The sequence below is a fragment of the Rhodococcus koreensis genome, assembly GCF_900105905.1.
In the GTDB taxonomy this organism is placed as follows: Bacteria; Actinomycetota; Actinomycetes; order Mycobacteriales; family Mycobacteriaceae; genus Rhodococcus_F; species Rhodococcus_F koreensis.
Genome location: NZ_FNSV01000005.1, coordinates 2,978,174 through 3,092,786, shown reverse-complemented (window position 1 = coordinate 3,092,786; position 114,613 = coordinate 2,978,174). Strand labels below are relative to the sequence as shown.

At 68.0% G+C, this 114,613-nt stretch carries 106 protein-coding genes and 2 pseudogenes (2 of these 108 cut by a window edge); 63 read left to right on the top strand and 45 right to left on the bottom strand.

Annotated features, from left to right (window positions below; genetic code table 11):
* Window positions 1-438, bottom strand: the beginning of a protein-coding gene (locus BLV94_RS18840) for a DUF4185 domain-containing protein (protein ID WP_072947505.1). 678 nt of this gene lie to the left of the window's left edge; only the first 438 of its 1,116 coding nucleotides appear in the window; its start codon is at window positions 436-438; the stop codon falls past the left edge of the window.
* A gap of 285 nt (window positions 439-723) precedes the next feature.
* On the opposite strand from BLV94_RS18840, the gene BLV94_RS18835 reads away from it, so the two are divergent.
* Window positions 724-1,743: a beta-ketoacyl-ACP synthase III gene (locus BLV94_RS18835; protein WP_072947504.1), complete on the top strand. Its 1,020-nt coding sequence runs from the start codon at window positions 724-726 to the stop codon at window positions 1,741-1,743.
* A 34-nt stretch (window positions 1,744-1,777) separates the two neighbouring features.
* On the top strand, window positions 1,778-2,401 hold the full coding sequence (locus BLV94_RS18830; RefSeq protein ID WP_072947503.1) for a DUF3060 domain-containing protein: 624 nt from the start codon (window positions 1,778-1,780) through the stop codon (window positions 2,399-2,401).
* Here BLV94_RS18830 and BLV94_RS18825 read toward each other — a convergent pair whose 3' ends face one another.
* From BLV94_RS18825 to BLV94_RS18815, 3 genes are all read right to left on the bottom strand, one after another.
* Window positions 2,402-3,163 (bottom strand): HNH endonuclease family protein, encoded by a 762-nt coding sequence (locus tag BLV94_RS18825; protein WP_072947502.1) that lies wholly within the window; start codon window positions 3,161-3,163, stop codon window positions 2,402-2,404.
* A 74-nt stretch (window positions 3,164-3,237) separates the two neighbouring features.
* A complete protein-coding gene (locus BLV94_RS18820; RefSeq protein WP_072947501.1) occupies window positions 3,238-4,398 on the bottom strand; it encodes an alkaline phosphatase family protein in 1,161 nt (386 codons plus the stop codon).
* Between the two features lie 46 nt (window positions 4,399-4,444).
* Window positions 4,445-5,791, bottom strand: coding sequence for a cytochrome P450 (locus BLV94_RS18815; protein WP_072947500.1), 1,347 nt, complete (start codon window positions 5,789-5,791; stop codon window positions 4,445-4,447).
* 87 nt (window positions 5,792-5,878) lie between these two features.
* Here BLV94_RS18815 and BLV94_RS18810 point away from each other — a divergent pair, with 87 nt between their 5' ends.
* Both BLV94_RS18810 and BLV94_RS18805 read left to right on the top strand, forming a co-directional pair.
* Complete coding sequence (locus tag BLV94_RS18810; protein WP_072947499.1) at window positions 5,879-6,496, top strand: TetR/AcrR family transcriptional regulator; 618 nt, start codon at window positions 5,879-5,881, stop codon at window positions 6,494-6,496.
* Window positions 6,497-6,545: 49 nt separating this feature from the next.
* A complete protein-coding gene (locus BLV94_RS18805; RefSeq protein ID WP_072947498.1) occupies window positions 6,546-7,475 on the top strand; it encodes an alpha/beta fold hydrolase in 930 nt (309 codons plus the stop codon).
* A 33-nt stretch (window positions 7,476-7,508) separates the two neighbouring features.
* Here BLV94_RS18805 and BLV94_RS18800 read toward each other — a convergent pair whose 3' ends face one another.
* Window positions 7,509-8,282 carry a VOC family protein gene (locus BLV94_RS18800; protein WP_072947497.1) on the bottom strand — a complete coding sequence of 258 codons (774 nt, stop codon included), beginning with the start codon at window positions 8,280-8,282 and terminating at the stop codon, window positions 7,509-7,511.
* A 117-nt stretch (window positions 8,283-8,399) separates the two neighbouring features.
* Between BLV94_RS18800 and BLV94_RS18795 the strand changes: the two genes are divergently transcribed.
* Window positions 8,400-9,686, top strand: coding sequence for an alpha-hydroxy-acid oxidizing protein (locus tag BLV94_RS18795; protein WP_072947496.1), 1,287 nt, complete (start codon window positions 8,400-8,402; stop codon window positions 9,684-9,686).
* A gap of 4 nt (window positions 9,687-9,690) precedes the next feature.
* Here BLV94_RS18795 and BLV94_RS18790 read toward each other — a convergent pair whose 3' ends face one another.
* Both BLV94_RS18790 and BLV94_RS18785 read right to left on the bottom strand, forming a co-directional pair.
* The gene (locus tag BLV94_RS18790) at window positions 9,691-9,987 is read right to left on the bottom strand and encodes a response regulator transcription factor (protein WP_072947495.1); all 297 of its coding nucleotides are present in this window, start codon (window positions 9,985-9,987) and stop codon (window positions 9,691-9,693) included.
* Between the two features lie 108 nt (window positions 9,988-10,095).
* Entirely contained in the window at window positions 10,096-11,193 is a 1,098-nt protein-coding gene (locus BLV94_RS18785) for a GmrSD restriction endonuclease domain-containing protein (protein WP_072947494.1), read from the bottom strand.
* 175 nt (window positions 11,194-11,368) lie between these two features.
* On the opposite strand from BLV94_RS18785, the gene BLV94_RS18780 reads away from it, so the two are divergent.
* From BLV94_RS18780 to BLV94_RS18770, 3 genes are all read left to right on the top strand, one after another.
* The gene (locus BLV94_RS18780) at window positions 11,369-12,358 is read left to right on the top strand and encodes an alpha/beta hydrolase (RefSeq protein ID WP_072947493.1); all 990 of its coding nucleotides are present in this window, start codon (window positions 11,369-11,371) and stop codon (window positions 12,356-12,358) included.
* Window positions 12,355-12,816 (top strand): alternative ribosome rescue aminoacyl-tRNA hydrolase ArfB, encoded by a 462-nt coding sequence (gene arfB, locus BLV94_RS18775; protein WP_072947492.1) that lies wholly within the window; start codon window positions 12,355-12,357, stop codon window positions 12,814-12,816. Before BLV94_RS18780 ends, arfB begins: the two co-directional genes overlap by 4 nt.
* A gap of 125 nt (window positions 12,817-12,941) precedes the next feature.
* On the top strand, window positions 12,942-13,421 hold the full coding sequence (locus tag BLV94_RS18770) for a sigma factor-like helix-turn-helix DNA-binding protein (protein ID WP_072947491.1): 480 nt from the start codon (window positions 12,942-12,944) through the stop codon (window positions 13,419-13,421).
* Between the two features lie 5 nt (window positions 13,422-13,426).
* On the opposite strand, the gene BLV94_RS18765 is transcribed toward BLV94_RS18770, so the two are convergent.
* Both BLV94_RS18765 and BLV94_RS18760 read right to left on the bottom strand, forming a co-directional pair.
* Window positions 13,427-13,777, bottom strand: a complete 351-nt coding sequence (locus BLV94_RS18765) for a VOC family protein (protein ID WP_072947490.1) — start codon at window positions 13,775-13,777, stop codon at window positions 13,427-13,429.
* A 41-nt stretch (window positions 13,778-13,818) separates the two neighbouring features.
* Window positions 13,819-14,382 carry an SRPBCC family protein gene (locus tag BLV94_RS18760; protein WP_072947489.1) on the bottom strand — a complete coding sequence of 188 codons (564 nt, stop codon included), beginning with the start codon at window positions 14,380-14,382 and terminating at the stop codon, window positions 13,819-13,821.
* 213 nt (window positions 14,383-14,595) lie between these two features.
* Here BLV94_RS18760 and BLV94_RS18750 point away from each other — a divergent pair, with 213 nt between their 5' ends.
* From BLV94_RS18750 to BLV94_RS18740, 3 genes are read left to right on the top strand one after another with little or no spacing between them, the layout of a single operon-like run.
* A complete protein-coding gene (locus BLV94_RS18750) occupies window positions 14,596-15,015 on the top strand; it encodes a recombinase family protein (protein WP_072947488.1) in 420 nt (139 codons plus the stop codon).
* Window positions 14,975-15,181 (top strand): recombinase family protein, encoded by a 207-nt coding sequence (locus BLV94_RS18745; protein ID WP_244163883.1) that lies wholly within the window; start codon window positions 14,975-14,977, stop codon window positions 15,179-15,181. Before BLV94_RS18750 ends, BLV94_RS18745 begins: the two co-directional genes overlap by 41 nt.
* A 3-nt stretch (window positions 15,182-15,184) precedes the next feature.
* Window positions 15,185-16,996 carry a zinc ribbon domain-containing protein gene (locus tag BLV94_RS18740; RefSeq protein WP_074933764.1) on the top strand — a complete coding sequence of 604 codons (1,812 nt, stop codon included), beginning with the start codon at window positions 15,185-15,187 and terminating at the stop codon, window positions 16,994-16,996.
* 32 nt (window positions 16,997-17,028) lie between these two features.
* On the opposite strand, the gene BLV94_RS18735 is transcribed toward BLV94_RS18740, so the two are convergent.
* Entirely contained in the window at window positions 17,029-17,646 is a 618-nt protein-coding gene (locus BLV94_RS18735) for a TetR/AcrR family transcriptional regulator (RefSeq protein WP_072946956.1), read from the bottom strand.
* 154 nt (window positions 17,647-17,800) lie between these two features.
* On the opposite strand from BLV94_RS18735, the gene BLV94_RS18730 reads away from it, so the two are divergent.
* From BLV94_RS18730 to BLV94_RS18680, 11 genes are all read left to right on the top strand, one after another.
* Window positions 17,801-18,697 (top strand): AurF N-oxygenase family protein, encoded by an 897-nt coding sequence (locus BLV94_RS18730; protein ID WP_072946912.1) that lies wholly within the window; start codon window positions 17,801-17,803, stop codon window positions 18,695-18,697.
* Window positions 18,694-20,505 (top strand): DUF4873 domain-containing protein, encoded by a 1,812-nt coding sequence (locus BLV94_RS18725; protein ID WP_072946954.1) that lies wholly within the window; start codon window positions 18,694-18,696, stop codon window positions 20,503-20,505. The genes BLV94_RS18730 and BLV94_RS18725 overlap by 4 nt, the downstream gene beginning before the upstream one ends.
* 37 nt (window positions 20,506-20,542) lie before the next feature.
* Window positions 20,543-21,685 carry an XdhC family protein gene (locus BLV94_RS18720; RefSeq protein ID WP_072946951.1) on the top strand — a complete coding sequence of 381 codons (1,143 nt, stop codon included), beginning with the start codon at window positions 20,543-20,545 and terminating at the stop codon, window positions 21,683-21,685.
* Window positions 21,686-21,760: 75 nt separating this feature from the next.
* Window positions 21,761-22,666, top strand: coding sequence for an FAD binding domain-containing protein (locus BLV94_RS18715; protein WP_072946909.1), 906 nt, complete (start codon window positions 21,761-21,763; stop codon window positions 22,664-22,666).
* 2 nt (window positions 22,667-22,668) lie between these two features.
* The gene (locus BLV94_RS18710; RefSeq protein WP_072946907.1) at window positions 22,669-23,247 is read left to right on the top strand and encodes a (2Fe-2S)-binding protein; all 579 of its coding nucleotides are present in this window, start codon (window positions 22,669-22,671) and stop codon (window positions 23,245-23,247) included.
* A complete protein-coding gene (locus BLV94_RS18705) occupies window positions 23,244-25,643 on the top strand; it encodes an aerobic carbon-monoxide dehydrogenase large subunit (protein WP_072946905.1) in 2,400 nt (799 codons plus the stop codon). Before BLV94_RS18710 ends, BLV94_RS18705 begins: the two co-directional genes overlap by 4 nt.
* A gap of 29 nt (window positions 25,644-25,672) precedes the next feature.
* Window positions 25,673-26,566 (top strand): XdhC family protein, encoded by an 894-nt coding sequence (locus BLV94_RS18700; protein WP_072946902.1) that lies wholly within the window; start codon window positions 25,673-25,675, stop codon window positions 26,564-26,566.
* Window positions 26,563-27,450 carry an AAA family ATPase gene (locus tag BLV94_RS18695; RefSeq protein ID WP_072946900.1) on the top strand — a complete coding sequence of 296 codons (888 nt, stop codon included), beginning with the start codon at window positions 26,563-26,565 and terminating at the stop codon, window positions 27,448-27,450. The genes BLV94_RS18700 and BLV94_RS18695 overlap by 4 nt, the downstream gene beginning before the upstream one ends.
* Before the next feature lie 12 nt (window positions 27,451-27,462).
* Window positions 27,463-28,125, top strand: coding sequence for an SRPBCC family protein (locus tag BLV94_RS18690; protein ID WP_072946898.1), 663 nt, complete (start codon window positions 27,463-27,465; stop codon window positions 28,123-28,125).
* A complete protein-coding gene (locus tag BLV94_RS18685; protein ID WP_072946895.1) occupies window positions 28,122-29,339 on the top strand; it encodes a vWA domain-containing protein in 1,218 nt (405 codons plus the stop codon). The genes BLV94_RS18690 and BLV94_RS18685 overlap by 4 nt, the downstream gene beginning before the upstream one ends.
* A 480-nt stretch (window positions 29,340-29,819) precedes the next feature.
* Window positions 29,820-31,580, top strand: a complete 1,761-nt coding sequence (locus tag BLV94_RS18680) for an MOSC domain-containing protein (protein WP_072946948.1) — start codon at window positions 29,820-29,822, stop codon at window positions 31,578-31,580.
* A 6-nt stretch (window positions 31,581-31,586) separates the two neighbouring features.
* Here BLV94_RS18680 and ligD read toward each other — a convergent pair whose 3' ends face one another.
* The 3 genes from ligD to BLV94_RS18665 all read right to left on the bottom strand — a co-directional run bounded on the left by ligD (window position 31,587) and on the right by BLV94_RS18665 (window position 34,836).
* Window positions 31,587-32,558, bottom strand: coding sequence for a non-homologous end-joining DNA ligase (gene ligD, locus BLV94_RS18675; RefSeq protein ID WP_072946893.1), 972 nt, complete (start codon window positions 32,556-32,558; stop codon window positions 31,587-31,589).
* Window positions 32,559-32,695: 137 nt separating this feature from the next.
* Entirely contained in the window at window positions 32,696-33,130 is a 435-nt protein-coding gene (locus BLV94_RS18670; protein WP_072946891.1) for a PAS domain-containing protein, read from the bottom strand.
* 92 nt (window positions 33,131-33,222) lie between these two features.
* Window positions 33,223-34,836, bottom strand: a complete 1,614-nt coding sequence (locus tag BLV94_RS18665) for a serine/threonine-protein kinase (RefSeq protein ID WP_083395611.1) — start codon at window positions 34,834-34,836, stop codon at window positions 33,223-33,225.
* 142 nt (window positions 34,837-34,978) lie between these two features.
* Between BLV94_RS18665 and BLV94_RS18660 the strand changes: the two genes are divergently transcribed.
* Window positions 34,979-35,467, top strand: a complete 489-nt coding sequence (locus tag BLV94_RS18660) for an FBP domain-containing protein (protein ID WP_072946887.1) — start codon at window positions 34,979-34,981, stop codon at window positions 35,465-35,467.
* Between the two features lie 201 nt (window positions 35,468-35,668).
* On the opposite strand, the gene BLV94_RS18655 is transcribed toward BLV94_RS18660, so the two are convergent.
* Window positions 35,669-36,784, bottom strand: a complete 1,116-nt coding sequence (locus tag BLV94_RS18655) for an AbrB family transcriptional regulator (RefSeq protein WP_072946886.1) — start codon at window positions 36,782-36,784, stop codon at window positions 35,669-35,671.
* Between the two features lie 90 nt (window positions 36,785-36,874).
* On the opposite strand from BLV94_RS18655, the gene BLV94_RS18650 reads away from it, so the two are divergent.
* Window positions 36,875-37,573, top strand: coding sequence for a GntR family transcriptional regulator (locus tag BLV94_RS18650; protein WP_072946884.1), 699 nt, complete (start codon window positions 36,875-36,877; stop codon window positions 37,571-37,573).
* Between the two features lie 9 nt (window positions 37,574-37,582).
* Here BLV94_RS18650 and BLV94_RS18645 read toward each other — a convergent pair whose 3' ends face one another.
* From BLV94_RS18645 to BLV94_RS18620, 6 genes are all read right to left on the bottom strand, one after another.
* Window positions 37,583-38,962 (bottom strand): tripartite tricarboxylate transporter permease, encoded by a 1,380-nt coding sequence (locus BLV94_RS18645; RefSeq protein WP_072946882.1) that lies wholly within the window; start codon window positions 38,960-38,962, stop codon window positions 37,583-37,585.
* Window positions 38,959-39,432, bottom strand: a complete 474-nt coding sequence (locus tag BLV94_RS18640) for a hypothetical protein (RefSeq protein ID WP_072946881.1) — start codon at window positions 39,430-39,432, stop codon at window positions 38,959-38,961. The genes BLV94_RS18645 and BLV94_RS18640 overlap by 4 nt, the downstream gene beginning before the upstream one ends.
* Window positions 39,433-39,464: 32 nt before the next feature.
* Window positions 39,465-40,433 carry a hydroxymethylglutaryl-CoA lyase gene (locus BLV94_RS18635; RefSeq protein WP_072946880.1) on the bottom strand — a complete coding sequence of 323 codons (969 nt, stop codon included), beginning with the start codon at window positions 40,431-40,433 and terminating at the stop codon, window positions 39,465-39,467.
* 1 nt (window position 40,434) lies between these two features.
* Window positions 40,435-41,709, bottom strand: coding sequence for a hydroxymethylglutaryl-CoA reductase, degradative (locus tag BLV94_RS18630; protein ID WP_072946878.1), 1,275 nt, complete (start codon window positions 41,707-41,709; stop codon window positions 40,435-40,437).
* A 147-nt stretch (window positions 41,710-41,856) separates the two neighbouring features.
* Entirely contained in the window at window positions 41,857-43,761 is a 1,905-nt protein-coding gene (locus BLV94_RS18625) for a helix-turn-helix domain-containing protein (protein WP_072946946.1), read from the bottom strand.
* A gap of 131 nt (window positions 43,762-43,892) precedes the next feature.
* On the bottom strand, window positions 43,893-46,247 hold the full coding sequence (locus tag BLV94_RS18620; protein ID WP_072946944.1) for an arylsulfatase: 2,355 nt from the start codon (window positions 46,245-46,247) through the stop codon (window positions 43,893-43,895).
* A 193-nt stretch (window positions 46,248-46,440) separates the two neighbouring features.
* Here BLV94_RS18620 and BLV94_RS18615 point away from each other — a divergent pair, with 193 nt between their 5' ends.
* The 5 genes from BLV94_RS18615 to BLV94_RS18595 all read left to right on the top strand — a co-directional run bounded on the left by BLV94_RS18615 (window position 46,441) and on the right by BLV94_RS18595 (window position 51,951).
* Complete coding sequence (locus BLV94_RS18615) at window positions 46,441-47,106, top strand: hypothetical protein (protein WP_072946877.1); 666 nt, start codon at window positions 46,441-46,443, stop codon at window positions 47,104-47,106.
* Window positions 47,103-48,284 carry a DUF2254 family protein gene (locus BLV94_RS18610; protein WP_072946876.1) on the top strand — a complete coding sequence of 394 codons (1,182 nt, stop codon included), beginning with the start codon at window positions 47,103-47,105 and terminating at the stop codon, window positions 48,282-48,284. The genes BLV94_RS18615 and BLV94_RS18610 overlap by 4 nt, the downstream gene beginning before the upstream one ends.
* Window positions 48,285-48,425: 141 nt before the next feature.
* Window positions 48,426-49,493 carry a LacI family DNA-binding transcriptional regulator gene (locus tag BLV94_RS18605; protein ID WP_083395609.1) on the top strand — a complete coding sequence of 356 codons (1,068 nt, stop codon included), beginning with the start codon at window positions 48,426-48,428 and terminating at the stop codon, window positions 49,491-49,493.
* 227 nt (window positions 49,494-49,720) lie between these two features.
* Window positions 49,721-50,899, top strand: a complete 1,179-nt coding sequence (locus tag BLV94_RS18600; protein ID WP_072946874.1) for a Gfo/Idh/MocA family protein — start codon at window positions 49,721-49,723, stop codon at window positions 50,897-50,899.
* A gap of 50 nt (window positions 50,900-50,949) precedes the next feature.
* On the top strand, window positions 50,950-51,951 hold the full coding sequence (locus BLV94_RS18595) for a sugar phosphate isomerase/epimerase family protein (RefSeq protein ID WP_072946873.1): 1,002 nt from the start codon (window positions 50,950-50,952) through the stop codon (window positions 51,949-51,951).
* Here BLV94_RS18595 and BLV94_RS18590 read toward each other — a convergent pair.
* Window positions 51,943-52,866, bottom strand: coding sequence for a LysR family transcriptional regulator (locus BLV94_RS18590; RefSeq protein WP_072946939.1), 924 nt, complete (start codon window positions 52,864-52,866; stop codon window positions 51,943-51,945). The genes BLV94_RS18595 and BLV94_RS18590 overlap by 9 nt on opposite strands.
* A gap of 83 nt (window positions 52,867-52,949) precedes the next feature.
* Here BLV94_RS18590 and BLV94_RS18585 point away from each other — a divergent pair, with 83 nt between their 5' ends.
* Genes BLV94_RS18585 through BLV94_RS18555 form a run of 7 tightly spaced genes read left to right on the top strand, consistent with a single transcriptional unit; the run spans window position 52,950 to window position 59,374 of the window.
* The gene (locus tag BLV94_RS18585; protein ID WP_072946871.1) at window positions 52,950-53,885 is read left to right on the top strand and encodes an EamA family transporter; all 936 of its coding nucleotides are present in this window, start codon (window positions 52,950-52,952) and stop codon (window positions 53,883-53,885) included.
* The gene (locus tag BLV94_RS18580) at window positions 53,882-54,466 is read left to right on the top strand and encodes a biotin transporter BioY (RefSeq protein WP_083395608.1); all 585 of its coding nucleotides are present in this window, start codon (window positions 53,882-53,884) and stop codon (window positions 54,464-54,466) included. The genes BLV94_RS18585 and BLV94_RS18580 overlap by 4 nt, the downstream gene beginning before the upstream one ends.
* Window positions 54,463-55,584 carry a class I adenylate-forming enzyme family protein gene (locus BLV94_RS18575; RefSeq protein WP_072946869.1) on the top strand — a complete coding sequence of 374 codons (1,122 nt, stop codon included), beginning with the start codon at window positions 54,463-54,465 and terminating at the stop codon, window positions 55,582-55,584. The genes BLV94_RS18580 and BLV94_RS18575 overlap by 4 nt, the downstream gene beginning before the upstream one ends.
* Complete coding sequence (locus BLV94_RS18570) at window positions 55,581-56,708, top strand: thiolase family protein (RefSeq protein WP_072946868.1); 1,128 nt, start codon at window positions 55,581-55,583, stop codon at window positions 56,706-56,708. Before BLV94_RS18575 ends, BLV94_RS18570 begins: the two co-directional genes overlap by 4 nt.
* Entirely contained in the window at window positions 56,705-57,385 is a 681-nt protein-coding gene (locus tag BLV94_RS18565) for an energy-coupling factor ABC transporter ATP-binding protein (protein WP_072946867.1), read from the top strand. Before BLV94_RS18570 ends, BLV94_RS18565 begins: the two co-directional genes overlap by 4 nt.
* A complete protein-coding gene (locus BLV94_RS18560) occupies window positions 57,382-57,984 on the top strand; it encodes an energy-coupling factor transporter transmembrane component T family protein (RefSeq protein WP_072946866.1) in 603 nt (200 codons plus the stop codon). Before BLV94_RS18565 ends, BLV94_RS18560 begins: the two co-directional genes overlap by 4 nt.
* Window positions 57,977-59,374 carry an AMP-binding protein gene (locus BLV94_RS18555; protein WP_072946864.1) on the top strand — a complete coding sequence of 466 codons (1,398 nt, stop codon included), beginning with the start codon at window positions 57,977-57,979 and terminating at the stop codon, window positions 59,372-59,374. The genes BLV94_RS18560 and BLV94_RS18555 overlap by 8 nt, the downstream gene beginning before the upstream one ends.
* Here the strand turns inward: BLV94_RS18555 and BLV94_RS18550 are convergent.
* Genes BLV94_RS18550 through BLV94_RS18540 form a run of 3 tightly spaced genes read right to left on the bottom strand, consistent with a single transcriptional unit; the run spans window position 59,371 to window position 62,431 of the window.
* The gene (locus BLV94_RS18550) at window positions 59,371-59,700 is read right to left on the bottom strand and encodes an AtuA-related protein (protein ID WP_072946862.1); all 330 of its coding nucleotides are present in this window, start codon (window positions 59,698-59,700) and stop codon (window positions 59,371-59,373) included. The two genes, BLV94_RS18555 and BLV94_RS18550, sit on opposite strands and share 4 nt — an antisense overlap.
* The gene (locus BLV94_RS18545; protein WP_072946860.1) at window positions 59,697-61,070 is read right to left on the bottom strand and encodes an acyclic terpene utilization AtuA family protein; all 1,374 of its coding nucleotides are present in this window, start codon (window positions 61,068-61,070) and stop codon (window positions 59,697-59,699) included. Before BLV94_RS18545 ends, BLV94_RS18550 begins: the two co-directional genes overlap by 4 nt.
* A gap of 50 nt (window positions 61,071-61,120) precedes the next feature.
* Complete coding sequence (locus BLV94_RS18540; RefSeq protein WP_072946859.1) at window positions 61,121-62,431, bottom strand: CitMHS family transporter; 1,311 nt, start codon at window positions 62,429-62,431, stop codon at window positions 61,121-61,123.
* Window positions 62,432-62,585: 154 nt separating this feature from the next.
* Here BLV94_RS18540 and BLV94_RS18535 point away from each other — a divergent pair, with 154 nt between their 5' ends.
* Complete coding sequence (locus BLV94_RS18535; RefSeq protein WP_072946858.1) at window positions 62,586-63,482, top strand: LysR family transcriptional regulator; 897 nt, start codon at window positions 62,586-62,588, stop codon at window positions 63,480-63,482.
* On the opposite strand, the gene BLV94_RS18530 is transcribed toward BLV94_RS18535, so the two are convergent.
* Entirely contained in the window at window positions 63,479-64,504 is a 1,026-nt protein-coding gene (locus tag BLV94_RS18530; protein ID WP_072946937.1) for a LacI family DNA-binding transcriptional regulator, read from the bottom strand. The genes BLV94_RS18535 and BLV94_RS18530 overlap by 4 nt on opposite strands.
* Before the next feature lie 132 nt (window positions 64,505-64,636).
* Here BLV94_RS18530 and BLV94_RS18525 point away from each other — a divergent pair, with 132 nt between their 5' ends.
* Both BLV94_RS18525 and BLV94_RS18520 read left to right on the top strand, forming a co-directional pair.
* On the top strand, window positions 64,637-65,692 hold the full coding sequence (locus BLV94_RS18525; protein WP_072946857.1) for a Gfo/Idh/MocA family oxidoreductase: 1,056 nt from the start codon (window positions 64,637-64,639) through the stop codon (window positions 65,690-65,692).
* 5 nt (window positions 65,693-65,697) lie between these two features.
* Window positions 65,698-66,477 (top strand): TIM barrel protein, encoded by a 780-nt coding sequence (locus tag BLV94_RS18520; protein WP_072946934.1) that lies wholly within the window; start codon window positions 65,698-65,700, stop codon window positions 66,475-66,477.
* Here the strand turns inward: BLV94_RS18520 and BLV94_RS49600 are convergent.
* Complete coding sequence (locus tag BLV94_RS49600) at window positions 66,474-66,791, bottom strand: hypothetical protein (RefSeq protein WP_167372171.1); 318 nt, start codon at window positions 66,789-66,791, stop codon at window positions 66,474-66,476. The two genes, BLV94_RS18520 and BLV94_RS49600, sit on opposite strands and share 4 nt — an antisense overlap.
* A 496-nt stretch (window positions 66,792-67,287) precedes the next feature.
* Here BLV94_RS49600 and BLV94_RS18510 point away from each other — a divergent pair, with 496 nt between their 5' ends.
* Genes BLV94_RS18510 through BLV94_RS18500 form a run of 3 tightly spaced genes read left to right on the top strand, consistent with a single transcriptional unit; the run spans window position 67,288 to window position 70,854 of the window.
* Window positions 67,288-67,989 carry a hypothetical protein gene (locus tag BLV94_RS18510; RefSeq protein WP_072946932.1) on the top strand — a complete coding sequence of 234 codons (702 nt, stop codon included), beginning with the start codon at window positions 67,288-67,290 and terminating at the stop codon, window positions 67,987-67,989.
* Between the two features lie 32 nt (window positions 67,990-68,021).
* Window positions 68,022-69,347 (top strand): TIGR03118 family protein, encoded by a 1,326-nt coding sequence (locus BLV94_RS18505; RefSeq protein ID WP_072946854.1) that lies wholly within the window; start codon window positions 68,022-68,024, stop codon window positions 69,345-69,347.
* Window position 69,348: 1 nt separating this feature from the next.
* Complete coding sequence (locus tag BLV94_RS18500; RefSeq protein ID WP_143051406.1) at window positions 69,349-70,854, top strand: Hsp70 family protein; 1,506 nt, start codon at window positions 69,349-69,351, stop codon at window positions 70,852-70,854.
* Here BLV94_RS18500 and BLV94_RS18495 read toward each other — a convergent pair.
* On the bottom strand, window positions 70,846-71,268 hold the full coding sequence (locus tag BLV94_RS18495; protein WP_072946853.1) for a hypothetical protein: 423 nt from the start codon (window positions 71,266-71,268) through the stop codon (window positions 70,846-70,848). The two genes, BLV94_RS18500 and BLV94_RS18495, sit on opposite strands and share 9 nt — an antisense overlap.
* Window positions 71,269-71,372: 104 nt before the next feature.
* On the opposite strand from BLV94_RS18495, the gene BLV94_RS18490 reads away from it, so the two are divergent.
* The 6 genes from BLV94_RS18490 to katG all read left to right on the top strand — a co-directional run bounded on the left by BLV94_RS18490 (window position 71,373) and on the right by katG (window position 77,658).
* Window positions 71,373-72,515: an RNA-guided endonuclease InsQ/TnpB family protein gene (locus BLV94_RS18490; protein ID WP_174705546.1), complete on the top strand. Its 1,143-nt coding sequence runs from the start codon at window positions 71,373-71,375 to the stop codon at window positions 72,513-72,515.
* A 106-nt stretch (window positions 72,516-72,621) separates the two neighbouring features.
* Entirely contained in the window at window positions 72,622-73,785 is a 1,164-nt protein-coding gene (locus BLV94_RS18485) for a sensor histidine kinase (protein ID WP_072946851.1), read from the top strand.
* A 17-nt stretch (window positions 73,786-73,802) separates the two neighbouring features.
* A complete protein-coding gene (locus tag BLV94_RS18480) occupies window positions 73,803-74,477 on the top strand; it encodes a response regulator (protein WP_072946925.1) in 675 nt (224 codons plus the stop codon).
* A gap of 87 nt (window positions 74,478-74,564) precedes the next feature.
* Entirely contained in the window at window positions 74,565-74,720 is a 156-nt protein-coding gene (locus BLV94_RS49595) for a hypothetical protein (RefSeq protein ID WP_167372170.1), read from the top strand.
* 228 nt (window positions 74,721-74,948) lie between these two features.
* Entirely contained in the window at window positions 74,949-75,392 is a 444-nt protein-coding gene (locus tag BLV94_RS18475; RefSeq protein ID WP_072946850.1) for a Fur family transcriptional regulator, read from the top strand.
* Between the two features lie 37 nt (window positions 75,393-75,429).
* Window positions 75,430-77,658: a catalase/peroxidase HPI gene (katG, locus tag BLV94_RS18470; protein WP_072946848.1), complete on the top strand. Its 2,229-nt coding sequence runs from the start codon at window positions 75,430-75,432 to the stop codon at window positions 77,656-77,658.
* Between the two features lie 82 nt (window positions 77,659-77,740).
* Here katG and BLV94_RS18465 read toward each other — a convergent pair whose 3' ends face one another.
* Together BLV94_RS18465 and BLV94_RS18460 are read right to left on the bottom strand one after the other, a co-directional pair.
* Window positions 77,741-77,974, bottom strand: a complete 234-nt coding sequence (locus BLV94_RS18465; protein WP_072946847.1) for a hypothetical protein — start codon at window positions 77,972-77,974, stop codon at window positions 77,741-77,743.
* Window positions 77,975-78,079: 105 nt separating this feature from the next.
* Window positions 78,080-78,860, bottom strand: a pseudogene (locus BLV94_RS18460) (acetoin reductase).
* A 127-nt stretch (window positions 78,861-78,987) separates the two neighbouring features.
* Here BLV94_RS18460 and BLV94_RS18455 point away from each other — a divergent pair.
* Window positions 78,988-80,244 carry a GAF domain-containing protein gene (locus tag BLV94_RS18455; RefSeq protein WP_371851586.1) on the top strand — a complete coding sequence of 419 codons (1,257 nt, stop codon included), beginning with the start codon at window positions 78,988-78,990 and terminating at the stop codon, window positions 80,242-80,244.
* A 3-nt stretch (window positions 80,245-80,247) separates the two neighbouring features.
* Here BLV94_RS18455 and lipA read toward each other — a convergent pair whose 3' ends face one another.
* The 5 genes from lipA to BLV94_RS18430 form a co-directional block, all read right to left on the bottom strand.
* Window positions 80,248-81,231, bottom strand: a complete 984-nt coding sequence (gene lipA / locus BLV94_RS18450; protein WP_083395606.1) for a lipoyl synthase — start codon at window positions 81,229-81,231, stop codon at window positions 80,248-80,250.
* Between the two features lie 71 nt (window positions 81,232-81,302).
* Entirely contained in the window at window positions 81,303-82,712 is a 1,410-nt protein-coding gene (lpdA, locus tag BLV94_RS18445; protein WP_072946844.1) for a dihydrolipoyl dehydrogenase, read from the bottom strand.
* Window positions 82,713-82,721: 9 nt separating this feature from the next.
* Window positions 82,722-84,254, bottom strand: a complete 1,533-nt coding sequence (locus tag BLV94_RS18440; RefSeq protein WP_072946843.1) for a 2-oxo acid dehydrogenase subunit E2 — start codon at window positions 84,252-84,254, stop codon at window positions 82,722-82,724.
* 2 nt (window positions 84,255-84,256) lie between these two features.
* A complete protein-coding gene (locus BLV94_RS18435; protein WP_072946842.1) occupies window positions 84,257-85,288 on the bottom strand; it encodes an alpha-ketoacid dehydrogenase subunit beta in 1,032 nt (343 codons plus the stop codon).
* Window positions 85,289-85,302: 14 nt separating this feature from the next.
* Complete coding sequence (locus BLV94_RS18430) at window positions 85,303-86,268, bottom strand: thiamine pyrophosphate-dependent dehydrogenase E1 component subunit alpha (protein WP_072946841.1); 966 nt, start codon at window positions 86,266-86,268, stop codon at window positions 85,303-85,305.
* Between the two features lie 149 nt (window positions 86,269-86,417).
* On the opposite strand from BLV94_RS18430, the gene BLV94_RS18425 reads away from it, so the two are divergent.
* Window positions 86,418-86,705 (top strand): nucleoside triphosphate pyrophosphohydrolase, encoded by a 288-nt coding sequence (locus tag BLV94_RS18425; RefSeq protein WP_072946840.1) that lies wholly within the window; start codon window positions 86,418-86,420, stop codon window positions 86,703-86,705.
* Between the two features lie 185 nt (window positions 86,706-86,890).
* A complete protein-coding gene (locus tag BLV94_RS18420) occupies window positions 86,891-87,418 on the top strand; it encodes an ester cyclase (RefSeq protein ID WP_072946839.1) in 528 nt (175 codons plus the stop codon).
* A 148-nt stretch (window positions 87,419-87,566) separates the two neighbouring features.
* Here the strand turns inward: BLV94_RS18420 and BLV94_RS18415 are convergent, their stop codons facing one another.
* The 6 genes and pseudogenes from BLV94_RS18415 to BLV94_RS18395 all read right to left on the bottom strand — a co-directional run bounded on the left by BLV94_RS18415 (window position 87,567) and on the right by BLV94_RS18395 (window position 96,510).
* A complete protein-coding gene (locus BLV94_RS18415) occupies window positions 87,567-88,181 on the bottom strand; it encodes a hypothetical protein (RefSeq protein WP_072946838.1) in 615 nt (204 codons plus the stop codon).
* Window positions 88,182-88,737: 556 nt separating this feature from the next.
* A complete protein-coding gene (locus BLV94_RS18410; RefSeq protein ID WP_244163630.1) occupies window positions 88,738-92,100 on the bottom strand; it encodes a YncE family protein in 3,363 nt (1,120 codons plus the stop codon).
* Window positions 92,101-92,617: 517 nt separating this feature from the next.
* Complete coding sequence (locus BLV94_RS51580) at window positions 92,618-92,749, bottom strand: hypothetical protein (protein WP_255315017.1); 132 nt, start codon at window positions 92,747-92,749, stop codon at window positions 92,618-92,620.
* A gap of 188 nt (window positions 92,750-92,937) precedes the next feature.
* Window positions 92,938-93,192, bottom strand: a complete 255-nt coding sequence (locus BLV94_RS52115) for a response regulator transcription factor (protein WP_255315019.1) — start codon at window positions 93,190-93,192, stop codon at window positions 92,938-92,940.
* A gap of 1,395 nt (window positions 93,193-94,587) precedes the next feature.
* Window positions 94,588-95,544 (bottom strand): annotated as a pseudogene (locus BLV94_RS52110) (serine/threonine-protein kinase); the annotation flags it as partial.
* 189 nt (window positions 95,545-95,733) lie between these two features.
* Window positions 95,734-96,510: a hemerythrin domain-containing protein gene (locus BLV94_RS18395; RefSeq protein ID WP_083395604.1), complete on the bottom strand. Its 777-nt coding sequence runs from the start codon at window positions 96,508-96,510 to the stop codon at window positions 95,734-95,736.
* A gap of 239 nt (window positions 96,511-96,749) precedes the next feature.
* Between BLV94_RS18395 and BLV94_RS18390 the strand changes: the two genes are divergently transcribed.
* The gene (locus BLV94_RS18390; RefSeq protein ID WP_072946837.1) at window positions 96,750-97,394 is read left to right on the top strand and encodes a TetR/AcrR family transcriptional regulator; all 645 of its coding nucleotides are present in this window, start codon (window positions 96,750-96,752) and stop codon (window positions 97,392-97,394) included.
* 183 nt (window positions 97,395-97,577) lie between these two features.
* Here the strand turns inward: BLV94_RS18390 and BLV94_RS18385 are convergent, their stop codons facing one another.
* Window positions 97,578-98,963 carry an SLC13 family permease gene (locus BLV94_RS18385; protein ID WP_072946836.1) on the bottom strand — a complete coding sequence of 462 codons (1,386 nt, stop codon included), beginning with the start codon at window positions 98,961-98,963 and terminating at the stop codon, window positions 97,578-97,580.
* On the bottom strand, window positions 98,960-99,232 hold the full coding sequence (locus BLV94_RS48765) for a hypothetical protein (RefSeq protein WP_143051405.1): 273 nt from the start codon (window positions 99,230-99,232) through the stop codon (window positions 98,960-98,962). Before BLV94_RS48765 ends, BLV94_RS18385 begins: the two co-directional genes overlap by 4 nt.
* A gap of 427 nt (window positions 99,233-99,659) precedes the next feature.
* On the opposite strand from BLV94_RS48765, the gene BLV94_RS18380 reads away from it, so the two are divergent.
* Both BLV94_RS18380 and BLV94_RS18375 read left to right on the top strand, forming a co-directional pair.
* Window positions 99,660-100,769 (top strand): PrpF domain-containing protein, encoded by a 1,110-nt coding sequence (locus BLV94_RS18380; protein WP_174705545.1) that lies wholly within the window; start codon window positions 99,660-99,662, stop codon window positions 100,767-100,769.
* The gene (locus BLV94_RS18375; protein ID WP_072946834.1) at window positions 100,766-101,593 is read left to right on the top strand and encodes an HpcH/HpaI aldolase/citrate lyase family protein; all 828 of its coding nucleotides are present in this window, start codon (window positions 100,766-100,768) and stop codon (window positions 101,591-101,593) included. Before BLV94_RS18380 ends, BLV94_RS18375 begins: the two co-directional genes overlap by 4 nt.
* 26 nt (window positions 101,594-101,619) lie before the next feature.
* Here the strand turns inward: BLV94_RS18375 and BLV94_RS18370 are convergent, their stop codons facing one another.
* A complete protein-coding gene (locus tag BLV94_RS18370) occupies window positions 101,620-102,540 on the bottom strand; it encodes a LysR family transcriptional regulator (protein WP_072946918.1) in 921 nt (306 codons plus the stop codon).
* A 178-nt stretch (window positions 102,541-102,718) separates the two neighbouring features.
* Here BLV94_RS18370 and BLV94_RS18365 point away from each other — a divergent pair, with 178 nt between their 5' ends.
* Both BLV94_RS18365 and BLV94_RS18360 read left to right on the top strand, forming a co-directional pair.
* Window positions 102,719-103,960 (top strand): CaiB/BaiF CoA transferase family protein, encoded by a 1,242-nt coding sequence (locus BLV94_RS18365; protein WP_072946832.1) that lies wholly within the window; start codon window positions 102,719-102,721, stop codon window positions 103,958-103,960.
* Window positions 103,960-104,745: an HpcH/HpaI aldolase/citrate lyase family protein gene (locus BLV94_RS18360; RefSeq protein ID WP_072946830.1), complete on the top strand. Its 786-nt coding sequence runs from the start codon at window positions 103,960-103,962 to the stop codon at window positions 104,743-104,745. Before BLV94_RS18365 ends, BLV94_RS18360 begins: the two co-directional genes overlap by 1 nt.
* 811 nt (window positions 104,746-105,556) lie before the next feature.
* Here BLV94_RS18360 and BLV94_RS18350 read toward each other — a convergent pair.
* Complete coding sequence (locus BLV94_RS18350; protein WP_072946828.1) at window positions 105,557-107,377, bottom strand: zinc ribbon domain-containing protein; 1,821 nt, start codon at window positions 107,375-107,377, stop codon at window positions 105,557-105,559.
* A gap of 489 nt (window positions 107,378-107,866) precedes the next feature.
* On the opposite strand from BLV94_RS18350, the gene BLV94_RS18340 reads away from it, so the two are divergent.
* Window positions 107,867-108,322: a LysR substrate-binding domain-containing protein gene (locus tag BLV94_RS18340; protein WP_244163629.1), complete on the top strand. Its 456-nt coding sequence runs from the start codon at window positions 107,867-107,869 to the stop codon at window positions 108,320-108,322.
* On the opposite strand, the gene BLV94_RS18335 is transcribed toward BLV94_RS18340, so the two are convergent.
* Window positions 108,319-108,906, bottom strand: coding sequence for a TetR/AcrR family transcriptional regulator (locus BLV94_RS18335; protein ID WP_072946827.1), 588 nt, complete (start codon window positions 108,904-108,906; stop codon window positions 108,319-108,321). The genes BLV94_RS18340 and BLV94_RS18335 overlap by 4 nt on opposite strands.
* A gap of 148 nt (window positions 108,907-109,054) precedes the next feature.
* Here BLV94_RS18335 and BLV94_RS18330 point away from each other — a divergent pair, with 148 nt between their 5' ends.
* The 6 genes in view from BLV94_RS18330 to BLV94_RS18305 are tightly spaced (at most 52 nt apart) and all read left to right on the top strand, a layout consistent with a single transcriptional unit that may run on beyond the window.
* Complete coding sequence (locus BLV94_RS18330; protein ID WP_072946826.1) at window positions 109,055-110,041, top strand: phosphotriesterase family protein; 987 nt, start codon at window positions 109,055-109,057, stop codon at window positions 110,039-110,041.
* 52 nt (window positions 110,042-110,093) lie between these two features.
* Window positions 110,094-111,047, top strand: coding sequence for a phosphotriesterase family protein (locus BLV94_RS18325; protein ID WP_072946825.1), 954 nt, complete (start codon window positions 110,094-110,096; stop codon window positions 111,045-111,047).
* A 51-nt stretch (window positions 111,048-111,098) separates the two neighbouring features.
* Complete coding sequence (locus BLV94_RS18320) at window positions 111,099-112,220, top strand: FAD-dependent oxidoreductase (RefSeq protein WP_072946824.1); 1,122 nt, start codon at window positions 111,099-111,101, stop codon at window positions 112,218-112,220.
* A gap of 4 nt (window positions 112,221-112,224) precedes the next feature.
* A complete protein-coding gene (locus BLV94_RS18315; protein WP_072946823.1) occupies window positions 112,225-113,151 on the top strand; it encodes an alpha/beta hydrolase in 927 nt (308 codons plus the stop codon).
* Between the two features lies 1 nt (window position 113,152).
* The gene (locus BLV94_RS18310; protein WP_072946821.1) at window positions 113,153-114,094 is read left to right on the top strand and encodes an MBL fold metallo-hydrolase; all 942 of its coding nucleotides are present in this window, start codon (window positions 113,153-113,155) and stop codon (window positions 114,092-114,094) included.
* Window positions 114,095-114,115: 21 nt separating this feature from the next.
* Window positions 114,116-114,613, top strand: the beginning of a protein-coding gene (locus BLV94_RS18305; protein ID WP_072946819.1) for a CocE/NonD family hydrolase. The gene runs 1,236 nt beyond the window's last position; only the first 498 of its 1,734 coding nucleotides appear in the window; it begins with the start codon at window positions 114,116-114,118; its stop codon lies off the right edge, out of view.

Genomic DNA, 114,613 nt, shown 5'->3' with positions numbered 1-114,613 from the left:
GGGGACGAGCTCCTTGGACTGGCCGAAGATGTCGCGGGGTGAGCTGTCGAAGTTCATCCCGTCGGACAGGATGCCGTCCGAGCTGCGGAAGAGTGTGCTGCTGCGCCAGGCCCACAGGCTGCCCGACAGCAGGTTGGGCAGTCCGAGTCCGGCGGAGTCGCCGAACGCCGTGAGGACCTGGCCCTGGCCGTTGTCCCACATGACGCCGAGGTCGGTGCCGAGGACGTTGGCGTCCTGGGTGCGGTTGGGACTGAGCATGCCGGTCTGTTGGGCGACCGCCTGGGTGCGTCCGGTGAGGTGGGGAATCCCGTTGGTGCCGTTGAGTCCGGGGATCGGATTGATGGCGTTGGGGTTCGCGGCGGCCGGGCCCGCGAATGCGATCAACGTCACGGCCGCGCCGACGAGCGAGGCTGCTGCAAGAGCTCTGGTTCGCTTCACGAAGGTCACTCCATCTCTAGCAGCAGGCGGCACTGCGTGGCCTGAAGAGACCACTCCCCCTACCGGTGATCAACTGCTGGAAATCGCGAGAAGTCTAACAAGTCTGTTCTTCCGAAAGTGTCGATTTGACCGCCCTGTTCGTTTCATCCGTGCCCCTGCAGATCCGATGTTACCCGCGAGTAACAGGAACCGGTGCTACCCGCGGGGCGGCTGCCGACGTAACGTGTGCTGGCGACAAGTCCACACTGCGCGTAACCACGCGGGACCTGATGAGGAGATCGATCGATGGGAAAGCAGATTGCCACCGTGGCTGGAGGTCGGCAGTCCGCCCTTCTCGGGCTCGGCGTGTACCGGCCCGAACGGGTCGTCACCAACGACGAGATCTGTGAACTGATCGACTCGAACGACGAGTGGATCCAGTCGCGCTCGGGCATCCGCAACCGGCGGTTCGCGGCGGAGGACGAGAACGTCGTCACGATGTCCATCGAGGCGGGGCGCAAGGCGATCGAGGCGAGCGGGATCGACCCCGAGCAGATCGGGTGCGTCATCGTCGCCACGTCGACGTACCTGCTGCTGACACCGCCTGCTGCCGCGCTGGTGGCCGACGCCCTCGGCACCAACGGGCCGGGAGCGTTCGACCTGGGCGGTGGATGTGCGGGCTTCTGCACGGCGCTGACCGTGGCGTCCGACCTGGTTCGCGGCGGATCCGTCGACTACGCCCTCGTGGTGGGTGTCGAGAAGATGAGCATCACCACCGACCCGACCGACCGCTCGACGCGCTTCATCTTCGGTGACGGCGCCGGGGCCGTAGTCGTCGGCAAGAGCGACGTCGCAGGCATCGGACCGGTGGAGTGGGGTTCGGACGGCTCCCAGGCCGACGCCATCGTGCAGGACCTGGACTGGTACGAATACATCACGACACCGGGTGCCACGCGTCCGTACATCAAGATGGCCGGTACCGCCGTGTTCCGCTGGGCCGCCTTCGAGATGGGCAAGGTCGCGCTGCGGGCGGTCGAGAAGGCCGGCATGTCGGTCGACGATCTCGACGCGTTCGTCCCGCACCAGGCCAACTCGCGGATCACCGAGGTGATCGCGCGCAGCATGAAGCTTCCCGAGGGCGTGCCCGTGTCCGACGACATCGCCGAGAGCGGCAACACGTCGGCGGCATCGGTGCCGCTCGCCATGGAGGAGATGCTGCAGTCCGGAGCCACCAAGCCCGGCGACACCGCCCTGCTGCTCGCCTTCGGCGCCGGGCTGTCCTACGCGGCCCAGGTCGTGACGATGCCGGTACTCGCGAAGAACTGACCCGGTCCCGTCAGGGGCAGGAAAGCAGGGATCGATGGGTGTCACCCGGCAGTCGGTCGCCGTCGCGGTGCTGATGTCCTCCGCCGTGGCCCTCGCGGGCTGCGGCGGCGGGAGCACCGGTGGGGCCGGCACCTCGACGGTGTCCGGCTCTGCGGTGGAACTGAACTCGGGCGGTGACTGCGCGGGCCGCGACGTGATCGTCAACCGGGACGGTGCCGGGGTCGTCCTCGAGGGCGAGTGCGGCACCGTCACCATCGAGGCCAACGGTGTCTCGGCGACCGTCGCCACGTCGAACGCGGTCGTCGTGCGCGGTCAGGACACCAGCGTCGTCGGCGGGCAGACCGGAACGCTCACCATCTCGGGGCGCAGCAACAGTTCCACCATCGACGTCGTCGAATCGATCGAACTTCAGGGCAACGCCGTGACCGTGCTCGGCAAGCAGGCGGAGCGGATCTCGGTCACCGGAAGCGGGAACTCCCTGAACGTCGACGACGCCGGTGCGATGACGGTGAGTGGCAACGACAACTTCGTGCGCGCGGTGTCCCTCGACTCCCTCGAAGTGACCGGTTTCAACAACTCCGTCGACTGGGACTCCGGTGCGACCGCCCCGGCGGTCGACAGCGGCTCCGAGAACCGGCTCACGCCGCCCGGAGCGTGATCACCGCGCGCCGCACCCGGTGAGCACCGCGGCCATCGCATCGCGTTCGGGCGGCGTCACCCAGAGTCGGTACGCCACTTTCACTTCCACCTGCCGTGCCACGTAGGTGCAGCGGTACGCCGCCAGCGGGGGCAGCCACGTCGACGCGTCGGCATCGCTCTTGCGCTGATTGGTGGGTCCGTCCACCGCCTGCAGATTGCGGGGATCGTTCGCGAGGTCGGCCCGCGTCTGCGCGTCGAGGAGCTGAGCGCCCTTCTGCCACGCGTCCGACAGCGCCACCACGTGATCGATCTGCACGGCGTCCGACGTCTTCGTGCCGCGGGTGAACGCAATGATGTTGCCCGTGTAGAGATCCCGCAACGTACCCGCCTGCACCACGCAGTCGCGGGTGCGGTCCCGCGACGTGATGTCGACGAGGTCGCGGCGCAGGATGTCGTTGCGGGTGTCGCAGCCGTTGCGTCCGAGCGCGACCGACACGTTGTCGGTCCAGCTGGGGCCGAACAGCTCCCGGTCGTACCCCGTCTTCGGTGCCCTGCCCTTCACCTCGAGGGTGGACAGCTGGGTGAAGGCCACCTGGATCTGTTGTGCGTCAGTGGCTTCCGTCGGCGCGGCCGGTCCGGTTCCGGAGGCGAGGGTGTCGTCGGGATCCGGTGAGAGCATCGTGACGAGCACGACGACGAGCAGGCCGGCGAGGATCCAGGGCCACTTGGTTCTGATGGTTGTGATGATGGAGCCGGTGTTCGGTACCGCAGAGCGGGGCATGAATCTCTCCTGAAATCAACGCTGTTCGTCATTTCTATCAGGAGTGACCCGGCAAACCGGTGAACGACCCGGGTTTACGTGGCGGCGCCCAGCAGCAGCGGAATCAGCAACTCGTCGTCGGTGAGCGCGCCGTGCTGCCCGGGCAGGGCGGACAGCCGCGACTCCGCCTTGCGCCGGACCACCGCGACACCGCCCTGCGCGATGGCGACGACGTCTCCGATGCGGCCCTGCACTTCGGACCGCACGGCGGGACCGAACAGTCCCGCGGTGACGGCCTCGTCTCTGGTGCCGATCCACATGCGGTGTCCCAGTTCGCCCCTCCACCGGGCGGCGACGTCGTGCGCGGCTCCGGCTCGCGCGTGGACGTGCCTGCACCGCGGTTCGCCTGCGAGCGCCACCACGCCGTCGGAGAGCGCGGGTGTGTCGTCGAAGTCGATTTTGTCGGCGTCGTCGACGGTGACCATGCCGTGGTCGGCGGTGACGTGGAGGGCGGCGCCCGGTTGCGCGATCGCGAGTTCCGCAGCGAGTCTCTCGACGAGCCGGTCGACGAGGTCGAGTTGGTGCAGCCACGGTGCGGATCCCGGACCGTAGATGTGCCCGAGGGTGTCGATTTCGCTGAGATAGCAGTAGGTGAGCGTCCGTTCGCCGGATCGGGCCGCGGTGACGACGTGTGCGATCAGGTCACCGTACGCGTGTATTCCGGCGAACTTCCCGCCGCGGAGGACGGCACGGGTGAGCCCGGACCCGTCGAACTTCGCCGGAACCACGGTGGTGCACGCGATACCGGCTGCCGCGGCACGCTCGAACACGGTCGGTGCGGGCTGCAGGACCTCGGGGACCAGCCGGGTGAGTTCGTCGCCCTTGTGGCCTGCGCGCCACGACAACCAGTTGATCGTGCCGCGGACCTCACGAACGTATGACTGGTAGCCCGTGATGCCGTGACCGCCGGACGGCAGTCCCGTGCCGAACGACGCGATGCTGGTGGCGGTCGTGGTGGGGAACCCCGCCCGGATCGGCCGTCCGGTCAGGCTGTCGAGAAACGGGGCGCGCTCGCGGTGACGACGCAGCAGGCTCCAGCCGAGGCCGTCGATCAGTATCACGACGGTGTGCCTGCTGTCCGGTAGGTGCAGCCGGTTCGGCTCGCCGGCGACACCCAGCGAAGCGAGGACGGACGGCATGAGGTTGGACAGCGTGGGCTGTGAATACACGTCGAGCGGGGGCGCCGTAACGGTCATGACTCCCACTATGGTGGATCGGTCGAGGCTGCACTACGGAGTCGGCTCAGTACAGGTCCACCGGCTGGCCGTCGGAGGGGAACGGCAGCGAGGTGTAGTTGAGCGGGGCGACGTAGCCGGGGCTCACCTGCCAGTCGAATCGCTGCAGCAGGTGGTGCATGACCGTCTTGATCTCGGCGCCCGCGAAGTGCATCCCCAGGCATTTGTGCACGCCGCCGCCGAACGGCTCCCACGCGAACCGGTGAACCCTGTCCTCGCGGCGTTCGGGTGCGAACCGCTCGGGGTCGAACCTCTCCGGGTCGGGCCAGTACTCGGGCATGTGGTGGGTGAAGTGCACAACCACCGACATGTACGTGCCCTTCGGGATGTAGTGGCCGAGCACCTCGGTGTCCCGGACCGCTCGCCGCGCGACCACCGGGACCGGTGGAACGAGGCGCATGCATTCCTTCATGACGAGGTCGAGGTCGGTCAGTTCTTCGAGTTCGGCGTAGCCCGGGGTGGACGTGCCGAGCGCCGCGGACTGCCGCCTGCAGCGTTCCTGCCATTCGGGATGCTGGCCGAGGTACTGCATCATCGTCGACAGCGTGATGGTGGACGTGTCGTGCGCCGCCATCAGCAGGAAGATCATGTGGTTGATGACGTCGTCGTCGCTGAACCGTTGTCCGTCTTCGGATTCGATGTGGCACAGGGCGGAGAACAGATCTTCGCCCGCACCTGCGCGACGGGCCGGCAGGTACCGGCGGAAGAACTCCTCGAGTCGGCGGCGTCCGTCGATGCCACGCTTCCACCGCGTTCCGGGCAGCGGGTACCGCACCACCGACGTGGCGGCCTGCACGCAGTCGATGAAGGCCTTGTTGACCTCGGCCATCTCCCGTGGCGTCGACCCCTCGGCGCCGCCCATGAAGATGCTCGTGGCGAGATCGAGCGTCAGTTCCTTCAGCGCCGGGTACACGGCGAAACCCGGGGTGGGCCGCCAGGTGTCGAGCCCCTTCTCGACGGCCGGATGCAGTGCCTCGGTGTAGCGCGACAGTCGGTCCCGGGTGAAGGCCTGCTGCATGATTCGCCGGTGGACGAGGTGTTCGTCGCCGTCGAGGAGCATGAGCCCCCGGTGGAAGAACGGTCCGATCAGCACGCTCCACCCGTCGCTGTTGACGAAGGCGCGGTCCTTGTTCTGCAGCACGGCCTGGCAGCCGTCGGGGCCGAGCACGGTGACCCATCTCTTGCCGGCCATGCTCAGCCAGGACACGGGGCCGAAGCGGTCCCAGCGGCTCTGGAGCAGTCCCATCGGGTCGCGGAAGTACTCCAGGGAGTGTCCGATGACGGGGAATCCGGCATTCCCCGAGATGGGGCTGAGCGTGCTTTCCTGCGGCGGAGCAGCGAGAACTTTGGGCACGGGCACTCCCTCGTCGGGTATGTGACAGGACGCCATGTCAGATTTCTGTAGTGTGCGTCACCCCAGGTGGTCTGTCAACATCGAGTCATGAGCCAGCCGGCGCGGCAGTACCGCGGGAGAAGTTCGGAGGAGCGCGCGGCCGAACGCCGTGCGCGACTTCTCGAAGCGGGGCTGCAGGTCTTCGGGACCGTCGGCGGCGACAAGGCGACCATGACCGCCATCTGCGCCGAGGCGAAACTGACGGAACGCTATTTCTACGAGAGCTTCCGCGGCCGGGACGACCTGCTGGTGCAGGTGATCGAGGGGATCGCCGCGGAGATCGGCGAGGCTGCGAGGGTCACGCTCCGGACCGTGACGGGCGACCCGGAGGTGCGGGTGCGGGCGGCGATCGCGGCGTTCGTCGACATCCTGACGGCAGACCCGCGGAAGGGGCGGGTGTCGATCATCGAATCGGCGGGCGCCGAACCGCTGCGGACGCGAAGACGTGAACTGCTGCGGGCGTTCGCGCTGCTGGTGGCGGAGCAGGCGAGGGAACTCTACGGCGACCGGGCGTGGTCGTCGCCGCAGGACGAGATCACCGCGCTGCTGTTCGTGGGCGGGCTCGCCGAACTCATGACGGCGTGGCTGAACGGTGAGATCGAGGTGTCTCCCGAGCAGATCGTCGACGCCGCGACCTACCAGTTCACGTCCACCGCACACCGCTGAGCGGGTCCCGGCCGGAAACGTGACGACCGTCACGTGCGAAGCTGTGGGCATGGTGGATATCGCACGCCCGCAGTTGGAGGGCACGGTCGCGGTAGGCGAGGGGCGTCGGCTCGGCTTCGCGGAGTTCGGTTCGGCACAGGGCAGGGCGGTGTTCTGGTTGCACGGCACACCCGGCGCGCGGCGTCAGGTGCCGATGGAGGCCCGGGCGTTCGCCGAACGCGAGCACGTCCGGCTGATCGGGATCGACCGGCCGGGGGTCGGGTCGTCGACCCCGCACCGCTATGGCGCGGTCATCGACTTCGCGGAGGACCTGCGCACGGTCGCCGACACGCTCGGCATCGACCAGATGGCCGTGATCGGCCTGTCCGGCGGCGGTCCCTACACACTCGCCGCGGCGTACGCGATGCCCGACCGCGTGGTCGCGACCGGCATCCTCGGGGGTGTCGCGCCGACGAAGGGTCCCGACGCGATCCGCAGCGGGTTGATGGATCTCGCGGTGCTGGCCGCTCCGGTGCTGTCGGCGGGCGGCGTCCCGGTCGGGCTGGCGGCGAGTTCGGTCATCAGGCTGGCGAGGCCGTTCGCGTCGCCGATCATCGACCTGTACGGGCGGATGTCCCCGGAAGGCGATCGCCGTCTCCTCGCGCGGCCGGAGTTCAAGGCGATGTTCCTCGACGATCTGCTCAACGGCGGCAGCAAGCAACTCAGTGCCCCGTTCGCCGACCTCGTCCTGTTCGCGCGGGACTGGGGATTCCGGGTGAACGCGGTGAAGACCCCGGTGCGGTGGTGGCACGGCGACTGCGACCACATCATCCCGCTCCGGCACGGGCAGCACATGGTGTCGCTGCTGCCCGACGCCGAGTTCCACACGATGCACGGGGAAAGCCATCTCGGCGGCCTGGGCATGTCGGAGGAAATTCTCCGCTCGCTCCTCGACATCTGGGACGCCAAGGAGGCGCAGGCGCCGTTCGGCCCGGTGTGACGGTGGCGCGGCCCGCGCGCCACCGTCTCGAGGTCAGGACTGCAGGGTGGTGATCTGGAAGGTGGCGCCGAGGGGGTCGGCGACGGAGGCGAGCCGCCCGAACGGGGTGTCCTCCGGTTCGCGCCGGACGCTGCCGCCGAGTTCGGTCACCTTCGCGACCGCCGCATCGGTGTCGCCGACACCGATGTAGAACTGCCAGAACGAGGGGACGCCGTCGGGCAGGAACGAGTCGGCGTCCATGATGCCTGCCACGGTGCGGTCGCCGATGTTGGCCTGGGAGTACCGGAATTCGTCTGTGTCGCCGAGGGTCTGATACGTCCAGCCGAACACGTCCGCGTAGAAGGGGAGCGCGGCCGCGTAGTTGCGCGACAGCGTTTCGTGCCAGACCGGCGCGCCGGGTTCGTCGACGAGGCCGAAGCCGGTGTGCTGGTCGGCCTGCCACACGCCGATGACGGCGCCGGCGGGATCGCCGAGGATGGCGATCGTGCCCTGGTCGCCCACGGCCATCGCGGGCATCATCACCTGGCCGCCCGCCTCGGCGGCCGTCGCCGCGGTGGCCGCGGCGTCCTCGGACGCGAGGTACGTGGTCCACACGTTGCCGTACGGGTTGCCCTGCTGTTGGGGGCCAAGGCCCGCAATGGGTTTGCCGTTCATGCTGAAGATCGAGTAGCCGCCGTACTGCGGATCCTCGCTGGTGTCGGACCTCCACCCGAACAGTCCGGTGTAGAACGGAATGACCTGTTGCGGGTCGGAACTGGTGAGATCGATCCAGCAGGGAGCGCCGGTGAGGGACGGACGGTCGGGCATCGCGGTCTCCTAGGACGTCAGGGGGTTCGAGGCAGCGCACGGTGTGGTGCCGGTCACAAACCTACGCGTGCGCGCGACCCGGCGCCGGTTCGCGATGTGCTGTGGAAGACTCGGCGCATGTCTGTGAGCGAGAACCAGGACAGCCCGGGCCGGGCCCGCCAGAATCTGATCTACCGCGACGGCGTCCTCGGCCGCACCCCCTCCGTTCCCACCGACTTCGACACCCTCGAGCGGCGCGCGCGGCGGAAGATGAGCGCGAAGGGCTGGGCGTACGTTCACGGCGGCGCCGGGCTGGGCCGCACGATGCAGGCCAACCGCGACGCGTTCGACAAGTGGCAGATCGTTCCCCGGGTGCTGCGCGACGTCTCGAAGCGCGACATCGGAGTCGAACTGTTCGGGCGCCGCATTCCGGCGCCGGTGCTGCTCGCTCCGGTCGGCGCCGCCGAACTGGCCAGGCCGGAGGCCGATGTCGCCATCGCCGCTGCCGCCGCCGAACTGGGTGTGCCGTACATCTTCTCCAACCAGGGCTGCGCCCCGATGGAGGAGAGCGCGGCGGCGATGGGCGACGCGCCCCGATGGTTCCAGCTGTACTGGAGCACCGACGACGACCTCGTCGACAGCCTGCTGCAGCGGGCGGCGAACATCCGGGCGGACGCCGTCGTCGTCACCCTCGACACGACGATGCTCGGCTGGCGGCCGGAAGACCTCAACCTCGGTTCGCTGCCGTTCGCGCAGGGGCAGGGCATCGCGCAGTACACGTCCGATCCGGTATTCCGCCGGATCGTGCACGACCGGATCAAGGCGGCGGCGAAGAAGCCGGACGTCGAGGTGACGCTCGGCGCCATCCGGTCGCTGGTGTCGATGACCCGGCGCTTCCCGGGCCGCTTCCTCGACAACCTGCGGTCGCCGGAACCGCGGGCCGCTGTGGAGACGTTCCTCGACATCTACTCCCGGCCGTCGCTGAGCTGGGCCGACATCGAGACCCTCCGCAGCCGGACGTCGCTGCCGATCCTCCTCAAGGGCGTGCTCCACCCGGACGACGCCCGGCGTGCGCTCGATGCCGGGGTCGACGGGATCGTCGTGTCGAATCACGGTGGACGGCAGGTGGACGGCAGCGTGTCGTCGCTGGACGCTCTCGTGGACATCGCGCCCGTCGTCGACGGCAGGCTGACGCTGCTCCTCGACAGCGGAATCCGCACCGGAGCAGACGTCTTCAAGGCGCTCGCGCTCGGTGCCGACGCCGTGACACTCGGCAGGCCCCACCTGTACGGCCTGGCCCTCGCGGGTCAGGCCGGTGCGCGGGACGCCACCGCCAACGTGATCGCCGAGTTCGACCTCACGATGGGTCTCAGTGGTCTGACGTCGGTGGCCGAGATCGACCGGGACGCCCTGCGCAGGGCATAGGCCCTCAGAGTTCGGCGATGGTGATGATGCCGTCCTGCAGGGCCCGCACCAGCAGTGTCGTCTTGGTGGACGCGTCACGCCCCACGAGTGCGTACTTCTCGCGGATGCGGGTCAGGTGGGTGTTGACCGTGCCGAGGGCGATGTGGAGGTCGGCGGCGACGGCGAGCTTGGAGTCGCCGCGCAGCCAGTGGCGGAGAACCTCGATCTCGCGCGCCGACAACGCCGGCTTCTCCAAGACGCGGGCGACTGGCGGTTCGTCCGTATGTGGGGGGTGCCCGAGTGCGTCGGGTGCAGTGGTCATGCCGGTCTCATCTTTCTGACATGTACAGAAATGACTACAGGTACCCGACGTCCCTGCAGGCAGTTCAGGTTAACTGGTGGTGGCGGTGCGTGTCTCGGCAGGCCCGGTTCAGCTCTCACAGCCGACACCGTCGCCGTCGCGGTCCAGGTGTGTGCCGTAGCCTGGTTCGCCGCGGTGGACCGGTGCGGCACCGGCGGCCTTGGCCGCCGAACAGTTCTTGTAATAGACGTCGCTCGGCCCCGCCGTGTCCACGAACGGGGCGGGTGCGGGCGCCGGGGCGGGAGCGGGAACGGGGGCCGGTGCAGGCACCACGGCCGGGGCCGGGTCGGTGGTCGGGGCGGGCGCCGCGGCAGGCGTCGCCGCCGCCCCGCAGTCCAAGAGGACCCGGGCGATCGCATCGTGCTCGGCCTGCGTCACCCACAGCCCGTACGCGGCCTTCACCGCCACCTGATTCGCCACGTACGTGCACCGGTAGCTCTTGTTCGGGGGCAGCCAGGTTGCGGCGTCGCCGTCCGACTTCTGCTGGTTGGCCGGGCCGTCCACGGCCTTCAGGTTCCGCGGATCGTTCGCGAAGTTCACCCGGGTCGCGGTGTCGAGTTGCTGCGCGCCCTTCTGCCAGGCGTCGGACAGCGCGACGACGTGATCGATCTGCACGGCGCTCGACGTGCCCTCTCCGCGGATGAAGGAGATGGTGGTGCCGGTGTAGGGGTCGTGCAGGGTTCCGGTCTGCACCGCGCAGTCGCGGGTGCCCGGCTTGAACACGATCTGGACGAGGTCGCGCCCGAGGATGTCGTTGCGGGTGTCGCACCCGTTGTGGCCGCCCTCGACCGTGACGTCGTCGGTCCACGCCTGGCCGAACAGATCCCGGTCGTACCCGGTCTTCGGTGCGCGGCCCTTGATCTCGAGGCCGGCGAGCTGCTGCAGCGCGGCGGTCGCGTCGGCGCCGCCGACCACGGCGGGTGTGACCGGTGAGAGTGCCAGCGCAGACGAAACCGGCACCGGTGTCGAAGAACTCGACGTGGCAGCCGCTACCGTCGAAGCGGCGGCCGCGGGGGTCGCGGACGCGGATACCGCTGTGGCCTGGGCCGATTGGTCGTCCTGTCCGGGGCTGCTGCACGCGACCGCGGCGACGGCTACGACGATCCCGCCGGTAATCCAGGGCCACTTCTTGCGAGCGGCAGATGATGTGGGCAGGGGAGACGTCATGCCGGTCCTTCAATGAACGTGGGGGGTCGGATGTTCATCGCACGGAAGGTCTCTTCCGTTACTCGGCACATCGCGGGAACTGTTAGCATGCCCCGGGACCGGAATTCGTGCGGGTGGAGGGCGGTATACGGTCGTGACACGACATGTCTTACGGGGGAAATTTCGCACAGCGGCCGTGACGGCCGTGACCGTGATGTCCCTCTGTCTCGGCGGCACTGTCGCGGCCGCCGATCCGGTCGTCGACACCGGTCGGGCGCTCGGTTCCGTGGCGGCGCCGAATGGTTCGAAGCTCGACCACGTCACCGTGATCGATCCGAGACATTTGACGCTGCACGTCTTCTCGGCGTCGATGCAACGCGTCGTGCCGGTGTACGTGCAGCGGCCCGCCGATACGAGCGCGCCGCGGCCGACGCTGTACTTCCTCGACGGCCAGATCCGCCGGGAGAAGACCGATGTCGAAGAGTTTCTGGCCGATCAGAACGTGAACGTCGTCAGCCCGTCCGGCGGCGAGAACGCGTATTGGACGGACTGGAAGAGCCCCGACCCGGTCATGGGGGTGAACAAGTGGAAGACCTTTATGACTCAGGAACTTCCGCCGGTCGTCGACGCGGCCCTCGGAACCAACGGAGTCAACGCGCTTGCCGGCATGTCCCGGGTCGGCACCGCGGCACTGCAGTTGGCGATCGCCGCCCCCGGCCTGTTCCGTGGCGTCGCCGCCTACAGCGGTTGCGCTCTGACCAGTGATCCGCTCGGTCAGCTGCTCATCAAGATCACCATGGACAACTACGGTTACGGCAACCCGGCCAACATGTACGGCGAGCCGGACGATCCGGCGTGGTCGGCGAACGACCCGTTCGTGCATGCCGCCGAACTGCGCGGCACGGAACTGTTCCTCTCCAACGGCAACGGTCTACCGGGGCGCTACGAGACCCTCGACGGCCCCGGTATCGAGGGGAACGTCGGGGTGCTCGCGCGGCAGATCTACGCGGGTGGTCCGATCGAAGCGGTGACCAACTACTGCACGCATCGATTCACGGATCGCCTGGAAGAACTGGAAATACCTGCAACCACGAGTTTCCGTAACTCGGGGACACACTCGTGGGGATACTGGCAGGACGACCTCCACGATTCCTGGCCGGTGCTGGCTCGGGCGCTGGGAGTGTGAGCGAAGTTCCTCCGGTGTTTCCCGGCGGCGAGGTCACCGACGACCTGGAGATCACCCGGTCGCTCGTCGTCCCGGCCGCCGAGTTGCAGTGGCGGTTCTCCCGCGCCGGTGGTCCCGGCGGCCAGGGAGTGAACACCACGGACTCGCGGGTGGAACTCCGGGTGAACCTGTGGACGTTGTCGACCCTGTCTCCCGCCCAGCTCGAACGCATGCAGGTTCAGCTGGGACACAGGCTCGTTGACGGTGTGGTCAGCGTGACGGCGTCCGAAACCCGTTCGCAACTGCGCAATCGGCGCGCGGCACGGGCCCGGATGGCGGCGCTGCTGCGCGCGGCCGTCCTGGCCGAAACGCGGACCCGGCGTCCGACCAAGGCGACCAAGGGTTCACACCGGCGAAGACTCGACGCCAAGAAGCAACGCGGCCAGACCAAGAACTTGCGCAGGAAGCCGGACATGTAGGTGGTTTCACGCACCGGGAAATGGGGAACTTCCCGGATGTGTTGCCCCCTCGTGTGTCGGAAGATGAGTACGGAAGCGCCGTCACGGATGACCGGAGACGGCGAGGTCGGGGGATCGAGGGCAGCATGAGTGTGCTTGACGAGGAATTACATTCGGCGGCGACGGCCGCCGCGGCGGGGGATCGCGAGGCCGTGCAGCGGATGACGGCGACGCTGTGGCCGCAGGTGGTGCGGTATTGCCGTACCCGCGTGGGGAATTCCACGCAGGTCACGCGGCCCGCGGACGAGGTGGCGCAGCAGGCGCTGCTCGCGGTGGCGCGGCAGCTTCCGTCCCTCGCCCGCAGTGACCATCCGGTCCGTGAGGTGTACCGCGTCGTGAGCCGGACCGTCGCGGACGCGCAGGGCAGTTCCGGAAGCCCCGACCTCCCGGCGGAAGTGGCCCGATTACTGCACGGACTCGACCCCACCGCGCGGGAGATCGTGCTGCTGCGGGTCATCGACGGACTGTCCGCGCACGACACCGCGGGCGTCCTCGGCCTCCCGGTGGGCCGGGTTCTGGTCGTGCAGCACGAGGCGCTGCGAGCCCTGCGGGCGAAGGTGGCCTGATCGCGTCAGGGCCGGCCGGAGAGTACGCAGAACTCGTTGCCCTCCGGATCGGCGAGCACCACCCAACTCTGCTCGCCCTGACCGACATCCGCGTGCCGGGCGCCGAGTGCGAGTAGCCGTTCGACCTCGGTCTGCTGATCGTCGGGCCGGAAGTCGAGGTGGAGCCGGTTCGGAATCTTTTTGCGGTCCGGAACGGCGACGAACAGGATCTCCGGGTGGCTGTCGGCCCGGGGCCGGATGTGGACGTCGCCGTCGGCGTCGGTCACGGCGCCCCAGCCCAGGGCCTCGGCCCACCAGCGTCCGAGGGCTGTCGGATCGACGGCGTTGACCACCACGGCTTCCCATTGCAGGCCCATGAGTCAACGGTACCGGGGAGCGGCGGACGGCCGTCGCCGATTCACGGCAGCGTCGGATCGATCGGTTCGACGCCGAGGCGTTCGGAGTACTGCTCGTTGAGTGCGCGCCAGCCGTAGTTCATCGCGTCGGCGCCGACGATCGGTCCGATCGGGTTGCCGTCGAGCAGGGCCTCGGCGACGTCCAGGCACATGTGCCACCCGGCGGCCGTCATCGCCGCGGTGCGCTGGTCGTCGAGCGTGTGGCGCAAAGTCAGTCGCATTCCCTCGCCGGTTTCCTCGATCGTCCACAGCAGAACGTCGTCACCCCAGGCGTGTTCGAGAACGTGCGGCGCCTCGGCCCGTGTCACGGTGCCGTCGAGTTCGATGCGGTCCGGCCCGTCGACCATGGTCAGGGTGGCGGGACCGACCGTGCCGAGGTCCCGGTCCGCGGTGTACGGCGCCCACTGCGGCAGTTCGCCGGGGTCGGTGAGTGCTGTCCACAGAGCGGCAGGCGAGTGCGTGAACTCGCGGACGAAGGTCAATGCCCATCGGGTGCCGTCAGGTCGTGCTTCGGCGTGCCGGAGTGGGCCGGGGCGATAGTCGCGTCGTGCGTCCGACTCGGTCATGACGAGGTCTCCTTCGAATCGAGGTGCCGCTCGAGGGCGTCGAGGTGGTGTGTCCACAGCCGGCGGTAGGGCTGCAACCACTGTTCGAACTCGTCGAACGGTTCGCGGTGCAGGCTCTCAACTGTTACCGCAATCCCTAAAACTTCCTAGTCCTTCCTGTCACTATTGGATCATGCGCATCGGCGAGGCGGCGAGGCGGCGGCATACCTGAACATGTCGGTGGTGGGGGTCCGGAAGGCCGCGTCGGACGGCCGGTTTCCGTCTCGGCGTACAGGTTCCGATCAGCGAGTATTCGATCGGGAGGATCTCGACATCTACCTGGGTCGACCTACACCGGAGAGCGTTCGGGCCGACAGGGCGGAAGCATTGTATGGCCGGGTGTCCGGCTCTACCGGTCAGGAATCCTCGCTTGCCAATCAAGAGAAGGTGCTTCGTGAGAGTGCCACCGGCACCGTGTACAGGGCCTACAAGGATCGTGGTTCCGGTCTGCGGGAGACCCGAGCGGGACTGAATCGGATGCTCGACGACACAGCCAAGGGCCGGTTCACGGTGGTGCGAGTGGTGTGGCGAGATCGGTTGGCGCGATTCTCCGGTGGCATGGATCGAACGTTACCTGTCGGTGGTCGGCGTTAAGGTCGAGGTCCTGCGTGAACATGGGGACAAGGCGCTGGTAGAGGAGCTGATGGACGACTTCATGGCATTGCTCGCCTCGTTTTCCGGCCGCTACTACCAATTGCGGTCGAAGCGGAATCAACGTCGACTTCGTCGGCGATGCGGCAGCACGGTTGGAGAGGACTAACTGATGGCCAACGCCGGATACACTGCGCTGCGGCAGTTCTCGTTCACCACCCGCCCCTACCTGGCGGTCGATGACATCACCGGTGAGCCGATCGGGCTCGACGACGTCGACACCCGGGTGGGGTGGTTGCTCGACCTGATCTCGGGCGCCGAAGCGCAGATGCTGGCGCGGCTGTGGCAACCGGCCACCTTCGATGTCCTGGCCGCCGGCGTGGACCGCCAGGGCCGCAAGCTCCCGATACAGGGTCATGTCGCTGCTGCGCGTCTGGGCTGGACCCCGCATTACCCGGACGGGGTCTACGTCCCGTCGCGTGTCACGCGGGTGGTGACCGCACAAGCGGTGGCGACGCTGCGGACCCTGGCATACCGAGACACCGCCATCGCGTCGCTGTCGGCCCGGTTCGACCCGGCCACCAGCCGCCTCGCCGCACCCACCACTGAGGCGGAGTACCTCCCGGCCGGATTCGTCCGAGGCGTGGTGCGGCAGCTCACCGCGCGCGCCCGCCGCGAGGGCGGGGCACTCGCCGGCCGGTTGCGGATCACCGACATGCAGGCACCACCGAAGACCTCGGCGATGGCTCGGCTGTCCGCAGCGGATCGACAACTCGCACACCTCACCGTCACAGACACCGTCATGACGTTGACGGTGAAACTCCCCACCACCGTCGCCCCGACGGGACGCGCGCAGTGGCGACGAGTCCGGTTGACCGCCGCGATCCCACCGCACCTGCACGGGCGGCCGATCAGCGAGTGGCATCTCCCGACCCTTCATCTCGACCACCGAGGTCTGCTGTTGCGGTGCGCGGCCACCGAGACGGTCCCCGCCGCTGATGTGACCTCGGGAACTTGCGCGGTGGGCGTGGACTGGTCCCCGGCCACTCTCGGCGCCGCCGCCATCACCACCGAAACCCCGGACGGACTGGTGTCTGATTACCAGGGCTGGACCTACGACGATCGCGGCCTTGGGATCAAACTGGCGCGCCTGCAAACCGAGGGTCAACTGCTGCACCGCAAAGCTGCTCGCCTGCGCCGGCTCGCCGCGACCGCTCCCCCCGAGGTCCGAGCACAACTCGATGCGAAGATCGCCGTCCTCGATGCCCACCGCGAGGCGGTGGGCATCAAGCGGGGGAAGATCAACCGGGAAATGGCGTTTCACTTCAGCTCCCAGGTTACCGACTTCGCTGCCGCGGCGGGCGCGACGGTGATCGCGGTGGAAGACCTCACCACCCTCGAAACCCGCGGGCACGGGCGCGTCAACAACAATCGGGCCGCGCAATCGGCCCGCCGCCAAGCCGTCGACGCCCTCACGCACACCACCGCCGGTGTCGGTGCGGTGGTGGTGTCCGTACCGGCACGCGGATCCTCCGCGCAGTGTCCGGGCTGCAACGAACCACTCTCTCGCCCCGGCGGATACCACACCGCATGGTGTTCGGGGTGCAAAATTGGCGGAAACCGTGACCATGTGGCCGCCGTGAACCTGGCCAAACGAGCATTGCTGGGACGCGGAAAAGCCGTTCGGAAGCGCGGCCGGAATCCGCAGATCCGGGTGGTCGAGCATGCGCCGGTGCGCCGATGCCGCGACAAAATGTGTCCCACTCCGAGCCGGCCGCGGCATCGCCGTGTCCGTCACAGTGCTCCCGCCGCGACACCACCGGTGGGGGTGAACCAGACAAAGACTGTTCCTGCGCCACAAGCGTCGGTGTGGGACACGGTACAACCCGTAACACCGCAGGGTACGGGTAGCCGTGAAGTACATACATCTCCCACGCCAGCCACGTCAGTGGTAGGAAGCATGAGATCTATGCAGACGCTGTAGATGCGCTGCTGGCCCCTACGCGTATATACGCGTCAAGGAATATGCACGTCCGGTTGCGGGATGAACGCGATCGACAGCAGGGACCGGACGAACCCGCGCAATGCCTGCTCGTCGGATGTGTCCACGATTCCCTCCGTGATGACGAGGGAACCGATGATCCGGAACGCCCACTCGGAGATGGCGGCGGGACTCACCCCCGACAGTTGCTCGGGCGTGAACAGGCGCTCGAAGTGGGGGGTCAGCAGTTGCGCCCCGAGTTCGATCATCGGCTTCGCCTTCACCGTGAACCAGGGGAGCACCACCTCGGGGTCGTCGCGCAATCCCTTCTGCAGCAACCGGTGTCCGCGGGCGTACTGGACGGCGAACACGACGGCGTCGACGAATCGCACCTGGAGTTGGCTCTGCCGTCCCCGCAGTATGGGGTCGAGGACGACGAAGAAACGGGAGATTTCCCGCTGGAAGAGGGCCTCGAGGATGGCGGACTGGTCGCCGACGTGTTTGTAGAGCGTGGGCCCCGACAGTCCCGCTCGCTCGGCGATGACCGCATGAAGTCGGGTGCTGTACCCGAGTTCGATCAGGCACTGTTCGGCCGCGTCGAGGATCTTTTCCCGGAGTTCGCTCGGGGTCGGTGTCGTCGGCCGCGTCCTCACGGCCTGATTGTGCTGGTCGGGTGGGGTGGGTGCAAACCGGAAGTGCAAATGTGAACTCGAGTTACAGACAACCATTGACCTGGGTCACACCCGGGTTTACGTTTTACCTATAAACGGCAACGAGAGGGAATCGCTCTCGACGAAGGGATCAGCGATGTCTCAGCGTTCACACACGATCGACCGGGAGGAAGTCGCCGGCAGACTCCTCGCGGGTTCCGTCAAACGCTCGTACGCTCCCGTCGTCGACATCGACTGGGACGCGCCGCTCGAGGACGGCAAGTACTTCCTGCCGCCGCAGGTCCTGTCCCTGTGGGGAACGGAGATGTGGGACGCGATGAGCGAGGCGCAGCGCATCGAACTGTCCCGGCAGGAATCGGCGAACATCCTCAGCGTCGGAATCTGGTTCGAGAACATCCTCAACCAGGCCCTGCTGCGCGCGCTGCTGCACAACGATCCGAGTTCGCTGCACACCCGGTACATGCTCACCGAGATGGGCGACGAGTGCAGGCACATGACGATGTTCGGCCGCGCCATCGAGCAGATGGGCGCCAAGCCCTTCCAGCTCCGGTGGTACCAGGCCGTCGTGGTCAACGTGCTGCCCAGGACATTTCGCGGAACCATGCTCTGGGTGGCCGCGCTGATCGGCGAGGAGATCTTCGACGCCACGCAGCGGCGCGTCCTCGAAGACCCGCAATTGCAGCCGATGATCTCCCGGCTGATGCGGATCCACGTCACCGAGGAGTCCCGGCACATCCGCTTCGCGCGCGAGGGGGTGCGTCGCCGTGTCGCGGAAGGCCACCGGATCGACCGGATGTGGGTCGGCACGCTGCAGGGGATCGGCGGCCCGCTGTTCCAGCGGCTGTTCACCAACCCGGTCATGTACGAGCGGGCCGGACTCGATCCGAAGGAGGCGCGCCGACAGGCGCTGGCAAATCCGAACTTTCGCGAGAATCAACGCCGCGGGTTCGAATCGCTGGCAGCGTTCCTCGAGGAGAACGGCCTCATGCGAGCGACCTCCCGCGCGCTGTGGCGGCGCGGGGGATTCCTGTGACCGACAAATTCGCCGAGCCGGACGTCCTCGTCGTCGGTACCGGATTCGCCGGATTGTGCATGGCGATCAAGCTGAAGGAGGCGGGGCAGGAAAACTTCGTCGTCCTCGAGAAGGCCGATCGCGTGGGCGGAACGTGGCGGGAGAACACGTATCCGGGGTGCGGCTGTGACGTGATGTCGCTGATGTACTCGTTCTCCTTCGCGCCCAACCGGAAATGGACCCGGATGTACGCGCGGCAGCCCGAGATTCTCGACTACATCGAGCGCGTGGTCCGCGACTACGACCTGGCGCCCCACCTTCGGTTCGGTGCCGAGGTGATCGCCTACGACTTCGACGAGACCACGGACCGGTGGCGGGTCGAGACCCGCTCGGGTTCCGTGTTCCACGCGCGGATCGTCGTCGCGGGCCCGGGGCCGCTGCACAAACCCAGCGTTCCCGCGTTCGCCGGACGAGAGTCGTTTCGGGGAAAAGCATTCCACTCCGCCGAATGGGATCACTCGGTCGACCTGACGGGTAAGCGGGTCGCGGTCGTCGGCACGGGAGCCAGTGCCGTGCAGTTCGTGCCCGAGGTCGCGAAGACGGCCGCACACGTCGACGTCTTCCAGCGGACACCGCACTGGATCCTGCCGAAGCTGGACCGCCCGATCACCGCAGGCGAGAAGGCGGTGTTCAAGACTGTGCCCGGCGCGCAGAAGGCCTACCGCCGCGCGATCTACTGGAGCCACGAATCGCTGATCGCCGGGTTCCTGCACCCACGACTGATGACGGTGCTGGAATCGGCCGCCCGGGGACTGTTGCGGAGGCAGGTGCACGACCCCGCCCTGCGTGCCGCCCTGACCCCCGGTTACACGATCGGATGCAAGCGAATCCTGGTGTCCAGCAACTTCTACCCGGCCCTGCAACGGGAGAACGTCGACCTCGTCACGTCGGGCATCTCGGAGGTCACCGAGCGCGGGATCCGCACCGAGGACGGGCGCATGCACGACGCGGACGTCATCGTCTACGGCACGGGATTCGCGGTCGGCGACCGATTCGAGAACGAGCACATCGTGGGTCGTCGCGGGCTCACGATCCAGCGGGCCTGGCGCGACGGCATGGAGGCGTACCTCGGTGTCGCGGTGACGGGGTTCCCGAACTTCTTCCTCATGATGGGGCCGAACTCCGGAGGCGGCAATCAGTCGATCGTCTTCGTCATCGAGGCCCAGGCGCACTACATCACCCGCTGCCTGGCGCTGATGCAGAAACGGGACGCAACGCGGATCGAGGTGCGGGCAGGCGCGCAGCGTGAATTCAACCGGGTGATCCACCGCAAACTCGAGGGCTCGGTGTGGAATTCGGGTGGTTGCGACAGCTGGTACCTCGATTCCGCCGGCCGCAACCGGGCGGCGTGGCCGGGTTCGAGCGCATCGTACTGGCGGCGCCTGCGTACCCCCGACGACCGGCACTTCGAGCTGAGTTCACTCACCGAACGCGAGGACGACACCGAGTACCGGGGGCCGGGGGTGCTCACGTCCGGCGACCTGACCGTGGCCGTCGAGGTCTTCCTGAACGGTCACCTCGAACCGCTGGACGGTCTGTACCACTGGTACGGCCGCGTCGTCGGCGACGGCGTCGACGCGGCGAAGCAGCGCAACCGCACCCCGCTGTTCCTCACCATCGGCGACGGTCGCGAGGCACCTGCCGCCCTCGCCGAGCGCGACCCGTGGGGCCACTTCCGGATCGCCGGAGTCGGGACGCCGCCGTTTCCGCTGGCACCGGTCGACGTCGAGGTTCCCGTCTCCGCGGCCAAACTCGCGTCGGCGGAATAGTCTGGAAGCGAATCGGACTCGAGCGGGAAGGGTGCTGATGCGCGACGTGCTGGCAGACCTGATGGCGGTGTGGACGGCGGGCGGAACGGCGGGCGTCGGAACGGTGGTCCGCACGTTCCGCTCCGCACCGCGGCCGGCGGGGGCGTCCATGGTCGTGGCACCCGACGGCAGCGCGTCCGGTTCGGTGTCGGGCGGATGCGTCGAGGGGGCGGTCTACGAACTCGCGACCGAGGTCGCGGCGACGGGGACGCCGGTGCTGCAGCGGTACGGGATCAGCGACGAGAACGCGTTCGAGGTGGGTCTCACCTGCGGTGGAATCATCGACATCTTCGTCGAGCCCGTCTCGCGGGACAATTTTCCGGAACTCGGGGAGATCGTCCGGGACATCGAGAACCACCGGCCGGTCGCGGTCGCCACCGTCGTGGCGCATCCCGATGCCACCCGGGTGGGTCGCCGGCTGATCGTCCGGCCCGAGGACGTGAGCGGTGCCCTCGGTTCGGACCGCGCCGATTCCGCTGTCACCGACGACGCCCGGGGTCTCCTCGCGGCCGGCGGCAGCACGGTGCTGACGTACGGCACCGACGGTCAGCGTCGTGGCGAGGGAATGGAGGTGTTCGTCGCCAGCTATGCGCCGCGGCCGCGCATGCTCGTGTTCGGGGCCATCGACTTCGCCGCCGCGGTGGCGAGGCAGGGCGCCTTCATGGGGTACCGGGTGACGGTCTGCGACGCCCGGCCGGTGTTCGCGACGCACGCGCGGTTCCCGACCGCGGACGAGGTGGTGGTGGACTGGCCGCACCGGTACCTGGCCGGCCAGGCCGAGGCCGGTGCCATCGACGGCCGGACCGTGATCTGCGTACTCACCCACGACCCGAAGTTCGACGTCCCTCTCCTCGAGGCGGCGCTGCGCCTCCCGGACGTCGCGTTCATCGGTGCCATGGGATCACGCAGAACCGACCTGGACCGGCGCGAACGCCTCCGCGAGGCGGGTCTGACCGACGCCGAACTCGACCGGCTGTCGAGCCCCATCGGCCTGGACATCGGCGCCCGCACCCCGGAGGAGACGGCGGTGTCCATCGCCGCCGAGATCATCGCCTGCCGGTGGGGTGGCACGGGGCGCCCGCTGGCGGAGTCGAGCGGCCGCATCCACCACGAGGAACCGGTGGATTCCCTCGTCGAATAGGGCGGTTCACCGGGGTTGACGGACCACCGGTTCTTGCGGAGGCTGAAAGGATCCACATTTGTGAGGTAGGTCACAATGCAAGTACCAGGATCCTTCGAATACGAGCGTGCAACGGGCGTCGACGACGCGATCGCCCTGCTCGACCGGCTGGGCGACGAAGCCCGCCTCGTTGCAGGCGGCCACAGCCTGCTCCCCATGATGAAACTTCGTCTCGCCAATCCCGAGCACCTCATCGACATCAACGACCTCGAGGGCGAACTCGGATACATCACGACCGAGCGGTCGAGGCTGCGGATCGGTTCGATGACCCGGCATCGCCGGCTTCTCGAATCGGACGAACTCGCGGCGGCGTTTCCCCTCTTCCGCGACGCGGAGAAGGTGATCGCAGACCCGGTGGTCCGCAACCGCGGAACCATCGGCGGATCGCTGTGCCAGGCGGACCCGGCCGAGGACCTCACGACGGTCTGCGGTGTCCTCGGCGCCACGTGCGTGGTGCAGGGACCCGGCGGACGCCGCGAGATCCCCATGTCCGAGTTCATGGTCGGACCGTACGAGACGGCGCTCGCGCACAACGAGATGCTCATCGAGATCGTGATACCCGTCCACGGCCACAGCTCCAGCGCCTACGCCAAGGTCGAACGGCGAACCGGCGATTGGGCGGTCACCGCGGCAGGAGCGGCCGTCACCGTGGAGGGCGGCGAGATCGCGCGGGCCGCCGTCGGCCTGACCGCGGTCGACCCCGACCCCTCCGGGCTCGCGGACATCGCCGACTACCTGACCGGACGCCCCCCGTCCGAGGAGGCGTTCGCCCAGGCCGGGCGGATGGCCGCGCAGGTCTGCTCGCCGGTCGGCGACGCCCGCGGCACCGTCGACTACAAACGTCATCTCGCATCCGAACTCACGATCCGCACACTCCGTACAGCGGTCGACCGGGTGCTCCGCAGCGACGTGGAGCACGAGCCGACCGGAGAAGAGGCATAGCCATGCAGGTGAACATGACCGTCAACGGTGAAGCAGTGACCGCCGAGGTGGAACCGCGCATGCTGCTCGTCCACTTCCTCCGCGACCAACTGGGCCTGACCGGGACCCACTGGGGCTGCGACACCAGCAACTGCGGCACGTGCGTCGTCACCGTCGACGGCGAGCCGGTGAAGTCGTGCACGATGCTCGCCGCGATGGCCGGCGGGCACGACGTCCGCACGGTCGAGGGCCTCGAGCACGACGGCGAACTCGATCCCGTCCAGCAGGGCTTCATGCAGTGTCACGGACTGCAGTGCGGGTTCTGCACGCCCGGCATGATGATGACGGCGCGGGCCTTGCTCGACCGCGAGGAGAGCCCGGACGAGGCCACCATCCGGGAAGCGATTTCCGGGCAGATCTGCCGCTGCACCGGGTACACCACGATCGTGCGCTCGATCCAGTGGGCGGCGGACCACCGGGCCGGTGAGGCCGCCGAGCCCGAACCGGCCGGCGACTTCGACGCGGACGTCCAGGAGGACACGACGCGCGGCGCCGAGGGCACGCCGAAGACAGTCGAAGAGCACGTGGGAAGTGCGTCATGACCACCGTCGAATCGCGTCCGCCCTCGGGCGACGCCGTCGTGGACAACGACAAGAAACCGTGCGGCCACGGTCGCATGCTCCGCAAGGAGGACCCCCGCTTCATCCGGGGGCTCGGAAATTACGTCGACGACATCACCCTCCCCGGCATGCTGCACCTGGCGATCCTGCGGTCGCCGGTCGCGCACGCGCGGATCGTGAGCATCGATACCACTGCGGCGCAGGAACATCCGAAGGTGACGGCGGTGGTGACGGGGGCCGACCTCGCCGCGAAGAACCTCGCGTGGATGCCGACGCTGTCCAACGACGTGCAGGCCGTGCTGGCCACCGACAAGGTGCGCTTCCAGGGCCAGGAGGTCGCGTTCGTCATCGCCGAGGACCGCTATTCGGCCCGTGACGCGCTGGAACTGATCGACGTCGAATACGACATGCTCGATCCCGTCGTCGACGCGCGCGCCGCGCTCTCGCCCGATGCGCCGGTGATCCGCGACGACCTCGACGGCAAGACGGACAATCACTGTTTCGACTGGGAGACAGGCGATGCCGCCGCGACCGAGGCCGTGTTCGCGAAGGCCGACGTGGTGGTGAAGCAGGAGATTGTCTACCCCAGGGTGCATCCGGCGCCGATGGAGACGTGCGGTGCGATCGCCGACGTCGACCGGGTGTCCGGCAAGCTCACCCTGTACTCCACGTCCCAGGCACCGCACGCGCACCGGACGGTCTACGCCCTGGTCTCGGGGATCCCGGAGCACAAGATCCGGGTGGTGTCCCCGGACATCGGCGGGGGATTCGGCAACAAGGTCCCGATCTACCCGGGATACGTGTGTGCCATCGTGGCGTCGCTCGTGACGGGTAAACCGGTGAAGTGGATGGAGGATCGGAGCGAGAACCTGATGAGCACGGGCTTCGCCCGCGACTACATCATGGTCGGCGAGATCGCGGCCACTGCGGAGGGCAAGATGCTCGCGATCCGCACGAAGGTGCTGGCCGATCACGGGGCGTTCAACGGCACTGCGGCGCCCATCAAATACCCGGCCGGTTTCTTCGGCGTCTTCACCGGCAGCTACGACATCGAGGCCGCGCACTGCGCGATGACGGCGGTCTATACGAACAAGGCGCCCGGCGGGGTGGCGTACGCGTGCTCGTTCCGTATCACCGAGGCCGTGTATCTGGTCGAGCGGCTCGTCGACTGCCTGGCGTTTGATCTGAAGATGGATCCGGCGGAACTGCGGCTGAAGAATCTGCTGAGGCCGGAACAGTTCCCGTACACCAGCAAGACCGGGTGGGTGTACGACTCGGGTGACTACGAGACCACCATGCGCAAGGCCATGGACATGATCGGCTACGACCACCTGCGCGAGGAGCAGAAGGAACGCCGCGAACGCGGGGAGCTGATGGGAATCGGCATGGCGTTCTTCACCGAGGCTGTCGGTGCCGGGCCCCGGAAGGACATGGACATCCTCGGCCTGGGCATGGCCGACGGCTGCGAACTGCGCGTGCACCCGACGGGCAAGGCCGTCCTCCGGTTGTCGGTGCAGACCCAGGGGCAGGGGCACGAGACGACGTTCGCGCAGATCGTGGCGGAGGAACTGGGGATCCCACCGGACGACATCGACGTCGTGCACGGCGACACCGACAACACGCCGTTCGGGCTCGGCACGTACGGCAGCCGGTCGACACCGGTGTCGGGAGCAGCCGCGGCGCTGGTGGCCCGGAAGGTGCGGGACAAGGCGAAGATCATCGCCTCGGGAATGCTCGAGGCCTCGGTCGCGGATCTGGAATGGGAGAAGGGCGAATTCCATGTGAAGGGTGACCCGTCGGCGAAGGTGACCATCCAGGACATCGCGATGCGGGCACACGGCGCCGGCGACCTGCCGGAGGGCATCGAGGGCGGACTCGACGCGCAGATCTGTTACAACCCCGAGAATCTGACGTACCCGTACGGCGCGTACTTCTGCGTCGTCGACGTCGATCCCGGCACCGCGGTGGTGAAGGTGCGGCGGTTCCTCGCCGTCGACGACTGCGGCACGCGCATCAATCCGATGATCATCGAGGGGCAGGTCCACGGCGGCATCGTCGACGGCATCGGTATGGCGCTCATGGAGATCATCGAGTTCGACGAGGACGGTAACTGCCTCGCCGGATCACTGATGGACTATCTGATCCCCACCGCGCTCGAGGTCCCCAAGCTCGAGACCGGCTTCACGGTCACCCCGTCGCCGCATCACCCGATCGGCGCGAAGGGTATCGGCGAGTCCGCGACGGTCGGATCGCCGGCGGCCGTGGTGAATGCGGTCGTGGATGCGCTCGCCCCGTTCGGTGTCCGGCACGCCGACATGCCGCTCACCCCGTCCCGGGTGTGGGAGGCCATGCAGGGCCGCGCGACACCCCCGATCTGAGTGTCGCCCGTCGGCTGCGAGGAGGCTCGATGGATCTGAAAGAGCGTGCGGCGCAACTGGTGCGCGACCGCAGGCCGTTCGTCCACGCGACGGTGGTGCGGGCACAACCGCCGACGTCGAGTCACACCGGGGACGAGGCGATCCTCCTGCAGGACGGGACGATCGAGGGTTTCGTCGGCGGGCAGTGCGCGCAGAATTCGGTGCGCACGGCCGCCCTGGGCGCGCTGGCGACCAACGAGAGCGTGCTGTTGCGGGTCCTCCCCGACGGGGCCGTGCAGTTCCCCGAGATGCCGGGCGCGTCCGTCGTGGTGAATCCGTGCCTGTCCGGCGGCGCCATGGAGATCTTCCTGGAGCCGCAACTGCCACCGCCGTTGGTGCGGATCTTCGGCACCACGCCGATCGCGCAGTGTCTGGCGGGTATAGCGGAGCTGCTGGGATTCACCGTCGAGCACGACGACGCCGGGATCGAGCAGTTCTCCGGCACGACGGCCGTGGTGCTCGCCGGTCACGGTGGGCCCGAAGCCGAGGTCATCCGTGCGGCGCTCGACGCCGGCGTCGGGTACGTCGGGCTCGTCGCCAGCCGGACCCGCGGGGGAGCCATCCTCGATACCCTGGGCCTCACCGAGTCCGAGCGGGCGCGGGTGCACACCCCGGTCGGCCTCGACATCGGGGCGCGGACGTCGGCGGAGATCGCCGTGTCGATCGCGGCCGAGTTGGTGCAGCAGCTGCGGAGAGCGGGACTGCGGGCGCCGGAGGACGGTTCGGCCTCGCGGGCGGCGGTGGCGGAAGCGGTCGATCCGGTGTGCGGGATGCGCGTCGTGTTGGGACCGGACACCGTCCATCTTCGGCGCGACGGCCACGACTTCTGGTTCTGCGGGCCGGGGTGCCGGGCGTCGTTCGCGCAGGAGACGGGAGCGGTATGACGGAGGGGTTCGAGGATGTGGCGGACGTGGTCCGGCGGTTCGACGCCGAGGACTATCTCCTGGACCTCGGAACCGCGTCGGCGCTGTACCTCGGGGCGGTCCTGCGCCGTCCGCTGCTGCTCGAAGGCGAACCCGGAGTCGGCAAGACCACCGCGGCGAAGGCTCTGGCGACCGTTCTCGGTGCGCCCCTGATCCGGTTGCAGTGCTACGAAGGCCTCACCGCGAACGAGGCGCTCTACGACTGGAACTATCAGCGGCAGCTGCTCACCATCCGGCTGGCCGAATCGCGGGGCGACGGCCTGACCGAGGACGACCTGTTCACCGAGGAGTTCCTGCTGGAACGTCCGATCCTGCACTGTGTGAGATATCGGGGACCGACCCCGCCCGTGCTGCTGATCGACGAGATCGACCGGGCCGACGACGAGTTCGAGGCCCTGCTCCTCGAATTCCTGGGGGAGGCGTCGGTGACCGTTCCGGAACTGGGAACGTTCACGGCCGAACATCATCCCGTCGTCGTGCTGACGTCCAACCGCAGCCGCGACCTCCACGACGCGCTGCGCAGGCGGTGCCTGTACCACTGGATCGACTATCCGGAGCCGGCGCGGGCGGCCGCGATCGTGCGCCGCACGGTGTCCGTGGCGTCCGAACTCCTCATCGAGCACGCCACCCGATTCGTCGGCCGTGCCCGCGACCTCGATCTCGACAAGCCCCCCGGAATCGCGGAGACGATCGACTGGGTGTCCGCGCTCGCGGCGCTGGGTGTGGCCGATCTGGTGCGCGAAGACGCGATCTCGAGCCTGAGTGCGCTCGCGAAGACCCCGGACGATCGCACAATGGTTCAGGACGCATTCGTCGACTACGCGCGCGGCCTGGCCACCGGATGAGAGGGTTTCGCCATGAAGATCGCCAACGAGTTCACCGTCAGCGCCCCGATCGAGCAGGCGTGGGAGGTGCTCAGCGACCTCGAGGAGGTTGCCCCCCTGCTGCCCGGCGCGCAGATGACCGGGCGGGAGGGCGACGACTACCTGGGGAAGGTGAAGGTCAAGGTCGGCCCGGTGACGAGTGAGTTCAAGGGCAAGGCCACGTTCGTCGAACGCGACGCGCAGGAGCACCGCGCCGTGATCGACGCCCGCGGCCGGGACTCGCGTGGTTCCGGCAACGCGTCGGCGACGATCACCGCCCAGTTGCACGAGGCGGGCGACGGCACCCGCGTCACCGTGGACACCGACATGAAGATCGTCGGCAAACTGGCGCAGTTCGGCAGCGGAATGATCCAGCAGGTGTCGGAGAAACTCATGGGGCAGTTCGCGGAATCGCTGGAAGCGAAACTCTCCGGAGGGCCTGCCGACCAGCCCGCGGCCGAACCCGAATCAGTGGGTACCGCCACCGACGCCGCCGGCACCACGACGCTGTCCGTGGCACGGCCCGCCGCCGAACCGGCGCCGCTGGACCTGCTGGCGCTGTCCGGTGCGGGTGCGTGGAAGCGGTACGCCCCGATCCTCGCTGCCGTCCTCGCGGGAATCGTGGTCGTCCTCGTGGTGGGCCGCCGCAGGCGATGACCGCGTCGGGCATCCTGCGGGGTGTCGATCTCGCCGCGTTCGCCGTGGCACTCGTCGCCCGGTTGCGGGGCCGCGGAGTCGTCGTCTCGGCGAGCGGCCCCGCGGTGTTCGTGCAGGCGCTGCACCTGTCGCCTCCGGGTTCGCGTTCGCGGCTGTACTGGTCGGCGCGTCTGACGCTCGTCAACCGCGTCGACGACCTCGCGTCGTTCGACGCGGTGTTCGCCGCGGTCTTCGAGGACGCGCTGCTGTCGGTGGACCCGCATGCGCGGCGCACCGCCGCCGGGCAGGAGTCGGCCCTCGCCGCCGTCCGCGACGGCCGCGACCGGCCCGGCGACGCGCAGGACGTCGAGGGCGTGCCGTGGATGACCCGACCGCTGATGACCGGCGGCGTCGACAACGCCGAGGACGGCCTTCACGACGCGCTCACCGCGGTGCCGGATACCCTGCCCAGCAGGCTCGTGGCCCGCGCCGACGAACCCTTCGCCCGATTCGACGCCCGCGACCTCCGGCTCCTCGGAGCCTGGCTGGAACAGGCCACCGCGGCGTGGCCGTCCCGCCGCACCCGGCGTCGCGAAGTGCATCGCCGCGGCAGGCGTATCGACCTGCGGGCCACCATGAACCGGTCGAGGGCGACGGGCTGGGAGCCGGTGGTGCTCGCGCGGAGCCGCGCCCGGAACCGTCCGCGCCGCATCGTCATGCTGTGCGACGTGAGCCGGTCGATGCAGCCGTACGCCGCGATCTACCTCCATCTGATGCGGGCGGCGGTGCAACGGCAGACCGCGGGCAGGCCGGAGGTGTTCGCGTTCTCCACGTCGCTGACGAGGCTGACCCCCGTGCTCGCCCACCGCAGCGCCGAGACCGCGGTCCGCAGGGCGAACGAGAAGGTGGTCGACAGATTCGGGGGCACCCACATCGCGGGCAGCGTGAGTGAACTGCTCGCGTCCCCGCACGGCAACGCGCTGCGCGGCGCACTCGTCGTCATCGCGTCCGACGGCTGGGACAGCGACGACCCGGAGCGTCTGGCACACGCCCTCACCCGGGTGCGTCGTCGCGCCCATCGCCTGGTGTGGCTCAACCCCCGCGCCGGTGACCCCGGCTTCCGGCCGCTCGCCGGTTCGATGGCAGCCGCGCTGCCGTTCTGCGACGCCTTCCTCCCCGCGCATTCGCTGTCCGCGCTGCGCGACGTGCTGGACGTGATCGGCCGCCTCGGCTGAGCGGGTGGCCCGACTCCACCCCCAGGGTGCCTGGCAGTCGTGGCGTCCTTCCCGGATGCTCGAACGACGGTGCTGCACACCGCGCTTCAGCTCACAGGAGGAACAATGTCGACTACCAGAACTTCCGCCAGGATCGTGGCGGCCATCGGGGCGATCCTCGCGGCCCTGTCGATCTCGTTGGTGGGAACCGCCGAGTTCGCCGACGCCAGACCCTGTCAGAACGATTGTCACGCACCCGTTCCCAAACCTCCGGTCGACGGCTGCCAACTCTGCAATCCCAACCCCCCACCGCCTCCGCCGCCACCGCCCCCGCCGCCCCGGTAGGGAAGAGTTCGGCATGCGAGACACGCGCCCCGGCCGCACGGTCGGGGCGCGTGTCGCGTTGCGGTCGCACGTCGAGTCGTTGATCCGCGGGATGGGATGACAGATGATCGATCGGGGGCCGATCGCGTGTCGTACCGACCAGAAGAGGCGAATGCCGTGGCTACGCTCAGTTCACTGAATGTCGGGATGCCCCGGGACGTGTCCTGGCGGGGACGGACGGTCCACACCGGCGTGTGGAAGCGCCCCGTGCACGGCCCACGGATGGTCCGGACACTCAACATCGACGGTGACGGCCAGGGCGACCTCGGGGGACACGGTGGTGAGGTCCGCGCCGTGCTCGTCTATCAGACCGAGTCCTACCGTCACTGGCGTGAATACCTCCGCCGTGACGATCTCGAACCCGGGCATTTCGGCGAGAACTTCACCGTCGACGGTCTGCCCGACGACGAGGTCTGCATCGGTGATCGCTACCGGATCGGAACCGCGGTCTTCGAGGTCACCCAGCCCCGCGTGACGTGCTACCGGGTGGGTATGCGCATGAACGAACCGCAGATGGCGGCGTTGCTCGTGTCCCACCGCAGGCCCGGCTTCTACCTCCGGGTGATCGAGGAAGGAGAGGTCGAGGCCGGGCAGGACATCGTGAAGGTCGCCGCGGGCCCGGAAGCGGTGCCCGTCGCGGAGATCGACGCGCTCCTGTACCTGCCCGGCCACCCCCGCGACGCACTCGAACGGGCCTTGCGGATCCCGGCGCTGAGCCCCGGGTGGAAGGAGTCGCTGCAGAGCATTCTGGACCGAGCCGATTCGGGTGCCGGCGGAAACGTCGGGCTGACGAAGACCGCAGGTAGCCCGCCGCCGGCGTGGCCCGGCTTCCGCTCGCTCACGGTGACCGGGATTCACGAGGAGAGCCGCCGCGTCCTGTCGTTGTCGTTGGCCGCACCCGACGGTTCGGCGTTGCCGTCCTGGCAGGCGGGGCAGTCGATCACACTGCGCCTGCACCCCGACGACGTGCAGGGCCCGGTGATCCGCAGCTATTCGCTGTCCAATCGCCCCGGCGCCGCCGACTACCGGATCAGTGTGAAACGGGAACCGCACGGCGTCGCAGGCAGATACGTCCATTCGCGTGTGCGCCTCGGTGACACCCTCGAGGTGGCGGCCCCGCGGGGGACGTTCTTCCTGGACGGCGAGGCGAGGCCGGTGGTGCTGGTGTCCGCGGGCGTGGGGGTCACACCTCTGCTGTCGATGTTGTACGCACTCGTGGAAGCGGGTTCGTCGCGGCAGGTGTGGTGGGTCCACGGTGCCCGTGACGGATCCGAGCATCCCTTCGCCGAGGAGTGCCGCGATCTCCTGGACCGGTTGCCGGGCAGTCGTTCGCACATCGCCTACAGCAGGCCTGCCGAAACCGACAGCAGGGGCGCCGACTACACCACGGCAGGCCGGCTCACGGGGGAGCTGATTGCGAGTCTCGGTCTGCCCGCGGACGCGGATGCCTATCTGTGCGGGCCCGCATCGTTCATGGCCGATCTCGGGTCCGCGCTCGCCGCCGACGGACTCGACCCCGCGCGGATTCACATCGAAACGTTCGGTGCCGAGGGGGCTCTCAATCCCGGTGTGGTTCAGGGTTCGTCGCGGGCGCCTCATCCGCCGCCCGGGCCGCCGGGTGCAGGCCCCTCCATCTCGTTCGCGCGCAGCGGGCTCACCGTGCCGTGGGACGCCGGGCGGGGAACCCTCCTCGACTTCGCCGAGGCGTGTGACGTGCCGATACGCTGGTCCTGTCGCACCGGCGTCTGTCACACCTGTGAAACGGTGCTGCTGTCCGGGTCCGTCGACTACGACCCGGAACCGATCGAACCGCCGGCGGACGGGAACACGCTCATCTGCTGCACCACACCGGCGGACGACGTGGTGCTGGACCTGTAGCGCCGACTAGTCTTCCGCGCCACCGGGATCCGACTCGCCCTCGGCCTCGTCGCGGTCCGCCCACTCCAGCAGCGGTTCGAGTGTGAACACGGCGTCGTCGATTCCCGCGTGCAGATCACCGAGTGTCGCGAACCGCTCGGGGACGGTGGCGATCGTGAACTCGTGCGGGTCCACGTCGTCGATCTCGTCCCACGTCACCGGGGTGGACACCGTCGCGTCGGGCACACCCCGCACCGAATACGCACTGGCGATGGTGTGGTCGCGGGCGTTCTGGTTGTAGTCGACGAACAACTTGCGCGGGTCCCGGTCCTTCCGCCACCAGGTGGTGGTCACGTCCTTCGGTGCTCTGCGCTCCACCTCGCGGGCGAAGGCCAGCGCGGCCCGACGGACGTCGCCGAATCCCCAGTCGGGGCGGATCCGGACGTAGACGTGCATGCCGCTGCCGCCGGACGTCTTCGGCCACCCCGTCGCACCCAATTCGTCGAGCACCTCGTGCACCACCCCGGCGACGCGCCGCACCGTGTCGAACCCACAGTCGGGCATCGGATCGAGGTCGATCCGCCACTCGTCGGGTCGTTCGACGTCCGCGCGGCGCGAGTTCCACGGATGGAACTCGACCGTGGACATCTGCACCGCCCAGATCACGTCCGCCGGGTGCGTGACGCACAGTTCGTCGGCGTGGCGGTTGTACCGCGGAAACGTCACGCGGACCGTCTGCACCCAGTCCGGCGCACCGTGCGGCAACCGCTTCTGGTGCACCTTCTCGCCGCTCAGACCGTCCGGGAAGCGGTGCATCATGCACGGGCGTTCGCGCAGTGCGCGCACGATCCCGTCGCCGACGCTCAGGTAGTAGTTCGCGAGGTCCAGTTTCGTGGCGCCGGTGGCGGGGAAGTAGACGCGCTCCGGGTGCGAGATCCGCACGGTCCGGTCGCCGACCTCCAGTTCGACAGCGGGTGACTTGTCCTTACCGGTCGCCATGGAGCAAACCTAACCCGCGGCAGATCGGGCCCGGGTGGTTTCGCGGCCATCCTCGTCGCGGTGTGTGCACAGCGATTTGCCGGATGCGGGCGCAATTGCGCGGGATTCCGGCACATGCCTGTGCAACTGTGGCGAGGTCAGAACCCCGGGGCCCTGCCGCCGTTCCACAGTTGTTCGGTGACGTCGTGGAAGCAGACGAGGGTCACCGGGTCGTCCTGCCGGCGGAGGATGGGCCTGCTGACGAGTGCGCGGACCCGGGATCCGTCCTGATGTGCGAGGTCGACGGGGGTGGTCGCCGACTCACGGAGGTGTTCGACCGCCGCGGCGCCCGTCGACGTCTCGTCCAGGTCGAGGAGTTCGGACACCGGACGCCCGCGCAGTGACGCGACGGGGTGCCCCAGCATCCTCTCGAACGCACTGTTCGCGTGGACGACCGTGCCGTCGTCCTCGACCGCCAGGACGGGAACCGGGAGGCGCTCGAGCAGGACGAGGGCGGGTAGCTGCTCGAGGTAGCCCAACGGGGTGTCCGGGATCGGGCGACGTCTCTCCTCATGATCTGCCTCTGCGCTCACAGCCCTATACTCTCACCGATTCCGACCGCCCGTCCCGTTGTCGCCGCAGACGGCGATTCTTCGGAGGACATTCGGATCCGTCGGAGGGCGATTCAGCGGTATGCGGACTCGATCATCGGTTCGGTCGCGAGGACCTTGCCGTCGCCGCCGACGATGGTCAGGGCGGACGGGGTGAGCCGGTACTCGGTGCCGCCGTCGCCGGTGGCGACGAAGCCGGAACCGCTGGGGCTCGGGTCGTCGACGGAGATCGCGGCGCCGTCACTGATGCGCACGCCCTGGTAGTAATAGCGTCCCACGCCCGTCTCGCAGACCACGACCAGGGACTTCGTGGTGCGACCGATGAACACCGCCGGGTTGGTGTAGTTGCATCGTGCATCGGACGGGGGCAGGAAGCCCTGCCGATCGGCGCCCGACACCTCGCCGACGATCGGCGGCGCGGGCGCCGTCGTCGTTCTCGTCGTAGTTCTCGGCGGAGTCGCGGCGGGCGGGACCGTCGCCGGAGCCGCCTTCGTGGTCGCGACGGGGACGTCTTCCGTGACGGGAAGGCGCACCTGACTGCTGCCGGCCGCGGTGACCGCGGGGTCGTCCGGATTGTTCCGGTCCAGCACGAGCCATCCGACCACCCCGGCGAGTGCCAGCAACGCGATCACCAGCACGGTCACGGTCACCGGCACGGCCACCGACCGTCGCGCAGGCGGCGGGGCGGTGTAGGGAGTGGGCGGGTAATAGGGCGGAGGTGGAGCGGGCGGACCGCTGTGGAACGCGGTCGGCGGGTAGACGGGTGGACGCCCGCGGTCGTCGACCCGGGTCGGCTCGGACCGCATGCCCGGCGACGGTTCCGGGCGGGTCGCGATGTCGGTTTCGGTCTTCCGCTCGCGAGCGGTCAACGCGGAGCGGGCTGCCGCCGCGAAGTCGCCTGCCGTCCGGTACCGATCGCGGGGATCCTTGGCCAGACCCCGGGCGATCACCTCGTCGAACGTGGCGGGCACTTCGGGCCGGATCGAGCTGGGGCTGGGCACCGGCGTGGTGAGGTGCGCGCGGATCGCGCTGCTGATGCTGTTGGACGGGAACGGAATGGACCCCGTGAGGCATTCGTAGAGGACACACGCCAGCGAATAGACGTCCGCGCGGGCATCGACCGGTGCGTTGTCGAACCGCTCGGGCGCCATGTACGCGTAGGAGCCGACAGCGCTGCCGAGGGTGGTCAGGCGGAGATCGGAACTCGAGTGCGCGATACCGAAGTCGACGAGGTACGCGAATTCACCGGCCGTGACGAGGATGTTCTCCGGCTTGACGTCGCGGTGGATGAGACCGTCGGCGTGGGCGGCGTCGAGCGCCGCCGCGATCTGGTCGACGACCGCGACCGCATGTGCGGGGCCCATCGGGCCACGCGAGCGGAGCAGCGCCCGCAGATCCTGCCCGACGACCAGACGCATGTCGATGTAGAGCACACCGTCGATCTCGCCCCAGTCGTGGATGGGGATGACGTGCGGCTCCTGCAGCCGGGCCGCGGCATGCGATTCGCGGCGGAACCGCTGCTGGTAGGTGGGGTCTTTCGCGAGGTCGACGTCGAGGATCTTGAGTGCGACGGTGCGATCCTTGGTGGTGTCGTACGCCTCGTACACCTCACCCATTCCGCCTCGGCCGAGCAGAGCCCTGAGATGGTAATGCCCGAACTGCGAGCCGACCCGTGTGCCTGCCGTCATTCCCATCCCCTCGAAGCCGGAAACAGCACGATACACGCAGCGTCAGAACTCTGGATTGTCGAAAATCCGTTGCCCGACGCCGCCGCGGTCCGTATCGTCACGTGGCTTTGTCCACCCGTCGACAGAAGGAGTTCACTTCGTCATGGAACCCGTCACCGAACACGACATCAGGTCGTCCTTCATCAATTGCTCCAAGGGCGACGCCAAGCGCCTACCGGTCCCTCGTGACCTGGACGATCGGCCGTGGGAGGATCTCGACTTCCTCGGCTGGAGCGACCCGTCGTTTCCCGGCCGCTGTTATGTCGTCGTACCGCGGGAGGATCGTCTGGTCGGCGTCGCGCTGCGCTATGAGGCGGGCGGTTACCGCCGCGCGCAGATGTGCACGGTCTGTATGACCACGCATGCCAGTGGCGGTGTCTCGCTGATGACCGCGCGTAAGTCGGGGGAGTCCGGGCGCCGGGGTAACTCGATCGGCACGTACATGTGCGCCGACCTCGCCTGCTCGCTGTACGCGCGCCGGAAGAAGTCGCCCGCGCTCGGCAGGCAGTACCGCGAGGATCTCGAACCGGAGGAGAGGATCGCGCGGGTTCGCGACAACCTCGACGCCTTCATCGCGCGCGTCTACGGCTGATCGAACCCCGACACACCAACCTGCAGCCCGGTGGCTGCCGAAGAGAATGAGAGGTAGATGCCATGCGCCGACATTCGAGAAACCACTCTCCGGCACACCCCGAGTTCGGAGACACTGCAACCGAACCCGGGGTGTGTGGGATTCCTCTCCGGTCGAGACGGCCCGGACGTGACCGGACCGCCTCGTCCGGAGAGGATCCCGCTACGCTCGCCGTCGCCGAGAACTGAAGTGGGCGAATGCCTTCGCCATGATCGGGGTGGTGATGAGCATGATGACCAGCCGCAGCACCTGAGCGGCCGCGACGAACGTGACGTTGGAGGAGGTGGAGGCCGACACGGCCAGCACCGCCGCCAGACCGCCGGGGGTGGTGGCGAGATAGGCCTCGAGGAGGCTCGCGCCGGTGAGGTGGGCGAGAAGGATGCCCAGGCCTGCGCACGCCGCCCCGACCAGGAGGGTGAGCAGCGCGGCGTACGGCAGGATCCGTCCGATCGCCCGCAGGCTCGCCCGGTCGAATGCGAGCCCGGCCTGCCAGCCGATGAGGATCAACGCGGCGGTCATCAGTATCGGCGGGACCGAGACCGCGTCGCTCCAGCCGCCGAGTTCGAATCCGGCGCTCACCGCCAGCGGCCCCAGCGTCGCGGGGGCGGGCAGTCGCAGAAGGGACGCCACAGCGGTGCCGCCCACGATGAACAGCGCCAGGAATGGCAGTGCCACATACCATTCGGCGCCGCCGTCGGTGGCCGTCGCCGTTCCCGTACCGGTATCCGCGCGGAACCCGAACGTGACGATCATCGGCATCGACACCACGACGAGCGCCACCCTCAGATATTGCACCACCGCGACGATGCGGTCGTCGCCGCCGAGTTCGCGGGCCATCGCGACGAGTCCGGTGGCGCCGCCCGCCGTCATGGCCAGAGATCCGGTCACCGCGTCCACGTCACGATGCAGCGCGAGGAGGGCGCCGGCCGCCACGCTGATCACCAGGGTCGCGGCTGCGATCGAGACCACCGGCACCCACAGCGAGCCCAGGGCGGCGATCGTCTCCCGGTGCACCATCAGCCCGACCGCACTGGCCAGCACGCCCTGGGCAAGCTTGCCCAGCGGGTGGGGCACACGCGACGGGCCCCAACCGGTGACGGCCAGGGCCGCCGCGACTATCAGGGCCGCGAAAAGGCCGGCCGCCGTGAGTCCGATGCTCTCGCCGAGCGCCCAGCCGCCGGCCGAGAGTGCGATCAGTGCAGCCCATCGGAGTCCGTGGCGACGCAGTCGGGATGCGCGCGTCGGCACGGTCCGTTCGGGGGTGTGCACGTCGGTCACGATCGGGCGCCTTTTTCGGGATGCTGTTCTTCCATGGTGTGCATTAACGTATACCTTAGCCGATGCCATTGCGAACGTTAGAATGTATGCATGGCGGGCGAGAGCAAGAGCGAACAGGTATACGGGCAGCTCAGGGCGGACATCCTGAACGGGGTTCTGTCGCCGGGGCAATCGCTGAGTGCTCTCGACGTCGGCTCGCGGTTCTCGGCGTCCCGTACCCCAGTCCGTCAGGCCTTCCTGCGACTCGAGGCGGAGGGGCTGGTCTCGCTCGTCGACCGGCAGGGCGCACGGGTCGCTCCCATCTCGATCAAGAGCGTCCGCGACCTCTTCGAATTACGCATCCTGCTCGAGGCGGCCGCGGCGCGTATGGTCGCCGAGACCGTCGCCCGGGACTCCGCGGCCCGGCAGCAGTTCGAAGAGGTGGCGGAAGCACTCGAGGCGATCTCCGAGGAGGGTGCGTCCGATGACCGGCGCAATCGCTACTACGCACTCACGGAAACCTACGACCAGGCGGTCATCACGCGCACCCGGAACGCGCAGCTGGCCCGCTCGATCGCCGAACTCCGGCCGCACACCGAGCGGCTGCGCAACATCGCCCACTCCCGCCCCGGCCGCCTGGACGTCTCGCTGGCCGAGCATCTGTCGATGTGCCGTGCGATCCTCTCCGGCGACGGGGCGGCCGCTGCCGCAGCCTGCGCCGAGCACCTGGCGCAGACGCAGCGGACCATTCTCGCGGCGGTGGTCGATCCACAGGGATCCGGTGTCTCCATCGACCTGGTCACCGCGTAGCCGGGGCGGTCAGAGCGCGAGGATGGCGGGGACGCTGAGGACCGCCACGTAGTACCCCATGAACAGGACACCGGCGTGGATCTTGAACGCCCTCGACAGCAGACCGCCGACGAGTCCGACCGTGAGGGTGACGGCGAGCCCGAGGATGCCGCCCTCCCAGACGCTGATGACGACGACCAGTCCGGTGAACGTGGCGATGATCGCTTCGTGGCTGACGAACCGGACGACCAGGGTGGCCGCGCGGTGGGCGAAGTTCATCGCGAACGGGTACGCGATGATCGCGGCGATCACCACGGCACCGAGACCGTAGAGCAGGAACTCCCAGTTGGTCAGTGCCGTGGACAGGTTGCGGATCTGCCCGGTGCCGTCGTCGGTGGTGAAGACCGGTGGCGCGTTGAACAGGGGAGCGGCCGGCCCTGCCGCGACCGGGCTGAGCGGCAGACCGAACGCGATGAGCGGAATGAGCGCTTCGGCGATGTACGTCGATTCGGTGGTCCCGTTGCGGGCGGCGATCACCGAGGTCAGCCGGTGGTAGCCGTGCTTGACCCGGGATCCGACGACCTCGCCCATGAGCACGGTCATGGCGACCGGGCTGAAGACGAACGTGGCGCTGGAGACGGTCGCGGTCGCGGCGACGTGCGCCGTCTGCTTGCGGTCGAGCATCCGGAACGGGTTCGGGAAATACCCGTTCCACCCCTTGATCTCCGGGGCGAGCCACACCGTCGCCGGTTCCTTCCGGGCCATGTCCTTCCGTCCCGACGCACCCAGCACGAGGAACAGATCCGCGATGAGGGGACCGACCGCAATGCCGAGGAAGTAGCTGATGTTCAGGGAGACGTCGTAGCTCTTCGTCAGCGATTTGAGCGCGAGGACGAGGACGACGAACGGCACGAGCGCGGCCACCCCGGACCATTTGCCCGGCGACGTGTAGGCGATCGCGACGGCGGCGACGAGGAACAACCACGGTGCCACGGACTGGACGGTGTCCGCCACCGGGGCGAGCAGGGTGGCGAACAGCACCGCCACGGGGACGGCGATGAACGCGGAGATGATCGCACCCGAGATCGCCTTGCGCAGGGCGATGTGCGGCACACCGAGGCTGCGCAGCAGCCGCGCCTCACGCATCAGCGGCACGGCCATCGTGTCGCCGGGGATGCCGAGCAACGTGGTGGGCACCGCGTGGGTCATGTGCTTGGCGACGGCGCCGGCGAGGAAGAACGTGAACACCGCCGCGGGCGGGGCGCCGAGCAGGATGACCAGCAGCGTCAGCGGGGCGATGGTGGCCGTCTCGTCGGTCCCGGACACCAGCCCGATCAGGGAGAACACGATGGCGCCGATGACGCCGAGCGCGATCGCGACGAGCACGTCGTTGGTGAACAGCACGCTCATGATCGTCCGCCCGTCCCGTGTGTCTCCGCCTCGGCGAACCGGTCGTAGAGGTCGAGATCCTTCAACTCCCGGACCGTCTGGGCGGGGAGGTCGGACACCGAGCCCAGCCCCTGACGTTCCTCCTGCAGCACCCGGATCACGTCGCCGACCTTGTCGCCCTCGGACGAGTCGACGGCGATGTTCCGCTTGGGGCGGAACAGTTTCCCGCTGACGACGCCCGCGACGAGGCATGCGGCGATGCCGACCAGAAGCGCATACGCGTCTGCCAGAGACGAATCCGTGACGAAGGAGTTGAAGAACGCGGTGGCGCCGAGGAGCGCGCAGACGCTCACGACGAGACCGATGACGACGGAGACGGCGAGATCGCGCCCGGCCACCGTGTCGCCCCACACCTCGAGGTAACGAGGCCGAGGCATCTGATCGTCGGTGGGCGGGGGCGCCTGCGAGGCGGGCTGGCTTTCGATGGACATCGTCTGTACTTCCGTGTGAGGGGTGTCGTGCGCTAGGAGAGTGCGGCGGTCAGGGCCGTCGCCACCCGAGACGGGCTGGGATGGCCGATGTGCCCGGCCATCCAGCGGGAGGTGTCGGTCAGGGTATCGAGGTCGATGCCTGTGTGGATGCCGAGGCCGTGCAGCATCCACACCAGGTCCTCGGTAGCGAGATTCCCGGTGGTACCCTTCGCGTAGGGGCATCTGCCGAGACCTCCTGCTGCGGTGTCGAATTCGGTAACTCCCGCGATCAGTGCGGCGTGGACGTTGGCGAGCGCCTGACCGTACGTGTCGTGGAAGTGTCCGGCGATGGAGTCGACCGGCACACCGGCGGCCACGACGGCGTCGAGCACGGCGCGAACGTGGCCGGGGGTGGCGACGCCGATGGTGTCACCGAGCGAGATCGACGTGCATCCCATGCCCGCCAGTTCCGCGGCGATGTCGGCGACACGGCCGGGATCGACCCGTCCCTCCCACGGATCGCCGAAGCACATCGAAATGTAGCCACGGGTGCCGATTCCTTCGGCGCGCGCACCCGCGACCACCGGCCGGGCGTTGTCGAGCGCCCTGGCGACGGAGGTGTTCAGGTTTTTCCGGGCGAACGTCTCGGTGGTGCTGACGAAAACGGCGATCTCCCGGGCGCCCGCGGCAAGTGCCCGACCCAGCCCCCGCTCGTTGGGGACCAGCACGACCTGGCGGACGTCGTCGGGAGGGTCGAGTTCGGCCATGAGCGACTCGGCGTCGGCGAGTTGCGGAATCCATTTCGGGGAAACGAAACTCGTCACTTCGAGCGATCTGACGCCGGCGGACACGAGCCGACGGCAGAACTCCGCCTTGACCGCGGTGGGGACGAGCGCCGACTCCGCCTGGAGCCCGTCACGCGGTCCGACTTCGTAGATGCGGACCGCGGACGGCAGCGACGGGTCGGCGAACGCGTGGGGCGCCGGACGCCACACTGGTTCGGGATTCGCGGGGGTGGTCATGTCAGTGTCCGGAACGAAGGTCGGCGAGCACCTTTTCCGCGTGCTCGACCCGGATGCGCTGGTCGTTGATAAGCCGCGTGACCACCAGATCGAGTTCGTCGCCGGTGGCGCCGGCGGAGGCGGCGATGGTGCGGGCGTGCAGACTCATGTGGCCGCGCTGGATTCCCTCGGCGGCCAGCGCCCGGCAGGCGCCCAGGTTCTGCGCGAGCCCCACCGCGACGATCACGTCCGCCAACTCCGAGGCGGTGGAGACGCCGAGCATCTTCACCGCCGCCTGCGCGACGGGGTGGACTTTGGTGGCGCCGCCGACCAGTCCGACGGCCATCGGCACCTCGAGGGTGCCGGAGAGGTGACCGTCCGCGGTCTTCTCGAAGTGCGAGAGCGCCGTGTACCGGCCGTCCGCGGCGACCGCATGCGAGTGGCAACCGGCCTCGACCGCGCGGGTGTCGTTGCCGGTGGCCAGGACGGCGGCGGTGATGCCGTTCATGATGCCCTTGTTGTGGGTCGCCGCGCGGTAGGGGTCGGATTCGGCGAGCGCGGAGGCGTGCACGATGTTGTCGACCACCTCGTCCCCGCCGAGCAGATCCTTGTCGAACACGGCCCGGGCCCGGGTGATCCGCAGGTCCGCCTTGTTCGTCAGGATCCGCAGCAACGAACGCCCGCCGGAGATCTCGCCGAGCCGCGGCGCGATGGCCTCGGCCATGGTGTTGACGGCGTTGGCGCCCATGGCATCGCGCACGTCGATGTGGATGTGCACCACCACGTGCACGCCGGTGCGCGTCGGGACGAGTCGCACCGTGAGGTCGCGTGCGCCGCCGCCGAATCGGACCAGCATCGGATCCTGGGCATTGGCCAGTTCCATGATCTCCGCGCGTGCCTCGAGCACCCGCAGCCGGGACGTCTCGGGGTCGGGGCAGTCGAGGATCTGGATCTGGGCCTGCATCACCGGATCGGTGCTGGAGGTGTGGAAGCCGCCGTGCACCCGCGCCATCCGGGCGGCGTTGCTGGCGGCGGCAACCACGGACGGCTCCTCGGTAGCCATCGGGACGAGGTAGTCGCGCCCGTTGACGGTGAAATTGGTTGCGACACCTACCGGGATCGCCATGACCCCGACGACGTTCTCGATCATGTGATCGGCCTGATCGATGCCGAGACCCTGCCCGGGATCGAACACGGCGACGTCGAGGTCGGACAGGCCGGTCCTCTCGGCGATCACCGTGCGGCGCTGCTGCGCGCTGGAATCCTTGAGACCGGGGATGCGGCTGTTGACGGGCACTGTGTTCCTCCACGTACTCACGGGCGGGGGCGTGTGGTGAGCCCCGACGGCAACCCTGTTCTGTGCTTCGGTTCACACGGTAGGGGCATTCCGCCGACCTCGACATGTATCGATCACACATGTATTTCCTTCAGGAATGTGTGACTATCACTGCCCCCGGAGCTCGTCGAGGCGGACCGCAGCCGAGATTCGGAACAGGTGTTCGTCGCCCCGCCACTCGGGCCCCAGCAGCATCTCCAGTCGGTGGAGTCGCTGCAGAATCGTGTTGGTGTGGTAGTTGAGGGCCCGCGCCGTCTTCGTCGGGCTTGCCTCGTTGCGGACGAATGCGCGCAACGTGGCGAGGAGGTCCGTTCCCTTGCCGTCGTCGTAGGCGCGCACCGGCCCGATCGTCTCGTCGATGAACGCGTTCAACGTCCGTGCATCGGTGTCGAACAGCAGCGCGTAGGGCAGATACGCGTCGGTGCTGACCGCGGCGTCGGTGGTGCCGAGCGCGGCGAGTAGTCGGGAGGTGCGCAGACCGGACTCGAATCGTGCGGGGAGCGCATCCGGCGACTCCGCTCGGGGGGTCGTGATCGCCAGCACCGAACCGTGCAACGTCTGGCGCAGGTGGTTGCGCAGGTCCAAGGTGAACTCGGGCGGGGCGGTAGCGGTGAGAACGGCAACGACGACGCCTGCGTGTTCCCCGACGAGGCCGTGGCGGCCGACGAATGCGGTCGCGTCACGGGCCGCGGTGGCGCGGTCCTCGGCCGGGACCGAGACCAGTACGACGGTCTCGAGGTCTGCGAGGGCGACATGCTGGGCACGCACTCGACGTTCCAGATCGCGGCGCCGCTCCGGTGCGGGGTCGAGCAGGTCCGCGACCAACTCGACGCGGGCCCGCAGGTCTGCGTCGGCCATCGCATTCTGCTGCAGCACCAGCAGTGCGCCGACCTGCGCGGCGCGTTCGATGGTGCGCTCGTCGACCGGTCCTAGTTCGAGGTCCCCGGACCCGACCAGTACCGCGCCGAAATACAACTCACCCGCGATGACAGCGGCCACGATCGGCGTCCCGGGGTCGTCGACGCGAACGCAGTGGCCGGTGGTCCGGCTCGACGTGATGGCATCCCGCACCAGCGGCGGCAACTGGGCGGACACCTGCCCGGCCGGCGTGGGGTGGGAGGCGACGGCGTGCAGATCCCGGTCGACGATCGTGACCGTGCGGCCGAGTGCGGTGGAGAGGGTGCCGGCCACCTGCTCGAATCCGCCTCCGACCAGCACTGCCTCGATGAGTTCCTGGTGCACGACCGTGGACCGGTCGCGGACCTGCAGATACTCGGTCAGCCGGTCGAGTGCCGTGCGTGCCTCGTCCTCGGACCTGCGCACCTGTTCGAGGGTGCTGGCGGTCTGCAGCACCACCGACGCGTGATCGGCGAGCGCGGACAGCACGGCGATCTCGTCCGGCGTGAAGGCGTACTCCTGGCGGGTGGCGGCGAACAGCACGCCGAGCACCTGACCGTCCGACAACATCGGCACCCCGAGAATCGACACGATCCCTTCCGCTGCGACCGCGTCGTCGATGAGTTCCTCGTGCGGCCCCTCCGCGTAGTCCTGATAACGCAGAACCCATTGCGCGGCACGAGAATCGGCGATCTGGCTGGCCAGGCCCATTCCCGGGGGAACGCGGAGGTGCTGGAACTGCGGTGTCACCGAGCCGGCGGTCTTGCGGACGTTCAGCTCCCGGGTCGCCGGATCGAACTCGGACAGGTAGGTGACGTCGGTGCCCATCATCTCGTGGGCGCGGCTCACCAACCGTCCGAGGAGGGCGTCGATGTCACGGAGTTCGGCGAGTTCGCGGGCACTCGAGAACAACACCCCGAGTTCGCGTTCCCGTCGCCGCAAACGGGTCAGCTCGGCCTGGTGCCTGCGCACCTTCTCCGCGAACGCCGCCCCGCCGGCCGGGCCGGCAGCAATCCGGTCGAGCGCCTCACGGACCGCGGCCGAGTCCACGGTCAGTTCGCCGACCATCGCGTCGGCGAGTATCCCCAGCGCGTCGCCGCTCTCCCGTGAATCCATGCCCACACTCTGCCCTGACCGGCGGAGAAGTCCCTACTGATCGAGATCAGCGCCCCGCACGAATCCCGGCACGGCGGGCAGATGCCGCGGACGGAAAATCGAGGCTGGTGCGGCTGCTCCGGTGAGCGGCGCTAGTCGATCATGAACCAGCCCCGGACCTGTGCCTCGTGGTCTACGTAGTGTGCCCCGGAGACGTCGACGACGACCTTGTCGATGGTGCCACCGGTGAACGGGAACGGTGCGGTGTAGTCGGCGGTGACCGGGGAGGCACTGTCGCGTCCGACGCAGATTCCGTCTCCGACGAGGCAGAACACTCCGGGTTGGGTGACGATTTCGCTGCTGGCCACCTGCTGCTCGTCGAGGTAGAGGTCGAGGGTGCCGGCGAACCCGGGCATGGCCGGGTCCTCGTTCTTGCCTTTCACGGTGAATTCGGCGGTGCACACGTGCCCGCCGGGGGTGATGTCGCGGTCGGCGGCCACGTCTTCGATTCGGGTGCCGAGCCAGTTGAACGTGTAGTGGAGTCGGTGGTCTTTGACGTACAGGCTGTGCCCGCCCGCGACGCCGCCGTGCGCGAAGAGGACACCCTCGGCGTCGGAAGTGTCCACGTGGACGCCGGCCGCGATGGTGTACGAGCGGCCGGTGATCGGGGCACCGGCGCTTTCCGGGACGTCCGCGCAGTTCGGGTAGTAGACGTAGCGGTCGCGGGGTTTGCCGGGGTGGGGGCGGTCGGCGAGGACCTGTTCGAGGGCGCTGCGGTCGTCGAGCGGGAGGCCGTTGAAGATGCCGGCGTAGTAGAACCAGAGTTCCTTCATCTCGGCGAGGCGGTCCGGTTCGGTGTCGGCGAGGTTGTGGAGTTGGGCTCGGTCCTCGTCCAAATGGTAGAGCTCCCAGACGTCGTGGCCGAAGTTGCCCCACCCGGAGATCGGCGGGTGCAGCGAACACGCGAGCCATCCCTCGTGGTACAGGGAACGTTGCCCGAGCATTGCGTAGAACTGGGTCTGTTTCCCCGGGGCGGTGGGGTCGGTCAATGTGGCCGCGAAGCTCTCGCCCTCGATCGGGCTCTGTGTGTAGCCCTTGAGCACCGCGGGCGGTTCGATGTCGAGGAGTTCGTAGATGGTGGGCACGACGTCGACCGCGTGAATGTACTGGTGCAGCGGTTCGGTGCGGGGTTGCAGCCTGGCGGGCCAGGAGACCATGCACATGTCGGCGATGCCGCCCTCGTATCCGGCCCACCTCTTCCAGTACGGGAACGGGGTGTCGAACGCCCAGGCCCATCCGGTGTTGTAGTGGTTGTACGAGGCGGGGCCGCCGAGTTCGTGCAGGTGCGGCAGTGTCACCTCGGTGGTGTCGGCGACGCCGTTGAAGAACCGCCATTCGTTGAAGGAACCGTTCGGTCCGCCCTCGCCGCTGGCGCCGTTGTCGGAGATCACGATGAGCAGAGTGTTGTCGAGTTGACCTGATTCGGTGAGGAAGTCGATCACCCGGCCGAGCTGATCGTCGGCGTAGGAGATGAATCCGGCGAATACCTCGGCCATCCGGATGAACAGGCGCTGCTCGTCGGCGGTGAGCGAGTCCCACGGGCGGACGGTGTCGAGGATCGGCCAGAGTTGACCGTCCGGGCCGGTGGTGTTCGGCTCTCCGTGCGGGTTGATCGGCGACAGCTCGGTGCCCCTCGGCAACAGGCCCAGTTCCTTCTGCCGGGCCAGGATTTCGGCGCGGATGGCCTCGTAGCCCTGGTCGAACGTGCCCCTGTATCTGTCGGCCCATTCCGGGGGGACGTGATGTGGGGCGTGCCCGGCCTGCGGGGCCAGGTACATGAAGAACGGTTTGTCCGGGTCGACGGCTTTGGCGTCGCGGATGAACTCGATCGCCTTGTCGGACAGGTCCTTCGACAGGTGATAGCCGTCCTCGGGGGTTCCGGGTGCCTCGATCGGGTGGTTGTCGTAGACGAGGTCCGGGTACCAGCTGTTCGACTCGCCGCCGAGGAATCCGTAGAAGCGTTCGAACCCGCGGCCGAGCGGCCACCGGGTCTTGACCGCCGACATGTTGCATTCCTCGCTCGGGGTCAGGTGCCATTTGCCGAGGCAGTAGGTGTTCCAGCCGCGTTCGGCCAGCACCTCGGAGATGAATCCGTTCTCGAAGGGGATGTGCGTCGAGATGCCGGGGAACCCGGAGCTCATTTCGGCGACGGTGGCCATCCCGTTGGAGGTGGCGTTGCGGCCGGTCAGCAGCGAGGCGCGGGTGGGCGAGCACAGCGCCGTGGTGTGGAAGTTCGAGTAGCGCACACCCGAGTCGGCGATGCGCCGCATGGTGGGGGTCTCGATGGGACCGCCGAAGACGTCCATGCTGCCGTAGCCCACGTCGTCCCATGCGATGATCAGCACGTTCGGGGCGCCCTCGGGGGCCGCGGCGGGCAGGTACGGTGACCAGTCCGGAACCGAATCTCGAATATCGACGGCGATCTTGCCCTTACGGTTGGTGGCCATGGCGTCGCTCCTCCGGTCGACGGTCCGCTGCGCACTTTTCGGCATGCGGGAACCCCGCCTTTTCATCGTTGTCGGTGCGGCGACGGGGCGTCTACCCCCGGCACGCGCAAGCCGCGGCGGCGTTATTCACCCGCGGTGCAGCAGATCGGTTGCCTGCTGGTTCCCACACCCGACTTCGGCCATGATTGAACCCATGGCCGATCCGCGCAGCGAGGCCCAGTTCCATCGTCTGCGGACACCGCGTTCCGCGGCGATCGCGGGCATCGTCTTCGGTGTGCTCTTCGCCACCTGCGTTGCCCTGCTGGCCGCGGCGATGCCGGCCACCGCAAGCGCGCCCTGGGCGCGGGGTGGATCTCAGATCACCACCGCCTTGTTCCTCGCCCCGATCGCGGGCATCGCGTTCCTGTGGTTCATCGGGGTCCTCCGCGACCGGTTCGGCGACCTCGAGGACCGCTTCTTCTCGACCGTCTTCGTGGGCAGCGGGCTGCTGTTCCTCGCCATGACGTTCGTGTCGATGGCGCTCGCGGGCGCACTGCTCGCCGTCTCCCGGAACGCCAACGTCCCGGAGAACGACATCGTGTACTTCGGGCGGGAGGTGATGCTGCACGTCACCAACGTCTACGCCGTGCGGATGGCCGCCGTGTTCATGATCTCCCTGGCCACGATGTGGTGGCGGACCCGGCTGATGCCCGGGCCGTTGGTGATCGCCACCTACCTGTTCGCGGTGGTGCTGCTGGTGGTCGTCAGCTTCAGTCTCTGGGTGGCGCTGGTCTTCCCGGCGTGGGTGCTGGCAGTCAGCGTGTACATCCTCGCCACCGATCACCGACAATCGGTCCGGCCGCGGGAGGGAGGGGGATGAGCACAGCGCCCGCCGGTGATGCCTACCGTCGTCGGCGCATCCTGTACGCCGAACTCACAATGGTGCTGTACATCCTCGTCGGGCTGGGCCTGGGGCTGACCGTCCCGAGGATCCGGCGCGGACCCGAACTGCCGGCTCAGCAGGTGATCGGCGTCCTGACCACGATCGGACTCGGTGTGCTCGGCCTGGTCGCCGTCATCTACTCACTGGGGATCCTGGTCGTGCGGTGGGTGGCCTCGAACTACAGCCCGCGCCTGACCCAATTCCGTGACACCCCGATTCTGCTGCAGACCTTCGCGTTCGCCCTCGGCGTGGCCGTCTTCTGCATCTCCGCGGCCTTCGCCACCGGCCCCCGCGCCCGGGTCTCGATGGCTGTCCTGATCATCGCCATCGTCTTGCTGGCCGTGATGGCCGTGCTGCTGCGGACCCTCCAGGTGACAGCGGCAACCTCCATCCAACTCTCGCCCGTCCTGAACTCCATCGCTGCCCGCGGCCGCGACGTCCTCGACGCTGCGAGCCCCACAGCCGCGAGCACAGTTGTGTCACCCGCAGCCCGCCTGCCCGAGCCTCGCACCATGGTCACCTGGCCGACATCACCTGCCGTGCTGCAAAGAATTCTGGTCGACCGCCTGGTCGGCGCCGCCCAGACCGCGAACGCCGTCATCGTCCTGCGCGCAGCCCCAGGCACCACCCTGCAGTGCGGCACCCCGGTCGCCGACATCCATGGGGAACTGGCACCGTCGATCGTCCTCGGCGGGCTGGTTGTCGGCAGCGAGCGGACATTCGAACAAGACCCGCTGTTGGCCTTCAGGCTCCTCACCGACATCGCGCTACGCGCGCTGCGGCCCAACGACCCCGCGACGGCGGTCCAGGCCCTCGACTACCTCGAGGACCTGCTCGCCCGGGCCGCCGCGGCACCGATCGAATCCCGGCGCGTCACCGACCGCAACAACGCTCTGCGCCTGGTGATCGCACGACCGGGCTGGGACGACTTCGTCCGGACCAGCCTCGACGACCTCATCCCCGCGGCGGCGACCACACCCAGTGTCCTCATCCGCATCCAGACACTGCTCGAACGCGTGCGGAACCGGGCCCACCCGGACCACCGCGACGTCCTCACCCAGCGGCTGACCCGGGTGAACGAACACCTCGCCACACTCCTTCCCCCTCCCGCGTGAACTGGCCGACGATCCCGCGCCCGGCGCGACGCTTCTCGTCGTGGCACCCGGACTGTTCGGGGAGGTAGCCCGGTCTAGTACTTCGGTCCGTGTCGGATACCCTGGGTGTGCCTCGTGCCCGGCGAGCGAAAGGGTCCGCACATGCGAAGCGACGACGATTCCCGGAGCGGCGGTTCCGTTCAGATGCCCCGGCAGGCCGTCACGATGCAGGACATCGCCGATCGAGTGGGTGTGTCGAAGGCATTGGTCTCCATGGTTTTTCGGCGTGTCGCCGGACCGAGCGCCGAGACGCGGAAACGCGTCCTCGAGGTCGCGGACGAGCTCGGCTACCGGCCGAACCGGACCGCCGCACTGATGTCGCTTCGTCGCACCCACCTCGTCGGCGTGATGGCCGACATCCGCAACAGCTTCCACGCCGAGATGGTCGAGTACCTCGTCGCCGCCGCCGACGAGAACGGGTACGAGGTGGTGCTCGGTGCGCTCACTCCCACCCACGCCGAACAGAAGGTGGTCGACACGCTGCTCGATTTCCGCTGCGAGGCGCTGATCCTGCTCGGCACCGAACTCGACACCGACGTCCTCGACGCGCTGGGGGAGCGGCTGCCGGTGGTCGTGGTCGGTCGTCGCGTCGGTGACAGCTCGGTGGACGTCGTGCGCACTGCGGACGGCAAGGGCATCGGCACCGTCGTCGATCATCTCGTGGAACTGGGTCATCGGCAGATCACGCACCTCAGTGGCGGTGCGGGCACGATTGCGGCCGACCGGAGATCGGGCTACAGCCGCGCCATGCGTCGCCACGGCCTCGACGTCGACGTCGTCGAGGGCGATTTCACCGACAACGCCGGGACGGTCGCGGCGCACACTCTGCTCGAGCGGTCCCAGCTGCCCACCGCGGTGATCGCGGCGAACGACCGCAGTGCCATCGGGCTGATCAGCGAACTGCGGAGCCGGGGCGTGAGGATCCCCGAGGACGTCTCCGTCGCCGGATACGACGACAGCCTCCTGGCTCAGCTCGCGCACATCGATCTGACGTCGGTCAATCAGCAACCGCGGGAGCAGGCCGCCACGGCGGTCGACGCGGTCATCGAGCGGCTGGACCGCGGCAGGATCGAATCGATCGCGACCGTTCTCCGGCCCCGGCTCGTCACGCGCCGGACCACCGGACCGGCGCCCGCGCCGGTGGAAGGATCCCGGTCCGACGTGTCCTGATCGGGAACGTCCACTGACACAATAATTTTCATTCTCACACCCGCCGAGGTCGCGTGCCGCCCGGCGGGTGTTCCTGTTTTCCCGGGTGTGTAGGCGCATGTCGCTCCGCGCAGGGCTTGACACCGCGGCGTGACTCAGCTCATAGTAGTCGTACTAGACCGGTCAAATAGACCGAACTAGTTGGACAGGACCCGCCGGTTTCTTCACCTTCTCGAAAGGCTTCACTCATGACCTCCAACTCGATCGGTGTCGCCGTCATCGGCGGCGGCATGGCCGGACGAGCGCACGCCGCCGGATATCGCATGGCGTCGACCCTGTTCGGGACCGACCGGCCGGACGTGCGTCTCGTCGCGATCGCCGACACCAACGAGGCCGTTGCCGACGACACCGCGAAGCGGTACGGCTACGAGCGGGCCGAGTACAGCTGGCAGGCCATCGCCGAATCCCCGGACATCGACGCCGTGAGCGTCGTCGTCGCCAACCAGTTGCACCGGGAGATCGTCGAAGGACTCCTTGCCGCCGGGAAGCACGTGCTGTGCGAGAAGCCGCTGGCCGGGTCGATCGCGGACGCCGAGTCGATGGTCGCGGCGGCGGCGGACGCCGACACGATCGCAACCGTCGGATACACCTACCGCCGCTCACCCGCGATCCAGGCGATCCGGGACGAACTCGCGACCGGACGTCTCGGCGAGATCATCCACTTCAACGGGCACTACTGGTGCGACTACGGCCTCGACCCGGCTTCGCCGATCACCTGGCGGCACCGCGGCGTTCCCGGCACCGGCGCGCTCGCGGACGTCGGCAGCCACCTGCTCGACATGGCCGAATTCGCGTGTGGTCCCATCGTCGAGATCAGCGGCGCCACCTTTGCCACGGTGATCACCGAGCGTCCCGTGCCTGCCGGAGTCACCTACGGCCACACCAAGGCCGAGACCACCGGGGAGATGGCCCCCGTCGAGAACGAGGACCTCGCGACGTTCACCGCGCGCTTCCAGAACGGCGCGGTCGGCACGTTCTCCGCTTCCCGTGTCGCGCACCAGCTTCCGGACGGACTCGGATTCGAGTTGTTCGGGACGTCCGGCTCCGCCGCCTTCGATCTGGCTCGCGCCGCGGAATTCTCGGTGTCCAGCGAGGGCATCGACCCCGCCGTCAACGGTCAGCGACGGGTGATCGTCGGGCCGCAGCACCCGTACATCCAGGGTGGCCTGCCGATGGACGCGGGCGGCGTCGGACACGGCAAGGCCGAGTTCTTCGCCTACCAGGCCCGCGCTTTCCTCGACCAGATCGCCGGCATCGACAACCTGGGGCCGCTGCCGACGTTCGCCCACGCCCTGCGCGGCATGCAGATCGTCACCGCCGTCGCCGAGTCCGCCCGCTCCCACGGGGCAGCCGTCAAGATCGGCTGACCCGGCCCCCTCGCCCGACCCACGACTCTTCTCACCACCAAGGACCACTCATGAAGCTCGGTGTCTACACCGCCATCCTGCACGACCGCAGCCTGCGCGAGGCTCTGGAGACCATCGCGTCCCTCGGGCTCGAGGGCGCGGAGATCAACGCGGGCGGATTCCTGCCCACCCCGCACCTGCCCGTCAAGGAACTCCTCTCCGGCGAGGTGTCGCCGCAGGAGTACCTGAAGGTGTTCGACGAGACCGGCGTCGCCATCGCCGGCCTGAACTGCAACGGCAACCCGCTGCACGCCGACCCCGAGGTCGGCGTCGAGGACGCCGAGGACCTGCGCAACGCCATCCGCGTCGCCGGCCTGCTCGGTGTCGACCGGGTGGTCACGATGTCGGGGCTGCCCGCCGCGCACGCGGGTGGCCAGTGGCCGGCATGGCACGTGAACACCTGGGACAGCGGCTATCTCGATTCCCTCGACTACCAGTGGGATCAGGTCGCGGTGCCGTTCTGGAAGAAGATCGACGCGCTCGCGCGCGAGAACGGGGTCAAGGTCGCGATCGAGATGCACCCGCAGAACCTGGTGTTCAACCCGCCGACGCTGAAGCGTCTGGTCGAGAAGACCGGTGCGACGAACGTCGGTGCCGAGATGGACCCGTCGCACCTGTTCTGGCAGGGCATCGACCCGGTCGCCGCCGTCGACTGGCTCGGTGACCTCGTCTTCCACGCGGCGGCGAAGGACACCCGGATCAACGAGAACTGCAAGATCTACGGTGTCCTCGACGACCGGTTCACCCGGATTCCCGCCGACCAGAACCCCACCGGACTCGGCGGCAGGCACGTGGTCAACAAGTGGCCCGAGGACTCGGCGTGGGACTTCGTCGCCGTCGGCCGCGGACACGACGTCGACTTCTGGTCGCGGTTCCTCGCGGCGCTGCAGCGAGTCGACCCCGACATGGCCGTCAACATCGAGCACGAGGATGTCGAACTCGGACAGCTCGAAGGGTTGCAGGTGGCTGCCCGCACGTTGAAGGACGCCGCGTCCGCCGTTGCATCAGGCTAGGACGCCCGACTCCCCACCCGCGTCCGCGCGGGTGGGGAGTTTTGTGCGCTGCGCCGCCAGACGGTCGAGGACCAGTCGCAGCGGCGGCCAGGTGGACCTGCCGCGGCGGGTCACGGCGTACGCCGTCAGCACCACCTTCGGGTTGCCGAGCGGCAGGACGGTGACCTCTTCGCGGGTGGGACGGTCGGCGGGCAGCAGGCCCACGCCGTAGCCGGCGGTGATGAGGTCCTCGACGAGGTCGAGGCTGTCGATCTGGTGGGCGATCCGCGGTGTGAAACCCGCGAGCGAGGCCAGCGTGCGGACGGCGTCCTCGTCGGCGGTGTTGCGGGAGTTCACGATCCACGGCGAATCGGCGTATGCCGCGACGTCGGCGGGTTCGACCGCGGCGGGTGCGGGGACGCCGAGTCCCCAGGCCGTCGACCACAGCGGGACGGCCTCGAGCGCCGCGCCGGGTGACGCCGGCGCCAGGTTGTAGTCGTAGGTCAGGGCGAGATCGAGTTCGTCGTCGGCGAGCAGTGCGAACGCCTCGACCGGCTCGTATTCGCTGATCACCACGTCTACCTGCGCGTGGGTGTGCGCCAGTTCGGCGACGACGGGGAGCAGCGACACCCGGATGCCCGTCGCGAAACCCCCGACGCGCAGGGTGCCGACCGGTTCGGCGTGGGGGTCGAGGTCGAGCCGGGCGGCGTCGACGGCCGCCAGGATGGTGACGGCGTGATCGGCGAGCCGGCGACCGGCCGGGGTGAGCCGCACCCGGCGGCCGATCGGTTCGACGAGCTGCGCACCCGTCTCCTTCGCCAGCGCGGCGATCTGCTGGGAGACGGTCGAGGTGGTCAGCCGGTGTGTCTCGGCGACCTCACGCATCGAGCCCAGGCGGGAGAGCTCGAGCAGGAGATGCAGGCGTCGGGTATCCACCCACATATTGTTCGCGATATCCGAACGATTTGTCCATGAAAGACACGTGGACGTGAACGGTTGTGGTGTCCTTGAATACAGGCATGACCAGGAACCCGACCCACGTCGGCGCGACGATGGCGCTGACCTCGATGCTGTGCGTACAGACCGGACTCGCGATCTCCGTCGGCGTCTCCGAACGCGTCGGCGCCGAGGGTGCCGCCTGGTTGCGCCTGGCCTGGGCCGGGGTGCTGCTGGCCGTGATCGTGCGGCCCCGTCCGAAGGCGTTCACGCGTTCCTCCCTCGTCGCGTGCATCCTGCTCGGAGTGGTCACGGCCGCGGTCACCCTACTGTTCATGGCCGCGGTCGACCGGATCCCGCTGGGAACCGCGAGTGCGCTGGAGTTTCTGGGACCCCTCGGCGTCGCGGTCGTGCACGGGCGGGGCCGCCTCCGGTGGCCGGCGCTGGCGGCCGTGGGAGTGCTGCTGCTGACGCAACCCTGGGTCGGCGGCGTCGACCCGGTGGGAATCCTGTTCGCCCTGGGCGCGGCCGCGTGCTGGGCGCTCTACATCGTGCTCACTCAGCGTGTGGGGGACGAGGTGGCGGGAATCAACGGTCTCGCGGTGTCCATGCCGGTCGCCGGATTGGTCGCGACCGTCGTGGGCGGGCCGTCGATGCTCGCGAAGATGACGCCGGACCTGTTGATCATCGGGCTGGGATTGGCGATACTGCTGCCGGTAGTGCCGTTCACGCTGGAGATGCTCGCCTTGCGCCGGCTGAACACGGCGGCGTTCGGGACGCTGATGAGTCTGGAACCGGCGTTCGCGTTGATCATCGGGCTCGTCGTGTTGCACCAGGTACCGGACCACGCGGCGGTGGCCGGGATCTGTTTCGTCGTCGCGGCGGGGATCGGCGCAGCGCGGGCCGGGGCGCGCACGTCGCCCGACGAGGACGAGGTGCCGGAGTCTGCCGCACCGTTGGCGGCGCCGACCTGCTACCTTGAACGTCGTTCAAGTTTGAAGCAAGAGGAGTCGTCATGACAGAAGTCGGGAGTGCTCGGGTGTCGAGGCTCGGTATTTCAGCGCGGGACATGGCGCAGATCGCGGTGTTCGCCGCACTGATCGCCGCGCTGGGTCTGCCCGGCGCCATCACGGTCGGCTTCAGCGGCGTGCCGATCACGCTGCAGACCCTCGGGGTCATCCTCGCGGGCGCCGTGCTCGGGGCACGCAAGGGCACCGCCGCCGTCGCGGTCTTCCTCGCACTGACCCTGATCGGACTTCCACTGCTGTCCGGTGGCCGCACCGGACTGACGGCGCTCGCCGGTCCCAGCGCCGGATACCTCATCGGGTGGCTTCCCGCGACGCTGGTCATCGGCCTCCTCACCGCGCGGATCCTGCCGAAGTACCCGATCGCTCTCGGTCTGCTGATCAACGCCCTCGGCGGGATCGTGATCATCTACCTGTTCGGCACCATCGGGCTGCTGCTGCGCACCGACCTCGGGGTCGGGGCCGCCATCACCACCAACTTCGCGTTCATCCCCGGCGACGCGCTGAAGGTCGTCGTCGCCACCGTCGTCGCCAAGAGTGTGCACCGCGCGTACCCCGGCCTCATCCGTACGTGATTGCCGTACTCGGCGGCGCCGGCGATCAGCCTGCTCTCGACGTCGACGGCCGCACGTACACCTACGCCCAACTCGACCGGGCGATCGACCGGTGGATCGACGAGCACGGCTCCGACGCGTCCGTCCACGACGCGTCGGAGTTGTCGGTTGCAGACGCGTTGATCTGCGTCTGCGCCGGCGCGCGGCGGGGGACCGCGGTGATCGTCGAGAACCCCGACGCCCGTCCCGACCGGCCCGCGATTCCGCCGTCGGCGTTCCTGCTGGTGGCCACGTCCGGTTCCACCGGCAGGCCCCGACCGCTCGCCCGCACCGCGGCATCCTGGTTCGACAGCTTTCCCGCCTTCACCGCGATCACCGGAATCGACGCCACGGACCACGTGCTGATCACCGGGCCGCTGCACGCCACGATGCACCTGTTCGGTGCGGTGCACGCGCTGTGGCGCGGCGCGTGCGTCACCGACGATCCGTCGCGGGCGACGGTGGTGCACGCCGTCCCCGCCGTTCTCCGTGACGTGGTGGGGAAGGCCCCGAAGCTGCGCACCGCGATCGTCGCAGGCACCGCCCTCGACGACGGCGCCCGCGCGGTGGCGGACGGGATCGAGATCGTCGAGTACTACGGCGCCGCGGAACTGTCCCTCGTCGCGGCGCGGAAGGTCCCCGAACCGCTGCGGCTGCTGGACGGTGTCGACGCCGACATCCGCGACGGACTGCTGTACGTCCGGTCGCCGTACAGCGTGATCGGGGCCCCGGACTGGTTCGGCGTCGGTGACCTGGCGGAACTCGGCGACAACGGGGAGCTGACCGTCCGCGGCAGGGGTGACTCCGCGATCAACGTCGGCGGCACCACGGTGGTCGCCGAGGACGTCGAGCGCATCCTCGAGACGCTCGACGGCATCGACGCGGTCGCCGTCGTCGGATCGCCGCACTCTGTGCTCGGCGAGACCGTCACCGCGGTGGTGGAGCTCGACGGCACCGCGGAGATCGCGGACATCCGTGCGCACGCGCGCCGGGCGCTGACGAAGGAAGCCATGCCCCGCCGCTGGGTGCCGATCGAGTCGCTGCCGCGGACTGCCAGTGGCAAGGTCGCCCGAGGCCGAGTGAGAGACTGGCTGGCATGAGCTCTGTCCCTGTACTGGTGGCGCCGCGCCGGACGCCGATCGGCAATGCCGGGCACGGGTTCGCCGATCTGACCACCACCGATCTGGCCGCCCCGGTGCTGCGCGAGGTCCTGGACTCGCTGCGCGGGTCGGGCCTCGTCGCCGAGGTCGACGACGTCGTGCTCGGCAACTGCCTCGGGCCGGGCGGCGACCCGGCGCGGGTCGCTGCCCTGCGGGCGGGGCTGGGTGCGGAGGTTCCCGGGGTCACCGTCGACCGGCAGTGCGGTTCCGGTCTCGATGCGGTGATGCAGGCCGCGCTGCGCGTGCGCAGCGGCGCCGACGAGTTGATCCTGGCGGGCGGCGTCGAATCGGCGAGCACCGCGCCGTGGCGGTTCTGGCCGCCGGTGCCCGGCGCCGACCCGGTGCGCTACACCCGTGCTCCCTTTGCGCCGCACGGCTTTCCCGACCCCGACATGGGTGTGGCCGCCGACGATCTCGCCCGGGTGCGCGGCATCAGCCGTGAGCGGCAGGACGCGTACGCGGCGCGGTCGCACACCCTGGCGGCGGCCGCCGACTTCTCGTCGGAGATCGTGCCGGTCGGCGACATCGCGAAGGACCAGCGCATTCGCGCAGGCCTGACGGAGGCAAGGCTCGCGCGACTGCGCCCGAGTTTCGGTGCCGACGGAACGGCCACCGCCGGGAATTCGTGCGGCATCTCCGACGGCGCCGCGGTGCTGGCCGTGACCACCGAGACGCTGGCCGCCGGACTGCCTGCGCTGCGGGTGCTCGGCTCCGCGGTCGCGGGATCGGACCCCGCGTTGCCCGGGCTCGGTCCGGTTCCGGCGATCCGCAAACTCCTGAAGCGAACCGGGCACGACGTGGCGGATCTGGGCGTCGTCGAGATCACCGAGGCGTTCGCGTCGGTGGTGCTGGCGGTGTCGGACGAACTCGGACTGGACGAATCCGTGATCTGCCCGCAGGGCGGCGCCATCGCCATGGGACACCCATGGGGGGCGTCGGGCGCGATCCTGCTGGTGCGCTTGGCAAGTCAGATGCTGCGCGAGGACGGGCCCGCGCTCGGACTCGCCGCCTGCGCCATCGGCGGCGGACAGGGCATCGCCGTGCTCGTGGAGCGTGTGTCGTGAGTGAGATCGTCTTCGACTCGGTGAGTCACGCCTTCGGCGACCGCAAGGTACTGCGCGGCGTCGACCTGCGTTTCGCGGAGCGTCGCGTCGGCATCATCGGATCCAACGGTTCCGGCAAGTCGACGCTGGCGCGGATGATCAACGGGTTGCTGAAACCCACCTCCGGCACCGTCACGGTCGACGGCGTCGACGCCGCCCGGAAGGGCGCGCAGGTGCGGCGGAAGGTCGGATTCGTGTTCACCGACCCCGACACCCAGATCGTCATGCCCACCGTGTCCGAGGATCTGGCGTTCTCGCTGCGCCGGTCCGGTCTGAGCAAAGAGGAGATCGCGACCCGCGTCGAGGAGATCCTGGTGCGGTTCCGGCTCGACAAGCACGCCGAGCATCCCGCGCACCTGCTGTCCGGGGGCCAGAAGCAGTTGCTCGCCATCGGCGCCGTCCTCATCCGCAGGCCCGAGGTGGTCATCGCCGACGAGCCGACCACGCTGCTGGATCTGCGGAACGCGCGCGTCGTCTCCGAGGCCCTCGATTCGATGGACCAGCAGGTGATCGTCGTGACCCACCAACTGGCGTTGCTGGAGAGTTTCGAACGGGTCATCGTCATCGACGACGGGCTCGTCGCGTTCGACGGCACCCCGGACGACGCCGTCCCCGCGTACCGGCAGCTGGTCGAATGATCGGGCTGTACCGCCCCGGCGACTCGCTGCTGCACCGGATGCCCGCCGGGCTGAAACTGCTGCTGTTGATTCTGTCGATCGTCGCGGCCACCGTGTTCGTGCGCACCCCACTCGAGGTCGGCGTCGTCGTCGTTCTGGTAGGACTGCTGTTCGTGGTGGCGTCCATTCCGTGGCGGGTGGCCGTGGCGCAACTGCGCCCGGTGGTGTGGATGTTGTTGATCATCGCGGTGTTCCAGGTGCTGATCACGTCGCCGTCGCGGGCGGTCGTCGTGTGCGGGGTGCTGGTGATCTCGGTGGCGCTCGCCGCGTTGGTCACGCTCACTACCCGGGTCACCGACATGCTCGACACCGTGTCGCGCGCGCTCGGGCCGCTGCGGAGAGTCGGGGTCGATCCGGACCGGATCGGGCTCCTCCTCGCGCTGGCGATCCGGTGTATCCCGCTGCTCACCGGGATCGTGCAGGAGGTGGCGCAGGCGCGGAAGGCACGAGGATTGCAATGGTCGATGACAGCGCTGGCCACACCGGTTCTGGTGCGTGCCCTCCGGACCGCGGATGCGATGGGCGACGCCCTCGTCGCACGGGGAGTGGACGATGACTGAGCTGCTGCCCGCTGAACGCATCGCCCGACGCGCCGCCGAGAACCCGGGGGCGGTAGCGATCGTCTCCGCCCGCGAGACCGTCGACTACGGCCGGTTCTGGTCGCGCGTCGCTCGGACCGCGGCCGGGCTCGACGGCATGGACCGGGTCGCCGTGCTGCCGACCTCGGACGTCGGGTCGCTGGTCGTCGTGACGGCCGCGATGCACGCGGGCGTCAGCGTCGTCCTGCTGCACCGGCACCTGCTGCCCGCGCAGCTGACGCGGGTGCTCGAACTCGCGAAACCCGGTGCCGTCGTCGCGGCGCCGCACCAGCACCGCCGGCTGCGGAGGCTGGGATTCGACGGAACCGTCGAGACGGCCGACACCCTGCAATCCGACGGCACCGCGGGCCGGGCACACCCCGGCGCCGAACTGCTGGTCGGCATCACCTCCGGCACCACCGGTGAACCGAAGTTGTTCGTGCGCAACCAGCGATCGTGGGCCACGACTCTCGACCGCTCCGACACGACGTTCGACATCGGCGGCGGCGACCGCGTGTCGGTGCCCGGGGTCCTCGACCACACGCATTTCCTGTACGGCGCGATCCACGGACTCAGCCGCGGCGCGACCGTGGACCTGCGGCCGGTCACGCAGTCGCTGGGCGACGCGGCCACCCACCTGTACTCGGTACCGACCATCGCCTGGGACGTCGTGCGGTCGGGGATCGGCACCGTCGACAGCGTCCGGGAGGTGCTGTCCTCGGCGGCCCGGTGGCCGCGCACGGGGCGTGAGGCGTTGCAGGGCGTCCTGCCGAATGCGTCGCTCGTGCATTTCTACGGAGCCTCCGAACTGAGTTTCGTGTCCTACGACCGGGGTCTCGGTGCCGCCGACGAGCATTCGGCGGGCGAACTGTTCGACGGCGTCGACGCCGAGATCCGCGAGGGCCTGGTGCACGTGCGCAGCGACATGCTGTTCGACGGGTACCTCACCGAGGACGGTGTGGTGAACGGCCCCGACGACGGGTGGATGACGGTGGGCGACCGCGGCCGGGTGGTGGGCAGCAGCCTGCAGTTGTTCGGCCGCGACAGCGACACGGTGATCCGGGCGGGACTCAATGTCGAACCCGCGGCCGTCGAAGCGGCGCTGACCGCGCTGCCCGGGGTCTCGGAGGCCGCGTGCATCGGGGTTCCCGACGCGCGGATGGGGGAGGCGCCCGCCGCCGCGATCGTCGTGCACGGCGACGCCCCGAGCACCGCCGAGATCTGGCGGCATCTGCGCGCGACCCTTCCCAGCCCCAGCATGCCGGTTCAGGTCCTCGTGGTGGACAGCCTGCCGCGCACGCCGCGCGGCAAGCTCGATCGTCCCGCACTCGCCGCCACCCTGGCCGACTCGCGGAACCCGAATCCCGGTTAGACGTCTCGGATTTCGAGGCTCAGCAGGTGGTAGCCCAGCGTCTTGCCGTGCCCGTCGAGTGCGGGTGAACCCGTGACGCCGCCACCGAGGACACCGGGCAGTTCGAACACCATCGCCAGCAGGTTGGGCTGGCAGGTGCGCCGGGCCGGTCCGGTGATCAGTTCACCGTAGCGGGCGGCGACGACGTCGTCGGTCAGTCTCCGCTCGAGCAGGCCGTAGGCGGCGCGGTCCCGGGCCAGCACGGCGACGATGAGCGTGTCGCCCTTGTCGCCGGCGCGGACGTCCGCGAGTGCGTCGATGCGCTGAACGGTGGCGGGCGTGGTCATTTCGACACCTCCGTGAGATGGACGCGGGTGGGCACGAGTTCGCGGGGGAGGGTGCACGAGCGGATCGCGAGCACCTCCGTCGCGGAGCGCCGGGCACCGCCGCCGCCTGCCGGTCCGTTGGTGTACAGGCTTTCCACCTCCCAGCCGACGAGGTCGGCTTCCTCGCGGGTCCGTGCCCGGGCCGTCACTCGCACGCGAACCTCGCGGGCATCCTCGTCCGTGTCGAGCCCGCGGAAAGCCGCACCGGCGCCGATGTATTCGACGGAGACGGCGTCCTCGCTGACACCGTGCACATCGACGAGTCGTTCGGTGACGATGTCGGCGGCAAGTCGGGCGCGGGGGTAGGCGCGCGGCCCCGCGTAGCTGATCTGCCCCTCGCCGAGCCAGCCGCCGCGGAAGCCGAGGGTCACCTTCAGTTCCCGCGGGCGGGGACGTCCGGTTGCACCGGTGATGGCGACGCGGTCGGGCCCGACGCTGCCGAACGACACGTTGCCGAAGTCCGCGGTGACATCGGGGGTCAGGTACGAAGTGGGATCACCCACCTCGTACAGGAGTTGCTCGGCGCAGGTTCGTTCGGTGAGGATGCCGCCCGATCCGTCGAGCTTGCCGAACGTCGCCGATCCGTCGGCGAGGACGTCGGCGAACGGGAAGCCGAGATCGGCCATGCCCTTCACCGGTTTGGTGACCGGATCGGCGTAGTACCCACCCGTGAGTTGCCCGGCGCACTCGAGCAGATGCCCGATCGCGGTTGCGGCGCCGATGGTTTCGTGATCGGCGAGGTCCCAGCCGAAGTGGTGGGCGAGCGGGGCGACGTAGAGCGACGGGTCGGCCAGGCGGCCGGTGACGACGACGTCGGCGTCCAGTTCGAGCGCGGGGAGCACGGCCTCCGCACCGATGTACGCGTTCGCACTAACGAGCACGTCTTCGTGCTCCGACAGGCGTTTCCCGGTCTCCCACACGACGGGGTCGTGGCGCAGCACCTGCTCGAGCACCGCGTCGCCCGTGACCGCGGCGATGCGCACCGGACGGTCGGCGGACCGGGACGCGATGCCGGAGACCAGTTCCGCGGCGGCGAGTGGGTTTGCGGCGCCGGCGTTCGTGATCACCGTGGTCCCGGACGCGAGGGTGTGCGGAAGCACCGCGCGCATGCGTGCGGCGAGCAGTGGATCGTAGCCTTCGTCCGGGTTCTCCAGCCGGCGAGCGTTTCCGGCGGCGACGGTGCGTTCGCCGAGGCATTCGAAGATCAGGTAGTCGAGGTCGGCGTGCCGGGCGAGTTTCTCGGCGGGGTCGATGCGATCCCCGGAGAACCCGGATCCTGCGCCGAGTCGCACGCTCCGCGCGGTGCTGCCACGGATGCTCGATGGTGTCACGGTTTCGAAGTCCTTTGCTGGTTCGACGGATGCGGCGGTGTCGGGGACGATTACAGCGAGAGGGCACCGGTGAGCAGCGCCACGACGGTCATCACGATCGTGGTCCCGAAGGCCCAGCCGAAGATGAACCGCTGATGCCTGCCGAGGTCCACCTTGCTCAGTCCGATCAGGATGAACGTCGCCGCGGTCAGCGGGCTGAGCGGGAACCCGGTGGTCATCTGACCGAGGATGGCGGCGCGGCCGATCTCGGCGGGATCGCCGCCGAACGACGCGGTGGTCTCCGCGAGCACCGGTACGACGCCGAAGTAGTAGGCGTCCGGGGTGAAGACCAGGCTGAGCGGCATCGACGTGATCGCGGTGATGACGGGGATCAGGGACCCGGCGGACTGCGGAATCCAGGAGACGAACGTCTGCGCCATCGCGGTGATCATGCCGGTGCCGTTGAGGATTCCCGTGAGCACGCCTGCCGCGAGGATCATCACGACCACCATGGTGACGTTGCCGCCGTGCTTCGCGAACAGGGCCTGCTGATCGGCCCACTTCGGGCGATTGACGGCGAGCGCGAGCGCGAAGGCGATGGCGAACGCCACCTCCAGCGGCACGAGTTGGAACAGCAGGATCACGATCAGGACGAGGGTGAGCACCGTGTTGAATGCCATCACCGCCCGGTGGCGGCGGGTACGCATCGGTGGGTCGGAGACGTGCGGTGTGCCGGGACCGCCCTCGCCGGGAGACACGAGTTCGGTCACACCGAGCCGTTTCCGTTCCGTGCGGCCGATCATGTACGCGGCGAACAGGACCCACAGCACTCCGGCGCCCATCGCGGGGAGGACCGGCGTGAAGATGTCGGCGCTGGTCAGGTCGAGCGCGGCCATGGCGCGGACGGTCGGGCCGCCCCACGGAATCATGTTCATCAGACCGGCGGCCAGGCAGACGATGCCGGTCAGGACGACCGGGCGCATCCCTAGCCGCTGGTAGATGGGCAGCAGCGCCGAGATGGTGATCAGGAAGGTGGAGGTTCCGTCGCCGTCGAGCGCGACGAGCAGGGTCAGCACCGCGGTGCCGACGGCGATCTTGGTGGGATTGCCGCCTGCCCACCGGACGATCCGGCGGATCGCCGGATCGAACAGTCCCACGTCGACCATCAGGCTGAAGTACAGCACCGCGAAGGCGATCATGATGGCGACGGGCGCGACCTTCAGGAGGCCGTCGCCCACCATCTCCCCGAGGTCGGGTGCCCACCCTCCCACGATCGCGAACGCGATGGGAACGAGGATCAGCGCGACGAGCACCGAGACCCGGCGGCTGAACGCCAGCGCCAGGAAACACGCGATCGTGGCGAACCCGAGTGCGGCAACCATGTGACCTCCTTCGAATCGGAGCCCCAGTGTCGCGCGCCTCACAATTGCGCGTCAAATATCAATGCATGATTGATTCATGATTTTTGCTCATGAATGAGTCGCGCAGATGGGACGGGCAACGTAGCGCCTCGGCGCATGAATAGCGGCCATACTGATGCACATGAGCATCAATCTGGGGATCTCGCACCTGAGGAGCATCGTCGCGATCGCCGACTACGAGAGCTTCACCTCGGCTGCTCACGCCCTCGGCGTGTCCCAGTCCTCCCTGAGCCGCTCGGTCGCCGAGGCCGAGCGCAGACTCGACGTCACGCTGTTCGAGCGCACCACCCGCCGCGTCGAACTGACCACGCACGGGCACGAGATCATCGAGCACGCCCGGCGGATGCTCCACGACTTCGACGACGGGCTCACGCAGATCGAACGATTCGTCACCGGTGACCGCGGAATCGTGACGGTGGCGTGTTTGCCCTCGCTCGCGGCCACGTTCCTTCCCCCGTACGTGGTGGACTTCCGCGAGCGGCACCCTCACGTGCGGCTCCAGATCCGCGACGGGCTGCGTCAGGAGGTCCTCGACGCCGTGTACTCGGGGACGGTCGACCTCGCCCTGGTCACCACCTCGGGGATTCTGCCCGGCCTGCAACAGGACGTCCTGACGAGCGACTCCTTCTATTGTGCGGTCCCGCCGACGCACCCGTTCGCCGAACGGCCGGTGCTGCAGTGGTCGGATCTCGCCGGGCAGCCGTTCATCGCGTTCGGCCCCGAGAGCAGTATCGCGGCGCCCGTGCGCCGGGCCGTCGAGGATGCTCGCATCGAACTCGGACCCGTCATGCAAGCGCAGAACATCGGCGCGGTAGCGGGTTTGGCGGCCGCCGGGCTCGGTGTCACCGCGGTTCCCGCACTCGTGCTTCCCATGATCTCGTTCGCCGGTCTCGTCCACATACCCCTGCGGCCGAGAGTCGAACGCACCATCTCGCTCGTCCAGGTCGCCGGCCGTCCCCAGACAGCGAGCACCCGCGGTTTCGTGAACGCCCTCCTCGCCGGCCGGAGCTAGTCGTGTTGTGCGACAGGGCCGGTGGTCGCGCGCCGGACCAGGTGCGGGGCGAGCACGAGGTCGACGGCCTCGCCCCCGGCGATCTGAGCCAGCGCCGCGTCGACGGCGGCGTCGGCCATGTGTGTGGCGTCCTGCGAGATCGTCGTCATCTGCACGTGCGGAATCCTCGCCAGCCGGGAGTCGTCGTAGCCGACGACGGAGATGTCCGCGGGCACGTCCCGGCCGCGGCGGACCAGTAGGTCGAGTACGCCGGTGGCGCACCGGTCGTTGAACGCGACGACCGCGGTCGGGGGAGTGGGCAACGCGAGAAGCTCGTGCATGCCCTGTGCGCCTTCGGTTTCCGTCGGACCACCGGCCACGACCGTGGCCGAATCCGACAGTCCGTGCCGGTCCATCGCGGCCAGGAAGCCGGCCCGCCGGTCGGCGCCGCCGGGGGCGTCGGCGCCGTCGATGTGGGCGATGTTCCGGTGCCCGAGTTCGGTGAGGTGGTCGACGGCCAGGGTGATGCCTGCGATGTCGTCGCCCCGCACGGCGCCGACGCCGGGCAGTCCGCTGGCGCGCGCCACGACGAGGGCGGGCAGGCGGTCGGCCAGCGCGCCGAGTTCGTCGGTGTCGAACCGGGAGCCGAGGAGGATCGCGGCCTCGCAGCGTTCCCGCATCAGCGCCTGGACCGCGACCTGCTCGGCGCGACTCGGGGCGACCGCGCTGAGCATCACGTCGTAACCCCGGCGGGTGGCCGCCGCGTAGATCTGTTCGACGAGGTCGCCGTGGAACGGTTGCTGCAGTTCGAACACGACGCCGAGGAGCCGGGAACTGGCCTGGCGCAGTTTCTGTGCGCGACGGTCCGGCACGTAGCCCATCCCGTCGGCGATCTCGAGCACCCGCTGACGGGTCGCCTCGCTGGCGCCGGGGACCCCGCGCATCACGATCGAGACGAGCGCTGTGGAGACTCCTGCCGCTCGCGCGACGTCGCCCATCGTCGGACGGGCGCCACCGGTCGGTCCCGCCACCGGTTCGGCCACGTGCACGACTCCTGTCTCCCGGGCCCGCGATCGGGGCCGCTCTTGACCAATGATCTCACGAGTTCTACGGTCTAGAACTAGAACGTACTAGTTCGCCTCTACCTCCACCCTTCACCGCACTGGAGCGCATTCATGTCACTCACCGAAGCCGCACCCGTCCGCTCGGCGACGGCCGCTTCCCATCCGGTCCGCATCGCGACGATCGGCGCCGGACGCATCGGCTCGAATCACGCGGAGATCGTGGCCCGCCTGGTCCCCGGGGCTTCGCTCGTCGCGGTCAGCGACCCGGTCGGCGAGTCCGCGCAACGTCTCGCCGCGGCGCTGGGCGCACCGCTCGCCACCACGTCCGTGGACGACGTCCTTACCAGCGACGAGGTCGATGCGGTGCTGATCACCGCCCCCGCGCGGAGTCACACGGACCTGGTGGTCGCGGCCGCGGCGGCCGGCAAGCACGTGTTCGTCGAGAAGCCGATGGCGGTCACCCTCGAGGACGCCGACCGCGCCATCGCGGCGGCCACGGACGCAGGCATCGTCCTGCAGGTCGGGTTCAATCGCCGGTTCGCTCCCGGGTTCGCCGCCGCCCGCGCGGCGATCGACGCGCAGAAGGTCGGAACTCCGCATCTGCTGCGTTCGCTGACCCGCGACCCCGGCCCGTTCACCGCCGATCCGGCGCGCATCCCGCAATGGACCATCTTCCTCGAAACGCTCATTCACGACTTCGACACCCTGTGCTTCCTCAACCCGGGTGCGCGACCGGTGCGGGTGCACGCGATGGCCGACGCCCTGGTGCGACCGGACGCCAAGAGCACGGGCCACCTCGACACCGCGGTCGTCACCGTGCAATTCGACAACGGCGCCATCGCGACGGCGGAGGCGAGTTTCAGCGCGCTGTACGGATACGACGTGCGCGCCGAGGTGTTCGGCTCCGGCGGCATGGTCACCGCGGGCAGCGGGCTCAGCACCGACATGACCTACTACGGCCCCGACGGGCAACACGCCGACACCGCGCGCCGCGACACCGACCTGCTCCACACCGCCTACGTGGGCGAACTGACCGCCTTCGTCGGCGCGATCCGCGCCCACACACCGGCCGTGGTCACGGGCGAGGATGCCCGCACCGCGCTGTCGATCGCACTCGCCGCGATCCGCAGCGTCGAGACCGGCGCCGCCGTCGATCTGGACCGGTGACCCCGATGACGTACACGCTCGCGGCCAGCGCCGAAATGCTCTACCTCGAACTGCCGTTCGCGGACCGTGTCCAGCGCATCGCCGAACGCGGACTCCAGGTGGAGATCTGGGACTGGTCCACCAAGAACGTCGACGCGCTCGTCGCGAGCGGCGCCGAATTCTCCTCGATGACGGGCTATCTGGAGGGCAACCTCACCGAGCCCGACAGCATCGAGGCGCTGCTCACCACCGCACGCCAATCCCTCGACGTCGCGAAACGGCTCGACTGCCCGAGGTTGAACCTGCACGGAACCGGACTCGACAACCGGGGTCTGCCCGTTCGTCCCGTCGAAATGGTCACGCCCGCAATGTGGCTCACTGCCGCCGACACCCTGCGGAAGGTCGCCGAACTCGGTGAACAGGCGGGCCGGGTGTTCACGCTCGAGAACCTCAACCTCGCCGTCGACCATCCCGGTACCCCGTTCGCGACCGCAGCCGACACCCTCGCTCTCGTCCGGGCGGTCGACAGCCCTCATCTGCGGATGAATCTCGATCTGTATCACGCCCAGATCGGCGAGGGAAACCTCATCGAACTCGTCCGGAAAGCGCTGCCCTACATCGGTGAGATCCAGGTCGCCGACGTCCCCGGACGCTGTGAACCCGGAACCGGCGAAATCCACTACCCGGCGATCGCCGCCGCCCTTCGAGACATCGGCTATACCGGCGTCGTCGGACTCGAAGGCTGGGCGAAGAACGATCCGGACGACGCGCTCGACGCGTTCGAGGCGGCCTTCGCGCACGGCTAGCGTCTGGACACTCCGCTGACACCGGGCCGTTGCCGCTGCACCCGGTAGGGTAAATCGCTCTGCCCGGCAACGGGTCCCGGTTCGACGGACACCGGCACCGACCTCGCCCGCGGCCCGACCGGTCGCGATCCGGACGGGATCGCATACGACCCGACACGCGGTGCGGTGTGGACCACAACGAATCCGTCGGCGCTGGCCCCGACGTGCTCGCCTACGACCAGGGCGCCCACCGTCTCTATGTCGCGGCCGAATCCGGCACCCTCACCGCATTCGACCAACAGGACCGCCACTTCGCCGAGATCGGGTCCGGTCATCTCGCCGATAATGCGCATGTGAAACAAATAGTCGGGCAACCATTCCGGAGAAGGCGAAGGCTGCGCCGGCCTGGAGCGGGCTCTCGATCCCCAGCCGACGGCGGCAACTCCCTGCGCACACTCGGATCACGCCGATTGTGAGGATTCCGCCGGTGTGTGATTGCCGACACATAGATTGACTTAGGGGCGCCAAACATTTTTACTTGAGCAGCCCGCAAACAAAGGGCAGGCTTAGCTATATCCTGTGAGTAAGCTGTGAGCAGATTCGAGAGGGGACCGTTCGTGACCACGCAAGCATGCCGCCTCCTCTCGAACGGCACCGGCTTCAGGAGCTGACAGGCTCCGCAGACTGGCGTCCGGGACAGCGCGCGCCGACACGCACCCGTCGACTTGTGTGGACTCCGTTCGCGCACTTCTCACTCAGGACCGGTTCGCCCATGCATCCCTGCTGTACCCGTACGCCCGAGCACGCGCCCGTCGTCGTCCGGAGCGTCCCGTGACGCGCCCCGAACCCGAGGTCGGGCCACCTACTCTGATCTCCCCCGTCACGCCCCTCGCGCCACGACAGGTTCGTGCCGACGCCGTGTCGTGGGGTCCGGTCCACGCAGGCAGGCCGCCACGCAACGGCCGGAAGCGTGTGCTGCCCGTTCCGCCGGGAGAGCCGGAACGCCCACTTGCACTTCATGATTCTTGGTTCATCGTGCTCGCCGCCGCGCTCCTGGCCGCACTGGCGCTCGCCGGGGTCCTGTGGATCTCCGTGCACGTCCGGGTGGATCCCGTGCTGCACACCGCGGCCCTCTTCGTGCACCTCGCGTCGCTGGTGCTCGGCTTCGGGGGTGTCCTCATCGCGGACTACCTGGTGCTGCTGTGGATCTCCGGCCGGTCGACCCTCGCCGAGGCCATCCGCGGCGCGGAACGCCTACACCTGCCCATCTGGGCCGGCCTCGCCGGCCTCGTGGCCAGCGGCGCACTCCTCGAACCCAATCTGGCCTCCACGCTCACCCGGACCAAGCTGGTCCTCGTGTTACTCCTGACCGTCAACGGACTACAGGCGCTGATACTGGGCAGGCGGATCGCGCACAGCGATGCGACGCATCTTCCGACCCGGCTGACGCTGTGGGGCGCGGCGACCGCACTCATCTCCCAGCTGTGCTGGTGGGGTGCCGTGTGGATCGGCTTCTGGAACGCCGAGCACTGATCTTCCCGTACCCCTGAGAGAGGCATAGATCGATGAAGAACACCCGCACGACGCTGTCGTGGGCCGCGCTGCTCGTCACGGCGGCGGCGTCGGCGACCGGATGTGCACCGGCCGCGTCATCGCACGCACTCCAGGATCTTCCCGGCAACCGTTACGCTCGAACCGCTCTCGTCGCGAGCAGTGCCGACGCCGCCGCCGCGACCACCGTTCCCGCAATGGTGAACGCATGGGGCGTGGCCATCCGCCCGCAGGGCGAAGGCGGCCACTTCTGGGTCGGAGCGGGCGGAAACTCCTTCGAGTTCGTCGGCGACGTGACGGCGTCGCCCGACCCCGCACTGCGCACACTGCACCAGGACGCGCTGCACGAGGTCAGTGTGCCCGGCGCGGATGCGGACACCTCCGAGGCCGGCCTCGGAAAGACCACCGGTGTCGTGTTCAACCCCGCACCCCTGACCTCCGACAGCTTCGCCGTCGCCGGGCAACCCGTGATGGTGGACGGGCGACAGGAGATGCTCGGTGGGTCGTCCCGATTCCTCTTCGCCACCGATTCCGGCCGCATCTCCGGTTGGACCGAGCAGGGGGCCGACGGACGTATCGTCCGGAACGACGGCCCCGCGAAGGAGATGTTCAACGGTGAGTCCGCGGGGATGAGCTTCTTCGGGCTGGCACTCGCACCCGGCCGAGACGACACTTTGTGGGCCGCCGATTTCGGTGCGGAGCCGCAGATCCGGCAGTTCGACAAGACCTGGCAGCCCGTCGCCACTCACGGTTTCGCCAATCCGTTCGCGACCGGAGACCCGCTCGACCCCGCCGACCCGAACGGTGGCAAGCACACCCGCCCCGGCGATCCGGCCCCGTTCAACATCGTCACGGCCGGTGACCGGGTCTTCGTCACGTATGCGACGACCAAGGCTGCCGAGAACGGCACGGGATTCGACGCGGGCGAGGAGGACTCACTCGACGCCGAACAGGAGACCGCGAGCGGCGACCGCCCCGACCGCGGCAAGGTCGCCGAGTTCGACGCCGCGGGCAATCTGGTCCGTGTCCTCGACGACCAGGGCCGCCTCAACGCCCCGTGGGGTATCGCTGTCGCACCCGCCGATTTCGGTGCGCTCGCCGGCGCGATCCTCGTCGGCAATTTCGGGGGTGCGGGCCGGATCGCCGCATTCGACGACGAGACCGGCGCCTTCATCGACTACGTACGTGACGAGTCCGGTGCCGTCCTCGCCGTGGAGGGCCTGTGGGGACTGTTGTTCGGCAATGGGGAGAGCCTCGGCGACAGCAGTTCGCTCTACTTCACGGCCGGTCCCGCGGACGAGACGGATGGCGTCTTCGGCCGCCTGCGCGCGGCCAACTGACATGGACGACACCAATACCCACGGACTCGGGCTGAGCGTCGGAACGGCGTGCGCCGTCGCAGCGGTTGCCGGTGCGGTCGGCGTCGACGACGTGCTGACCCGCCGTTCCACGCTGACGTTCGGCCCGTCGTCGACCGTGCGGTTGGGCGACCAACCGGGCGACACGGGTGTGGTGGCGGGCTTCGCGGATCGGATCGGAGAGGCCGTCGTCGCGGGCGACGGTCTCCGCTACTCCGGACAGGATCTGGTCGCCGCCGCCGCGCACTGCCTGATCGTGGAAGCCGACCAGCCGGACGACCCGCCGATCGTGCTCGCCCACCCGGCCGTTCACCTGCCCCGGGTCGTGAACGCACAACGGGAAGCGCTCGATCGTGCGGGTCTCGGCAGGGTGGGTCTGGTCGCCTCGCCCGTCGCCGCCGTCGCCTGGCTCGAGTCCGAACACGGTCCGCTCGGCGAGGGACTCGCGCTCGTCTGCGAGTTCGGTGCCGACAATCTCGACCTCACTGTCGTGGCGTTCGGTGCCGCGAGCGGTTCCGATCCGATAGTGGGGCGGCCACTCCGTTCGACGGAGTTCCGCGGGCGTCACCTCGCCGGGGTGGGGGAGGACTCGATCGACGACACGGTCTCGGGGAGTCTCGAACTCGTCGCGGACTGTCTTCGTGTCGCTCGCGTGAACGTCACCGATCTCGACGTAGTCATCGTGACCGGTGCCGCGGCGACCGATCCCGTCGTCGAGGAAGTGCTGTCCGGGGCGCTGGGCGCGCCGGTGGTGTGCGAGCCGGCGCCCGGCCACGCATCGGCCTGTGGGGCAGCCGTTCTCGCGGCGGCAACCAGGTCCGGTACTGCAGCAACAGCATCCGCGCATCCGGCGTCGGTTGGACGACGGGCCCTGCGCGTTACTGCAGCCGCGACCGCCGCCGCTGCGATGATCGCCGTCCCGTGGCTTGCCCGCGACATGACCTCGATACGGGAGCCGGGGGCGGGTTCGTCCGTCACCGCACACGCGTTCGAGTTGATCGAACAACCAGGGCCGCCGCGAATCCCGGCCGCGAGAACCACAGCCTCGAGCCCGGCCGTGTCCGCGGTGGCGGTTCCCCAGGCCGCGCCGGCTGTGGCAGTTACCCCGGCCGGGTCGAGATCGTGGGTTCCCCGGCTGGTATCGATTCACGCGCATCCTCCGCTGATCGAACCGAGCGTCGAATTCACCGTCGAAGCCGAGCCTCTCCCAACGGCATCCACATCTGCGCCACGAATCTCCGCGGTGACACCGGTGGTGTTCGCGCCCACGAGCGCTCCGGTTGCGACCTCGACTCCGCCGGATCCCACCGAGTCCACTCCGGCGCCCACCGAGTCCACGCCGGCGCCCACCGTCGGACCCGACCCGACGACGTCGCCTGTCGAGCCGCCCCTCACGGACGCGCCGAGCGAACCGGCTCCGGACCTCGACGACCCCGCGTTGCCCTCATCTTCGCCCTCCGAGTCGGAGCAGCCCACCTCGTCACCGTGACGACCCGCCGCTCAGCACGGTTGTCCGCCGGTCGCTCCGGTGGCCGGACACACGTCCCGTGGTGTGGGCCTCGATCATCCGTTGCTCGTCGCGTTGGGAGCCGCGCAGCGGCACGGACGAGGCGGACGCGGCGTCGAGCAGCGCGCGCAACTCCGGCTGCTCGCCGGCCAGTTCGCGCCACGCCGCGTTCACGGGTGTGCCGTCCTCGACGGCCTGGTCGAGGCGGGCGGCGAGATGGTTGCTCCACCGGTGCTGCAGGGCGAGCAGGATGTTGTCCGCAGAACCGAAAAGCTGGATCGCGCCGGGCACTTCGTCGAACCGCAGCGCCACTGCGGGGTCGACGTGCGCCCGCGCCAGGACCTCTTCCAGTACCGCCCGGCGAGCACGGAAATCGTTCCACGACATCTCGGCCACCTCCGTGGTTCCGTTGATCCGTGAGTCTTTCGGCGCATACCCGGTCCTTCAGGTCCGGGTGAGCCGATCTGTTTGTGTCGGACTGTGTGGCTAGTGTCTGGGTTATGGCGGGGAAGATGGTGAAGCGGGCGTTCAAGTATCGTTTCTATCCGACTGCGGTGCAGGCGGAACAGCTTGCTCGGACGTTCGGGTGCACCCGGTATGTCTACAACCGGGCGTTGGCCGAGCGGACGCGGGCGTGGTCGCAGGAGCAGCGACGGGTCACCTACGCGGACACCTCGAAGATGCTCACCGGGTGGAAGCGTGATGCCGAGACGGAGTGGTTGTCGGAGCCGTCGAAGGGGCCGTTGCAGGAGTCGCTGCGGCAGTTGCAGGGTGCGTTCGAGAGGTTCTGGCGCAAGCGGGCCGGCTACCCGAAGTTCAAGAAGAAGGGGCAGTCGAAGGATTCGGCGACCTACTTCTCGAACTGCTTCACCTACCGGAGTGGGCAGGTCCGGTTGGCCAAGCAGTCCGAACCGCTGGATATTCGGTGGTCGAGGCCGCTACCGCAGGGGGTGACACCGTCGCAGGTGACGGTGTCGCGCAATGCTCGTGGTCAGTACCACATTTCGATTCTCGTCGAGGACACGATCACCGAACTCGAGCCGATCGATCGGGTGGTCGGGCTCGATGCCGGGATCACCAGCCTCTACACGCTGTCGACGGGGGAGAAGATCGCCAACCCGCGCCACGAGCGCACGGATCGTGCGCGGTTGGCGAAGGCGCAACGAGCACTCGCCAGGAAGGAGAAGGGATCCCGGAACCGGGCCAAGGCCCGATTGAAGGTCGCGAAGATTCATGGTCGGATCGCCGATCGGCGGCGCGATTATCTGCACACACTCTCCACTCGGCTGGTGCGCGAAAACCAAGTGATCGCCGTCGAGGATCTGAGTGTGCGGAACATGGTCAAGAATCGGTCGTTGTCTCGGGCGATCTCGGATGCGGGGTGGTCCGAGTTCCGGTCCATGCTCGAGTACAAGGCCGACTGGTACGGGCGGCGGGTGGTGGCGGTCGATCGGTTCTGTCCGTCGTCGAAGACCTGCTCGGTGTGCGGGGAGGTCGCGTCGACGATGCCGCTGGACGTGCGGGAGTGGGCGTGCCGGTGCGGCGTCGTCCATGATCGGGATGTGAACGCGGCAAGGAACATTTTGGCCGTCGGACTGACGGTGGCAGCCTGCGGAGACGGTGTGAGACCGCCCCGCACATAACGTGTGGGGCGGCGACTGTCGGTGAAACAGGAACCTCGGGGCGCGAGTCTGGAGGGGATTCTCGGTCGTTCACGGCCGAGAGGACGTCAAGCCCGCAACGCTACGGATCCGCGGAGGCGGTTTCGCCGTGCCGGTGTTCGCGCACATCGCCGTCGTCGCCATCGCCGGTGCCGCTGTCGCGCAACGCGACGGCTTCGTGCCGCCGGGGTGGGTGCTGCTGTGCGGCCTGGTCGCCGCGGTGACCCCCGTTGCGGGAGACATGATCCGACCGGGGGTGGTGCTTCCCCGGCCGTACCTGGCCGTCGTCGTCATCGCGGCGGCCACTCTGTTGCTCCTGCAGCAACCCGACACCGCGTTCGACTTCGCCCCGCTCATCCTGGTGATCCTGACCGGCGAGGTCGCGGCAACGGCGTCGCTGGGGGTCGGTCTCGCCACCCTGTTCAGCTCGATGGCGGTCCTGTCGGTGTTCGCCGTGGCGGGGCGACTCGACGGCGCGCCCTACGCCCTCGCCGGCGTCGTGCTGGGGTGGGCGTTCGGGTATCTGATGCTCACCCAGTTGCGTCTCCTGCATCAGGAGCGCGCGTCGAAGGCGATCCAGTCGGAGCAGGCCGCCACCCGAGAGCGCCAGCGGATCGCCCGCGAGGTGCACGACGTCATCGCCCACTCGCTGAGCATCACGCTGCTGCATCTGACCGCGGCCCGCCGCGCGCTCGAGCAGGACCGCGACATCGACGACGCCGTGGATGCGCTCTCCGACGCCGAGCGGCTCGGGCGGCAGGCGATGGCCGACATCCGCCGCACCGTCGGGTTGCTCGACGCGGGCCCGGCAGGTACCCGCCCGGAACCCGGGGTCGCGGATCTTCCCGATCTGATCGACGACTTCCGCCGCGCGGGCCTCCCGGTGGACTTCGACCTGCACGGAGACCTCTCCGCGGTGACCGGGACAGTCGGTCTCGGCCTGTACCGCATCACACAGGAGTCGCTGGCGAACGTCGCCAAACATGCGCCCGGCGTCGGCGCCGACGTGCGGCTCACGATCGAGCCGGAACGTGTGTCCCTGGAGATTCGCAACCCGATCCGGGGCCGGGTGTCGGCACCGGACAACTCGCGCGGTTCCGGGCTGCGGGGTATGCGCGAGCGCGCCGCGTTGCTCGGTGGCACGCTCCGCGCCGGCCCGGACGGCAGGCGGTGGTCGGTGCGCGCCGCGGTCCCGCTGCCCCGCGACTCGTGCCGGCCGGCGATCCTCCGTCACATTCCGGGACTGTCGTGACGGGCCCGGAGATCAGGGTGCTGCTGGTCGACGACCAGGAACTGGTGCGGTCGGGGCTGCGCCGGATCCTTCGGCGCAAGGACGGCTTCGTGATCGTCGGCGAATGCGCCGACGGCTCGGAGGTGCCGGACGCGGTCGCGGAGCACACCCCGGACGTCGTGCTCATGGACCTGCGGATGAAGAAGGTCGACGGCATCCGGGCCACCCGCGACCTCCGGTCGGCCGCGCAGCCGCCGCCGGTGCTGGTGCTCACCACGTTCGACGACGACGATCTGCTGTCCGGATCGCTGCGCGCGGGTGCGGCGGGGTTCATCCTGAAGGATTCGCCGGCGGAGGATCTGATTCGCGCCGTGCGCACCGTCGCCGAGGGCGGCGCCTGCCTCGACCCGGCCGTGACCGGACGGGTTCTCGCCACGTACCGCACCGTCGCGCCGTCGTCCGACGGGGACGGCAACCGCCTCACCGAGTTGACCGCGCGGGAACTCGACGTGCTCGCGCTGATCGGGCGCGGCCACAGCAACGGCGAGATCGGTCGTGAGCTGGGCATCTCGGGCGTGACCGTGAAGAGTCACGTCGGGCACATCTTCCTCAAACTCGATCTCCGCGATCGCGCGGCCGCCATCGTGTACGCGTTCGATCACGGCATCGTCTCGCCGGGCGACACCGGTCCGGACCGAGGGCCGGCGGGGTGATCAGCCGCTGCGGTTCCCTGACGCCGACGGCTTCCTGCGCCTAGGATTCGCATAAAAGCCCGAGCCACTCTCACAGAGGAATTGGCCATGATCGCAATCGGTGTGGTGCTCATCGTCGTCGGCTTGGTCGTCAAGATCTCGTCCTTGTGGATCGCGGGCCTCATAGTCGGCGCCGTCGGCCTTCTCCTTCTGCTCCTCGGGCTGCTGGGCCGCAAGGTGGGCGGACGTAAGTACTGGTACTGAGGGGTCGACCCCGCCAGTCACGTTGTGGCCATTCCGCATCGAAGCGTCGCGAGTGGACAGTCGCGCGCAGGCACAGTCGACGCACGGGAATGATCGCCCTCGAGCTTCCTTGACAGGCTGTCGGTGCCTCTCCGGCCACCGACCATCATGTGTATGTAAGTGGAAGTCACGGCAAATTGTTTCCGCAAACTCTTTACTGAGTCCAGAAAAGTAGTCCATAGTGAGTGGGTGCCGTCGATGCCGGATTACGCAGCGCTACTGCGCGGGGCTGAGCTTCGCGTGACCCGCCCGCGGGTCGCGGTGTTGGAGGCGGTGCACGCACGTCCGCACGCCGATACGGAGACGATTTTCGGAGCTGTGCGGACGGTTCTGGACGGGGTGTCCCGGCAGGCCGTGTACGACGTGCTGCACGCAGTGACCGCGGTGGGATTGGTGCGCCGGATACAGCCGGCCGGCTCCGTGGCTCGTTACGAGTCGCGGGTCGGAGACAATCACCACCACGTGATCTGCCGGTCGTGTGGGGCCATCGCGGACGTCGACTGCGCCGTCGGCGAGGCGCCCTGCCTGACCGCGTCCGACGACAACGGTTTCCTCGTCGAGGAGGCCGAGGTCATCTACTGGGGTCTGTGCCCCGACTGCTCGGCAACACAGACTTCTCGATCGAAACCCTGACCAACAGCCCAAATTGGTCTCTCCCGGAAGGAATGTTGTGTCCGATAGCTGCCCGGTCGCTCACGAGGGAAACACTCAGAGCACCAGTGAAAGTGAAAACCCCGCAATCCCGTCCCCCACTCCGACGGCGCACCGCCCGAGGACGAACCGCGACTGGTGGCCGAACCAGCCGGAGTTGTCGGTCCTGCACGCCCATTCGTCCAAGTCCAACCCGATGGGTGAGAACTTCGACTACGCAGCGGAGTTCGCGAAGCTCGACGTCGAAGCACTCAAGCGCGACGTCATCGATCTGATGACGGATTCGCAGGACTGGTGGCCTGCCGACTTCGGCCACTACGGCGGCCTCTTCATCCGGATGAGCTGGCACGCCGCAGGCACGTACCGCATCGCCGACGGCCGCGGCGGCGGCGGTCAGGGCGCCCAGCGTTTCGCGCCCCTCAACAGCTGGCCCGACAACGCGAGCCTCGACAAGGCCCGCCGGTTGCTCTGGCCCGTGAAACAGAAGTACGGCAAGCAGATTTCGTGGTCCGACCTCCTCGTCTTCGCCGGCAACTGCGCCCTGGAGTCGATGGGATTCAAGACCTTCGGGTTCGGATTCGGACGCGACGACATCTGGGAGCCCGAGGAGATCTACTGGGGTCCCGAGGACACCTGGCTGGGCGACGAACGCTACAGCGGTGATCGTGACCTCTCGGGTCCGCTCGGGGCCGTGCAGATGGGTCTCATCTACGTGAACCCGGAGGGTCCCAACGGCCAGCCCGATCCCCTCGCCGCCGCCCGCGACATCCGGGAGACGTTCGCCCGCATGGCGATGAACGACGAGGAGACCGCCGCGCTGATCGCCGGCGGCCACACGTTCGGCAAGACCCACGGTGCAGGCGACGCCGACCTGGTCGGTCCGGAGCCGGAAGCCGCCCCGATCGAGCAGCAGGGCCTGGGCTGGAAGAGTGCCTACGGCACCGGCGTCGGCAAGGACGCGATCACCAGCGGTCTCGAGGTCGTGTGGACTCCTACACCGACGAAGTGGGACAACAGCTTCCTCGAGGTCCTGTACGGCTACGAGTGGGAGCTGACCAAGAGCCCCGCCGGTGCCTGGCAGTGGACCGCGAAGGACGGCGCGGGCGCGGGCACGATTCCCGACCCCTTCGATTCGTCGGCGGGACGCGCCCCCACGATGCTGACCACGGACCTCTCGCTGCGCATCGACCCGGCGTACGAGAAGATCACCCGGCGCTGGCTCGACCACCCGGAGGAGTTCGCCGACGCGTTCGCCAAGGCGTGGTACAAGCTGCTGCACCGCGACATGGGACCGGTCACGCGCTACCTCGGCCCGTGGGTCCCGGAGGCCCAGCTGTGGCAGGACCCGGTCCCCGCTGTCGATCACCAGTTGATCGGGGACAGCGAGATCGCCGCCCTGAAGGGCAAGATCCTCGACTCGGGGCTGTCCATCTCCCAGCTGGTGTCCACGGCCTGGGCGTCGGCAGCCACGTTCCGTGGCACCGACATGCGGGGCGGCGCCAACGGGGCGCGGATCCGTCTTGCGCCGCAGAAGGATTGGGAGATCAACAGCCCGGCCGAGCTGTCCAAGGTTCTGCAGACCCTCGAACAGATCCAGCAGGACTTCAACTCGTCGCAGTCCGGCGGTGTGACGGTCTCGCTCGCGGATCTGATCGTTCTGGCCGGTGCCGCGGCGGTCGAGAAGGCAGCGAAAGACGCCGGGCACGACATCACGGTTCCGTTCACGCCGGGGCGCACCGACGCGTCGCAGGAGCAGACCGACGTCGAGTCGTTCGCGGTGCTCGAACCGAGGGCCGACGGGTTCCGCAACTACCTCCGGCCGGGAGAGAAGTTGCCTGCCGAGGCACTTCTGGTCGAGCGGGCCTACATGCTGAACCTGACCGCCCCGGAGTTGACGGTCCTGATCGGCGGCCTCCGTGCGCTGAACGCCAACTTCGGGCAGACGGCGCACGGCGTCTTCACCGACCGGCCCGAGGTGCTGACGAACGACTTCTTCGTCAACCTCCTCGACATGGGGACGGTGTGGAAGGGAGCAGCCTCCGCCGAGAACGTCTACGAGGGCAGCGACCGCGTCACGGGCGACGCCAAGTGGACAGCCACAGCCGTCGATCTCGTGTTCGGTTCGAACTCGCAACTGCGTGCCCTCGCCGAGGTCTACGCGACCGACGACGCGCAGCAGAAGTTCGTGCAGGACTTCGTTTCCGCGTGGGACAAGGTGATGAACCTCGACCGGTTCGACCTCGACTGATCACGGTGGTTGGTCGGCTTCGGGCCGGCCAACCGTCACCTGACCCGGCACCCCGCGAGCAGATGCTCGCGGGGTGCCGGGGTCAGGCCATCGACAGCTTCTCGGCGTTTCGCACCGCGGTCTCGAGGTGCCTGTCCGCGGTGCTCAGGTCCAGCCGGGCGTCGCTGAGGCTGTCGATCACGCCTTCACGCGAAGCGCCGTCGGCTGTGCTGTGGAGCAAGTCGAACTCGTCGGTCAACTCCTTGATCCGGTGTTCGAGGGTTTGTAGATCGGCTCGTAACCGGGCGGTGCGTTCGACGAGGTCGCCGACGTTCATCGCTGCCCCCTTTCATCCCGAACTCACTGACGCGTCACCACCTCGTCTACCCGCGACTGCCCCCGCGAAACCACCACCGCCCAGCCTTGGCCTGGAACGCCCTGCCTACCGGTACACGAGGCCGCCGTCGATCAGTCCGGCCTGCCCGGTCATGTAGTCGGAGTCCGGTCCGGCCAGATACGACACGTACGCCGCGACGTCCTCGGGTGTCTGTGCACGGCCGAGGGCGATGCCGCCGACGAACTTCTCGAACGTCGCACCCTTCGGCGCGCCGGTGAGGGCCGAGAAGCGCTCGTCGATGGTGATCCACATGTCGGTGTCGACGACACCGGGGCAGTAGGCGTTGACGGTAATGCCGTCGGATGCGTACTCCTTCGCCGCGGCCTGGGTGAGTGCGCGGACCGCGAACTTCGTCGCCGAGTACACGCCGAGCATCGCGAATCCCTCGTGGCCGGCGATCGACGACGCGTTGATGATCTTGCCGCCGTGCCCCCGCGCCCGGAACTTGGCCGCCCCGGCCTGGATGCCCCACAGCACACCTTCGACGTTGACGGCCAGGATCCGCGACACGGTCCTCCGGTGTCGCGTCGGCGATCGGGTCGACCTGGGCGATGCCCGCGTTGTTCACGATGATGTCGAAGCCGCCCAGTTCACGCTCGGTTCGGTCGACGGCGGACCGGACCTGATCGCGGTCCGTCACGTCGGCGACCAACGAGATGGCCTTCGAACCCGCCGCCCGGACCTCGTCGGCCACCGCGTTGATCCGGTCGGGGTTGACGTCGACGAGCGAGATGTCGGCGCCGTCCGACGCCAGCCGCAACGCGATCGCGCGTCCGATGCCCTGGCCCGCGCCGGTGATCAACGCGACTTTGCCCTCGATGCTCATTCCTAGCTCCTCTCCGATGTGATCGTCCTCACAGGGGAGCCAAGCATCGTCTGCCGAGACTGTTCAAGGGTTGCAGCCGATTGCATTGTGACGAGTTTTGAACCGATTGCGTTCTCTCCCAATGAAAATGTGCCGAGCCCGGCCTTGGTTCGGCGCTCACATTCCCGGTAGGCTCGGAGGTGTGAGTACTACCGGTTCGGTTCGGCACCGCCTTCCCGCTGTCGGCTCGGGGGTGGATCTTCCCCGGCACGCACGGTTGTTGAGTCAAGTTCACGACGCGGTGCTGTCGGGTCGGCGACCACCGGCGCAGCCGCGCGAGATCGTCGGCAGGTCGTGGTCGCGGCTACAAGCGGACGGGGTGAGTCCCGACAGTTGTGAGGACGTGGTGCTGGCCGACTGCGCCGAGGTCGAAGCCCGGCGGACGCGTACGGCTTTGCGTGCGGTTCTTCCGGAGCTTCGCAGCACGTTGACTCAGGTGGCGGAGGACGCGAATTTCATCGTGGTGATCGCAGACTCCGACGGGGTGGTCCTGTGGCGGGAAGGGTCCCGTGGCCTGCGGAAGGCCGCCGATGCCCTGGGATTCATGGAGGGGGCCCGATGGTCCGAGAGTTCGGTGGGTACGAACTCAATCGGGACGGCGTTGGTGGAAGATTCTCCTGTGCAACTGTTCTCGGCGGAGCATTACGCACGGTCGCATCGTGGCTGGTCGTGCACGGGCTCTCCGGTGCACGATCCCCGGAGTGGCGAAGTGCTCGGCGTCGTCGACATCAGTGGCTCGGCGATGTCGGTTCATCCGACGACGGTGGCGCTGGTGCAGACGGCGGTGCGGTTGGCCGAGGCCACATTGTGGCAGGAGCACACGATCAACCTGGAGAAGCTTCGCGGTCATGCGTCGCCGGTGCTCGGGGCAACCGCGGGTCCGGCCCTCGTGGTGGACCGGCACGGCTGGGTCGCCGACGCCCGGGGGCTCGCCGCCCCCGACCGGGTGTCACCTCCGTGCCCCGGCACGCCGCTGTTGGTGCCCGGGTTGGGGCTGTGTGTGCCGGAACCGCTCGGTGACGGCTGGCTGGTGCGACGCGAAGGCAGGCCGACGACCATCGGAGTGGAACTCGATCTCGGTGAGTCCCCGCGAGCAACGGTGCGGGGCGATACGAGTTGGACCCGGGCGCTCTCACCGCGCCATGCGCAGATATTGCGAGTGCTGACCGAAAGTGGTTCCGCTGGAATCGATGCTGCGTCGCTGAGCGTGTCGTTGTTCGGTGACCGCGACCACGTGGTGGCCGTGCGCGCCGAGATCTCCCGTCTCCGAAAAAGTCTCGGCCCCGTTCTGTCCACCCATCCGTACCGTTTCGCCGACGGTGTCGACGTGCATGTGGTCGGTTGAGTGTCAGGAGGCCTCTCCGGTCGGCGAAAGAGGCTTCTCCCTAATCGCTTTCGCCTGCGCGTAGAGGCGGCCGGCGCGGTACGACGAGCGGACGAGCGGTCCGGCCATGACGCCGGCGAACCCGATCTCCTCGGCGGCCTGGGAGTGCTCGACGAACTCTTCGGGCTTGACCCACCGCTCGACGGGGTGGTGGCGGGGGGAGGGGCGCAGGTACTGGGTGATGGTGATGATGTCGCAGCCCGCGGCGTGCAGGTCTTCCATCGCCTGGTGGACCTCGTCGGGGGTCTCGCCCATGCCGAGGATCAGGTTGGACTTGGTGACCAGCCCGAAGTCGCGGGCGGCGGTGATCACGCCGAGGCTGCGCTGGTAGCGGAACGCGGGGCGGATCCGCTTGAAGATGCGGGGGACGGTCTCGACGTTGTGGGCGAGGACCTCGGGACGGGAGTCGAAGACCTCGGCGAGCAGGTCCGGCTTGCCGCCAAAGTCGGGGATGAGGTTCTCGACGCCGGTGCCGGGGTTGAGCTGGTGGATCAGGCGGACGGTTTCGGCGTAGAGCCAGGCGCCGCCGTCGGGGAGGTCGTCGCGGGCGACACCGGTGATGGTGGAGTACCGCAGTCCCATCGCCTGGACGGATTCGGCGACGCGGCGGGGTTCGTCGCGGTCGAGGTCGTCGGGTTTGCCGGTGTCGATCTGGCAGAAGTCGCAGCGGCGGGTGCACTGTTCACCGCCGATGAGGAACGTCGCCTCGCGGTCTTCCCAGCATTCGTAGATGTTGGGGCAGCCGGCTTCTTCGCAGACGGTGTGCAAACCCTCGCGTGTGACGAGGCCCTCGAGCTCGGAGTATTCCGGGCCCATCTTCGCTCTCGTCTTGATCCAGTTGGGTTTGCGTTCGATCGGAGTCTCCGCGTTTCGGATCTCGAGGCGGAGCAGCTTGCGGCCGGGCGGGGCCTGCACGGCCCGGGACGGTGTTCGTGGTGTGGCAGTCACGTGTCGATTCCTGGGTGGTGGTTCCCACCGAACCGCGGTGCCGGAGGGCAACCACGGTTCGGCGGGGAGCGCTACATGTTGATCGGGCGGCCGAGCGCCGACAGGACCGATTCGTGCATGGCCTCGGACAGCGTCGGGTGCGCGAAGACCACGTCCGCGAGATCGTCACCGGTGGCCTCCAGGGATCGTGCGATGCCGAATCCCTGGATCTGCTCGGTGACTTCGGGCCCGACCATGTGGGCGCCCAGCAGTTCACCGCTGTCGGCGTCGAAGATGGTCTTGACGAAGCCTTCGGCTTCACCGATGGCGAGTGCCTTGCCGGACGCCTGCAGATCGAACTGTCCGATCTGCAGGGAACGTCCGGTTGCCCGCGCCTGGTCCTCGGTGAGGCCGAGGCTGGCGACCTGGGGTCTCGAGTACGTGCATCCGGGGACATAGTCCTTGTCCAACGGTGTCACGTGTGGGGCTCCCGCCAGCTTGTCGACACACAGCACGCCTTCGTGACTCGCTTTGTGGGCGAGGCACGGGGCGCCGGCGACGTCGCCGATGGCGTAGATCCCGAATGCGGTGGTGCGGCACCACTCGTCGGTGGTGACGAACCCGCGGTCCACCTCGACGCCGACGTCCTCGAGCCCGAGATTCTCGACGTTGCCCTGGACGCCGGCGGCGACCAGAACCCGCTCCACGACCCGTTCTTCGAGGGATCCGTCCGCGCATTTCACCGTCACGGCGACGGAACCCGCGCCGACGGTGAGTTCGGACACCGAGGCGCCGGTGTGGATCTCGATCCCGCGCTTCTCGAACTGCAGGCGCACGTGGCCGGCCACCGAGGCATCCTCGACGGGCATGATCTGCGGTGCCAGTTCGACGAGGGTGACCGCACTACCCAAATCGTGGTAGAGGCTCGCGAACTCGACGCCGATGGCACCGGAACCGATGACCAGCAGCGACTTCGGAAGTTCCCGGGGTACCAGCGCGTCGAAGTAGGTCCACACCCGATCGCCGTCCGGTGTCACCCCGGGCACCGAACGGGGACGCGCACCCGTGGCGAGGATGATGTGGTCGGCCCGGTACTCGGTGAGCGGCGACGCCGAGTCACCGTCCTCCCGAACACCCACCACACCCTTTCCGGCCAGTCGCGCGGTGCCGCTGATCACGTCGATGCCGTTCTTCTTCATCAGGTACCCGATGCCGTCGGACAACCGCCCCGACACCCCACGGCTGAACTCGACCAGTTGCGCCATGTCGAATTCAACACCGCTGGTGGAGAATCCGAGGGGGCGCAGATTCTCCAGCGTGTGCGCCACGTCGGCGCCGTGGAGCAGGGCCTTGGTGGGAATGCAACCCCAGTTCAGGCAGATTCCGCCGAGCCGGTCCCGTTCGATCACCGCAGTGCGGAGTCCGTGTTGGGCGGCGCGGATGGCGGCGACGTAGCCGCCGGGTCCGCTTCCGATCACCAGAACGTCGTATTTGTCAGTCATCAACACTCCCTAGACCAGCATCAACGCGGGTGATTCGACGAAGCGCCGCAGTTCCTGCAGGAACGTCGCGCCGAGGGCGCCGTCGATCACGCGGTGGTCGCACGACAGCGTGACGGTCAGCATCGTACGGACCTCCATCCGACCGTCCACGACGATCGGTCGTTGCTGCCCCGCACCGACGGCGAGGATGGCGCCCTGCGGTGGGTTGATGATCGCGTCGAATTCGCGCACGCCGAACATACCGAGGTTCGAGATGGTGAACGTGCCGCCCTGGAACTGCTCCGGCGTCAACTTGCCGGTCTTGGCCCTGGTCACCAATGTGTGGACCTCACCGGAGATCTCGGCCAGGCTCTTGCTCTCCGCTCCGCGAACGATGGGCGTGATCAGGCCCGACGGCAAGGCGACGGCCACCGAGATGTCGGCGGCGGAGAATCTCAGCACCGATTGCGCCGCTTCGTCGAACTGGACGTTGACGTCCGGGACCTTGCGGAGCGCCGCAGCGCAGGCCTTGACCACGAAGTCGTTGACCGACAGCTTGACTGCCGGCACCGTTGCGTTGATCTCCGTGCGGAGTGCGAGGAGATTGTCGATCTCGAGGTCCGCGGTGAGCCGGAAGTGTGGGGCGTTGCGCTTCGATTCCTGCAGGCGCTGACCGATCGCCTTGCGCATCGAGTTGAACGGGATCGTCTCGAACTCGGGTATCGCGTGCGGGGTGGCCGCACCGCCGGCGGGCGTGGGTGTCGGTTCGGGAACCAGTCGGAACGTCCTTTCGGCTTCCCGGACGTCCGCCTCGCAGACGCGCCCCCGCGAACCGGTGGCCCGGCAGTCGTGCAGGTTGATGCCCAGAGATTTCGCCAGTCGACGTGCCACCGGCGTCGCATCGACCGCGCCGTCGTCCTCGGCGGAGCGTCCGGGCACACCTGAGCGAGTCGGCGACGGTGCCTCTGCGACGGTTCCGCCTGCCGAGCGAATCGCGTCGTGGACGTCAGCGACCGAGATCCGGCCGTCGCGGCCGGTCCCTGCCACCCGGCCCAGGTCGATCGACAGTTTCTCGGCCAACCGCAGGGAGTGCGGCGTTGCGAAGACGTCGACATTCGTCTGTCCCCGTAGCGAATCCGGGACGGCGGTGGTGCCGGATGGCCGCGCCGATTCCTGGGCCGCCGGAGCGGTCGGGGTAGTAGTCACGCGCGGCTCTGCGGGCGTGGGCTGCCCGCCCGGTGCCCGCTCCGGCTCGGGCGCGGGGACGTGATCCGCTCCGATTCCGGTCAGGAACTCCTCGATATCGGCATCGGAGACGGCCGCGTCCGCCGACACCGCCAGGACCGCACCCACCGGCAGCGTGGCACCCGGCTTGGCGACGATGCGCCGCAGTGCGCCGTCGAACGGCGCCTCCAACTCATTGGTGATCTTGCTGGTCTCGATCTCGCAGATCAGATCGCCTTTTGCGAAGGGCGATCCTTCGTCGATCAACCACGCGGTGACGGTGCCCTCGTCCATGGACAGGCCCCATTTGGGAACTTCGATCAGCTTGATGTCGCTCATGGTCAGGCAGTCACCACCTTGCGTACCGCGGCCTCGATGCGCGCCGCGTTGGGAAGCCATGCCTGTTCGAGCACGGGGGAGAACGGCACCGGGGTGTGCGGTGGGGTGACCAGTTCGATCGGTGCCTTCAGCGAACCGAACGCCTTGGTGGCGATCAGTGCGGCGACGTCGTGGCCGAATCCGCAACGCGCCGCGGACTCGTCGACGATCACAACCCGTCCGGTGGACGCGACGGATTCGAGGATGCCTTCCTCGTCGAGGGGCGAGACGGTCCGCGGGTCGACCACCTCGACGGAGATGCCCTCGGTGGCAAGTTTGTCGGCGGCCGTGTTGGCGGCGTTCACCATCGCCGAGAGCGCGATGATCGTGACGTCCGTACCTTCCCGGGTGTAGTTGGCGACCCCGAACGGGATCGTGTACGGCTCGTCGGGAACCTCGCCCTTCAGGTCGTACAGGGTCTTGTGCTCGCAGAACACCACCGGGTCGTCATCGCGAATGGACTGGATGAGAAGACCTTTGGCGTCATACGCGTTGGACGGGGCCACCACCTTGAGGCCCGGGACCGCGGCGAACACGTTGTACGGGGACTGCGAATGCTGTGCCGCCGCCGAGAATCCGGCACCGATCATGCCGCGCACCACGAGCGGGGTGCGGGCCTTGCCGCCGAACATGTAGCGAAACTTCGCCGCCTGGTTGTACAGGGCGTCGTAGCAGACTCCGAAGAAGTCCATGAACATCAGTTCGGCGACCGGACGCAGCCCGGTCAATGCGGCGCCGGCTGCCATGCCGATGATCGCGGACTCGGTGATCGGGGTGTCGATGACCCGGTCGGAACCGAATTCGGTCCACAGGCCCTTCGTCACACCCAGCACCCCACCGAACGCCTCGAGTTTTCCGGACTCGAGGTCCGGATTGGTACCCGCCTGACCGCCACGTAGGTCTTCACCGATCTGCACAACCGTCGCGTCGCGTTCCATCTCCTGGGCGAGCGCGGCCTTGATCGCTTCGCGGTACGTCGTCTTCGACGTTGTCATTTCTGTTCTCACTCTCAGTACGACACGTAGACGTCGGTCAGAAGGTTTGCCAACGGCGGATACTCGGCCTGCCGGGCCTTCGCCACGGCGTCGTCGACCCGGGCCCGCGCGTCGGCGTCGATCGCGTCGAGTTCCTTCGCGGACACCTTCTTGCTGTCCGGGTGGTTGCGGAAGTTCAGCAGCGGGTCTTTCGTCTTGCGCAGTTCCGCGACCTGATCCGCGGTGCGGTACAGCTGCGCGTCACCTTCGAAGTGTCCGTGCCAGCGGTACGCGATCGCCTCGATCGACGTCGGCCCGCCTCCCATGCGCGCACGTTCGACGGCCTCACGGGTCGCCTCGTACACGGCGAAGAAATCGGTTCCGTCGACGGTCACGGCAGGCATGCCGAACGAAGCCGCACGGGAAGCGATACTGGGTGCGCCGACGGCGTAGTCCCGGCCGGTGGCCTCGCCGAAACCGTTGTTCTCGGTGACGAAGACGATGGGAAGGTCGAGCACGACGGCCATGTTCATGGCTTCGAAGACCGTTCCCTGGTTGGAGCCGCTGTCGCCGGTGAACGAGGCGGCGACGCCGCCGTTGCGCAGTGTCTTCGCGCTGAGCGCCGCACCGATGGCGAGGGAGGGTGCCCCGCCGACGATGGCGTTCGCGCCGAGCATGCCCACCGACAGGTCGGCGATGTGCATCGAACCGCCCTTGCCGTGGCAGAGGCCGTCGTCCTTCCCGAAGATCTCCGCCATCATCCCGTGGAGGTCGCACCCCTTGGCGATGCAGTGCCCGTGACCGCGGTGGGTGGACCCGATGTAATCGCTGTCCTGCAGGTTCTCGCACACGCCGACGGCAATGGCTTCCTGACCGGAGTACAGGTGGATGAAGCCGGGAATGTCGCCGGTGGCGTTCTCCTCGTGAAGGCGGTCTTCGAACGCTCGGATCTCGGACATCTTCCGATACGCGCTCAGTAACGAATTCTTGTTCAGCGCCATTGCACTCCCTTGGTTTCTCCGTTGTCGCCGGCTACGTCGGGGCCGACCTCCGATCGCGATGCGGCGCCGGAACGGTTCGTGCCTCGTGTAACCCGGGTCATGAATGTAGGGAGATATGACGTGCGCACTAAAGGTTGCAGCGGATTGCAATGGGGCGGCTTCCGCGGCGAGGGGCCGGCCCGCGTGCGCCGGAATACCTGGCGGCCCTCCACACCAAGGTCGTGGAGGAGGCGAGAGAACTTCAGGACGCATCGCCGGACGAGCGGGTCGACGAACTCGCCGACCTTCTCGAAGTCACCACCGCCCTGATAGCGGCGCTGGGGATCACCGAGGCCGAAGTGAAACAAGCGGCCGACCGCAAACGCGCCACCCGCGGTGGCATCGAACGGAGAATCTGGCTCGAACACGTCGAACTCGGCGGCGCGTCCGACGCGTAGTCGGGGGGTATTTCCCCAAGCGAATCATCGATGACATCGCAAGCGGCGCGGAGGACAATGGGAACCGACCGGCCCCGGCAGCTGGAGTCGGCCGGGGTCGTGTTGTGTCAGAGTCTCGTTCCGCAGGGGCCGAGGCTGCGTGCCAGCGTGCCAGCCTGCCTCGCGTCAACCTGCATGGAGTAGAGATGTCTGATCGCAGCCCGACCTCGACAACTTTTCCTCCCCCGAACGACGTCTCCAATGCGCTACTCGTCCGGTGGGCTTTCGAGCGGATCAACGCCAAGGACGTCGGCAGCCTGCGAAGTTTCTGGACCTCCGATTCCACCGTGCACTTCCCGACCGGGACATGTCGCGGGAGCGACGAGATCGCCGTCTACTTCGACCAGGTCTTCGCCGCCGTCTCCGACTTCGCCTTCGAGATCGTCGCGATGGCCGAGGCCGGCAACGACGTCCTCGTCCACTGGCGCCTGACCGGGCGGCACGTCGGCACCTTCGTCGGCGTCGCCGCCACCGGCCGGCGAATCGAATTCGAGGGATTCGACCATTTCGTCATCGCCGACGGAAAGGTCGTCACCAATACGGTGCGCTACGACCAAATGGAGTTCGCCCGCCAGATCAAGTTGCTACCGCCCGACGGTTCGATTGCGGATCGCGCGTTGAAGGCGGCCTTCAATGCCAAAACCCGTGTCGTCGGTATCGCTCGTCGTCGCTAGCTCGCGATCACGGATTGATCATCCGACGCAAGCTGTCGACGAACGGATAATCCCTGTTCGGGAACCGCGGTGGCCGAGACGAACTCGGTGCTCGCGGGGGATCTCGCAGTCGAACTCGATCCGGGCCTTCATCTGAATTCGTGTCAGATCAGGGTGCAAACTTCCCGACGGCGTCGAGGTTGGCGAACACCTCACCCGGCTGGACGAGGTTGGCGCCGGCGGTGTCGTTGAAAACCTGCGCGAAATATGGGGAGAAACGGAACGGCCAATATGTGGGTCCTATCCCGCCGCCGTGGGGCGTCATGAGCGTCGGCATCATTTCACCCACGTTGTAGGTGGCGACCATCCTCTCGCCCTGAGGAACTCCGTTGATCGTCACAGCTCCGTAGGCGCCGTCCATTCGCAGCCAGATATTCTCGACCGCAACAGAATTCCCAGTCTTGCTGATCAATCTCGGACCGCCGGGGTAGTATACGCCCTGGCATGCGTCGATGTAATTGGTGTGCGAGCCGATTGGCAGATAGAGACCGGTCTTCGCGGGCTTGGCCTCGAACGGCGTGATGCCTTCGACCGCGATCTCGTTGTCGTTCATCAGCGCAACGATTCGCGGGGGGAAATCGAAGTTGGCATATCCAAACGGCGTGAAGTACGGCATTCTCAGACACTCGGCCTGAGCAGTCGGCACGGGCGCGTGAAGAGATAGTCCCAGAACCAGAATGATCGCCCCGGCGATCCCTCCTACAAACGCACGCAAGATACGCATCTCTGCTCCAATCTTCGGGTTTGTATGGCGCGGCACCGGGCGGCAGGTAGCACCGAGAAGCGCTAGGAAGCGCCGAGAAGCCTCATGTAGTAGATTACGCGCCCAGCGCCTGACATTGAATCGCTATTTTTGCTGGGCTTGACCTTCTGTTGGGATTATCGCCACCGGGGCCTGAAGTTCGACTTCAACTTCAGCTTCCGCGCGAGGCGCCGTCAAGCGACCGGCACCCGTGTGGTCGACCGCCAACCGTCGCCGCCGAGGGTGCTCACAGTGCACGGTCGTGACGAAGTCCGGCTTGGTCGGATTCCGGCGGGTCGAGACCGCCCCGGGCCGAAAACCACGGCGATGGAACTTTTTCCGGACGCCGTCGAGCGGGACGGCTCTGTGAACACATGCTCGACTTCCCCGTGCTGGCATCGCGCATCCGGTGGCGGGCCAGAAGACGTATTGGGGCGACGTGACCCGTCCCAAATCGACACCGCTCGTGTGAGTTTCGCGCGCGGTCATGCGCGGAGAATTGAGCATTTGGCCATTCAGGCGTTCGGCCGCCGGGTGTTCACACGCTCTGGGCGGCGGGCGCGCCGATCGTCAGGCCGGAGACTGCGTACACCGCGCCGTCGCGGTAGTCGGTGACGTACAGCGTGTCGCCCGCGAGCAGCACGTTCCGGAGCGGACCGTAGGGCCCGGTGACCGCGCCGTCCTCGTCGGTGACGAAGGTTCCGATGACGGTGTTCGTGGCGGTGTCGATCACCGCGACGGTTCGTCCATCCCCGACGGTGACGAATGCCCGGCTGCCGTCGTGGCTCTGCGCCAGGTCCTGCGCGTCGCCGGTCAGTCGCACGTTCTCGAGCGTGGTGCCGTACGTGGCACTCGCCGGATCGATGTCGATCACGGAGACCAGTCCGTATCCGCCCGTCACGCGCCACAGCCGTCCGGTGTTGTCGACGATGAACTGTCCGTTGGAGAAGCCGCCGGAGGCGAGTTCCACGGTGCTGACGTGCTGGGTGACGTACAGCCGGTTCCCGTTCACGACGGTGAGGCTGTGCGAAACGTCGGTGAATTCGCTGCTCGTCCTGGTGTGGTCCCACGTGGGCCCGACCGTGATGGAGCCGACCGTGTTCAGGGACTCGGTGTCGATGACGCTGACAGTCGACCCGTTCGCGCCGAACAGGTAGCGGCCGTCCGCACTGACTTCCAGGCTGCCGTAGGAGCCGAGCGGCTGCGAAGCCACGACGGCGTTCGTGGCGGTATCGACCACCGACACCGTGCCGTCCTCACCGCTGGCGTAGAGGCGCGTCCCGTCGGGGCTGACGGCCAACTCCTGCGCCAGGGAATAGCCCTGAAAGTCGGGGGAGGTGGGCAGCCAGATCGTCTCGATGACGGTGCCGGTGGTCGTGTCGATCACCGAGATGGTGCCGGTATAGGGGCTGTTGACGTACACCCGGTCCACGTCCGGGGCTGCCGCGATATTCGACGACGCCCAGTCGACCGCGATCGGCGTCCCGACGGTCCCATCTGCGTCGATGACCCGCACGTAGCCGTCCTCGCTGACGACGTAGAGCCGGTCGTCGACGACGGCCGCGTCGGTCGGGTACCCCACCGTGATCTCCGTCGACTCGACGTCGAAGACGACCTGGAGGGGGGTCGGCGAAACGGAAACGGTGACAGGGATGTTCGTCACGGCGTGGCCGTCTGTGAGGGCGATGGTGAAGTGGTCGGCGTCTTCAATCGGTGTTTGCAGGGCGAGGTCGCGTGCGGCGGCGGTCGGGATGTAGGTGAAGGTCACGCCGTCGGAGAGGACCGATCCGGACCCGGGCGCGGTGTTCGTGAAGGTCACCGGGTCGCCGTCCGGGTCTCTGGGGTCGACGAGGGTGACGACGACCGCGCCGTCGGACGCCCGAGGTGTGCCGGCCGTCCAGGTCGCTGTGGGCGCGGAGTTCACGTAGGTGAGCGTCAGGGCTCGGACCCGCCCGTCGGCCGCATCGGTGACGAGCATCCGGGAACCGTCGGCACTGAGCGCGATGGAGTGGTCGCCGGACTCGGCGGGCGAGTCGAGGGAGAGGGTGGACACGACGGTGTTGGTGCGCGTGTCGACGACGGTCAGTGTGTCCGGATTGGAGACGACATAGGCTGCGCTTCCGTCGGGGGTGACGCGCACGGCGGTCGGCTGGGAACCGACGGCGACGGTGGCGACGACGGTGTTGGTGGCGGTGTCGATGACCGAGACGGTGTTGTTGGCGCGGTTGGTGACGTACGCGCGGGTGCCGGCGGGGTTGACGGCGACGGCGTTGGGCGTGGTGCCGGTCTTGACGGTGGCGACGACCGTGTTGGTGGCGGTGTCGATCACCGAGACGGTGTTGCTGCTGCGGTTGGTGACGTACGCGCGGGTGCCGGCGGGGTTGACGGCGACGGCGTTGGGCGTGGTGCCGGTCTTGACGGTGGCGACGACCGTGTTGGTAGACGTGTTGATCACCGAGACGGTGCCGCTGCCGCTGTTGGTGACGTACGCGCGCGTGCCGGCGGGGTTGACGGCGACGGCGCTGGGTGTGGTGCCGGTCTTGACGGTGGCGACGACCGTGTTGGTAGACGTGTTGATCACCGAGACGTTGCCGCTGCCGCTGTTGGTGACATACACCCGGGTGCCGGCCGGGTTGGCCGCGACGCCGGTCGGCGAGGTGCCGACGGTCACCGAGCCGACGACGGCGTTGTTTGCGTCGAGCACGGAGACGCTCTTCGAACCCTGGTTTGCCACATAGGTTCTGGTGCCGGCGAACACCGCACCCGATGGGTTGGACCCGACAGTGGTGGACTGCGCGAGCTGCATCCGTGCCGCCGACACCGGCACCTGCACAGTCACCGGGGTGCTGGACTGCCCGGAGGTCACGGTGACGGTGAACGAGTCGTAATCGGCGTCCGGGTTCAGCGCGGCCCGTTGGCGCTCTACCTGGGTGGGGGTGTAGGCGAAACCGCCGGTCGTGTCGACGGTGACCGTGCCGCGGCTCGGCGGTGTGGTGACGGTGTAACCGAGTTGGCTTCCCGACGCAGTGATCGAGCCGAGCACCGCACCGGTGCCACGGTCGGGCACACCGACATCGACGGTCGGCCCGGCAGTGGATGCAGAGAGTGCGGCGGTGGATGTGGTGCTCGCGGCGGCGGCGAACGATCCGATCGGCTCGCTGGTCATGACGGAGGATGTTCGTGCTCCGGCGAACGATTCGATCGGCTCGCTGGTCGTGACGGGGGCGGCAGCCAGCGCTCGGCTCGCGTCGGTGATGACTGCCTTCTCCTGTCGACGGCACCATGCCGCGGCCAGCGCCCAGAACGTCGGCGACTCGATCGGTACCTGTGGGTCATTCGACAGGAACGGACGTAGCCCGAGGGCGCCGAGCACCTTCGACACGACGCTGGATGCAACTTCCACCGCCGGGGCGGGGAGAGACGGGGCCAATGCCTGCGTCCCGATCTGCGGCGCATCGGCACGGGTGACGGGCACCGCGCGCGTCAGGGCTGCCGTCCCGTCGATCGTGGTGATCGCGGGAGCCGTCGCCGGCACTGCTTCCGGAATCGCTGCCGGAACTGCTGCCGGCAAGTCCGGGACGAGTTCGCGCACTGCCGGTGCCTCGACCGCGGTGGCCGCATCGAGGGCCGCGCCGGATCCATCCGTTGCCGGTGCTGTCGACAGGTTCGGCACACCGGCGTCGCCCGCAGGTGCGCGGTCGTCACCCTGCGAGGATGTCGAGGACGCCGGCGAATCCGATCGCTCGGTGACTGCTCGTTCCGCAGGCCTGCCTGCCGGCGCTGTCGCGGCACCGGGCTCGTCTGCTGCCGTGCCCGAATCCGGTACGCCACCGCGGCTCACAGTTGACGAACTGTCGGGTGCCGTGGGGTCGGGTGCCGTGGCGGGGTCGGGAGTCGTCACGTCGGACCCGTTCACGTCGTTGTCCGAGGACGTGGATTCGGTGCCCGTAGTGGATTGGGTGTCGGTGCCGGAGGTGGATTGCGAATCCGTGCTGGACGTGGATTGTGAATCCGTGCCGGACGTGGATTGTGAATCCGTGTTCGAATCGCCGGTCGTCGACGATCCGGATCTGTCGCTCGACGAGTCCGAGTCGGTACCCGATGTACCGGATGACGTCCGGTCCGACGAGGTCCTGTCCGTGGATCGGTCAGTGGATCGGTCAGTGGATCCCTGGTCGGACGATGTCCGGTCGGACGATGTCCGGTCGGATGAGTCGGAACTGGACGACGTGGACGAGTCGCCGACGGACGGTGCTGCCACCGCCATGCCGGCCGGCGCTCCGACCGCAAGCCCGATGCCCACTGCCACCGCCAGCTCGCCGAGGTGCTGGAGGTGCTTGTCGTTATTCATGAGTTCCTCCTCCATGAGGACGCTTCGAACTGCCAGTCCGGACGCACCATCCCGGGGCTGGGCCGGCTCATCGCCCCGGAACTGACGTCTTGCCTGCGCGCATTCCGGCGCGACTCGTGATGAGAATGTCTCGTGGCGCGAAGTCGAGGTCGGCCATCGTGGTGCCCTTGTCCGTCATCGTTGCCTCGCTGTCAGGCAACTGGTTTGAGGCTAGTTCGTGCGTCGCCACCACCGCATCGGGCGTTCGCTGTATTCGGTGTCGCGCGAATCCGCCCCGATGGGCATTTCGACCCATTGGCGCGCTCGATCAGGCATCGGACATGGAGTGCCGTCCGGACAACAGGAAGTACCGGTCTGCTTCCGGCACGAACATGAATCGCGACTGGGTTAGTTCAGGCCGTGTTGGTATGCGTAGGCGGTCGCGGCGGCGCGTGAGGTGACGCCGATCTTGGCGAAGATGTTGCTCAAGTGCCGTGCGACGGTCTTCTTGCTCAGCGACAGGTGTTCTGCCACATCTTGATTAGTCATTCCGGACGCGACTAGTCGTAGCACCTCGACCTCTCGCGCGCTGAGACCGTCGGGGAGTTGTGCCGGTGGTGGCGCCGACCCGAGCAGTTCGTCGGTGCGCTGAAGATCCGGCATCGCACCGAGGCGGTCGAACACCGCACGACAGGCGTCCCATTCGAGTCGTGCAGTGTCCTCGTCGCCGATTGCACCGCACGCGAGTCCGATCAGCCGGTGGCTGCGTGCGGCCTCGTAGGGCATGTCGAGGTCCGCCCAGATCTGCACGGCGCCGCGCAACTCGGGTAGAGCACCCGCTGGGTCGCCGTCGGCGAGGCGGACGGCACCGACAACCTGTTCTGCTGCGGCGCGGACGGCTGGCGGGGCGCCGTCCGCCAGGGCGGCAAGTTCCTCCGCGGTGGCGCGTGCGCGGTCGAGGTCGCCCGCAGAGATCGCGATCTCTGCTTGTGCGGGGAGGAGTTTCGCCCTCGCGAGGCGGTCCGAGGGATGTTCGACCAATGCACGGGCGAGACCGGCGGCGGCTGCGTCGGTGCGGCCCTGCGCGGCTCGCAGCAGTGCCATGCCGGGCTGCACATCCCAGCCGTAGGCGCCGGCGTGCCCGAACGCTTCCTCCGCTGCGGTGAGGTCACCGACCAACCGCCGGATCTCGCCGATCTGGTACCAGGCCTGGCCCGCATCCATGGCGACGGTTCCGTTCTGCTCCGCGCAGGCCTGCCGTGCTTCGTGTTCGGCGTCGGCCCAGGATCCGTGCAGGCGCAGGATCCGGGATCGGTGCATCCGGCACGAGCCGGAGACGGCCGTGGCACCGTGCTGGGTTCCCAGCCATTTCTCGAATGCGGATGTCCACGTGCTGGCGCGGCCGAAGTCCGACATGTATTCGGCGGTGTTGATCGAGCTGCAGTAGATCCACCAGGAGCTCACTGGTTTCACCTCGTGGCCGGCCACGGCGATCATGGCCTCGTCCAGTAGTGCGGTGCCTCCTGAGATGTCACCGAGCGCGACGAGGGCGCGACCTGCCTGGTGCAGGCCGACGTTGACCAGATCGGGATCGGTGAACTGTGTGCCGATTGTCGTTGCGCGGCGCGCCAGCTCGAGTGAACTGTCCGGGTTGCCGGTATGGAACGCACCCTCGGCCTGAGCTAGGGACAGATAGCCGTGCACCGCGCACTCCGGCTCCCGTTGCAGCAGCCGTTGTGCACGGGAGAGCCATCCCATGGCCGGGGATATGTCGCCGTGCAGCATCGACACCAGGTGGATTCGGATCGCGCACATGGCGGCGCCGGGGTCGTCACCGTTGTCCACCCGGTAGGTGTAGATCCGGCTCCGTGCCTCGACGCTGCTCTCTGGCCGGCCGGTGAGGTGGGCGGCCTCGGCGAGGGCCTCGAGATCGTCCGGATCCAAGGCCGCCGTTTCGTCTGCGCGGCTGAGCCGCGAATACGCCTCGTCCCACACCTGTGCTCGGTAGGCTGCTCGACCGCGTTCCAGGTCGTCGACCGCGCGACGGCACCGCGTGTCGCCCGAGGGCGTCGCCCGTCGAAGGACCTCACCTGCGGGCGAAGGAGTAGCAGTTGTGCCGGGCACGATCATCTTGTCGACGTTGAGCCCGCACCCACGCTGAATCTCTTGGAGTTCGGCCCCGAACTCAGCGGCAGTGTCGGGACGATCGACGGGACTGGTGGCCATGGCCCGTTCGATGGCAGCGCACATCTTCGGCGGAATACCCGCCACACGAATGTCTGGAATCGGCTGCGTGGTGATTCTCAGGAACTGGGCAATCAACTGCTCGCCGCTCCGGCGTTCGAAAGCGGCGTGACCTGTGATTGCGCAGAACAACGTCGCGCCCAGTCCGTAGACGTCCGATGACGGTGTGGACGGCTCACCCTCGAGTAGCTCCGGGGCTGTGAATGCGGGCGAACCCGTGACCGTGCCGGTGGACGTCTCGAAGCATCCGGCGATGCGCGCGATACCGAAGTCGGTCAACTGTGGTTCTTCGTAGTCGGTGAGCAGGATGTTTGCGGGCTTGACGTCGCGGTGGAGTATTCCGTTCCGGTGTGCAGCCTCGAGTGCACCGGCCAGCTTGATCCCGAGGCCCATCGCATCACCCCACTCGAACGGGCCGGCCTGCTGGATTCTCTCCTCTACCGAACCGCCGGGGTGGTACTGCATCACGATGTAGGGTCGGCCGCTCCGGGTAGCCCCGACCTGATAGATGTCGACGATGTTCGGGTGGCCCGACAGTTTGCCCATCGCATGCTGTTCGCGGATAAACCTCTCGCGGTCGTCCGGATCTACGTCGGCGGTGAACACCTTGATCGCGACCGTGCGGTCCAGAGAAGGCTGCCGGCACTGATACACGATGCCGAAGCCACCCCGTCCGATCTCGATTGCATCTGTGAACCCGTCTGCAACCAAGTCGGCCGTGAACCCCGAAACGGGATCACGCTGGGTTGCCAGCGGGTCGTTCTCGGACATGGGTTATCTCAATTTCTCGACCTGGGGCATCAACGATGACGGAGGAACCACTTCGGTCTGCGCCGGTCACCGCAACAAGTCATACGAGCACCACCACGACAGGTCACCGCGCCCTCCTCGGATTTACAGACCGCATGGTTGTTTCATGTCAACCCTAAGTCCCGGCTCCATCGGTAGGTAGGCCCAGCTTCACATTGGCGCAGGTCCAATCTGTGGATACCGATCCGCCTGGTTCCGTCTCGTGGTGGGCTCGGCTGGTGGGATGCCCGCGTCCCTCACGGAGGCTTTCAGCGGCGGTACAGCAGCCGCCGGCCCGTCCTCCCACAATAGGGTGGCCTTACGGCGGTAGCTCCGGCCGAAGGTGTGCAGAAGTACGAAGCGTGGGACCGCAGGAATCACATGCAAGATCACGTCGCGGTCGTCGGGGCAAGCCCCATCGATGATCCAGGGTCCCTCGGCGCCCAGCTCGGTGAAACTCTTTGGTTTGACGAAGTACTCGTTCTCGACGGCGAGGTACTCGGCGGTGGTGATGGTAGCGCCGACGACCGGCATCATCTCAAATTCTTCACGCTGCAGGTGCGGCAACAAGACGTCGTTGAGTCCAGCGATCGCATTGCGCAACCGTTCACGTGCGCACTCACTGTGACGGTAGGCTCGTGCGGCCTCCTCGACGGTGGTGATGGCTGGGGCGATCCGCTGGTGGTCGGCATCCATCTGGTCGAGCAGGCCACTCGCAGACGGATTCCTGGCCCGGATCAGTGGCCAGAGTCCGGCGTCCTCGGCGGTGTGGTGCATGTGCAGGACGTGCATCATCCACACGACGTGCCCTGCGAGCGCTCGACGACGTCTGCCGTCCGGATACGGCGGAGACGCGAGCACCAATCGGGTTCGTTCCAAGTCACGGCGCAGAGCGCTGTGGACGATCCCCATGCTTCGTGTATCGGCGGGCTCATGCAGGTTTTCCATGTCCCTTTCCCTCCCCTCGTCCGCACCGCGCGATCACGTTGTACCGCATCGTTTTGCCGACCAACGACTTACGCGGTTTCGACAGGGCTGGACGCACTCTCTCGATTCGGCCGACAGGTATGTCGCATATCCGTCCCGATTCGGCCGCCTGCTGTGCACCCGGTTGCGACTGCGGTGCTGTGGCATCAGCCCTGATACATTGGGTTCAATCAGGTTGTACTTAAATTACCGGAGCGGCGATGGTCGAAGTCAAGAGGCGCTACGACGTGTCCGGCAGGCAGGAGCGGGCGCGCGCGAGACGGCGTGCCGTGGTCGTGGCTGCGAAGGAGTTGTTCGAGCGCGACGGCTTCCGGGCCACGACACTCGCGGCGGTCGCCGATCGGGGCGGTGTCTCGGTGAAGGGCCTGTACAAGAGTTTCGGTAGCAAGGCGGCCCTGGCGAAGGCGGTGTTCGATTTCGTGATCGCCGGTGACGACGAGCCGGTGTCGGTCGCCGACCGCCCGGAGCAGCGGGCGATGCTCGAAGAGCCGGACGTGCGCCGCAAGATCGAGATGTTCATCCACGCAGTGGCGCGGCGGCAGCAACGGTCGGCCAAGGTGCAAATTCTCATTCGCGACGGACGGCACGTGGACGACTCGCTCATCCCGGTCTGGCGGCAACTGAGCGAGGAGGGATTGACCGCGATGACGATGATCGGAGGCCACCTCGCGGGGACAGGCCAACTTCGTGCCGGCATCGAACTCGACGAGGTACGCGACGTGCTGTGGAACTACCTCGCGATAGACACTTACGAGCGACTCGTCCTGGAACGGGGATGGACACTCGACCGATACTCGGACTGGATGACGCGAACGATCATCGCCGCCCTGTGCACGCAGGGGTAGGGAGTGCTCGGGAGCCGGTCAGTACCTGGACCCACCGGCGAGGATGTGGCTGAAGTGTGTACAGCACCATTCAGTCCGACAGGCCGGTGACCGGGGCTGCAGAGGTGGCCGCCGGCACGCGGGTGCTACGAGCGCGACCGCCACCTCGGATGAGGTGGCGGTCGCGGCCCTTGTCTGGCGTGCTCAGAACAGTGCAGGGGCGGCTACCAGGATGAACCAGCACAGTGCAGGTGCGACTGCGACGACGATGCCTGCGTTGAGGAGAAGCTGGCGGTAGAACGCGGGGCGTTCGATGTTCTGTGCGTTGGCGAGGACGAGGGCGCCGTTCGTGGAGAACGGGGACACGTCGACGACGGTCGCCGAGATCGCCAGCGCCGCGACGACTCCGACGACGGGGAGTGCGCCGGTCTGCAGCAGGGGCAGGGCGAGCGGGATGATCGCGGTGAGCAGTGCGGTCGAGGATGCGAACGCGGACGTGACGCCGATGACGTAGCACAGGACGAACGCGACCAGCAGTGGTGCGCCGACGGTGATGGCCATTTCGGCGAGGTGGTCGATGGTGCCCATTTCCTCCATGATCGAAATGTAGGTGACCATGCCGGCGACGAGTAGGACGGTGGACCAGCTGATGCCGGCGATGGCTTCGTTCTGCTTCGACAGATCGGTGAAGGCGAGGACCGCGCCGGCGGCGATGGCGACGAAGCTGATCGGCAGATGCAGCACCAGCACGAGTACGAGCACGGTGGCGATGAGGAACAGGGTGAGCTTCTGGACCCGGGTCACGGGGTGTGCGTCGGGCACGACGCTGGTCGCCGTCTGCCCGCGAGTGAGTACCTGCGTCCCGCCCGACGCGCCTGTACCGCCGGTGGTCGGCGTCCGATCCGGTGCCCCAACGGTGGTGGGACGCGGTGTACCGCTGCCGGTTTCGTCGCTGGTCCCGGTGGCGGTGTACTCGAGGTCGCGGACTCGGGCGAGGACCGAGTAGCCGACCACGGTCAGCACCGACAGCAGGAGGTTGATGCCGTAGCTGGCGAAGAACAGCGTCCAGGGTGCGATGGTCAGGCCGCTGGAGTTGACGATGTCGGTGACGAGGACACCGGAGACCGAGATCGGCGAGAACGCGCCGGCGTGGGCGCCGTTGATCGTCATGATGCCCATCACGAGCGGACTCATCCGGGTGCGCGCGGCGAAGGACATCGCCGCGGGCGAGATCAGCGCGACCGCTGCGGGGCTGAAGGTGCCCAGTGCCGTCAGCACGGAGGCGGAGAAGAAGAACACCCAGGGAACGATCACCGTCCGGCCGCCGACTGCGCGGATGCAGGCGTTGACGAGGAGGTCGATGGTGCCGTTCCTCTTGGCCATGCCGAAGAAGTAGGTGACGCCGATGATCGTCAGCACGATCGAACTCGGGAATGCGGCGAGGATTTCCTTGTCGTCGTAACCGAGGGCGAAGGCGCCGACGAGGAAGGCTCCGATGAAGCCCAGGATGCCGATGTTGATGGGGAAGATGGTGGCGATCACGAACATCGCGACCAAGGCGATCAGGGGGAGTATTTCGATGGAGGTCATGGTCGTTCTTTCGCTTGCTGTCCGGCAGGGTCGCCTGCCTGGTCGTCGGCTGTTCCGGTTGCGTGAACAATGGGGGCCTCGACGCGTCCGAGGGCACTGAATGGCGGTGCCAGGGGGTGCGTGTGCGGCGTCTCCCGACTTGTGACGGGGTCACGGTGCGGGGTCAGAACGGGCGCGGTGGAATCGACCAGTTCGGTGGACAGCTTCCAGGCCCGGTCCCGGTCGGCGGGAACGTCTTCGCTTGGGGGTAGCGGGCTCGTGGTTCGCATGTCACATCCTCTCGTCGATCATGTCCTACATCACGTTAGAGACGACAGATGTTCAGAACAATGTCACGTTTCTACCCGGGGGTTCAGTTCTGCTTAAGTCATGCCGACGGCTTCGTGCCCAGGTGATCGTCGTGCTGGTGGCGTCGCTGTGGGTCGTCGACCTCGACGAACGGTGGCGCCCGAGGTCACACCGCGCCGCCGGTGGGTGGGTGCGCCGTCCTACGAAGGCGCTCGACCCAGCAATGTAAGCCACTCTTAAGGGTCGTCCTCATATTCGAAATTGTGCTCCACCCAGGTGGGGCGCAGGGTTGATGGTGTCACCGCTGGAGATTCAGTTCCCTTACCCCGATCAGAGCCTTCGGCGGTGCCTCAGACTTCGTCACGAACGAAAGGCGGCCGGGCGGTGTTCACACTCCGTGGAACCTGGATGCGAGGGGGCACCAGCAAGTGCTGGCTCTTCAACGCGGTTGATGTCGACCCTCTGGTCGAGCAGGCGGGCGGGCTCGACGCCATACTCACCTCGGCCTTCGGGTCGGGTGATCCCCGTCAGCTCGACGGCGTGGGCGGTGGCAGCTCGACAACATCCAAGGCCGCGATCGTGCGCCGATCCGCCGAGCCGGGCATCGACGTCGAATACCTGTTCGCGCAGGTCGCGATCGGTGATCGCCGGGTCGAGTGGGGCAGCAACTGCGGAAACTGCGCCACCGGGATCGGGTTGTATGCGCTGCAGTCCGGACTCGTCGCGGTCGACAGTGCGACGACGATCGTGCGGATGCGCAACACCAACACCGGTGCGATCCTCACCGCCGAGATCGCCACCCCGGGCGGGGTGATCCCCACCGAGGGAGATGCCGCCGTGCCGGGGACCAGTGCGCTCGGCGTTCCGGTCGCCCTGACCTTCACCGGCCTGGCCTCCGGCACGGCGATCCTGCCCACCGGCTCGGCGTCCGATTCGATCACGCTCGGTGATTGCCGCTACCGGGGCACGATGGTGGCTGCCGGGGCACCGGCTGCGTTGTTCGACGCCGCCGATCTGGGCTTGAGCGGGGCGGAGGACAATTCGGTGATCGCCGACCACCTCTCCGTTCTCGTGGCCTTGCGGCGCGAATCGTCGCTGCGGATGGGACTGAGCAAGCCTGGTGACCCCATCTCGCATGCCATTCCGAAGGTCGGTGTGATCGGCCCACCGCGGGACTATCGCACCAGCGCGGGCATCGACATCGCTGGTGCGGACTACGACGTCTCGGTCCGCATGCTGTCCATGCTCGCCCCGCATCCGGCGATCGGCCTGACATCGGCCGTCGCCGTCGCCGCGGCCGCCACGGTGAAAGGGGGAGTGGTCGCCGACAACGCCCGGGTGCGGTGGCCCGGCTCGCTGCGACTGGGAACGGCCGCTGGTGTCCTCGACATCGACCTCACCACCTCCCCCGACGGGGTGATCGAGACGGTCTCACTGCACCGCGCGGCACGGCGCATCGCGGCCGCCGAACTGTTCGTCGCCTCCCCGGCCGCCGTGCTGGCGGGATCCGCACGGTGACCCGGCCACAGCACCTCGCGGGGATCGCGCGTTCGTGGCTGCTGGTGAACGGGACCCGCGTCGAGACCTTCGAGCAGGCCCGCCGATCTCCCGCGGACCAGATCGTCCTCGACATCGAGGACGCCGTGGACCCGAAACGGAAACCGCACGCCCGCGAGGGCGTCGCGACGTGGCTGGAGGAGCATTCGGCCTGGGTCCGGATCAACGATCACACCACCCCCTACTGGTCGGACGACGTCGACCGCCTCGCGGGCCTTCCCGGACTGGCCGGGGTGATGCTCGCCAAGACCGAGGCGGCCGGCCACGTCACCGACACCTTCGATCGACTGGGCGGCACCGTTCCGGTCCTCGCCCTCGTCGAATCGGCCGTGGGCATCGAGGAAGCGCCCGCCATCGCCCGCGCCCGCGGCGCCTTCCGGCTCGCCTTCGGAAGCGGCGATTACCGCCGCGACACCGGCACCAGCGCGGACGATCTCGCCATGGTCTATCCGCGATCGCGGCTCGTCGTCGCGAGCCGGGTCGGGGACCTCCCGGGACCGATCGACGGACCGACTGTCAGCAACAGCCACACCGTTCTGCGCGAGCAGTCCGCGGTCGCGGTATCCCTCGGTCTGACCGGCAAACTGTGCCTGGACACCGGGCAGCTGCCCGTGATCAACGAGGCCATCAGCCCGGCACCGTCCGACGTCATCTGGGCGCGCGAATTTCTCGCCGACTTCGATGCGCGCGGTCGGGTCATCCGGGACGGCAGCGACCTGCCGCGGCTCGGTAGGGCCGAGAAGATCGCACATCTCGCCGACGCCTTCACCAGCTGCCCCTCGTAGCCGGCGATCATCGTGTCGACCTGAGCCTACGTGTCGGCGAAACCTTCCTCGAGGCGCCGCGCTGCCGCCATGCACAGCGTGATGGCCGCTTGAGCGGCCGGGCTCAGCCGGCGCTCGGTCAGGTGTGCGACGAGGATCCGGCGCTGCGGCGAGCGGGTGGCGAGCGGGATGGACCGGACGTCGGGGCGGGGATTGAGGACGGCCAGCCGCGGCGCGATCGACACCCCCAACTCGACCCCCACCATGGCCTGAACCTCCCCGTAGTCGTGGGCGAGGAAACTTGTCCGGGGCGTGAATCCGCCTTGCTGACAGAGCCGTTCGAGTGTGTGGGCAACCGGGTGATCGTCGGCGCGCACCACCCACGACTCGTCGCGGAGTTCGGTGATCCTGATCGACTCCCGGTCGGCGAGGCGGTGTTTCTCCGACACCAGGAGCAGCGTCGGATCATTCATCAGGTGGTGGTACGTCAGCAGTGGGTCGTCGATCCGGTTCCACTCGTAGTCCCACAACAGGGACAGCTCCGTCTCCCGGCGGCGAAGCGAATCGACGAGCTGGGCGAATCGTCCACTGAGGACGCGCAGGTCGATGCCGGGGTGGTGGGTCTTGAATTCCTTGATCACCAGTGGCAGCAGCGAGGATCCGGCCGTGGGGAAGGTTCCGATCGCCAGTTCTCCCGCACGTAGTCCCTGGATCTCCGCGAGTTCGGCGTCCGCGGCCTCGAGTTCGATGAGGATCCGTTCGGTGTGTTTGACGATGGAGCGGCCGGCGTCGGTGAGCATGATGCCGCGGGCATGCCGTTCCAGCAGCGGTTGCCCGGCCTCCTTCTCGAGCTTGGCGATCTGCTGCGAAACCGCCGAAGTGGTGTACCCGAGCGCCGCCGCAGCCGCGGTGATGGAGCCGTGCTTCGCGACCTCGCACAGCGTGAACATCCGCGTCGTGTCGAGCACGTCGGCCACCTGCCTTTAGAAGAATTTAAAGGGAGTCAAGATACTCGCGATTGTACTTCACTCGGGGTAGTGACAGATTGGAGTCCGCACACGCGGGAAACGTGCCGCCCGACTTCCACGCAGGCGCCATCACCACCGTCCCGCTTCAATCGCCTCTCGACAATGCCGAGGACTGCCCATGAGCGTGAATCCACACGATGACACCCCGACCGCGAGTTCGCCGAGGGAGGCGAACCGCGGCCCGCTGCACGGAGTTCGAGTTCTCGACATCAGCACCGTGTACGCCGCACCGATCACCGCGATGCTGCTCGGCGACTTCGGAGCCGAGGTGATCAAGGTCGAGCACCCGACGGGCGACCCCGCCCGATCTCATGGGGCGAACAAGGACGGCCACGGACTGTGGTGGAAAGTCATTGCGCGCAACAAGAAGTGCATCACCCTCGACCTCGGCACCCCCGAGGGCCAGCAGATCCTGCGGGATCTGGTCGTCGACGTCGATGTGCTCGTGGAGAACTTCCGACCCGGAGTGCTGGAGAAGTGGGGACTCGGACCCGACCGGCTGATGCTGCTCAATCCAGGCTTGATCGCGTTGCGGGTCACCGGCTTCGGGCAGGACGGGCCCTACGCCCAACGTCGCGCCTTCGGTACCCTCGCCGAGGCGATGAGCGGATTCGCACACCAGACCGGTGAGGAGGACGGACCGCCGACGCTGCCCCCGTTCGGTCTCGCCGACGGTGTCGCCGGCATCACCGGCGCCTTCGGCGTGGTCACGGCACTGCTGCACCGCAACAGCCCCGAAGGAAACGGGCAAGGGCAGGTCATCGACCTCTCGCTGCTCGAACCCCTGGTCGGCATCCTCGGCCCGGGCCCCACCGCCTTCGACCAGCTCGGCGCGATCGCCGGCCGTCAAGGCAACCGCTCGCCCAACAACGCCCCCCGCAACACGTACCTCACCAAGGACGACCGGTGGGTGGCGATCTCGGCCAGCGCCACCTCCGTCGCCGAACGGGTCATGCGTCTGGTCGGACGAGCTGACCTCGTCGAACAGCCGTGGTTCGCCTCCGCCGGGGAACGCAGCCGCAACGGCGACCTCCTCGACGAATCGGTCGGGAAATGGATCGCCGCCCGCCCGTTCGACGAGGTCGTCACCGAGTTCGAGCGCGTCGGCGCCGCTCTCGCACCCATCTACGACGTCGAGCAACTGATGAATGACCCGCACGTCCGCGCCCGCGACGTGATCACCACTGTCGACGACGAGGACCTCGGGCCCATCGCCATGCAGAACCTCATGGTGCGCATGCTGGGCACCCCCGGCGCCATCCGGTTTCCCGGACGGCGACTCGGACAGGACAACACGCAGATCTACCGCGACGCACTCGGATTGAACATCGAGGCTCTGCAGGACAGGGGAGTCATCTGATGGCCCGCAGCTACCTCTTCGTGCCCGGGCACAAAGAGAAACTCCTCGGCAAGGTCTTCGATGCCGGTGCGGACGCGGTGATCCTCGACCTCGAGGATGCGGTCCCGTCGGAGTCCAAGGACGCCGCCCGCGCTCGCGTCGCCGACACTCTGACCATCCACCCCGCGTGGGTGCGCATCAACGCCGTCGGCACCGCGCCAGCCGCCGACGACCTGGCCGCGGTCGCCGACCGTGCTCACGGCATCCGGATCCCGAAGGTCGACTCGGTCGACGACGTGCGGTGGGTGCGGGATCGGGCACCGGGGACGCCGCTGATCTGCGCGATCGAAACCGCGAGGGGAGTCGCCAACGCCCTGGCGATCGCCGCCGAACCCGGCGTCGAACATCTCGCCCTCGGCGGCATCGACCTCCGGAAAGACCTCGACATCGGCGACGGGGACACCCCGCTCCAGTACGTGCGATCGCACCTGGTCATCGCCTCCCGGGCTGCGGGAATCGCACCCCCGATCGACAGCGTTTACCCCCACCTGCGGGACACCGACGGACTCGCCCGGGAAGCCGCACACGCCCGCTCTCTCGGCTTCGGCGGCAAATCTGCGATCCACCCCTCCCAACTGCCGATCATTCACACCGCCTTCAGCCCGAGCGAGGACGAACTCGCCTGGGCACAAAGGGTTGTGAACGTCTTCGAGGAGTCCGGCGGGGCCGCTGTCCAGCTGCCGGACGGCGAGTTCGTGGATCTGCCCGTCGCCGAGCGGGCCCGCAGAATCCTCCAGTCCCAGTAGTCCTGGGTGTTGCGGTTGTTCAGGTAGAGCCAGAGTGAGTCGACGGCGAAGACATCCCGGCTTCTACACGTGGCAGCAAATGTGCGAACCGGATCCCGCGTCCGCGGTGTGCCGCGACCACGAATGAGAGCACCGCAGGGCGGACAGCATCAATCTTGTTCATGTCCGTACATGCTTAATATGAGTTGGATTTATGTGAGTGGAGTCACTTCACTGGAGGCATGAACAGAAGCACTCCGGCGAGTAGCGGTACGGACCTCTTCGCCGACGAGGTCGTGATAGACCCCTATCCGACGTACGCCGAACTCCGCGATCTCGGCGCGGTGGTACATCTGCCCGCCAACGACGTCTATGCCCTGACCCGCTACGACGTCATCCGCGACGCGTTGGCCGACCCGGGCACCTTCTCGTCCCGGACGATCGGCTTCAATTCCGTGGTCAACGAGGCGCTTCAGGGCACATCGCTGGCCTCGGACCCGCCGATCCACACAGAATTGCGCGCGACTCTTTCCGAGAACCTCTCTCCACGGGCGCTGCGGGGACTCCGGGATCAGATCCACACCAAGGCCGATGCGCTGGTCGTGGACCTGGTCGCCAGAGGATCGTTCGAGGCCATCGATGCGTTGGCGCGCGCCTTCCCGCTCGAGGTCGTCGCGGACCTGATCGGTTTCACCGGTGAGGTGCGCGACAACATGTTGCGCTGGGGGCAGGCCGCGATGGAAGTCATCGGTCCGATGAATCAGCGGACCGCGGAGAACTTCCCGATCGCCGGCGAACTCTACGGTTGGTGGTGCGCAACTTCGTTCAGCGTCTACATAGATCTCGTACTTCCTACCACTGACGTGGCTGGCGTGGGAGATGGATGTACTTCACGGCTACCCGTAACACCCTGCGGTGTTGCGGGTTGTACCGTGTCCCACACCGACGCTTGTGGCGCAGGAACAATCTTTGTCTGGTTCACCCCCACCCGGGGTGTCGCGGCGGGACCACTGCGACGGACCCGGCGATGCCGCGGCCTACTCGGAGTGGGACACATCTTGTCGCGGCATCGGCGCACCGGCGCATGCTCGACCACCCGGATCTGCGGATTCCCCCCGCGTTTCCGAACGACTTGTCCGCGTCCCAGCAATGCCCGCTTGGCCAGGTTCACGCCCGCCACATGGTCACGATTTCCGCCGACTTTGCACTGCCCACACCACGCCGAGTGATAGCCGCCGGGGCGAGTCAGTGGTTCGTCGCAGCCCGGGCACAACGCGGAAGATCCGCGGGCCGGTACCGACACCACCGTCACACCGACACCGGCGGCGGTGTGCGTGAGAGCGTCGACGGCTTTGCGGCGGGCCGATTGCGCGGCCCGATTGTTGTTGGCGCGCCCGTGCCCGCGGGTTTCGAGGGTGGTGAGGTCTTCGACCGCGATCACCGTCGCGCCCGCCGCGGTGGCGTAGTCGGTGACCTGGCGGCCGAAGTGAAACGCCAGTTCCCGGTTGATCTTTCCCCGTTTGGCGCCGACAGCGGTGCGGTGCCCGTCTAGGACGGCGATCTTCGCCTCCAGCTGGGCGCGGACCTCGGGGGGTGCGGTCGCGGCGAGCCGGCGCAGGCGGGCAGCTTTGCGGTGCAGCCGCTGACCTTCGGATTGCAGGCGGGCCAGTTTCGTCCCGAGGCCTCGGTCGTCGTAGGTCCAGCCCCGATAGTCCGACATCAGCCCTTGCGGGCCGTCGGCGGTGATGGCGGCGGCACCGAGTGTGGACGGGGACCAGTCCACCCCTACCGCGACCGTGCCGGCCGTTAGATCGGCGGCGGGGACCGCTTCGGTGGCGGCGCACCGCAATAGCAGACCGCGGTGGTCGAGGTGAAGGGTCGGGAGATGCCACTCGGCGATCGGCCGCCCGTGCAAGTGCGGTGGGATGGCGGCAATCACCCGGACGCGTCGCCACTGCGCGCGTCCTCCCGGGGCGGGAGCGGTGGGTAGTGTGACGGTCAACGTCAGGACGGCGTCGGTGACGGTGAGGTGGGCGAGTTGTCGATCCGCTGCGGAAAGCCGAGCCATCGCCGAGGTTCGGGGTGGTGCTTGCACGTCGGTGATCCGCAGACGCGTGGACTGCGCTGCACCCGAGTCCGGGTCGTCGATCCGGCGGGTGCGGGCGATCAGTTGCCGACGGACTCCCCGCGCGAAACCCGGCGGCACATACTCCGCGGCACAACTCGGTGCGCTCAGACGGCCGGTTTCCGGATCGAATCGGGCCGACAGTGCCGCGATGGCGTTATCCCGGTAGGTCAGGGTCCGCAGCGTCGCCATCGCTTGTGCGGTGACCACCCGGGTGACTCGTGAGGGCGCGTAGACACCGTCCGGGTAGTGCGGGGTCCAGCCGAGGCGGGCGGCCGCGACATGCCCGTGCTTCGGTAGTGCCCGGCCGTGGCTGTCACGACCGGTCGCGAGGACATCGAAGGTGACCGGTTGCCACAGCCGCGAGATCAGCTCGGCTTCGGCACCGGAGATCAGGTCGAGCATCCACCCGGCGCGAATGTCGAGGTCGTCGAGTCCGATCGGCTCACCGGTCGCGTCGTCGACCGCCAGGTGGGGGCGGGTGGTGAACGAGAACTGCCGCAGCGCAGTGTATCCGGTACCGGCCATCAGCTAGTCCCTCTCCCACCGTGCCATTTAGTCATCCAACAGCTCCTCTACCAGCGACGTGTCCTCATGTTCCCGCAGGACCTCGACCTTAACGCCGACCACCGACAGATAACGCTCGATCCACGCCACCGGAGAACCGCGCCAACCGATCCCGCCACATCACTGCTGATCGGCGAGTGAGGATTCCCGACCGGCCGAGCCGGACACCCGGCAGTACAACGCTTCCGCACTCTCTGCTGGAACACTCTCCGATAGGTGGACCCAGATAGACATCGAGATCCTCCCGATCGACGACTGCTGACCGGAACCTGTACGCCGAGAGGGTAACCGGCCCTCCGACGCGGCCTTCCGGACCCCCACCACCGACTATTCAGGTATGCCGCCGGCTTGCCGATGTGCATGATTCGATAGCAATAGGAAGGAACAGGAGGTATCAGACATTACGTCAACAGTTGAGAGCCGCAACCGAGCGACTTCACCGACGACGGCGTGGACGTCGTACTCCTGTCCGAGGCGTTCACATCGCCGTACCCGCGCGAGCGCCTGTACGAGAATCGCTGGGTGGTGATCGCCCATCCGGACAGCGATCCCGGGGTATCCGCACTGGATCTGCTCACGTCGCTGCCCCATGTCACCTACGACTCCCGGCACCGGGTGGCGCCGTACGCCGCGATGGACGCGCACGGCGTGCACTACCGGATCGGGCAATTGATCTCCGACCACCTGCTCATCCCGCACATGGTCGCGTCGGCAGGCGGGGTGGCGGTGCACACATTCCGGGTTGCTGTCGCGATGCGGGAACGGGTGGACCTCCGTATCGAGGAGTTCCCGCTGCCGGTCTCGCCGTTGCGGATCGACATGGTGTGGAATCCGCGTCTGGCGGATGCGGCGTTCATCGCCTGGTTGCGGGAGATCCTCGTCGACGCGACGGCTTTCGAGTTCTAGTCGTCCGACGCAAGTAGGTGGCACCAGGAGTCGGTGAGTTCGTCGAGGCACGCCTCGCGGGGAGTCTGCCAGCCGACCGCGAAGTAGCGGCGCGAGAGGTACTCCAGCTGACCAAACGCGAGCACGCAGCGAATCCGGCGCCGACCGGGAGGGAACCGCTTGGCCTGGTCCAGTCCCGCCGTCATGTCGCCGACGGCGGACTCGAACCACTGCTCGGTCTTGGCTGCGACGTCCGGCTCCTGGGCTGCCTGGTAGGACGCGGTGAGATAGGGCTTGATCTCGTCCCACTGTGAGAACTTGCGGTCCAGCCACTCCTGGATCTGGTCACGCGAGCCCGAGGCCACCACCGCGGTGAGCGTGGGGTCGTCGGCAGCGGTGAGTAGTGCGTCGACCTTCGTCAGCAGCGCGCTCATCACGTCGGCCTTGGACGAGAAGTGCAGGTAGAAGGTCGTCCGGGTCGATCCCGCGGCGCTGGCTATGTCATCGATCGTGGTTGCGACATAGCCCTTCGTACCGAACAGCTCGAGCCCTTTGGCGAGGAAAAGGTCGTAGGTCATTTGCTTCTGTGCGGCGCGGAGCGACATGACCTCAGATTGTAGCCGCAGTCCACCCACGAATCAGGTAGCCCATTCACCCAACTGGTAAGCAATTCACTTGACGCTTTGTAATGTGAGTGGCTACTGTGGTGAGTACCACGTCATGCGCACATGACGTTGACGAAAGGAAGTGCCGATGAAGGGCTCCCAGACCGCCGAGAGAAACACCGTCCACACCGTTCTCGGCCCAGTTCCCGCCGACGAACTGGGGGTCGTCTCGGTTCACGAAGCGCTGCTGTCCGTGGTCCCGGGCGCGGAGCACGCATTCGACATCACCCCGGACCGCGCCGAGACCTTCGAGGTGCTGGTGGGGAAGCTCACCGAATTCCGGGACCACGGCGGGCGGACGATCGTCGACAGCACCGGCATGTTCCACGGCCGCGATGTCAAGCTCTACGAAGCGCTTTCACGCACGACCGGAGTGCACATCGTCGCGTCGACGGGCATGGGACCCGAGGAAATGCTCGGCGGATACTTCCTGACGCCGCAGACCAATCCGCCGACGCCGTGGCCGGCAGACAAATTCGCCGACCTCTTCACCAGGGAGATCGCCGAGGGCATGGTGGTTCCCCGGGTGGAACGCCGGGGTGCCGCAGGCCTGGTGGCTACCGCCGCGAATCCCGACGGCATGACCGCCACCGAGGAAAACCTCGTCCGTGCCGCGGCCCGAACCGCCCGCGACACCGGCGTACCGGTCTCTCTCCGCTTCGGTAAGGACGCGGTGCACGACCTCGGGATCGTTGTGGGCGAGGGCCTGCAGGCCGACCGCGTCGTCGTCGGCGGACTCGACCGCAGGGATGCGGTCGACGCCGGCGCGCCGCTCGAGATCGCCCGCCGCGGAGCCTACGTCGCCCTCGACCACGTGGGTGCGGACGGCGGCATACACGTCACCGACGCCGAGCGCGCCACCCTGATCCGCGAACTGGTCGACGCCGGTCATGGCGACCGAATCCTCCTGTCGAGCAACGCCACCGGTGTGTCGCTGGGAGAGCCGGGTCTCGATCTGCCGTTCAGCTACATCCTGTCGACTTTCGTGCCGCGCCTCACCGCGCAGGGACTCGGCGTCACCGACATCCGGCGCATGCTCGCAGACAACCCCCGCGACCTGCTGTCGGTGCGCTGAGCACCCGACCCCACATCATCGAAGAATCGTCCTTCCCGAAGGGGAACTGCCTGTGTCAAGAGTGAACACCGTCCTGGGATCGATCCCGACCGAAGAGTTGGGCATCGTCGCCGTCCACGAGCACATCGGATACGGCATGCCCGGCTCCGAGCTGGATACGAGGTGGTGGAAGACCCCCGAGGAGCGGTACCAGGAGACCGTACCGAAACTGCGCAAGTTCCACGAGTACGGGGGCGGGACTTTCGTCGACGTCACCGGAATCTGCAACGGCCGTGACATCGACTACTACAAGTCGCTGTCCGCCAAGACGGGCGTCCACATCGTCGCCTGCACCGGCTTCGTCGGCGGCGACACCGCCCTGCCCTTCTTCGAACGCGCGAGTGTCGACTACCTGACCAAGCAGTTCGTCCACGAGATCACCGTCGGCATCGGCAACACCGGCAGCCGCGCCGGAGTCATCAAGGTCGGCGTCAGCCGCGGCGGCAAGATGACCGACCTCGACAAGCGCATCTACCGGGCCGCGGCTCGCGCCGCACTCGAGACCGGCGTACCGATCCTGACCCACCTGGCCATCGACGCCGAGAACGCCATCGCGATCTTCACCGAAGAAGGACTCCCGCTGCACCGCGTGCTGTTCGGGCATGCCGACGACGGAGTCAACGCTTCGAAGACACGCGACCGGTGGATCGCCGAACAGGGCGGCCGCGTCGGCTTCGACACCTTCGGCTACGAAACCGAACTCGAGGACCCGCCGTTCTGGGCCCGCCCGCGCAAGGAACGCCTCGACCACTTCCTCGGGTTCCTCGCCGCCGGTCACCTCGATCAGGCGCTCGCCGGCGTCGACGCCAACTGCAGCCCACTCGGTTGGCCCGGAGTCAAGGGTCACACCTGCAACTACCTGTTCGAGGACCTCATCCCGGATCTGCGCGAAGCAGGTCTGGACGAGGCGACCATCACCACGCTCTTCGTCGAGAACCCGGCCGACTTCCTGACCATCCAGACCTGACCCACCTCGAACCTTCGGCGCACCGGTGCGCCCACCCAGAGAGACACCACCATGCAGAGCACGCATCTGAAGAATCTGACCGTCGCCGTCATCGGCGCCGGGTACGCCGGCGCCGCATCCGCCAAGGCCCTCAGCCTGCTCGGCGCCGACGTCACCGTGTACGAGCAGGCCACCGAAATCCGTGAGGTCGGCGCCGGCATCGGCCTGCGCCCCTCCACCATGGACCGCTTCCGCCAGTGGGGCATCTTCGACGCGATTGCGAAGGTCAGCTCACCGAGCGACTACTTCGAGATCCTCACCGCCACGGGCGAACCGATCATGAAGGAATCGTGGCCGGGTATGGACGAGTACACCGTCAAAACCCACACTCACCTGATCCACCGCGGTGACTTCATCGAGGCCCTCGTGGGTGTCCTGCCCGGCGGCATGGTCGAGCTCGGCCACAAACTCGCCACCGTCGAGGACCGCGGCGAGCGTTCCCTGCTCACCTTCACGAACGGCACGACCGTCGAAGCGGATCTGGTCGTCGGTGCCGACGGCATCAAATCCGTGGTGCGCCGACAACTCTTCAGCGACAACGAACCGGTGTTCTCCGGCGAGCGGGCCTACCGCGCCGTCATCGATGTCGCCGACGCCCACGGCATGGTCGTCGACGACAACCTACGCATGTACATCGGCAAGGGCACCAAGGTGTATCTGCTGCCCCTGCGCCACCGCAGCCAGGTCTCCTTCGACATCACCGCCCTGTGCCCCGACAGCAACTGGGCGCCACAGGTATCCAAGGACGACATGCTCGCCACCGTCGACGGCTTCGACCCGAGGATCGTCGACATCACTCGCGACCTCGACATGAGCATCGTCAACACCCGCGGCGTGTACGACATCGACCCGGTCGACACGTGGCATTCCGATTCGGCGGTCCTCGTCGGCGACGCCGCCCACTCGATGCTGCACCACCAGGGTCAGGGCGCGAACTCGGCGATCCTCGACGCCGGCGCACTCGCCGACGCCCTGCGGGACGCCGACACCGTCGCCGGGGCATTGGCGCTCTACCAGGCCACCCGCAAACCGGTCACCGACGAACTGCAGCGGATCTCCCGTCAGGGCTGGACCGAGGACGAGGTCGACGACGTCTTCCCGGGGCAGAAGCCCACCGCTCGGGCGCAGGCGTGACACGATGACCCTTCACCCCGCCATCGCCGACGTCCTCAGCACACTGCCGGCTCCGCCGGACTCGCTCGACCCGGCCGTCCTGCGCGCGATCGAAGAGTCGCAGGTCGCTCCGATCGACGAGCGCCTGCCCCTGCACACCGTCGAGGACACGTCTGCACACACGCGCGTGGGTGAGGTGCCGATCCGCATCTACACCCCGGTCGAGGCCGACGCGTTCGGATTGCTCGTCTACTTCCACGGCGGCGCGTTCTTCCTCGGAAGCCTCGACACCCACGACCACGTCGCCCGGAACCTGGCCGTCGAAACCGGACTGAAGGTCATCTCCGTCGGCTACCGGCGCGCACCCGAGGCGAAATTCCCGGCCGGACTGGACGATTGCGATGCGGTGGTCCGCTGGGTCGTGGAGCTGGGCGAGAGCCTCGGCTGGGACGGCGATACCCTTGCGATCGCGGGCGACAGCTCCGGCGGTACCTTCGTCGCGGCCGTCGCCGCAACGGCCCACGACGAGGGGTTCGACCGCATCACGCATCAGGTGCTGTTCTATCCGTCCTTGGACCTGGACTTCGACGTCGACCGCTACGACTCCCTCCGGGAGAATGCCGAAGGCTACGGTGTGGAGACGGCCGGGTTGACACCCTTCAACGCGTTCTATTTCGACAGCGGCGCCGACCCCGCCGACCCGCGCGTCTCGCCCATCAAACGCGGCGACCTCACCGGCCTGCCGCCGGCCCTGATCGTCACCGCCGAGTTCGACCCGATGCGCGACGAGGGCGAGCTCTACGGCGCGCGTCTGAACGAGGCCGGGGTGAAGGCCACGGTCAGTCGCTACGCCGGCGCCAATCACGGCTTCGTCCAAAACTTCTCGTGGATCTCCGAGTTCCACCGGGCCTTCGAGGAGACGGCCGAGTTCCTGACGCGGCCGGGGGAGTGACGTGGCGAAGGACGGGACCATCCACCCGCTCGTCTCACCCTGGGGCCGGTTCGGGCTGTACAGCTTCTACATCGATGCTCCGGAGCCGGCGATCGTCGACACCGGCATCGCGACGTCGCCCACCGAGGGCATGGCGCCCGCCCTCGAGGCCCTCGGACGCCGTATCGAGGACGTCCGATGGATCCTGTTGACCCACGGCCACATCGACCATATCGGCGGGGCGCACGCGCTGTGGGAACTCACCGGAAGGCGCGCCCAGGTCGTCATCCACGAGGCCGACGCGCACCTGCTGCGCTCACGGCAGGCGCACGTCGACGAGTACCTGTCGGTGCGTGGGCAGTACCTGCACGACCCCGACGGTGAGGCGAAGCAGATCGCGGCGACGCAAGCGGTGATCTCCGGTGAGATGGAACCGACGATGCTGGTCCGCGGCGGCGAGACCCTGTCGCTCGGAGGAGGTGTCACCGTCTCGGTGCATTCCATCCCCGGCCACACACCGGGATCGGTGGCCTACGTCGTGGACGGTCGGAACTCCGTGTTCGTCGGTGACGCCGTCCAGGTCCACGGAGCGGCCAATGGATTCCCCGGCTACGAGAATTCGGATGCCTACCGGTCGAGCCTGGAGTACCTGCGGGACGAGATCCGCCCGAACCACCTGTACCTCGGGCATCCCTACCGGCGGGCGGACGGGGTCGCCTACGGCGTCGAACTCGACCGGGACCAGGCCGCCGAAGCGCTCCACGAAAGCCTCGACATCGAAGGCGACGTCCGCGGCGCAGCCCATCGGTGCCTGTGCGGGGGCCTACGCGAGATCGACTCGCCGTATTCGCCGTTCACCCCGGTGGCCGAGGACCTCGGCTACGACGGCGATCCCACCCTCGAACCGTCCCCGTTCTTCACGACGCTGCACGGCTACCGCACGCAGTACACCCAGAAAGTCTGACACAGAAAGGAGTCGCGCCCCATGGCCGAGTTCCAGACGTTCGACGCGGGTGGACAGACCATCCACATCCGCAAGGATCTCCGCGTCCCGATGCGAGACGGCATCGAGTTGGCAGCGGACGCCTACCACGGCGTAGACGACACACCACGACCGGCGCTGGTGGCGCTGAGCCCGTACGGCAAAGAGCTGCAGGCACTCGCCCTCACCACACCGCCGCAGCGTCGCCCCTCCCCGATGTGGGACGGCTGCATCGAAGCCGGCGACATCGCCCGCGTCGTCGAAGAGGACTACGTCCACGTCATCGGCGATCTGCGCGGCTCCGGCGCCTCCGAGGGCGAGCACATCGGCAACTACAACGCCGGCGGCGTCTCCCTGGGCCAGGACGCGTACGACTTCATCGAGTGGGTCGCCGAACAGCCGTGGTGCGACGGCAACGTCGGCATGATCGGCATCTCCTACTTCGGGTCGATGCAGGTGCTCGCCGCCGCGGAGCGGCCGCCGCACCTGAAAGCGATCTTC

Coding starts and splice junctions, on each gene's coding strand:
- BLV94_RS18535 (WP_072946858.1), top strand. CDS start 62,586: ATGCACATGAGCATCAATCTGGGGATCTCGCACCTGAGGAGCATCGTC.
- BLV94_RS18625 (WP_072946946.1), bottom strand. CDS start 43,761: ATGGATTCACGGGAGAGCGGCGACGCGCTGGGGATACTCGCCGACGCG.
- BLV94_RS18795 (WP_072947496.1), top strand. CDS start 8,400: ATGTCTGTGAGCGAGAACCAGGACAGCCCGGGCCGGGCCCGCCAGAAT.
- ligD (WP_072946893.1), bottom strand. CDS start 32,558: ATGGCGACCGGTAAGGACAAGTCACCCGCTGTCGAACTGGAGGTCGGC.
- BLV94_RS18635 (WP_072946880.1), bottom strand. CDS start 40,433: ATGACCACCCCCGCGAATCCCGAACCAGTGTGGCGTCCGGCGCCCCAC.
- BLV94_RS18430 (WP_072946841.1), bottom strand. CDS start 86,268: ATGGCGCTGAACAAGAATTCGTTACTGAGCGCGTATCGGAAGATGTCC.
- BLV94_RS18550 (WP_072946862.1), bottom strand. CDS start 59,700: ATGACCACGCCCGCCACCGTTCAGCGCATCGACGCACTCGCGGACGTC.
- BLV94_RS48765 (WP_143051405.1), bottom strand. CDS start 99,232: ATGCGAACCACGAGCCCGCTACCCCCAAGCGAAGACGTTCCCGCCGAC.
- BLV94_RS18315 (WP_072946823.1), top strand. CDS start 112,225: ATGACCCTTCACCCCGCCATCGCCGACGTCCTCAGCACACTGCCGGCT.
- BLV94_RS18605 (WP_083395609.1), top strand. CDS start 48,426: ATGCGAAGCGACGACGATTCCCGGAGCGGCGGTTCCGTTCAGATGCCC.
- BLV94_RS18650 (WP_072946884.1), top strand. CDS start 36,875: ATGGCGGGCGAGAGCAAGAGCGAACAGGTATACGGGCAGCTCAGGGCG.
- BLV94_RS18835 (WP_072947504.1), top strand. CDS start 724: ATGGGAAAGCAGATTGCCACCGTGGCTGGAGGTCGGCAGTCCGCCCTT.
- BLV94_RS18805 (WP_072947498.1), top strand. CDS start 6,546: ATGGTGGATATCGCACGCCCGCAGTTGGAGGGCACGGTCGCGGTAGGC.
- BLV94_RS18690 (WP_072946898.1), top strand. CDS start 27,463: ATGAAGATCGCCAACGAGTTCACCGTCAGCGCCCCGATCGAGCAGGCG.
- BLV94_RS18395 (WP_083395604.1), bottom strand. CDS start 96,510: ATGGAAAACCTGCATGAGCCCGCCGATACACGAAGCATGGGGATCGTC.
- BLV94_RS18540 (WP_072946859.1), bottom strand. CDS start 62,431: ATGGTTGCCGCACTCGGGTTCGCCACGATCGCGTGTTTCCTGGCGCTG.
- lpdA (WP_072946844.1), bottom strand. CDS start 82,712: ATGACTGACAAATACGACGTTCTGGTGATCGGAAGCGGACCCGGCGGC.
- BLV94_RS52115 (WP_255315019.1), bottom strand. CDS start 93,192: ATGCCGGATCTTCAGCGCACCGACGAACTGCTCGGGTCGGCGCCACCA.
- BLV94_RS18830 (WP_072947503.1), top strand. CDS start 1,778: ATGGGTGTCACCCGGCAGTCGGTCGCCGTCGCGGTGCTGATGTCCTCC.
- BLV94_RS18560 (WP_072946866.1), top strand. CDS start 57,382: ATGATCGGGCTGTACCGCCCCGGCGACTCGCTGCTGCACCGGATGCCC.
- BLV94_RS18365 (WP_072946832.1), top strand. CDS start 102,719: ATGAGCGTGAATCCACACGATGACACCCCGACCGCGAGTTCGCCGAGG.
- BLV94_RS18570 (WP_072946868.1), top strand. CDS start 55,581: ATGAGCTCTGTCCCTGTACTGGTGGCGCCGCGCCGGACGCCGATCGGC.
- BLV94_RS18490 (WP_174705546.1), top strand. CDS start 71,373: ATGGCGGGGAAGATGGTGAAGCGGGCGTTCAAGTATCGTTTCTATCCG.
- BLV94_RS18455 (WP_371851586.1), top strand. CDS start 78,988: ATGTGCCGAGCCCGGCCTTGGTTCGGCGCTCACATTCCCGGTAGGCTC.
- BLV94_RS18525 (WP_072946857.1), top strand. CDS start 64,637: ATGTCACTCACCGAAGCCGCACCCGTCCGCTCGGCGACGGCCGCTTCC.
- BLV94_RS49595 (WP_167372170.1), top strand. CDS start 74,565: ATGATCGCAATCGGTGTGGTGCTCATCGTCGTCGGCTTGGTCGTCAAG.
- BLV94_RS18435 (WP_072946842.1), bottom strand. CDS start 85,288: ATGACAACGTCGAAGACGACGTACCGCGAAGCGATCAAGGCCGCGCTC.
- BLV94_RS18705 (WP_072946905.1), top strand. CDS start 23,244: ATGACCACCGTCGAATCGCGTCCGCCCTCGGGCGACGCCGTCGTGGAC.
- BLV94_RS18665 (WP_083395611.1), bottom strand. CDS start 34,836: ATGACGGCAGGCACACGGGTCGGCTCGCAGTTCGGGCATTACCATCTC.
- BLV94_RS18730 (WP_072946912.1), top strand. CDS start 17,801: ATGTCTCAGCGTTCACACACGATCGACCGGGAGGAAGTCGCCGGCAGA.
- BLV94_RS18320 (WP_072946824.1), top strand. CDS start 111,099: ATGCAGAGCACGCATCTGAAGAATCTGACCGTCGCCGTCATCGGCGCC.
- BLV94_RS18620 (WP_072946944.1), bottom strand. CDS start 46,247: ATGGCCACCAACCGTAAGGGCAAGATCGCCGTCGATATTCGAGATTCG.
- BLV94_RS18465 (WP_072946847.1), bottom strand. CDS start 77,974: ATGAACGTCGGCGACCTCGTCGAACGCACCGCCCGGTTACGAGCCGAT.
- BLV94_RS18645 (WP_072946882.1), bottom strand. CDS start 38,962: ATGAGCGTGCTGTTCACCAACGACGTGCTCGTCGCGATCGCGCTCGGC.
- BLV94_RS18695 (WP_072946900.1), top strand. CDS start 26,563: ATGACGGAGGGGTTCGAGGATGTGGCGGACGTGGTCCGGCGGTTCGAC.
- BLV94_RS18750 (WP_072947488.1), top strand. CDS start 14,596: ATGTCGGTGGTGGGGGTCCGGAAGGCCGCGTCGGACGGCCGGTTTCCG.
- BLV94_RS18600 (WP_072946874.1), top strand. CDS start 49,721: ATGACCTCCAACTCGATCGGTGTCGCCGTCATCGGCGGCGGCATGGCC.
- BLV94_RS18710 (WP_072946907.1), top strand. CDS start 22,669: ATGCAGGTGAACATGACCGTCAACGGTGAAGCAGTGACCGCCGAGGTG.
- BLV94_RS18610 (WP_072946876.1), top strand. CDS start 47,103: ATGAGCACAGCGCCCGCCGGTGATGCCTACCGTCGTCGGCGCATCCTG.
- BLV94_RS18595 (WP_072946873.1), top strand. CDS start 50,950: ATGAAGCTCGGTGTCTACACCGCCATCCTGCACGACCGCAGCCTGCGC.
- BLV94_RS18715 (WP_072946909.1), top strand. CDS start 21,761: ATGCAAGTACCAGGATCCTTCGAATACGAGCGTGCAACGGGCGTCGAC.
- BLV94_RS18700 (WP_072946902.1), top strand. CDS start 25,673: ATGGATCTGAAAGAGCGTGCGGCGCAACTGGTGCGCGACCGCAGGCCG.
- BLV94_RS18820 (WP_072947501.1), bottom strand. CDS start 4,398: ATGACCGTTACGGCGCCCCCGCTCGACGTGTATTCACAGCCCACGCTG.
- BLV94_RS18385 (WP_072946836.1), bottom strand. CDS start 98,963: ATGACCTCCATCGAAATACTCCCCCTGATCGCCTTGGTCGCGATGTTC.
- BLV94_RS18810 (WP_072947499.1), top strand. CDS start 5,879: ATGAGCCAGCCGGCGCGGCAGTACCGCGGGAGAAGTTCGGAGGAGCGC.
- BLV94_RS18520 (WP_072946934.1), top strand. CDS start 65,698: ATGACGTACACGCTCGCGGCCAGCGCCGAAATGCTCTACCTCGAACTG.
- BLV94_RS18785 (WP_072947494.1), bottom strand. CDS start 11,193: ATGACGTCTCCCCTGCCCACATCATCTGCCGCTCGCAAGAAGTGGCCC.
- BLV94_RS18330 (WP_072946826.1), top strand. CDS start 109,055: ATGAAGGGCTCCCAGACCGCCGAGAGAAACACCGTCCACACCGTTCTC.
- BLV94_RS49600 (WP_167372171.1), bottom strand. CDS start 66,791: ATGACCGGACCCGATCTCGGCGAAGTGGCGGTCCTGTTGGTCGAATGC.
- BLV94_RS18765 (WP_072947490.1), bottom strand. CDS start 13,777: ATGGGCCTGCAATGGGAAGCCGTGGTGGTCAACGCCGTCGATCCGACA.
- BLV94_RS18660 (WP_072946887.1), top strand. CDS start 34,979: ATGGAACCCGTCACCGAACACGACATCAGGTCGTCCTTCATCAATTGC.
- BLV94_RS18800 (WP_072947497.1), bottom strand. CDS start 8,282: ATGCCCGACCGTCCGTCCCTCACCGGCGCTCCCTGCTGGATCGATCTC.
- BLV94_RS18360 (WP_072946830.1), top strand. CDS start 103,960: ATGGCCCGCAGCTACCTCTTCGTGCCCGGGCACAAAGAGAAACTCCTC.
- BLV94_RS18685 (WP_072946895.1), top strand. CDS start 28,122: ATGACCGCGTCGGGCATCCTGCGGGGTGTCGATCTCGCCGCGTTCGCC.
- BLV94_RS18440 (WP_072946843.1), bottom strand. CDS start 84,254: ATGAGCGACATCAAGCTGATCGAAGTTCCCAAATGGGGCCTGTCCATG.
- BLV94_RS18420 (WP_072946839.1), top strand. CDS start 86,891: ATGTCTGATCGCAGCCCGACCTCGACAACTTTTCCTCCCCCGAACGAC.
- BLV94_RS18770 (WP_072947491.1), top strand. CDS start 12,942: ATGAGTGTGCTTGACGAGGAATTACATTCGGCGGCGACGGCCGCCGCG.
- BLV94_RS18615 (WP_072946877.1), top strand. CDS start 46,441: ATGGCCGATCCGCGCAGCGAGGCCCAGTTCCATCGTCTGCGGACACCG.
- BLV94_RS18505 (WP_072946854.1), top strand. CDS start 68,022: ATGAAGAACACCCGCACGACGCTGTCGTGGGCCGCGCTGCTCGTCACG.
- BLV94_RS18380 (WP_174705545.1), top strand. CDS start 99,660: ATGCGAGGGGGCACCAGCAAGTGCTGGCTCTTCAACGCGGTTGATGTC.
- BLV94_RS18390 (WP_072946837.1), top strand. CDS start 96,750: ATGGTCGAAGTCAAGAGGCGCTACGACGTGTCCGGCAGGCAGGAGCGG.
- BLV94_RS18415 (WP_072946838.1), bottom strand. CDS start 88,181: ATGCGTATCTTGCGTGCGTTTGTAGGAGGGATCGCCGGGGCGATCATT.
- BLV94_RS18350 (WP_072946828.1), bottom strand. CDS start 107,377: ATGGCCGGTACCGGATACACTGCGCTGCGGCAGTTCTCGTTCACCACC.
- BLV94_RS18825 (WP_072947502.1), bottom strand. CDS start 3,163: ATGCCCCGCTCTGCGGTACCGAACACCGGCTCCATCATCACAACCATC.
- BLV94_RS18335 (WP_072946827.1), bottom strand. CDS start 108,906: ATGTCGCTCCGCGCCGCACAGAAGCAAATGACCTACGACCTTTTCCTC.
- BLV94_RS18640 (WP_072946881.1), bottom strand. CDS start 39,432: ATGTCCATCGAAAGCCAGCCCGCCTCGCAGGCGCCCCCGCCCACCGAC.
- BLV94_RS18585 (WP_072946871.1), top strand. CDS start 52,950: ATGACCAGGAACCCGACCCACGTCGGCGCGACGATGGCGCTGACCTCG.
- BLV94_RS18555 (WP_072946864.1), top strand. CDS start 57,977: ATGACTGAGCTGCTGCCCGCTGAACGCATCGCCCGACGCGCCGCCGAG.
- BLV94_RS18790 (WP_072947495.1), bottom strand. CDS start 9,987: ATGACCACTGCACCCGACGCACTCGGGCACCCCCCACATACGGACGAA.
- BLV94_RS18500 (WP_143051406.1), top strand. CDS start 69,349: ATGGACGACACCAATACCCACGGACTCGGGCTGAGCGTCGGAACGGCG.
- BLV94_RS18720 (WP_072946951.1), top strand. CDS start 20,543: ATGCGCGACGTGCTGGCAGACCTGATGGCGGTGTGGACGGCGGGCGGA.
- BLV94_RS18580 (WP_083395608.1), top strand. CDS start 53,882: ATGACAGAAGTCGGGAGTGCTCGGGTGTCGAGGCTCGGTATTTCAGCG.
- BLV94_RS18740 (WP_074933764.1), top strand. CDS start 15,185: ATGGCCAACGCCGGATACACTGCGCTGCGGCAGTTCTCGTTCACCACC.
- BLV94_RS18425 (WP_072946840.1), top strand. CDS start 86,418: ATGGGGCGGCTTCCGCGGCGAGGGGCCGGCCCGCGTGCGCCGGAATAC.
- BLV94_RS18760 (WP_072947489.1), bottom strand. CDS start 14,382: ATGACCGAGTCGGACGCACGACGCGACTATCGCCCCGGCCCACTCCGG.